Source organism: Lentzea sokolovensis, assembly GCF_033949975.1.
GTDB lineage: Bacteria > Actinomycetota > Actinomycetes > Mycobacteriales > Pseudonocardiaceae > Lentzea > Lentzea sokolovensis.
Window position 1 is genome coordinate 172368 of the sequence record NZ_JAXAVU010000019.1, and the last position, 80781, is coordinate 253148.

Below are 80781 nucleotides of genomic sequence, written 5' to 3' on the forward strand. Positions count from 1 at the left end.
AGGAGCGGTTCCGCCCGGCCGTGGCAGCCACCCCTCACGCACCGTCACAACACTGGGTGAACTGGGACAAAACGAGGTATTAATAGAAAATGGCGACCTCCGTTACTGAGACCGAACGCAAGTACGAGGCACCATCGGACGCGAGTCTGCCGGACCTCACCGAGATCACCGGCGTGGCCACCGGCCCGGAGGAGTTCGACCTCGAAGCCACGTACTTCGACACGGACGACTTCCGCCTGGCCCGCGCCGGCGTGACCCTGCGCAGGCGCGTGGGCGGCAACGACGAGGGCTGGCACCTCAAACTCCCGGCAGGCGAAGACTCCCGCCAAGAACTGCGCGTCCCCCTGGGCAAAGCCGTGAAGAAGCCCCCGAAGGACCTCTCGTCCTTGGTACGCGCCCACACCCGAGGCCAGAACCTCGCCCCAGTGGCCGAAATCCGCACCAACCGCCGCCGCTGGCAACTGACCAACGGCACCGGCGAGATGCTCGCCGAGGTGGTCGACGACGTCGTCACCGCCCAAACCATGGGCTCTTCAACGACAACCACCTCATGGCGCGAGATCGAAGTAGAGCTGGGCGAAAGCGGCGACCGCAAACTCCTGGACACCGTAGAACGCCACCTGGGCGAAGCGGGCATAGTCCCGTCGTCCTCCAAGTCCAAGCTCTCCCAGGTGATCGGCGTAAAACGAGACGCAGGCCCCACCCTCGGCAAGAAACCCACAGCAGGCGACGTCCTGCTCGCCTACCTCTACGACCAGCGAGCAGCGCTGCAGAACCAGGACCCCCGAGTCCGCCGCGACGAACACGACGCCGTCCACCAGATGCGGGTGGCCACCCGCCGCATGCGCTCAGCACTACAAGCGTTCGGCAAGATCGTCGACCGCGAACAAACCCGAGCCCTGACCGACGAACTCAAGTGGCTGGCCTCAGTCCTGGGCACCTCGCGGGACCTCGAAGTACTCCGCACGCGCTTCGAGAACAACCTCCACGCCCTACCGCCAGAACTGGCCCTGGGCGACGTCGCGGCCCGCATGACCCGCTACTTCGCCCCACTGGAAGCCAAGGCGCACAAGGACTCCGTAGCGGCCCTGGACAGCGAGCGCTACTTCACCCTCCTCAACACCATCGACACACTGCTGACCGCACCCCCTCTCACACCTCTGGCTTCAGGCAAGGCAAAGAAAGTCCTCCCACGCCTGGTGGAAAAGGCCCGCCACCGCCTGGACGTCCGCGTAGAGGAAGCACTGAAGGTCAACGACAGCGACGAACCGCTGCACGAGGCCCGCAAGGCAGCCAAGCGCCTCCGCTACTCAGCAGAAGTGGCAGAACCAGCACTGGGCAAGCACGCCAAGGCACTGCGCAAGCGCGCGAAGGACGTCCAAACCCTCCTGGGCGACCACCAGGACTCGGTGGTGGCACGCCCAGTCCTGCTGGAGCTGGGCAGGGGCGACGAGAACGGCTTCACCTTCGGCCTCCTGTACGGCCAAGAGGTAGAACTGGCCCACAAAACAGAAGCAGCCCTCCTAGCCCTATGGCACAAACTGAGCAAAGAACACCTCTAGCAACAGCCCACTCACAGCGAAGCCGAAGGCGAGCCGTCTTTACCGAGCGGGCCCGGCGGTGGGGTCCCGTCACGAGTCGCACCACAGCACTTGCTGCATGTGAGAGGGAGGGTCAAGTCGACACGCTTTTCGTCGACTTGACCCTCCCTCTCACATGTGGCCCGCTCTTGGTTCGGCTCGTGACGGGACCCCACCGCCAACGCAACCCAACTACGAAACAGGCAGCCGCCCAACGCAACAGGCGTGCCATCAACCCGCCCGTGGCGCCCTCCCCCCGATCAGATTGCCGGGGGTCTGGGGGCAGAGCCCCCAGGGGAAGCACGCAACGCAAGCTGGCCACCCGCAAGGTCGCCCGCCCGCAACCCAGCCACCCGACAAACCCGCAACTCGCATGGAATTGGTCTAAACCTTGACAGCCAAGACCAACCCCTGAAACCGTGATCGAACGCCGCCAAGGTCCCCCCATGCCCTGTGGAGGATTGGCGTGAAATCAAAACAACTGCAGACCGCACTAGCGGCGCTGGTGATCGCCGGATCAGGAGTGCTGGTGACCGACACAGCCGAAGCAGCCAAGGCAACCACCCTGCAAGAACTGGTCCCCCAGCCGGTCCAGGTGCACCCCAGGGCAGAAACCTTCACCCTGACCGCATCAGCCAAAATCCAACTGGGTTCGCCAGACGCCCGCAAGCCGGCCGAACTGCTGGCCAACGTCCTCCGCCCCTCCACGGGCTACGCACTGCCGGTCACGGACCGAATCACGGGTGACGGCATAGTCCTGACCAACGGCGCAGACCCGAAAACAGGCCCAGAGGGCTACCAGTTGGACGTAACCCCAAAACAGGTAGTAGTCCGCGCCAACACCACAGCAGGCCACTTCAACGGCATCTCCACCCTCCGTCAACTCCTGCCACCCAAGGCAGAGGCGAAGACCGAGCAACGGGGCCCGTGGCAAGTCCCAGGAGCCAGCATCCTGGACCACCCCAGGTACCACCACCGAGGCGCGATGCTCGACGTCTCCCGGCACTTCTTCACCCCGGCCCAGGTCAAGCGCTACATAGACCAGATCCAGCAGTTCAAAATCAACTACTTCCACCTGCACCTGAGCGATGACCAGGGCTGGCGCCTGGAAATCAAGAGCTGGCCCGAACTCACCAAGATCGGCGGCAGCACGGAAGTAGGCGGCCGCACAGGCAAACTCTTCTACACCCAGGACGAGTACCAGGACCTGATCCGCTACGCGGCCAACCGGGGAATCACCGTGATCCCGGAGTTCGACATGCCGGGCCACACCAACGCAGCCCAGGCCAGCTACGCCGAACTGAACTGCGACGGCAAGAAGCGCCCGCTCTACACCGGCACCGAGGTCGGCTTCAGCTCCCTCTGCATCAACAAGGACATCACCTACAAGTTCGTGGAAGACGTCATCAAAGAGGTCTCCGCGATCACCCCGGGCCCGTACTTCCACCTGGGCGGCGACGAGGCGCTCAGCACCCCCGACGCCGACTACACGACGTTCATGAACCGCGTCCTCCCGCTGATCAAGAAGTACGGCAAGACCACCACGGGCTGGCACGAGTTCATCAAGACCACCAAGGACACCACGGCGATCCCCCAGTTCTGGGGCACCGAAACCACCGACGCCAACGTGGCCGCGGCAGCCCAACGCGGCAACAAGATCGTCATGTCCCCGGCGAACCGCATCTACCTGGACATGAAGTACAACAAGGACACCAAACTGGGCCTGGACTGGGCAGGCCTGGTCGAGGTCAAGGACGCCTACGGCTGGAACCCGGGCGCGTACCTCAAGGGCGTGACGGAAGCCAACGTCCGCGGCGTAGAAGCTCCACTGTGGACCGAAACGCTGAAGTCCTCGGCGGACATCGAGTACATGGCGTTCCCGAGGCTCCCGGTAGCCGCGGAACTCGGCTGGTCACCGGCAAGCGTCCACAACTGGGACCGCTTCGCCCCGCGCCTGGGCGCGCAGGGACCACGCTGGAAGATCCAGGGCATCAACTTCTACGCGAGCACCCAGGTGCCCTGGAAGAAGTAGTCCTCAGAAGTACCCCTGCCCGCGGTCCGAGTAGCTGACCAGCAGGTGCTTCACGCGGCGGTAGTCGGCGAGCACGGCGGTGTTCGCCGGGTACGCGTGGTAGTTGTTGATCCACACCCGCTCGGCGCGCAGTTCCTGGCCGACGTTGTGCGCGAGCGCGACGTCGCGGCACCAGATGCCGGCGCCGAACTGGGCGGCGGCCTCGTTGGCGATCTTCAGCGCGTCGTCGCGGTCGTCGAACCGGGTCACCGACACGACGGGCCCGAGCACGTCCTCCGAGAACACGGAAGACCGGTGATCGCCCTCGAAGATCGTCGGCTCGACGTAGTGGCCGGAGGCCGAGCCACCGACAACCAACCGCGCGCCCTCGGCCTTGCCACGCTCCACGTACGCAAGAACTCGATCGCGTTGCGCAAGACTCACGACAGCGCCGACCATGGTGTCGGTGTCGAGCGGGTCGCCCATCCGCAACGCCTGCGTGCGCACCGTCGCGAGGTGCAGGAACTCCTCGTAGATGGCGGTCTGGATCAACGCACGCGACGGCGCCGTCGAGATCTCGCCCTGGTTGGCCGCGAACATCGCGAAGCCTTCCAACACCTTGTCCAGGAAGCTGTCGCGCTGCGCGGAAACATCCGAGAAGAAGATGTTCGGGCAGCGCCCCGCCACCACGGGATGGTCGTCGGATCCGGTCACGACGTTGACGACGCCGGGCGGCAGCAGGTCGGCGATCACGCCCAGCAGCACGTGGATCGAGGCCGGCGTCTGCAGCGCGGGCTCCAGCACCACGGCGTTGCCGGCGGCCAACGCGGGCGCGAGCACGCGGCAGGCGTTCATCAGCGGGAACGTCCACGAGACGCGTTCGTGCACGACACCGATCGGCTGGAACGAGCGGTAGTCGCAGGTGTCGCGGCCGAGCTGCTCGACTTCGCCCACCTCGGTGCGGATGACGGCGGCGAACTGGCGGAACAGCTCGATCAGCAGCGGGATGTCGGCGACCAGGGCCTCGCGGACCGGCTTGCCGTTGTCCCACGTCTCGGCGACGGCGAGTTCGGTCGCGTGCTCCTCGATGCGGTCCGCGATCTCGCACAGCACGGTGGCGCGCTCTCGGGCCGTGGTGCTCCCCCACGCGCGTGCGGCGCCACTGGCCGCGTGCAGCGCACGGGCGCGGTCGGCGTCGGTGCCGCGGGCGACCTCGGTGAACACCTCACCGGTCACCGGTGTGACGTTCTCGGCGTACTCGCCGGCCACGGGCGACACGTAGTCGCCGCCGATGAAGTGGTCGTACCTCGCTCGGTACGCGACCACGCTGCCGGGCTGCCCCGGTGCCGCGTACTGCGTCATTCTCGACTCCCTGCCAGAAGAGGGCCCACACGTAGGCTGAGGTGGGGGAAATGAGAAAGTAGGCAGCAGAACGTTGCATGCTCGTTGCAAGCCGTGGATGGATCAGTGACCCACGAACCCGGGCAACACGCACTGTTGCTGAGTCGAGTCAGAGATGCCGTGTTGAGTGGTACTCACACGGTTGATTTGCCACGCTCAGTGATTTCCGCGTCGTGGCAGCGGTCACTCGCCGCGAACGTCGATCCCGACCTGCACACCGCGCCGACCGTGTTCGCCGCCGACGAGCTCTCCGACCTGCGCGAACGGCATCCGCTGCACCCGACCTTGCCGCTGTTGCGCGAGACGTTGCTGGGCTTCGCGGAGGAGGCCAAGCACATCATGATCGTCGCGGACGCCCAGGGCCACATCCTGTGGTGCGAGGGTTCCAAGGACACCCGCGGCAGCGCGGAGGACGTCGGCCTGGCAGAGGGAACGCTCTGGTCAGAGGGTGCGGCGGGGACGAACGGCATGGGCACCGCGCTGGCGGTGAACTCCCCCGTCACGGTCCACTCGGCCGAGCATCTCGTGCGGACCTACCACCACTGGACCTGCGCGGCGAGCCCGATCCGCGACCCCGACACGGGCACCACGATCGGGGTCGTCGATCTCAGTGGCCCGATCGAGACCGTCCATCCCTCGATGGTGGCACTGGTGTCCGCGTCGGCCCGGCTGGCCGAGTCGGAGATGCTCGCGCGGATGCACGCGCAGGACGAGGAGCTGCGGGCGCGCAACATGCGGCACCTGATCGCGTTGCGCGGTGAGCCCGGCGCGCTGCTCAGTCCTACGGGCCGGGTCGTCGCGGTCGAGCCGTACGGGCTGCTGCCCCCACGCGTCGACGTCTCCGCGGACCGGGTGGAACTGCCGGACGGCCGCGAAGCCGTGCTGGAACCGCTCGCCCACGGCTACCTGCTGCGCATTCCACGCCAGCGGCACGTGCGGCGCAGCGTGCTGTCGCTGTCTTTCCTGCTGCCCGAGCCCAAGGTCGTGCTGGACGGCCGTGAGGTGCCGCTCTCGTTGCGGCACGCGGAGATCCTGTGCGCGCTGACGTTGCAGGGCAGGCTGACCGCCGACCAGCTCGCGCTGCACCTCTACGGCGAACGCGGCAACCCCACGACCGTGCGCGCCGAACTGCACAGGCTGCGCGCCCAGCTGGGCCCCGACGTGCTCGCGACCAGGCCGTACCGGCTCACCGCCGACGTCGAGACCGACTTCCTGGCGGTGCGGGCCGCGCTCAAGTCCGCCGACGTGCCGCTGGCCGCGAGCAGGTACCGCGGCTCGCTGCTGCGCCGCTCCGAGGCACCCGTCGTGCTGGCCGAACGGGACGACCTCGCGACCGGCGTGCGCAAGGCGGTCCTGCAGCGCGGCGACGCGAACGCGCTATGGACCTTCACCCAGACCGACTCCGGCGAGCACGACGTCGAGGCACTGGAACAGCTGGTCAAGCTGCTTCCACCGGACGACGTGCGGCTCGCGATCGCCACCGCCAGACTGAGAAGACTCAGTCAGGACGATTGACACGAGTCTCAAGAACTGAATATCTTCCTGGCTAAGAGACTTAGTTGAGGGGGATGTTTCATGCGTGTACTCATCATCGGAGCGGGGACCGGGGGCCTGTGCCTGGCGCACGGGCTGAAGAAGGCCGGCGTGGACGTGGCGTTGTTCGAACGCGACCGCACGCCGCGCAGCATGCTGATCGGCTACCGGGTGGGGATCAGCCCGGACGGAAGCAAAGCGCTGCACAGCTGCTTACCTCCGGACGTGTTCGCGGAGTTCGTCCGCACCACGGCCCGGCCGCCGAAACACATAGTCATGCGCACGGAGAAGTACAAGGAACTGCTGGTCGGCGACGTCGCGACGGACCTCGACGACAGCCGCAGCGAGAAGTCGGTCAGCCGGATCGCGATGCGCACGGCGTTGCTCGGCGGCCTGGACGACGTCGTCCGGTTCGACAAGACGTTCCAGCGCTTCACCCGCAACGACGACGGCACCGTCACCGCGTTCTTCGAGGACGGCACGTCCGTGACCGGTGACGTGCTGGTGGGCGCGGACGGCGCGCAGTCCAGGGTGCGCAGGCAGCACCTGCCGGACGCCAAGGTGGTCGACACCGGCATCACGTCGATCGCGGGCAAGCTGCCGCTGACCGAGGAGAACGCGAAGCTGCTGCCCCCGCTGGCCGACGGCGGCATCACGTTGCTGTTCGGGCCCCACGGCGAGTTCGTGATCATCCACGTGATGCGCTTCGACGGCACGGGCATCGAGGACGACTACATCATGTGGGGCTACGCGGCCGCGCACCACAAGTTCCCGGACATGAAGGGCATGAGCCAGGCCGAGCTCAAGCAGGCCGTCCTGACCATGACCCCGAAGTTCCACCCGAACCTGCGCAAGCTCTTCGCACTGGCCACGCCGGAGACCGTGTTCCAGATCAGGGTCCGCACGTCCGAACGGCTGCGGCCGTGGAAGCCGAGCAACGTCACGATGATCGGCGACTCGGTGCACCTCATGACGCCCGGCCGCGGCATCGGCGCGAACACCGCGCTGCGCGACGCGGAACTGTTGTCCCGCAAGCTGATCGAGGCCCACAACGGCAAGAACGTCGTAGAGGCGATCGGCGAGTACGAGCAGGAGATGGTCGAGTACGGGTTCAAGGCCGTGGAGGCGTCGCGCGAGATGATGGACGGCACCAGCGTCGTCCACAAGCCCGTGATCGGACGGGCCGCGGCGGCGTTCCAGCGGACGTTCCTGCGCGTGACCAACGCCGTGCCCGTGCTCAAGCGGAAGATGCTGGCCGAGGACGCGGCTGAGCGTGATCACGTAAGTTCTGACCATGAGGTTGTTCACGCCGGGTGAGGTCGTGGTGCGGCGTGAGGTGCTGCACGGCAAGGTCTGGTCCGAGATGCCGACCAGGGTGATCGTCGACGAGCCGGGACTGCTCGCGGTGTTCGTGGAGCCGGGCACCCGGCTCACCTATCCCGACCACCACCACCCGCACCCGTGGGACAAGCCGGAACGCGGCTTCTGGCGCGGCCACGGCAAGCTCATGCTGCACCGCCCGCAGGACGCCTACTCCGTCGACCTGTTCTGGAAGGGCGAGAACAGGAAGTTCGGCAACTACTACCTGAACCTGCAGGCGCCCTACCGTCGCGTCGAGGACGGCTTCGAGACCCTCGACCACGCCCTGGACTACACCCTCGACCCGGACGGCACCTGGGCGCAGCGCGACCTCGACGAGTTCGAGGAGCAGGTCGCGTCGGGCAAGTACTCCGCGCGGGAGGCCGAGGAGATCAGGGCCGAGGGGCTCAAGATCGAGAAGATGCTGGCGTCCGGCGAGATCTGGTGGGACACGGCCTGGGCGGACTGGCGACCACCACTGGATTGGCAGTGAAGGTCCGGCCGCTCACGTTCGACACGCTCGTCGCCGAGATCGTCGGCCAGGTGTCGGAGATCGACGGACGGGTGCGCGTCCTGATCGACGGCGCACCCGCCGCCGAACCCGGCAGGCTCGCGGACGCCGTCGTCGAACCGTTGCGCGCCTTGGGCCGTGCGGTACAGCGCGTGTCCATTGAGGACTTCCTGCGGCCGGCGTCGGTGCGGCTGGAACACGGCCGCACCGACTCGTACTCGTACCGGCACGACTGGTTCGACTTCGGCGGTCTGCAACGCGAGGTGCTCGACCCGGCGATGGACGGCAAGGTGCTGCCGTCGTTGTGGAACGCGGCCACCGACCGGGCCAGCCGCGCCGAGTACGTCGACGTGCCGGAGAACGGGGTCGTGCTCGTGGACGGCACGCTCATGCTCGACCGCTGGCTGCCCGCCGAACTGACCGTGCACCTGTGGCTCTCCCCCGGCGCCTTGAAGCGCAAGACCGCCGAGGAGTGGACGCTGCCCGCGTTCGACGACTACGAGCCGGTGGCCGACCTCTTCGTGCGCTACGACCACCCGGAACGGCCCGGTCTGGTCGAGTCGTGAACCACTCTGCCCGCCGCGGACATAAGCGGGGCAGAGAGGAGGGTCCGTGACCGACGAAGAACTTTGGGGGCAGGTCCGGGCCGGTGTGAGCGAGGCGTTCGGGCAGCTGTTCGAACGCCACGCCCAGGCCGTGTTCGCCTACTGCTTACGCCGCACCGGTACATGGGCGGTGGCCGAGGACCTGGTGTCCGTGGTGTTCATGGAAACCTGGCGCAAACGCACGTCCGTGACCGTCGAGGAGTCGCTCCTGCCTTGGCTCTACACCGTCGCACTGGGTGTCACCCGCAACCACCAACGTGCCCGTACGCGGTACAAGACCGCTCTTGGCAAGGTTGCGCCGCAGCACGCCGACGACGACCACGCCGATGACGTGGCACGGCGCGTGGACGCGGAGTCCAGGACCAGGACGGTGATAGCGAAGCTGGAGAAGCTGCCCGCCGGGGACCGGGAGGTGCTGGAGATGTCCGCGTGGTCGGACCTGAGTCAGGCGCAGATCGCCAGGGTGCTCGGCATCCCGGTCGGCACGGTGAAGTCCCGACTCGCTCGCGCGCAACGCACCGTGCGTGGCGCCCTGGTTGAGGAGGCACTGTGATCAAGCCCGACATCCCGCAGTTGGACCCGATGCGGCTCCAGGTCCGCAAGCACGCGCTGCTCAACGAGATCAGCTCGAAGCCATCCCGGCGGTGGTGGCGTTTCACGGTGCCCGCGACGGCTCTCGTGGCCGCCGTCGCCGTGACGCTCGTGCTGTGGACCCCGACGAACCAGGACGCCTCCGCGTCGTGGACCGCCGAGCCGAGGGCGCCCGGCGACATGTCACCCATGATCGCGGAGTGCGGGAAGACGCTCGACCGGCACGACGCGGAGCGCGGGATCGAGGGCCAGCCGGTCTGGCCGGCCCCGCGTGAGGTGTCGGTCACCGACCACCGCGGCAACATGACGATGGTGCTGTTCACCAGTCCGCAGTCCGAGGCGCTGTGCTGGGGAACACCGAAGGCCGTCGGCATGAGCGCCCACGGCGGCATCGAGGAACGCGAGCCGCTCGGCGACCGCCTGTTCGCCGACTTCGCCCCGCAGATCGGCATGACGGACGTGAGCAGCGGCACCAGCACGACCGTTCTGATCGGCCGGGTGAGCCCGAAGGTCGGCAAGGCGGTCATCGTCACCGAGGACGCGCTGGAGGTGACCGCGAGTCTCGGCGACGGCTGGATCGTGACGTGGTGGCCGAGCCTGGGCAAGCCGAAGCAGGTCCGGCTCTACGACGAAGCGGGCAGCCTGCTGGAGACCGCCCCGATTCCCGTCAAGGACAGGTAGTCTGCAAGGCATGTGGCGGCCGGAGACCAAGCAGCGAGCGATGCTGCTGCTCGCGGTGTTCCTGCCCGCCCTCTACGCCTTCACGCTGTTCTCGTCTCCGACCGAGGTCGTCGCGGCCGTGACCGCGCTCGCTCTCGCGTTGATCGTGGTCGTCGCGCTGGTGCCGCGGTCGGTGGCACCGGCGCGGTCGCTCTCGATCCGCGAACGAGCCCAGCGTTCAGCTCAACTGCGGCTGCGAAACCCTGACGCCGCAGGCAAATCCCGTCCCCGAGCACCGGGATGCAGGACGTTCTGACACGTCCCGCACTTCCCTGACTCAAGACGGAGAAACACACCTTGTTCGCTGACCTGGGCGCTGCCCTGGCGAGCTTCGGCATGCCCGCGCTCGCCATCGTTCTGTTCACGATCGTCGTGCGGCTCGCGCTGCACCCCTTCTACCGCGCGGCCGTGCGGGGCGAGAAGTCCAAGGCCAAGCTCGCGCCGGAGATCCAGAAGCTGCAGAAGAAGTACGGCAAGGACCTGATGCGCTTCTCGGAGGAGTCGCAGAAGGTCTACAAGCGCAACGGCATCTCGATGTTCGCCGGCATGCTGCCGATGCTCGCGACCGTCCCGTTCTTCATGGTCATCTACCAGGTCGTGACGACGCCGAACCCGTTGCTGGACGGCACGTTGTTCGGCATTTCGCTCGGCTCGCACTTCACGACCGGTTTCGCGTGGGTGTTCTTCGTGCTGTTCGGGCTGCTCGCCGTGGTCGCCTATCTGACCGTGAAGTGGCAGCAGTCGCGGATGACCACCACGCCCCAGCCGGGGTTCATGACCGGGCTGGTCAAGGTGCTGCCGTTCGGGACGATCCTGGTGGCCGCGTACCTGCCGCTGGCCGCCGGGTTGTACCTGCTCACCACGACGACGTGGACGATCGCGGAACGGGCGTTGCTCTACCGCATCCTGAGCTGAAGCTGGGCGATGAGCCGGACGAGCGGGTCGTCCAGATCGAGGTCGATCCGCTTGAGCCGGTACCTGAGCGTGTTCGGGTGGACGTGCAGCCGGTCCGCCGCGGCGCGCACGTCACCCAGCGCGTCGAGGTAGGTCAGCAACGACTTCGCGAGTTCCGGGTCGAGCGCGTCGATCCTCGGATCGCGGATCCGCGGATTGTCCTGCAGCAACGCCAGAATCTCGCTCACCAGGACCTGGGAGCGGACGTCGGCGAGCGTCGCGACCTCGGCATCGAGGTCACGGGCCATCGCGTCCAGCACGCGTTCGGCCTCCTGGCGGGAGATCTGCGCGTCGTCCAGTGTGGACACCGTCGAGCCGACCGCGGCTTGGACGGCCGTGTGCAGGTGACGGCGTGCGGTGGTGACGATCTCCCTGGTCAGGCTCAGGAGTTGGGCGTTCGGAGCGAGGTCCGGCAGCAGGACGTAGGTGCGGCCGCCGGACTCGCTGACCAGCGCGCTGCGCCGGTACGCCGCCGCGTGCACCGAGATCAGCCCGGTCATCTCGGCTCGGCGCAGTTCGTGTTCGCTGCGGTCACCTTCGGCGCTGCGCACCGCGAACACCACTACCGCCGCGGGTTTCTTCGGGTCGGCGCCGATCTGACCGGCGACGGTGGCGGCGTCCATGCGGCCGGTGAGCAGGGCGGCCAGGAGGTTCTCGCGGAACCTCGACGTGGGCTGGTTGCGCTGCTGGATCAGGTGCGGGGCGGTGACGCGGGCGGCGCCGAGCAGTGCTCGTTCGGCCTGGTCGGTCAGCGGCTGGTCGCCCTCCTGCACCCAGATCGTGCCGAGCGGCTGGCGGCCGGCGTGGATGCCGACGGCGATGCGTCTCCGGATGCCCAGTTCAGGGCGTTCGTCGATGCGGACGACCTCTTCTCCTGACCGGAGGAGGTTGTAGACACCCCACTCGCGCAGCATCTTCAGGTACGGCTCCGGGCCCTGACGGCCGAGGATCGAGAGCCGGCGCAGTTCGTCGACCTCGTCGGACGAGCGGGAGTAGGCGAGCACGCGGCTCGCGGTGTCCTCGATGCTGACGATGCCGCCGGTCAGGGTGGCAATCGTTTGCGCGAGCGCGAACAGGTCGCCGAGGACCTCGCCGTCGTCGGTCGTGGTCGTCAGGACGCCCTTGGCGAGCGACTCCAGGTGGCCCCAGCGGACCTCGGGGCGGACTTCGAGCAACGCCACTCCAGCGTCCATCGCCGCCTGTTCGAGGGCTTGTGACGACTCCTTGACCGCGACCGCGGCGGCTTTGGCTCGTCCTGCGGCCCTGATCAGCGGCAACGCGGCCCGGCCACGAGCGCCGATGAGCAGTGCGAGGTCACCTTGAGCCACGTCCGGCGGGTCGTCCGGATCCATGATCACCACATCGCGCACGTCTACCTCCAGGCCGTTGGGGGCAACCTGCAGTTCGACGAGCGGGTCGCCCAGCGCGATGAGGATGTGGCGGAGGCTCATAACTGTTCGATCGTACATCTGACCTGGTGAATCTTGGCGTTTTGCACAACCGAGGCCAGGTCACGCGGACTTACGGTTTGCGTACCGAACAAGCCCATAAGGAGTTGCGAGTGGACGCGGTCACCCAGGTTCCCGCCCCGGTCAACGAGCCGGTCCTGCAGTACGCCCCCGGTACCCCGGAGCGCGCTGAGCTGCAGGCCAAGCTGGTCGAGCTGCAGAAGGAGCCGCTCGATCTGACGCTGACCATCGGTGGCGAGCAGCGCATGGGTGGCGGCGAGCGTTTCGACGTCGTCCAGCCGCACAACCACCGCTCGGTCCTCGGCACCCTCGCCGGCGCGACCCAGCAGGACACGACCGACGCGCTGCGGGCCGCCCGCGAGGCCGCTCCGGCGTGGCGCGCGATGTCGTTCGACGACCGCGCGGCGATCATCCTGCGCGCCGCAGACCTGCTCGCCGGCCCGTGGCGGCAGACGCTGAACGCCGCCACGATGCTCGGCCAGTCGAAGACCGCGATCCAGGCGGAGATCGACGCGGCGTGCGAGCTGATCGACTTCTGGCGCTTCAACGTGCAGTTCGCCCGCACCCTGCTGGCCGAGCAGCCGATCTCCTCCCCCGGCGTGTGGAACCGCACGGACCACCGTCCGCTGGAAGGTTTCGTCTACGCGATCACGCCGTTCAACTTCACGGCCATCGCCGGCAACCTGCCGACCGCGCCCGCGCTGATGGGCAACGTCGTGCTGTGGAAGCCGTCGCCCACCCAGTCGTTCGCCGCGCACCTCACCATGCGCCTGCTCGAAGAAGCCGGCATGCCGCCCGGCGTCATCAACCTGCTGCCCGGTGACGGCCTCGCGGTGTCCGAGGTGGCGCTGAGTTCCCCCGACCTCGCGGGCATCCACTTCACCGGCTCCACGCCGACGTTCCAGAAGCTGTGGGCGCAGGTCGGCTCGAACATCGCGAACTACCGCTCGTACCCGCGCATCGTCGGCGAGACCGGTGGCAAGGACTTCATCCTGGCGCACCCGTCGGCCGACCCGGACGTGCTGCGCGTCGCCCTGATCCGCGGTGCTTTCGAGTACCAGGGCCAGAAGTGCTCCGCCGCGTCGCGCGCCTACGTGCCGCGCTCGGTGTGGAACAAGATCAAGGACCAGTTCCTGTCCGAGGTCGACGCCCTGACCTACGGCGACGTCACGGACTTCTCGAACTTCGGTGGCGCGGTGATCGACCGCCGCTCGTTCGACAAGCTGTCGGGCGTGCTGCAGGCCGCTCGCGCGGACTCGTCGCTGGAGATCGCCGCCGGCGGCACCGCTGACGACTCCGACGGCTTCTTCGTGCGGCCGACCGTTCTCATCGGTTCGGACCCCACGAACTCCGTGTTCACCACCGAGTTCTTCGGCCCGGTGCTCGCGATCCACGTGTTCGAGGACGCCGACTACCTGACCGTGCTCAAGCAGATGGAGAGCGCGGCGCCCTACGGTCTGACCGGCTCGATCATCTCGCGTGACCGTGCCGCCGTGGCGCACGCGCAGGAGGAACTGCGGTTCGCCGCCGGCAACTTCTACGTCAACGACAAGCCGACCGGTGCCGTCGTGGGCCAGCAGCCGTTCGGCGGCGGCCGCGCGTCCGGCACGAACGACAAGGCGGGGTCGGTCCACAACCTGCTCCGCTGGGTCAGCCCGCGCTCCATCAAGGAGACCTTCGCGGCCCCCACCTCCCACCTCCACCCGCACCAGGGCTAGATCCGGCCCTTCTGAGTGAGGGGAACGTCCATGCGCCACAAGTGTTTGGACGTTCCCCTCACCTTTCACACCCTGAGGACGTGAACCATGTTGCGCTCCAGCCTTCTCTTCGCGGCCCGCAACGCGAGCGCCCGCAAGCTCGTCGAGTCGACGCCGCTGACCCGGCCCGTCGTCGAGCGGTTCGTCGCCGGTGCCGACGTCTCCTCCGCGATCCGCGCGACCGCCGAGGTGCTCGGCGACGGCCGTCTGGTGACCCTTGACCACCTCGGTGAGGACACCTTCGAGGAGTCGCAGGCCAACGACACCGTCGAGGCGTACCTGACGCTGTTGTCACGGCTGGAGTCGCACGGACTCACCGAGGGCGCCGAGGTGTCGGTCAAGCTGTCCGCCGTCGGTCAGTCGCTGGCGATCGACGGCGAGAAGATCGCGCTGGAGAACGCCCGTCGCATCTGTGCCGCCGCCGCTGTCGTCGGCACGACCGTGACGCTGGACATGGAGGACCACACCACCACGGACTCGACGCTGGACATCCTGCGCGAGCTGCGGGTGGACTTCCCGTGGGTCGGCGCGGTGCTGCAGGCCTACCTGAAGCGCACCGAGCAGGACTGCCGCGATCTCGCGTACTCCGGTTCGCGCGTGCGGCTGTGCAAGGGCGCCTACCAGGAGCCTGCTTCCGTTGCGTACCAGGACAAGCACGACGTCGACCTGTCGTACGTGCGGTGCCTGAAGGTGCTGATGGAGGGGCAGGGCTACCCGATGGTGGCCTCGCACGACCCGCGCCTGATCGCGATCGCCGCAGACCTGGCGTCCGCGCGCTCGAAGGACACCTACGAGTTCCAGATGCTGTACGGCATCCGGCCCGAGGAGCAGCGCCGCATCGCCGCCGAGGGCAACCGCATGCGCGTCTACGTCCCGTACGGCGACGAGTGGTACGGCTACTTCATGCGCCGCCTCGCGGAGCGTCCGGCCAACGTGGCGTTCTTCGTGCGCTCGCTGCTCACGAAGAGCTGAGCTCCGCGGCCGTTTCGAGAGCGAACCGCAACTTCACCGGCTCACCTGCCTCGCGGAAGACGTCAGCCGCGCGGTGGGTGAGCCGAAGTGCTTTCTCCGTCTCGTACTTCGTCTCCGCGCACAGCCTTCCGTAGATCGTCAGCGCGTCGCCGTAACCGGCGTGGCGGTCGAGGTCGAGCCCTGCCATGTGCCACAGCACGACCGCCGTGTGCGCGGTGTTGCGCGCCTCTTCTTTCCGTTCCGCGCCACGGAGTCTGCACACGTGCTGCTGGAGGGCCGAGAGGTAGACGGTGGGCGCCGTCCTCGCCTTCAGGGCCTGGCAGACGCCGACCGCGAACTCGGACATCCGCAACGCGCGGACGTGATGGTCCGCTTCGGACAGTGCGCGGGCCGTGTTCTGCAGCGGTGGCGCCAGTGTCGCGCCGAAGAACTCGACGAGCTGCGACGGCAGGCGGTGGCAGAGTTCGAGGCACTCGTCGGCGGTGTGCAGTGCCTGCGAGTCCTGGTCGTGCAGGAGCTGCTGCTCGACGAGCATCGCGAGGGCGATGACGAGGCCTGCCTGGTTCCAGACGAGGTCCTCGGCGGCCAGTTCCCGGTACACCTCAACGGCTTCCTCGGCCGCGCCGACGTCGCCCACGACCTTGGCGACGTTGAGCAGCGCGGCGCCCAGGCCCTTGCGGTCGCCCGTCTCGCGCCAGAGCATCACGGCCTCGCGAGCGGTGAGCGCGGCGTCGATGTCGTCGGCCAGCTCGCTCAGAGCCTGGCTGCGCTGGGTGAGTGCCTCGGCGAGGTCGGTGCCGAACGTCTCGGGGTTGGCGACGGCGAGGCGGCGGAAGAGGTCGATGGCCTCCTTCAACGTCTCGCTGGCCGCTTCGGCCCTGCCCAGGTCGACGAGCATGGTGCCCGCCGCGACGAGGTTGCGGGCCAGTTCCGGTTCGAAGCGCGGGTCCTCCTGGGCGAGCACCCGCCAGTTCGCGATGGAGAGCTGCATCGAGTCGGCCGCGTGCTGCTTGTTGCCCTCGACGTGGAAGCGGCGGGCCATCGCGGCGGCGACCCTGGCGAAGTCGGCGCGGAAGAGCGCCGGGTGGTTCTTCGCGAGCTCCTGGAAGAGCAGGGTGGCGCGGCTGATGGCGGTCATCGCGTCCTCGTCGCGGCCGAGCGTCTGGTAGCGGTAGCTGATCTGCTCCAGGGCGGACGCGAGCTGCGGAATGGTCTCCGGGTCGTCCTCCGCGATCTCGCGCCAGAGGTCGATCGCCTCCTCGGAGACGGCCAGCACCTCGTCGTTGCGCTGGGCGTTGATGAGCCGGAGTCCCAGGTCCCCCAACGCGTCCGCGAGCAGCGGCCGGTTCTCCGGGTCCTGCCTCGCGAGCTCGCGGTAGCACTCGACCTCGGCCTGGGAGGCCTCGACGGACTCCTGGCGCAGGCCGCACAGCATCGTGCGGGCGCTGAGCATGCCGTACATCTCGGCGCGTTCGAGGACGTCGTCGGCGCGGTCGATCAGCCGGTGGGTGAGGATCGACGGGATCGCGTCGGTGGCGAAGCGCTCGTCGCGGAAGATCTGGCGCGCGATGGTCTCCAGGGTGGCGAACGACCCGATCTCCGCGGCGATGCGGAGGCTGTCGCGGGCCATGTCGCGCACGATCTCCGGGTTGCCCGTGACGAGCTCGTCGAGCCTGGGCCTGAGGTTCGGCCAGCGGTGGGCGGCGCGGGCCAGCAGGTCCGGGTCCGGGGTGTCCGGGGTGGCGACCGCGAGGTAGTCCTCCGCGATGCGGCCGGTCTTGCGGCCGTCGTCGCGTTTGAGGAGTTGCCGCACGAGCTGGGTGCGGTTCACGTCGCACGGGTCGCCGTGCACCACGGTCAGCGCGGCCATGTGCAGGTCGAGGAGCGTTTCCCCGGCGATGTTCGGCGGCGGTTCGTCTGGCGCGGTGACGGTGAGGTGCTTGGCGAAGTGCTGGCAGGCCAGCGTGAACGACTCGGCGCGGTCGTCCAGCGTCGAGGCCAGTTCGAGGGCGGTGACCTCGTGGTCGAAGTCCGCGATGCGCTGCCGGGTGGAGGACCACCACCAGCCCGTGGTCCTCGCCGCCAGCAGCACCCGCGTGCGCACCGGCCCGTGCCGGAGCGTGTCCTGCAACTGCACGAAGACGTCATGCCACCGCAGGCGATCGGCGTCGTCGATCACCAGCAGCCTGCCGTGCGCGTCGTCGTCCCAGAGCTCCTCCCGGAAGTGCTGGAGCAGCCTGGTCTTGCCCGCGCCCGCCGGGGCGTGCAGCAGCAGAGACGCCTGCGGCGCGGGGCTGTCGCGCCACAGCGTGAGTGTGCGCAGTTCGGATTCTCTGCCGTGAAAGGGGACCACCTGGTGGGTGGGATCCAGCAATGCGGCGACGCTGAGTGCTCGGTCCACGGCTTCATAGTCGGCCGGTGACCAGGCGAGGGATAGCAAGACCACACCATCGTGGCCTTTTCCCGTTTTTCCTTCACTCCATTGCCTACTGGCTTGGAGAAGCTCCAACAGCTACCCGCGACGGGCCAGGTGGTGACGGTAGCTCTCGTACTCGCCGACGAACTTCGTCCGGATGCGGGCGAGCTCCAGGACCTTCGACAGCGTGTCCTTGTGGCCGATGAAGTCGGCGCCGGCGTAGTGCGCGCCGTTCAGGCCACCGATGATCCGGGCCCGCAGCGGCATCTGCTTGCGGGCGTACTCCTTGCGGAAGAAGCTGCCGGGAGCCATCCGCTGGCGGATCGCGCTCTTCACGTTCTCCGTGACGTCGCGCTCCGCGATCCAGTCGAACTCGGTGACGTTCTGCTGCAGGCTGCCCCTGAACCGCTGGTTGGAGCGGGGGTCGAAGACGTCGATGATCGAGAAGTGGCCGCCGGGCTTGAGGACCCTCGCCACCTCGCGGAAGAACTTCTCGACGTCGGGGTAGTTGTGCGAGCTCTCGACGTTGATGACGAGGTCGAACTCGCCGTCCTCGAACGGCAGGCTCTCCGCGTCGCCCTCGACGTAGGTGAGCCGATCGCCACGCGCGAGGATCGCGTTGGCCCTGCGGATGGCCGCACCGGAGATGTCGAGGCCGACCGCCCTGGCCGGGTCGACGAGGCGGGTGAGGAAGTTGAGGCCCTCGCCCATGCCGCAGCCGACCTCGAGGACCTTGAGGGTCTTGAAGTCGTTCGTCGTGTACGGCAGCCCGCGCAGGGTCTGGAAGTAGAGCTGCTCCGAGAACCCGTCGCTCACGCCCGCGTTGAAGTTCGGGCGCAGGCCGTTGAGCTCGTTCAGCAGTTCGGGGCAGTGCATGCCCCAGTTCCAGAAGTCGCCTGTCCGCGACCACGACGCCACGTCGTCGTAGACCGCCGAGACAGCGCCCTTGAGCTGGGCCGCGTCGGGGATGCCGGCGTTGAGGTCGCGCAGGCCGGTGGCCGCGTTGCCGTTGGTCATGAGAGCTCTCCCAAGGTGAGCGTTCCTTGGTTTGGCACTGTGGCAGCGCTCCCACTAGGGGAATGACCTGTGGTTCGGTGCAAACGTTTCCGGTCCTTGGTTCAGTCTGGACTGAAATTGTCAGACCTGTTCGGCACAATCCCAGGTGTGCTGGTCGCTCTGGTTGCCGAGGCGGACGGTGCGGGACGGTGGCAGAAACTGAACGATGACGGGACGCCTTCTGGTCCCGTGATGACAGCTTCGTCGCTCGCCTCGGCCGTCGCGTCGCTGGAGCGCGCCCACAAGCCGCGCTGGGTGTGGGCGGACACGTCCGAGATCTACCCGGTGCTGCTCTCGGCCGGGGTGCGGGTCGACCGGTGCTGGGACCTGCACCTGACCGAGGCGTTGCTGCTCGGCGTGGAGGGCCGGCATCGCGAGCCGAAGGAGCTGCCGGGAGCGTTGGCCCGGCTGCTCGGGCTGCCCGCTCCTGCCGACGTCGGGCCACCCAAGAAGGACGACGCGCTGACGTTGTTCGGGCCGGAGCCGGTGACGCTGCCGGGCGACACGGACGAGCTGGCCGCGTTGTCGCTGGTTTTCCGTTCGCAGCAACGGAATCCGGCACTGGGGCTGCTGATCGCGGCGGAGTCGGCATCAGCGCTGGTGGCGGCGGAGATGACGCACCACGGGTTGCCGTGGCGGGAGGACGTGCACAACCGGTTGCTGGAGGAGGTCCTCGGGCCGCGCCCGGCACCCGGCCAGCGGCCGAAGTTGTTGCAGGACCTGGCGGATCAGATCCAGGAGGCGTTCGGCGGGCGGGAGATGAACCCGGACGCGCCGGCCAGCATCGTGCGGGCGTTCGCGCGGGCGGGCATCGAGGTGCCGTCCGCGCGACGGTGGGTGTTGAAGAAGGTCGACCACCCCGCGGTGAAACCGTTGCTGGACTACAAAGAACGCGCACGGCTGTGGGTTGCGCACGGCTGGTCGTGGCTCGACACGTGGGTCAAGGACGGGCGATTCCGGCCGGATTACGTCGTGGGTGGCGTCGTCACCGGACGCTGGGCGTCGCGTGGCGGGGCCGCGTTGCAGATCCCGCGGCTGATGCGGCAGGCGGTGATCGCCGACGACGGGTGGTGCCTCGTGGCGGCGGACGCGTCGCAGCTCGAACCGCGGATTCTCGCTGCCCTGTCAGGGGATTCGCGGTTGATCGAGGTCTGCGGGGACGACGACCTCTACGCGTCGCTGGCGGAGGACTCGTTCAAGGGCGAACGGCCGCGGGCGAAGATCGCGATGCTGTCGGCGATGTACGGCGGCACCTCCGGCGAGGCCGGGCCGCTGCTCGCCGTGCTGCGCAAGAGGTTTCCGATCGCCGTCGGCTACGTCGAGGACGCCGCGCGCGCCGGTGAGCAGGGCCGGATGGTGCGCACGCGGCTGGGCCGCACGTCACCCACGCCGTCGGCGGCGTGGCAGGAGCTGACCGGGGGCGCCGACGAGTCGGGTGAGTCGTCGAGCTCGTCGCGGCAGGCGGCGCGCAACTGGGGCCGGTTCACCCGGAACTTCGTGGTCCAGGGCAGCGCGGCGGACTGGACGGCGGCGTTGCTGGGCGTGCTGCGCAGCCGGTTGCCCGCCGACGCGCACCTGGTGTTCTTCCAGCACGACGAGGTGCTGGTGCACTGCCCGCTCGCCGACGCCGACGCCGTCATCGAGGCGATCGCCGAGGCCGGGCGCGAGGCGACGCGACTTCTGTTCGGCGGGACAGCGGTGCGCTTTCCGATGAACGCGGTGCCCGTGACCTGCTACGCGAACGCGAAGTGAGTCCAAACGAGACGCTGCGCAACCTGGTGCGATCTGGGGCGTTAGTCCGAACGGAGGCTTGTTCTCACCCCGTGAGAGCGCTCTCATAAATGGACTGCACCCGTGACAAGGAGGTCACCCGCGCATGAGGCAACGACGCCGCATCCTCGCGGCCACGACAGCTCTTATTGCCGCGGTACCCCTGGCGATCGCCGCCATGTCCGCCAACGCTTCGATCCCACCCCCTGCCGCGGGATGGACGCAGGTGTGGGGTGACGACTTCAACGGTTCCAACGGATCGCTGCCGTCGAGCTCCAACTGGATCATCGACACCGGCCACGGCTACCCCGGCGGACCTGCCAACTGGGGCACTGGCGAGATCCAGAACTACACGAACAGCACGAACAACCTCAAGCTCGACGGCGCCGGCAACCTGCGCATCACCGCCCTGAAGGACGGCGGGGGCAACTGGACGTCGGCGCGCATCGAGACCCAGCGCTCCAACTTCAAGCCGGCACCCGGCGGCAAGCTCGCCATCGAGGGCCGCATCCAGATGCCGAACGTGACCGGTGAAGCCGCACTGGGCTACTGGCCCGCGTTCTGGACCCTGGGCGCGCCGTACCGCGGCAACTACTGGAACTGGCCGGGCATCGGCGAGTTCGACATCATGGAGAACGTCAACGGCATCAACTCCGTGTGGGGCGTGCTGCACTGCGACGTCGCTCCCGGCGGTGCCTGCGGCGAGTTCACCGGCATCGGCAACTCGCGGGCGTGCCCCGGCTCGTCCTGCCAGTCCGCCTTCCACACCTACCGCTTCGAGTGGGACGACGCCGCGAAGACGTTCACGTGGTTCGTCGACGGCCAGTCGTTCCACCAGGTGACGCAGGCGCGCGTCGGTGTCAACGTGTGGAACGCGATGACGTCGCACGCCGGGCACTTCATCCTGCTCAACCTGGCGATGGGCGGCGCGTTCCCGAACGCGCTGAACAACAACCAGCCGACCCCTGTCGCGGCCACGCAATCCGGGCACTCCATGGTCGTGGACTACGTGGCCGTGTACTCGGCTGGTGGCGGGACCACCACTCCCCCGACGACCACGACCACCACGTCGAACCCCGGCGGTGGGGGTTCCGCGTACAGCGAACTGCAGGCGGAGAACGCCTCGGAACGCTCCGGTGGTTCGGTGGCGCCAGGGGATGGTGGTTCCGGCGTTCACCAGATCGCGAACGGCGGCTACCTGAAGTTCTCCGGCGTGAACTTCGGCTCCGGGCCTGCCCGCCAGTTCCTGGCGCGCGTGGCCTCCGGCGCCGGGGGCGGGGTGAGCGGCCTGGTCGAAGTGCGACTCGGATCGCGCACGGCGACTCCGGCGGGATCGTTCGCGGTCGGCAACACCGGTGGGTGGGACGCGTGGAGAACGATCCCCGCGAACATCTCGAACATCTCCGGCACGCACGACGTGTACGTGACGTTCACGAGCGGCCAACCGGCGGCTTACGTGAGCGTGAACTGGGTGAAGTTCGGCCTCTGACCCCCTGAGCGCGGGGGCCGGTTCGTCCGCTAGAATGTCATCCGTACGACACGGATGATTAGCTCAGCGGGAGAGCACTACCTTGACACGGTAGGGGTCACTGGTTCAATCCCAGTATCGTCCACTTGAGAGAAGGGCCCGTCTGGCGACGGGCCCTTCTTCTTGTTCTAGCCCAGGTTGTCGCCGTGGGTCAGCGTCTCCCACGACACGAACAGGTTGTGGCGTACCTGGCGTCGCGCGTCATGTACCAGGCCAGCGCGTGGCTGTAGGCGGCGATGGCGTCTTCGCGTTCGTCGGTGCAGCCGTTGTTGGGGTTGGACACCGGACCGCACTCGACCACCGCGCGTGGGTGCGTCGTGTACGACGGGGATGCGTACCGGGAGCCCATCATCGCGTTGTAGGCACGCTTTTGCGGTTGGGCACCGGCGTTGACGCGGGTGCGCATGACGTCCAGCTGGCCCTTGCTCACGAGCACGCCGGGGTGGGGTGCGGCGACGGAGTTTTGTCTTGCCTACCACTGATGACACGTTTGCAGGGACCAGAAACAGGTCCGGTTCTCTCATGTAGCTGAGACAATGGGCCGGTGTACGCCGAACGTCCTGCTCCCGCGGGTCTGGCCTGCCTCTGGACGCGCACGGTGCCCGCGCCGACCGTGCAGCGGGTGGTGCCGGACGGCTGCACCGATCTGATGTGGGCGCCCGCTACCGGTGCTTTGTTCGTGGCCGGTCCGGACACTTCGGCTCAGCTCGCCGTGGTCGCTCCGGGGACGTTGTACGGCGTGAGGTTGCCGCCGGGGGCGTTCCCGTCGGTGTTCGGGGTGCCCGCGCACGCCGTCCGGGACCTGCGGGTGCCGTTGTCCGACCTGGTGCCTGCCGCACGGCTCGGTTCGTTCTCCGAGATGGTGGCGTTCTGCGCTTCGCGGGTGGTCGTGGATCCGGCGGTGGCCGCGACGGCTTCCCTGCTGCGTTCCGTGGACGTGGCGTCGGCGGCGTGGGAGATCGGGCTGAGTTCACGTCAGCTGCGGCGGCGGTGCCTGGACGCGTTCGGATATCCGCCCAAGGTGTTGCAGCGGGTGCTGCGGTTCGACGCGGCACTGCGGCTGGCCTGGGACGGCGTGCCGTTTTCTGCCGTTGCCTTCGAGGCCGGCTACGCGGACCAGGCTCACCTGGCCCGCGAAGTGCGTGCGTTGGCTGGGGTGTCTCTGGGTCAGCTGATCCGGCCGTAGCGGCGCAGGGTCAGCAACGCGTCGACCGTGGTGATGGAACGCCACTCGAAGTCGACGAGCGGGGTGAAGGCGGGGAAGCCGAAGTTCCAGCCGCCGTCCTCCTGCTGACCTCGCTGGAGTTCGTCGAGGTCTTCGGCGAGTTCTTTCTCGGTGAACCAACCGCAGGCGAGGCTGGTGGGTTTCTGCGCGTAGGTGTGAGGTTCGAGCGCTTCGCCGTCCGCGTACCCCTCGGTGCTCGGCTGGAGGTGCTTGAGCTTCTCGGCGGCGAGTTCGGCGCGGGACCGGTCCGGCACCTCGTCCAGGAACATCGCCGCTGCTCGCAGCTCGTACGGGTGGGTGTTCTCGAGCTTCTCGATCTCCTGCCAGCAGTAGTTCGTGGCCTTGTCGAGCCACGAGTGGGTCGTGCCGAGCGCGTGGAGAGCGGCGGCGATCTGGGCGGTCAGGAGAAGTCCGCCCTGGTCGTCGGCGGCGACCCAGGGTGCCTTCGGGTGGTCCTTCGAGGTGGACATGCCGAACGGGACCGAGCCGTCAGGGCAGGTGTTCTCGAGCCAGCGCAGGATCGATTCGGCCTGTTCCGGGGCGTTGACCTCGACGAACACCTGAAGGGCGCGCAGGGCGTGCAGCGGCTGGCTGGTGGGACCGCGGTGGTCGGGTTCGAGGCCGTACCCGTAGCCGCCGTCGTCGTTGCGGTAGGCCAGCACGGCCTGGACGACGTGCTCGGCCTTCCCACCGTCGAAAGCGTGTTCGAACCAGCGCTGTTCCAGCGTGCGGGCGTTGAGCCAGAGGAAGTTCCTCGCCTGTTCGATCATGCCTCGAACCTATGCCGGTCACGGAGCGAGGTCTTGAACGAATCGGCCATGTGACCTGATCAGCTGATCCGTTCGACTCCGCAGGGAACCGGTCCTATGCGAAAATCCTCTAACAGGGGTGTGGAGTTCTGAGGGGAGCTGGCCAGGATGCTGATGTTCGACGCACTCGTACCCGTCGTCGGAGCAGCGGCGGGTGCCGCGGCTGGAGTGGTCGCGGGTGCCGGCGGCGGAGTCGTGAGGTTCAGCGTCGACCCGGACCAGGCCCACAAGATGATCGAAGGCTTGAAGAAGGCCATCGAGCGGCTGATGGAACTGGAGACCGAGAGCGGCCAGATCCAGACCGCCGGCGCCCCCGGTCCTGACCCGTTCAGCGGTTACGCGACGCTCGCCATGCGCAAAACGGCCGGCACCGAGTCCGGCGGTTACCGCTGGGCGAATCGGGAGGCTCAGAAAGCGCTGGAGCTGACCATCAAGAACATCGAACAGCAGCTCGCCAACTACCAGAAGACCGATGAAGCGGCGCAGTCCGCGATGAAGGGCTGACACGATCTTGAAGCGCATGACCGCCCTGCTGACCGCCGTGCTCGCCTTCGGTGCATTGGCCGGGTGCACGAGCACTCAGACCGGTGGCAACCCCACGACGGCTCCGCAGACCAGCACCGACCAGACGAGCAGCGATCCCACCAGTACCGGTAGCGGTCCAGGTCTCAGCATCGCCAAGTACCTCAGCGACCCGTGCAGCATCCTCACGGCGAGCCAGGTCACCACGCTCGGGTCGGTGCGTGCTCCCGAACCCGGTTCCTCCGCGCTCGGCCCGAACTGCGCCTGGAAGGGCCAGGACGTCATCAAGAACTCCCGGTACACGGTCAACGTGACCGAGAAGAAGCCGTTCGACGAGATCGTCGGCAACCTCAAGGGCAACCCGGTCTTCACCGACAAGAAGATCGATGGCGTCCGGGTCATCGTCACCGACGCCATCGACGGGGAACTGGCCTGCCAGGCGTCTCTCCAGGCGTCGGCGACCGACTCGGTCACGGTGCAGGTCGGTACCGCCGCTGACGAGCGGGCCACCAAGAAGGCCTGCCCGGAGGCCGAGCGAGTAGCGCAGCTGATCATCACAAACCTGAAGGGGTAGCGAGATGGCTGGGGATGAGCCGAACATCGGCGGTTTCGCAATGCTCCCCTTCGCGGGCGGCGAAACGATCTACAAATGGTTTGAGAACGGCAAGGGGCCTGGTCAGAGCACCTCTGTCACCTCGCAGTCCTGGCGCAATCTCTCCAGTGGGCACGGGGACGTCGCCCAGTTGATCGAGAAGGCCGTGCGCGACTCAGGTGCTGCTTGGGAGGGCTCTGCGGGTGACGCGGCCCGTGGAAACACCTCGCCGCTCGCGACCTGGGCGACGGTCACCGGTGAGTCGGCGACCCAGGCCGGCACGACCGCCGACACCGTCGGCAGCGCGTACGTCGACGCCAAGAACGCGATGTCCATGCCGCCGACCGTCCCCGACAAGCCGTTCCTGAACGACTGGCGCCCGTGGGACACCGACTACGACAAGGCGCTGGAGAAGAACCAGCAGGTCAGCGAAGCGAACGTCCGCGCGTTCAACCAGTACGCGGGCGCCGTCAACGCGAGCATGGACAACCAGCCGACGTTCATCGCGCCGACGGCTACCGAGGGCAACCTCGAAGAGAGCAAAGAGCCCCCGATCCCGCCGGTCACCCCGCCGAAATACGGTGAGCCGCCTCCCATCGGCAGCAACCCGCCCGGCGGCGGTGGCGACCGGAACGGTTCGGACGACTCCCAGCTGTCGTCGTGGAAGCCTCCCGGCTCCAACGACGACACCAGCACCGCGGGCGTCGACGACCGGTTCACTCCGCCGCCCACCGATGACGGCGGGCGGCGTCCGCCGCCCAACATCGGCGTCCCGAACCAGCCGCCGGACGGCGTGTTCAACCCGAACGACCCGCGTCGTCCCGGTGGCCCGCTCGACCCCAACAACCCCCGCAACCGTCCCGGCGGTCCTGGCGGGCCCGGTGGCCCCAACGGTCCCGGCGGTCGTGGTCTGGGCGGACCTGGCGGTGGCGGTGGTGCCGGCGGCGGTCGCGGTGGCGGTGGCCTCGGTGGACCCGGTGCTGGCGGCCTCGGTGGCGCTGCGGCGGCCAAGGGCATGGGTGGTCCTGGCGGTATGGGCAGCGGCTTCGGTGGCGCGTCCGGTGTTGCCGGTGACGGTCGTGGCGGTGCGGGTGGCTTCGGGCCGTCCGGTGCCGGTGCGGCGGGTGCCGGTGGCCGTGGTGCGGCGGGCATGGGCGCCGGAGGTATGGGCGCCGGTGGCGGTCGCGGTGAGGGCGAGGAGGACAAGGAGCACAAGTCCGCGTCCTACCTGCAGGAGACCGAGGACATCTTCGGCGACGGAACGATGGTTGCTCCGCCGGTCATCGGCGGATAAGGGGGAATCGTGCTGCGGAGCAGGGTCGCAATCCCTGTCACGGCGCTCTATCAGGCGTGGCAGGCCGCGGGCCTGCCGACGATGCACCGTGCGCTGATCGCTCAGGTCGACTTCGACGAGGATCTCCTCGAGTCGGGCGACGTGAGCGAGCTCGAACGGTTGCAGCGGTCGGCGTGGGCGCAGCTCGAGCAGTACGGGCTCGCGCGCGGCGGTCAGATCCACCCGGATCTGACGAACGCGTTGCGGCTCGTGGTCGAGGCCGGCGTGGAGTACTGGGCGTTCTTCAGCTTGAAGGACGGCCCTCAGCAGAGCGTGCTGGTCGTGTCGAACGGCCAGGACGCGCTGCGGATCGTGCTCACCCAGGACCAGCAGTTCGTGCTCGAACCGGTGCGCGCGGACGAGGCACCGCAGGCGTTGGTCGGCGCGTTGCCGCCCACGCCGGCGGGCAGGGGCAACCCGATCACGCTGCCCGAGGAGGCGCTGCAGCAGAAGCCGCGGCAGTCCTACGAGGACACCGGGTCGTTCATGCAGCAGAGCAGGCCGACGAGCACGCCGAACGACCAACTGGTCGCGCAGCTCAACGAGATCATGAGCCAGCCGCGCACGGGTGGCGGCCAGGTGTTCTCGGCCAAGCGCGACCACCTCGGTCGCAAGCAGCGCTGCGTCAACCCGCTCACGTACATCGACACGCCGAGCGGGCGGTACCTCGCGGCCAAGAGCGACGGCTGGCTGCGGGTGCAGCCGGCCGACTTCGGCACGCTGGCACGGATGACCGCCACCATGCCGTAACAGGCGAAGAAGAACCGCCACGTCGGCCGGGTCGCAACTGCGGCCCGGCCGACGTCGTTCAGGAGAACCGCAGCGCGTCCGGCCCCAGGTCGGCCGGGCTGCGGTGACCAGACAGCCCGAGCGTCAGGTCGAAGTCCGCGAGCAGGCTGCGCAGCACGTGCTTCACGCCGACCTGGCCGCCGTGCGCCAGCCCGTAGGCGAACGGCCGCCCGACCATCACGGCCTTGGCGCCCAACGCCAGCGCCTTCACGATGTCCGCGCCGGTGCGGATCCCGGAGTCGAACAGCACGTCGACCTGCTCCCCCACCGCCTCGACGATCGACGGCAGCGCGTCCAGCGAGCCGACCGCGCCGTCGACCTGACGCCCGCCGTGGTTCGAGACGACGACACCGTCCATTCCGTACTCGACGGCCTTGCGCGCGTCGTCCGCGTGCTGGATTCCTTTCAGGACGATCGGTCCGTCCCAGTGCTCGCGCAGGAACGCCAGCTGGTCCCACGACTTGTCGGTGCCGGTGAACAGCTGCACCCACCGCAGGATCGCCATCGGCAGGTCCTCCTCCGGCGACTTCTGCAGGCCTGCGCGGAAAACCGGGTCGCTGAACGGGATCGCCGTGCCCACCCCGCGCAGGAACGGCAGGTAGGCCTGGTCCAGGTCGTGCGGCCGCCACGCCAGCGTCCACGTGTCCAAGGTGACGACCAGCGCCGTGTACCCGGCCTTGCGCGCCCGATCCAGCAGCGACGCGCACACGTCGGGGTCGTTCGGCCAGTAGAGCTGGTACCAGCGCGGCCCGTCGCCGGACGCTTCGGCGACCTCCTCGATGGTGTGCGACGAGGCCGTCGACAGCACCATCGGCACGCCGAGTTCGGCTGCCGCCCGCGCGGTCGCCAGCTCGCCGTCCGGGTGCAGGATCGACTGCACGCCAACGGGTGCGAGCATCACCGGCGCCGGCAGCTCGGTGCCCAGCACGGTGACGCCGAGGTGCCGTTCGGTCGCGTTGGTCAGCATCCGCGGCACGATCCGCACGCGGTCGAACGCCTCGCGGTTCGCGCGCACGGTGGCGCTCGAGCCCGCGCCTCCCGCCACGTACCAGAACGGGCCCGGCCCCAGCCTGTCGCGCGCGGACTGCTCCAGCGCGTCCGGATCGGTGGTGAACGGCGGCACGGCGCCACCGAGCCCCTGAAGATAAATCTCGTTCTGGTACCCGGCGAAGGAGGTCATGCCGCCTACTTTGCTACGAAGCGAGCTGCACGAGGAAGAACTCGTTGCCGAAAGGGTCGCTGAACCAAGTGGCCCGATCACCCCACGGCATGGTCTCCGGCGCGCCCTTCACCCGCACCCCCTTCCCCACCAGCCCGGCGACGTCGCCGTCGACGTCGTCGGTGATGAGCGAGATGCCGCAGCCCGTCGCGAACGACACGTTCGGCGCGTCCGCCAGGGTCAGCGCGAACGCCGTCCGGGCGCCGGGAGGAGCGACAGTCAGCCAGCGCATGCCCGCCTCGTTGCTGTCCTGCCGCTTCTCCCAGCCCAGCACGTCCACGTAGAAGGCCAGGGCCTCGTCGAGATCGCGGACGTTGATGGTGACCGAGTGCACATGAGTGATCATGCGCGGAACGCTAGGCCCGTGCTGCCGCCGGGCGCTTCTTCGAAACTGCTCGACGGGGCCAGCGCGACTCCAGCCAGATGGCGACGGGCGCGGCGGTGACCACTGTGGACACCGTGCCCGCCACCAGCCCGATCAGGAGTGCGGTGGCGAAGTCGGCCAGCGAGCCGTCGCCGAGCACCAGCAACGCCGCGAGGACGAAGAGCACTCCGATGCCGGTGTTCACGGTTCGTGGCACGGTTTGGACGACCGCGTCGGACACCACGTCCGGGTACGAGGCCTTCAGGCGGGACCCGCGCAGTTCGCGCAGGCGGTCGAAGACCACGACCGAGTCGTTGACCGAGTAGCCGATCACGGTCAGCAGGGCCGCCAGGAACACGCCGTCCGCGGTCTTGCCCAGCCACGCGAAGATGCCGACCAGCACCAGCACGTCGCTGAGCAGCGCGGCGACGGTGGCCACGCCGAGGCGCCAGTCGAATCGGATGGCCAGGTAGCCGAGCTGGGCGGCCACCGCGATGGCGAGGCCGATCACGGCGTTGCGGCGCAGTTCGGACGAGAGCGACGGGCCGATCAGCTCGTTGCTCGACTGGCGGGCGCCGCCGTCGACCGCCGAGCTCACCACCTGGCCGATCCGCGCGGACTGCGCCTCGTCGATCGGGCCGGTGCGCAGCGAGACCTCGTTGCCCGACGACGAGACGACCACGTCGGCGAAGCCCGCGTCACCCAAGGCGGTGCGCACGCGGCCCGCGTCCACCGTGCCGCCCGCGGCGAAGTCGAGCATGCGGCCGCCGGTGAACTCGACGCCCAGGTTCAGACCGCGCGCGAAGAGACCGGCGAAGGCCACGAGCACCACGGCACCCGCGCTGATCAGCCACAACGACGGACGCCGGTACAGCACGACGGACAGGCGCTGACGGACCCAGCCCAACGTGTGCAGGCCGCTCAGCTGAGGATGCCGGCCGACGAAACGGGTTCCGAGGGCCCAGACCACCAGGACGCGCGACAGCACCAGGGCGCTGAACATCGACGCCAGCACACCGATGGTCAGCGTGACGCCGAAACCGCGGACCGGGCCGGTGGCCAGCCAGAACAGCAGACCGGCTGCCAGCAACGTCGTCACGTTCGAGTCGGCGATGGCGCTCAACGCGCCGCGGAAACCGTTCTCGGAGGCACGGCGGAGATTGGGTTTCCGGGCGTACTCCTCGCGCGCTCGTTCGAAGATCAGGACGTTCGCGTCGACCGCCATGCCGATCGCCAGCACGAAGCCGGCCAGACCCGGCAACGTCAGCGTCGCCCCCACCGCCAGCAGTCCGGCGTAGGCGACGCCCGCGTAGCCGACCAGGGCGACCACGGCCAGGAAGCCGGCCAGGCGGTAGGCGAACATCAGGAACAACGAGGTCAGCGCGATGCCGATGATCGCGGCCTTGGCGCTGGCCTCGATGGCCTCGGCGCCCAGCGTCGCGCCGACGGTGCGCTGTTCGATCACCTCGACCGGCACCGGCAGCGCGCCGGAGCGGATGACCAGGGCCAGTTCCTTGGCCTCCGGCTGGGAGAAACGGCCGGTGACCGTGGTCGCGCCACCTGCCTGACCAGCACCGCAGGGCGTGTCGAGGCTGACCTCCGGTGACGAGATCGGCTTGCCGTCGAGCACGAACGCGATCTGCCGGCCGGGAGTGCCGGACGGCTCGCAGGCCGCCTCGCCGGTGACCTTCTGCCAGGTCTTCGCGCCATCGCCCTGGAACTGGATGTTGACCACGAAGCCCGCGCCCTGCGGGTTGCGCGTGGACTGCGCGTCGGAGATGCCCTCGCCGGTCATGACGGTCTGGCCGTTGCGCTGCACGGTGAGCTGCGCGGTCTGGCCGAGGACCTTCACCGCCTCGGCGGGGTCCTGGACGCCGGGCAGTTCGACGACGATGCGGTTCTCGCCGGAGCGGGCGATCACCGGTTCGGCGACGCCCAGAGCGTCGACTCGGCGGCGCAGAACCTCCAGCGAACGGTCGGCGGCGTCGGAGTCGCCCTTGGCTTCGAGGACGATCTGGGTTCCGCCACGCAGGTCGAGGCCGAGGCGGGGATCTGTGGTGAGCAGGAGAAAAGCGGATGCGACGAGGACCCCGAGCGCTATGAGACCGCGCACGAGAAGACCCCGGCGCGCGTTGTCGCGCGACATGGGTGAGTGAGCCTTCCGAAGAGGGTTGCTGGAAAAGGAGATTCAGCGACCGGAAGGCGGTGAACGAGCAGGCTGCGGAGTCCAGCGGATGCCCTCGGGCGTGCGGTGCACGCGCCGGGCGAAGGCGACGACGAACCGCATCGGCATCGCGGGCTTCGCGACGGGCGGCACGTCGGACGGCACCTGGGCCTGCGGGACCTGGGCTGCCTGGAGGTTGTGCGGTTTGGGCGTGGTGACGGGCAGGTTCGCGAAGTCGTGGCCGTGCCGGATGACAGCGCCGGAAACCACGGGCTCGGCGGGCGCGGCGACGATGAACAGCTGTCCGAGGAACAGCAGAAACGCGAGCGCGACCGCGTTGCGACGCATCACCGCTTCCTGCCTCCACCGACGTAGACGAGCGCTCCCCCCACGACAGCGCACAACCAGGAAAGCACAAGTGGCTGCATCGTGGTGGCCCCGAAGAACAACGCGACGGTCCACCCGACCAGGATCAGGGCGGAGGCGCCGAGCAGGGACACCGTCACGGCGAGCTTGCGCAGGCTGAACAACAGCTTGAACGGACGCAGCCGCAACGCCACGACCAGGCAGCACAGCACCAGCGCGCCGGTGAAGAACCCCAGGTAGGGCGTCGGCCGGGGCATGCCGGCGATCAGCGCGAGTAAACCGCCGCCGATCAGCAGCAACGAGAGCGTGCGCAGCGAACGCCACACCTGCACCTTGTTCAACTGCAGCTGCACTGGCCGCGACGATCGCCGCCGTTGCACGGTCGCCAGGTTCGCCTTGGAGTCCGCGTCGGACGGGTCGAGCTTGATCGCCGACCGGTACGCGTGCTCGGCGGTGCCCCAGTCGCGCATGCGCAGGGCCGCGTCGCCGAGCACCTGGAACGCCCGCGCCTCGGTCGGCGCGAGTTGCGAGGCGTGCAGGGCCGAGTCGAACGCCTCCACGGCGCCGTCCGGGTTGTCCGCGAGGACCTCGGCGAGCACGACGTAGCAACGCCAGTCGCCGGGCTTGCGCCGCACGGACTCCCGCGCCGCGACCGCCGCCTCCTGGTGCCGGCCGAGGTCGCTCAGCGCCAGGGCCGCGAGCCGCTGCGGCCAGGCGGGCTCGCCGTCGAGCACCATCGCGCGCTTCGCCGAGTCGAGCGCCTGGTCCGCCTCGCCCAGGTCGAGGTGGGCGGCGGCGAGCCGGCACCACGCCTCGGCGTGCCGAGGGTTCGCCGCCACGAGGGGCCGCAACAGGTCGATCGCCTGCCGCGGCTTCCCCGAGGCGGTGAGCTCGGCTGCGCGCAGCAGCACGGCTGTCATCGGCTCGGACACGCCGCACAGTGTGACAAAGCGACTCCGGGCCTCGAACGGGTGACCTCAGCCAGCGGTGCCGAACCAGCGGGCCAGTTCGCCCTCCAGCGCCGTCTGGTCCTCGCCGGCCCACGCCACGTGCCCGTCCGGCCGCACCAGAACGGCGGGCACGTCGAGGTCCTCGCTGACGTCGACGACGTGGTCGACGCGGTCCGCCCAGCCGCCGACCGACAACGTCCCCGCCTGGTCGAGCAGGATGCCGCGACCGGCGTGCAGCTGGTCGTAGAGGCCGCCGCGCTTGAGCGAGAGGTCCCCGATCCGCCTGCCCACCAGGTCGTTCTCCGAGCCGAGGTCGTAGCGGACGGAGACCGCGATGATCTTCTCGATCAGGTGGCGGTTGACCTCCTCGAACGCCACGAGCTCGGTGAACAGCCGCCGCACCGCCTGCGGCCCCGGCTCGACCTTCATCAGTTCGATCTGCGCGCGGGTGTTGTTCAGCACCTCCTCGGCCACCGGGTGCCGTTCGGCCTCGTAGGTGTCGAGCAACCCGTCGGAAGCCCGGCCGTGCACGGCCGCCGCGAGCTTCCAGCCCAGGTTGAACGCGTCCTGCACGCCGAGGTTGAGCCCCTGGCCACCGGTCGGCGGGTGGATGTGCGCCGCGTCGCCCGCGAGGAACACGCGCCCGGACCGGTAGCGCTCGGCCTGCCGGGTGGCGTCGCCAAAGCGGGACAGCCAGCGCGGCGAGTGCACGCCGAAGTCGGTGCCGGCGACCTTGACGAGCTGCTCCTTGAAGTCGTCCAGGGTCGGCATGACCGCGCGGTCCTCGTTCACCCCCTCCGCGGGCACGACGACCCGGTAGGTCGCGGTGCCGCCGATCGGGCCGACGCCGAACCGCTTCTGGGTCTTGCGGACCTCCAGCATCAACGGCATCGCCTCCTCCCACGGGATGCCGATCTCCATCTCCCCCAGCAGCGTCTCCAGCCGCGACGGCTCGCCGGGGAAGTCGATGCCTGCCAGCTTCCGCACGGTGCTGCGGCCGCCGTCGCAACCGACCAGGTACCGCGTCCGCAGTGACGTGCCGTCCGCCAGTTCGACGGTCACGCCCTCGTCGTCCTGTGCGAACGCGGTCACCGTGCTGCCGCGCCGGACCTCGGCACCGGTCTCGACGGCGTGCTCGGCGAGCAGGCGCTCGATGTCCGGCTGCGGCAGACCGAGGACGACCGGGTACTTCGTGTTCAGCCGTTCCGGTGCGGGCTTGTCGATGCCCGCGAAGAACCCGGTCAGCGGGTGAGTCGTGCCGGCCGTCAGGAACCGGTCGGCGATGCCGCGCTGGTCCAGGATCTCGATGCTGCGCGCGTGCAGGCCGAGCGCCCGGACGACCTTCGTCGGCTCCGGATCCCGTTCGAGCACCAGCACGCTCACGCCGTGCAGACGCAGTTCGCCAGCCAGCATCATGCCGGTCGGCCCGCCGCCGGCGATGATGACGTCGATCATGGAGTCTTCCCCATTTCCCCAGGTAGATGACGTTGGCCGGGAAATGATGAAGCACACCCGGGGTCTTGTGGCAAGGCCCCCCATGCGCTATATGTTGAAGTGGGAGGAGAGCAGCGCTCTCCTCTTTCGTCGTTCCTGGGGGTCACGACGTGGTGCGCTGGTTCTTCGCCGGCCTCGTGCTGTCGTTCTTCGGGACGAGCGCGATGATGCTGGTCGCCGGGATCTGGGTGAAGTCGCTGACCGGCAGCGACGCGCTCGCCACCCTCGCCCTGCTGTGCGTCTACGCGCCGGGCGTGCTGTCCCCGTGGATCGGCCGGTTCGCCGACTCCTACCGCCGCAAACCGTTGCTGATCTGGACGGACCTGGCGATCGTGCCCGCGCTGGCGGTGCTGTTCTTCACCGACGAGATCTGGGTGATCTTCGTGGTGCTGCTGCTCTACGGCACGAAGGCCGTGCTCGTCAGCGCGGCGGAACCCGCGTTGCTGGTGGCGATGCTCCCGCCCGACCGGCTGGCCAGGATCAACGGGCTGCGCATGTCGTTGCAGGAGGGCATGAAGCTCATCGCTCCGTTGGCGGGCGCGGCACTGTTCGCGGCGCACGGGGCGTGGCCGGTGGTGGCGATCGACGCGCTGTCGTTCCTGCTCGCGGCCGGCGCCACGGCGATGATCAAGGTCGACGAACCGCCGCCTGCTCCACGCGAGTTCGCGAGCCTGCCGCACCTCAGGGCGCTCCGGTGGCCGATCATCGGGACGACGGTGGCGTTGTTCGCCTCCTCACTGAACACCGCGGCGGCATTTCCACTGGTGGAGCACGGTCTGCGGTACGGACCCGAGTTCCTGGGCGTCCTCGCCGCCGCTCAGGGCGCGGGATCGGTGCTCGCGGGCCTGCTGGGCAGGCGCGCGAACGTCACGGCGGGGTTGGTGCTCATGGCAGTCGCCGCCGCGGCACGCATGTCGGCGTGGTTGCCCGCGGTGCTGGTGTCGGGATTCGTGAACGGTGCAGGTCTCGCCTGGACCGTGATCGCGGTGGCGACGCTGGTCCAGCAACGCACGCCGCCCGCTGTGCTCGGCCGGGTCAGCGCCACGGCGATGAGCATCGTGTTCGGCGCCGTGCCGCTCGGGCTGGCCACCGGTGCCGCTCTCGTGGCGAACGTGAGCTTCGAGGTGATCTACCTGGTCATCGCGGTACTCACCGCGGGAACGGCGCTGTGGACCGGCGTTCGCGGCCGCGGTCCGCGAACGTCAGGACAGCACCCCGGCGTCCCGCAGGTGAGCGAAGATGATCCGGTCGACCGGTGAGATCCGGTCCGCGTCGGCGGTGGTGAGCCAGGCGAGTTCCTCGATCTCGGCCGACGCCACCGGTTCCCCGTCGAACGACGCGGTGTAGCAGGTCATGCGCACGGTCACCCCCGACGTGTGGCCGTGCGCCTGCGCTTCGAACGTCCCCAGGTGCTCCGCCGACGCCGCGTCGATCTCGACCGACAGCTCCTCGCGGATCTCGCGCACGAGCGTCTCGACGTCGGACTCGCCCGGCTCGCGCTTGCCGCCGGGCAGGTAGTACGTGTCCTTGCCCGCCGACCGGGTGCCGAGCACGCGGCCGTCCTTCAGATAGATCCAAGCCACCTTGTCGATCACGCGATCGAGGTTAGGCGCTGGCGAGTTCCTTGACCACGCGGTGCGCGTCGGCCAGCGACTCCACGGCGAGCTCGCGGAACTGGTGCATCTGCGGCACCACGTCCGCCAGGGTCAGCTCGGCGTGCACGAACTCCAGGTTCTGGTCGAGGCCGACCATCGACAGCACGGCGCGCAGGTACGGCTCCTGGAAGTCGAAGCCCTCGCGCGGCGTGCCCGGCTTGTACGAACCGCCACGAGCCGTCACGACGACAACGCGCTTGCCGCCCCACGCGAACGTGCCGTCCTCACGGGCGAAGTGCTCGGAGGTCGCGACCTGGTCGATCCAGGCCTTGAGGGTCGACGGGATCGAGAAGTTGTACATCGGCGCGCCGATGAGGAGCACGTCGGCGGCGTCGACCTCGGCGATCAGGCCGGCGGCGATGCCCTGGTCCGTGCCGTCCTTGTGCGGGATCGGCGACGCGTGCAGGTCGCGGTAGGTGTAGCCGGAGCCGGGGTTCGCGGCACGCCAGCTCTCCGCGAACGCGTTGGAGATCTCCCGGGTCACGGAGCCCTCGTACCGAATGCTCGTGTCGATGTGAAGCAGATTGGTCATACTCGGAACATACGAGCGAAGAACTTCCGAGTCAAGATGTTCCGAGCCAAGAACATCTCCGCTGGGATGTAGGATGGGACACATGGAGGAGCAGCCCGAACTCGTCGAAGCCTGCTTGGAGAAGTGGGATTTGAACTGGCTGCTGCACCGCGCCACCCAGCGCGTGGGCGCCGCGTACGCCGACGAGATCGCCAAGTTCGGGATCTCGTTGCGCGGTCAGCTGGTGCTGGGTGCGCTCGCCAACGAGGAAGCCCAGCGCACCCAGCTCAAGCTCGGCGCGATGCTCGGGCTCGACAAGACCACGCTCACCAGCGAGCTCGACAAGCTGGAGCGGATCGGCCTGGTCATGCGCGTCCCCGACCCCAACGACCGGCGCGTGCGCACGCCGATGATCACCGACAAGGGCCGGGAACTGCAGAAAGAGGCGGGTGACGCGCTCGCCGAGGTCGAACGCGCCTTCCACTCCCGCTTCACCGCCGAGGAGATGGCGCTCATTCGCAAGGCCCTGCAGGACCTCTCGCGCGGCGAGGGCCCGATGCACGGCTCCTGCATCTAGCCGGCCTAGACGAGCGCGCCCAGGTCCGCGTCCCGCAACTGCTCCGGCGTCACGGTCGCCTGCGCGTCCACCAGCGCCTTCAACGCCGTGCCGTGGTCCCAGACGTTGACGTTCATGGCCGCCCGCAGCCGTCCGTCACGCAGCCAGAACGCGATGAACTCCCGCGAAGCCACGTCACCGCGGACGACCAGTTCGTCGTCAGGGCCGGCGAGGCCGCGGTACTCCATGCCCAGGTCGTACTGGTCGGTGAAGAAGTACGGCGACTTCAGGTACGGCTCGTCCAGCCCGATCAGCGGCCCGGCGACGTGCGTGCCCTGGTCCTTCGCGTTCGCCCAGTGCTCGACGCGGACCCGGTGGCCGTAGCGCGGGTGGTCCTGCGCGGCGATGTCGCCGGCCGCGAAGACGTCGGGCGCGGACGTGCGCAGCAACGCGTCCACCGCGACACCGCCCTCGGCCAGTTCCAGGCCGGCGGCCTCGGCAAGTTCGAGACGGGGCGAGGCCCCCACGGCCAGCACCGTCACGTCCGGGTGCAGCTCGGTGCCGTCGTCCAGGCGCACGCCCGCCGGCGAGAAGCTCGCGACACCCGTGCCCAGCTTGAACTCCACGCCGTGCTCGGTGTGCAGCCCGCGGAACATCGCGCCCATCTCGGCGCCGAGCACGCGCACCAGCGGTTCGGCCAGCGGATCGACCACCGTGACGCGGCAGCCGTGCGTGCGAGCGGCGGACGCCACCTCGCACCCGATCCAGCCCGCGCCGACGATCACGACGTGCCTGCCTTCGCGCAGCGCGGACTTCAGCGCCAGCGAGTCGTCCAGCGTGCGCAGCACATGTCCTTGCGCGCCAGGCAGAACGCGCGGACGCGATCCGGTCGCGAGCAGCAACCGGTCGTAGGTGCGCACTGCTCCATCAGAGTCCACGATCGTGTGATCGCCGGGCCGCAGCTCCAGCACGGACACGCCGAGCTGGACGTCGATCTCGTTGTCGGAGTAGAAGCTCGGCTCGTGCACCCACGCGGGTTCGGCCGCCTTGCCGAGCAGCAGGTCCTTGGACAGCGCGGGAAGTTCGTACGGGCGGTGGTGCTCGGTGCCGAACATGGTGATCTTGCCGCCGTAGCCGCGGTCTCGGAGCGCGCCCGCCGCGGAGGCACCGGCGAGGCCAGTTCCTACGATCACGATGCGTTGCGGTTCCGCCATTTTCACCCCTCCAGGTGACCTGTTCTCGTCCCACGTGCGACGCTATCCGCAGCTCGGCACGGTCGCTGAACGGAGAACGCGAAACCTTCGTCATGACCAACGGTGACGCGCGTCTCTACTGACGCGAGCACCGGCATCACCGGGCCGGTGCGCCGAGTGAGCTGGAGGAAGAAGCCCGTGGGAGCCCAAGAGGAGTGGCAGGTGAGCTGCCGCGACATCGCTTCGCGCCGACGGGACATGACGGTGTTCGTCAGCCAGGGACACATCGTGATCACCGTGCCACCGGGAGAGGCAGCCGTGCTGACACCACTGGAGGTCGGCCGGCTGCGGGCGGCGTTGCGCGACGCGGTCGTGAGTGCGTCCAACACCGATACGTGACCGCCGTCACACCGTTACCTACTCGCTAGTAGGTTGATGGCAGAGTGGGTCGCATGGTGACCCGCGTGCTGCTGACCCTGGTCAAAGCCGGAGTGATCCGGCCGTTGGGCCCGCGCGGGCTCTCCGGCACCGTGCGCGGGTATCTGCAGTGGGACATCACGCTGGCGTGGGGCTTCCAGACGGGTGCGGGACGGCACCCGGATCGTGCGGCGATCATCGACGACGACGGCGTGCTCACGTACGCGGAGGTGAACGAGCGCACCAGCCGGCTCGCGCATGCCTTCCGCCCCAAGGAGCGTGTCGGGCTGCTGTGCCGCAACGGCCGCGCCTTCATCGAGACGATGACCGCGTGCACGAAGATCGGCGCGGACGCCGTCCTGCTCAACACCGGCCTGAGCAAGGGACAACTGGCGCAGGTGGCGCAGGACCAGAAGATCGGCAGGATCGTCGCCGACCGCGAGTTCGCCGACGCGCTACCCGCGGACGTTCCCGTGTTCTTCACCGACGAGCTCGAGTCGCTGATCGCCAACGGGCCCACGACCCCGTTGCCCCGCAGGCCTCCACGCGGCCGCCTGATCATCCTGACCTCCGGCACCACCGGCACGCCGAAAGGCGCCCGCAGGCCGGAACCCGCGAGCCTCGCCCCGGCCGCCGCGCTGCTGTCGCGGATTCCGCTCAAACACGGTGACGTCATCTCCATCACCTCCCCGCTCTTCCACGCCTGGGGCCTCGCCGCGTTCCAACTCGGGCTCGTGCTCGGCGCCACCCTGGTGCTGCGCCGCAGGTTCGATCCCGCCCAGGCGCTCAAGGACGCCGACAGGTGCACCGCGATGTTCGTGGTTCCCGTGATGCTGCAACGCATGCTGGAGAACTCGCACCGGCCGAACCTGCGGATCATCGCCTCCAGCGGCTCCGCCCTGCCGCCCCGCGTCGCCGCCCGCACCCTGCAGGAGTTCGGCCCGGTGCTCTACAACCTCTACGGCTCAACGGAAGTGAGCTGGGCGAGCATCGCGACACCGGAGGAGATGCTGCGCGAACCGGGCACGGCGGGCAAGCCACCGCCCGGCACCAGACTGGCCATTGTGGACGATCAGGGCAAGCCCGTGGCGCCGGGTGAGACCGGGCGCATCTTCGTCGGCAACGAGATGCTGTTCGACGGCTACACCAACGGCACCAGCAAGGAATCGCTGGACGGCCTGATGTCGACCGGCGATCTCGGCTATCTCAAGGACGGCTTGTTGTTCGTGGCCGGCCGAGACGACGAAATGATCGTGTCAGGCGGTGAAAACGTTTACCCGCATGACGTCGAGGACTTGCTCTCGACGCTGGACGGCGTCACGGAGGTCGCGGTGCTCGGCGTGCCGGACGACGAGTGGGGCCAGCGTTTGGCGGCGTTCGTCGTCGGCGCGAAAACCCTGACGGCCGAACACGTACGTGAACACGTGAAGGCGAATCTGGCGCGATACTCCGTTCCCCGGGATGTTTTCTTCGTCAACGAGTTGCCGCGCAACGCAGCCGGAAAAGTGTTGAAACGTCAATTGCGCGAGCACCACTAGAGTCAGCCTCCGAATGAGGGGGCTTCACCATGACGGTTCCCGGCAGGACCGCGGATCCGCGTTCCAACGCCGTGCACAACCTGCGCGAGGCACGCATCGCCCTGGACGAGGGCAGGCCGGGCGAGGCGTTGGAGTACGCGGAGAAGGCGGTGGCCGCGTTCGCGTGGCTGGACGACGTCGAGGGCGTCGCGGAGGGTGTGCTGGCGCAGTCGGTGGCGCTCGGCAAGCGGGGGCTGTGGCCCAGCGCGCTCGACACGATCGACAAGGTCCAGGAGATCGCGGCGGCGAACCGCCACATCGGACTCCAGGCGCGGTGCAGCTTTTCCCGTGCGGTGGTGGAACTGCGGCTCGACTCGCGGGAGCGGAGCTTCAACTCCTTCGCCCGCGCGCTGGGTCTCGCGGAACTCACCGGCGACAACGAGCTGATCGGCTCAGTGCTGTTCGAACAGGCACGGGTGATGCGCATGCAGTACCACGAGCACTGCATGATCCGCACCGAGGAGAACCGCTGCAGCCTCGACGGTGAGCCGTGCGTGCGCAAGATCCGCCGCGCGGAGGCGTTGTGCGCTCAGGTGCGGGACCGGTGGAAGACGCTCGGCGATCCGGTGCGGATGGCGATGGTCAACGTCCTGCTGACACACGTGCGCATTGATCTGGGTGAACTTGACCGCGCGCACCGCAGCTGGCAGCGCGCTGACCAGTTGCTTGCCGGAAGGAACCGCCCGGTGGCGCGGGCCGAGGCGCTGATGGCACGGGCGCGCCTCAGCGGCGCGCGGGCGCGCTACCCCGAGCAGATCGCCCAGCTCACCCATGCCGCCGAACTCGCGATGAGCTGCCTGGCACGGGAAGTCGCGGTGCACGCGCACCAGCAACTGAGCGAGGCGCACGAACGAGCCGGTGATCTGGAACGGGCGTTGCGGCACGCGCGCCTGCAGTTGGAGCAATACCGGTTGTGGGAACTGCAGGAGGGCCGCGATCTGCTGCGGATGCGCGAGCACGACCTGTCGTCACGACTCGTGGAACAGTTGGCGCACAGGCGTTTCGAGCCCAAGCGGGAGGACACCGTGATGCGCGTCCCGCACACCGGCGAGCTCCACGAAACCGGTACCGCGGAACACACGAACACCCGGATCGCCCGCGCCCTGCGAGCGGGACTCACCAAACGCGGCATCGAGGTGCTGCGGCTCGTGGCCGCCGGAGCGAGCACGGCGATGATCGCGGAGTCGCTCGGCCTGTCCCCCAAGACCGTGCAGAACCACCTCCAGCGCATCTACACGACGCTTGACGTCAACGGCCGCGCCGGTGCCATCGTCTGGTGGATGAACCTCACCGCTACCTAGTCAATCCTTGTCAAGCCGTTGACAACTGGGCCGACCGGACAGGCGGGCCATCGCCCGTTCGGTCGCTTGTCGCTGACCGGGAACTGCCGGTTCCCGGGTGTTTTACCCATGTTCACGCGGTGTAATTGGGTGATGTGATGGGTAACTGGTCTGTGTCATGCTCCGTTAACAAGGTGTCCAGTTAATGAGCGAGGGTCGGTCATGACGAGGCAACGCCCGAACGTCGGGCTAGTGCTTGCGCAGCGCGATGCGTGCCACGTCTCGCCAGAGCAGCGGATCGACGCCCTCGGGGTTGATGTGTTCCAGCAACGCGGCGAGTGCGGTGCGCGCGTCCGCGCCGCCGTCCGCGTCGACCTCGTCCGCCGCCCGCACGAGCAGCAGGTGGCACCGCAGCTGCTGCTCGGCGTCGAGCTGGCCGGTCGCGAGCGCGATCTCCGCGAGTTCGCGGGCCCGGTCGACCTCGCCGTCGCGCAACGCCAGTTCCGCCCGCAACGCGCGAGCGTGCGCGAGCAGGTTCTCCTGGCGGCGCATGGCCGCGACCGTCGTCTCCACCTTGTCCAGCAACGCGACCACGTCGTCGAGGTTCGCTCCCGGCGTGCGCAGCGTGATGGACGCTCCGGCCAGGCGGACGCGGCAGCGGTACTCGGGATCGCCGTCGAAGTCGTCCAGCATCGCGACGGCCTCGCGGATGCAGTGCGCGGCCTCCATGCGGTCTCCCAGGCGATCCGCGACCTTGGCGCGCACCCACCACGTGGAGATCGCGAGCCGGTCGCGGCCGAGTTCGGGCAGCCGCGCGGAAAGCTGGTCCACGACCTGTTCGGCGTCGGCCAGGCGGCCGGCCGCGGTGAGCTCCGCGCACAACGAGATGAGCGCGCGCGTGTGAACGCGACGCACCCGTTCGCCGTCACCGTTCGACAGTTCGACGGCCTCGGTCGCGGCCTTCACGGATTCGGCCGTCCGGCCGAGGCGCCGCAACGAGGATGCGCGCAGGATCTCCACGAGCGCGTCCACCGCCGGACCGGGAGACCACGACTTGCGCAGCTTCGCCCCCGCCAGCAGCAGACCCTCGTGGTCTCGTTGCCGCGCGAGCATCACCAGGCGCGTCCAGCGCACGCACCAGCCGAACATCTCCTCGTCAGACCGCTTTCCCAGCGTTTCCAGCAGATCGACGGCCATCACGAGGTCGCCGTCGTGGTACGCGAGCAGCGCTTCACACCACGCCAGCGCCTCGTCCTGCATCGCGGTGCGGTCCTCGTCGACCATCAGCTCGGACGGGTCGACGCCGAGCACCTCGGCGAGCCTGCGGACGACGGTGGGCGACGGCACCCGTTCGCCGGACTCCAGCCGGGACACGTAGCTCATCGAGACACCGGGGCACGCGAGGTCCTTTTGCGACAAACCTCGTTGCACCCGGACCGCTCGCAACCGCGCACCGAACCTCGTCAACGACTTCCTGCCCTCATCCACGGCCGCCACCTATCGAAGGAGCCCCTTAATGAAGTTGAACACTATCGCTCGGACCCTGGCAGCTGTGATCCTCAGTTTGGGCGCCCTGCTGGCAACGGGCGGTGCCGCCATCGCGGATGACTCCAACGCGCAGCCGCCGGTCTTCACCCCGCCGTACTGCGCCAAGCCCTGATCGGTTCGCATGGCCGGGGTGGTCCCGCCTCCCTCGCAAGCGGGACCACCCCGGCCACCGACACACCAATTGACACACCTGACCACACCACCAGGTACCGGTGAGGCACCCTTGTGGGGTGACTCTGCAACTGCGCACGCCTCGTCACCAGGTGAGTCCGAAGTCGGTCCTGCTGTGGACGATGCAGGCCGCCGTGTTCTGGCTCGTGCTCTTCGTGCCCCAGCTGATCGTGTTCCTGCTGGTGGGCAACCCGCCGACGTGGGAGCTGGCGCTCATGATCGCCACGCTGGTCGTCGGAATCGTGCACACCGCGGTCGAACCGAGCTGGCGCTACCGCGTCCACCGCTGGGAGACCACGCCGGACGCCGTCTACACCCTGTCCGGCTGGCTGAACCAGGAGTGGCGAGTCGCGCCGGTGTCGCGGATCCAGACGATCGACACGAAACGCGGGCCGTTCCAGCAGTTGCTCGGCCTGTCGACCGTCACGGTGACGACGGCGTCGGCCGCCGGTCCCGTGGAGATCGAGGGCCTGGAGCACGAGGTCGCGCAGAGGCTCGTGGTGGAACTGACGAACACGACGCAGGCCACCCCCGGTGATGCCACGTGAGCACCCCCGCCGAGGTGCCCGCCGGGCTTCCCGCCGCACCGGAGTTCACCGAGCCGCTGCAGGAGTGGCACCGCCTGCACGTGCGGATGCTGGTCGTGCGGCCGCTCAACGAGGGCATCGCGATGCTCGTGCCGATCCTCGTGCTGCTGTTCACCGGCAACGGCGAGAAGTGGCGGCTCATCGCCAGTGGCGCGACGGTCGCGGCGATCCTCGCGTTCAGCTATCTCCTCTGGCGCACCACGAAGTACCGCATCACCGACGACCAGGTCGAGCTGCACACGGGTCTGCTGACCCGCAAGCAGCTCGCGGTGCCGCGTGATCGCATCAGAACGGTCGACCTCACCTCCAAGCCGGGTCACCGGATCTTCGGGCTCTCGGCGGTCCGGATCGGCACCGGGCAGCAGGACGTCCCCGGCACGGACGGCCTCACGCTCGACGCCGTGACGCAGCAGGAGGCCGAACGGCTGCGGTTGTTGTTGCTGCAGAAGGGAGTCGCGCCCAGGGTGACTCCGGAGGGCGAGGACGCGGAGCCGATTCCGCTGCCCGAGTCCGAGGTCATCTCGCAGCTCGACCTGAAGTGGCTGAAGTTCGCGCCGCTGTCGTTGTCGGGTCTCGTCGCGATCGGCGCCCTGTTCGGCGTGCTGTCCAACTACGCCGACGACCTCGGCCTGCACCCGGTGATGGATCTGTGGGAGTGGCTGTTCGAACACCCGAGCTACACGCTGTTCGTCGTCTTCCTGGTCGTGCTGGTGGTGGTCGGGCTCGTGCTGTCGATCCCGCTCTACATCCTTCAGTTCTGGAACTACCGGCTGACCCGCGAGCCGGACGGAACCCTGCGCGTGCAACGGGGTCTGCTCACCACCCGGTCGGTTTCGGTGGAGGAGCAACGACTCCGCGGCGTCGACATCCAGGAACCGCTGCTGGTGCGCGCCGGCAAGGGCGCGAAGCTCGCCGCCGTGACGACGGGTCTGGGTTCGAAGGGCGAGAGCAACCTGCTGCTGCCGCCCGCGCCGCTGTCCGTGGCGCACCAGGTGTCGCGGGACGTGTTGAAGGTCGGCAACGACCCGACGACCTTGAGGCTGCGCAAGCACCCGTTCGCCGCGTTGCGCCGCAGCATTGTCCGGCACGTGATGCCGTGGATCGTGATCGCGGTCGGCCTCGCGATCTTCGCGCCGTCGTGGGCGTGGCCGATCCCGGTGGCGATCATCCCGTTCGCCGCGCTGGTCGGCTGGGACAACTACCGCTCGCTCGGCAACGCCCTGGACGAGCGCTATCTGGTGACGCGCAACAACTCTCTCGTGCGCAGCACCGTCGCGTTGCAGCGCACCGGCATCATCGGGTGGCGCATCCACCGGTCGTTCTTCCAGCGCCGCAGCGGTTTGGTGACGATCGGCGCGACGACCGCGGCGGGTGCGGGCGTCTACCACGTCACGGACGTCGGTGAATCGCACGGGCTGGCACTCGCCGACGAGGCCGTCCCGGACCTGCTGCGCCCGTTCCTGATCGACTCCACTGTGGACGGTCAGGCCGAGCGGAACGTCTGACGGTAGGCGCTCGGCGAGATCCCGATCGAGGCGGCCAGCTGCTGGCGCAACGCCGCGCCCGTCCCGAAGCCCGCGTGGTTCGCGACCTGGTCGATCGGCAGGTCGGTGGACTCCAGCAGGTGCCGGGCGCGGTCGACGCGCTGCTGCGTCAGCCACTGGCCGGGCGACATCCCCGTCTCGGCGCGGAACCGGCGGGTGAACGTGCGCACGCTCATCCGCACCTGCGCGGCCATCGCGGCGAGGTCGAGCGGTTCTTGGAGCCGCTCCAAGGCCCACTCCCGGGCGAGCGCGGTGGACGTGTCCGGGTAGCTGGGCACCGGCCTGTCGACGAACTGGGACTGACCGCCCTGCCGCCACGCGGGGACGACGCAGTAGCGGGCGACCCAGTTCGCCACCTCGCTGCCGTGGTCGGACCTGATGACGTGCAGGCAGAGGTCGATCCCCGCCGCGACGCCCGCGGACGTCAGCACGTCCCCGTCGTCGATGAACAGCACGTCCGGGTTGAGGCGCACCTTCGGGTACAGCGCGCTGAACTGGTCGGCGGTCTTCCAGTGCGTGGTCGCCGGCCTGCCGTCGAGCAGCCCGGCGGCGGCGAGCACGAACGCGCCGGTGCAGATCGACATGATCCGCGGCGCGTTCGTCGTCGTGAGCGCCTCCAGCACCGCGGGTTCCAGCCGGCCCTCGCGCGCCGGCTGGTAGTGGGTGCCCGGCACGAGCACCGTGTCCGCGTCCCTGAGCACCTCCAGACCGTGGTCGGGCGCGATGGTGAAGCCGCCGGTGGTCGGGATCGGGCGGCGATCCGGCGAGCAGACGACGACCTCGTAGGAGTCCTCCAGCCGCCCGAACATGTGCGTCGAGCTGCCGATGTCGAACGCGACGGACTTCTCGAGCGCGAGAACGGCGATGCGGTGCATGGCCTGATTCTTTCACATGTTGGCCATCGGGCCACTGGTCGACGGGTCGGCCATCACCGAACCTTGTCGGCGTGAGACTGCATTGGGCCTGGGTTGTCGCAGGCGTGTCCTTCATCGCCCTGGTCGGTGCCGCGTCGTTCCGCGCGGCGCCGGGAGCGTTGATCGAGCCGTTGCGAGCGGAGTTCGGCTGGTCGACCGGCACGATCTCCCTCGCCATCTCGATCAACCTGTTGCTGTTCGGGCTGACCGCGCCGTTCGCGGCCGCGCTGATGGACAAGTTCGGCGTCCGGGTCGTGGTGACCTGCGCGTTGACGCTGGTCGCGATCGGCAGCGGCCTGACGGTGTTCATGACCGCGTCGTGGCAGCTGGTCCTGCTGTGGGGTGTCGTGGTCGGGCTCGGCACCGGCTCGATGGCGCTGGCGTTCGTCGCCACGATCACCGGACGCTGGTTCGTGAAGCACCGCGGCCTGGTCACGGGCGTGCTGACGGCGGGTGGCGCGGCCGGCCAGCTGGTGTTCCTGCCGACCGTGGCCTGGCTGTCCGAGTCCTACGGCTGGCGGTACGCGTCGCTGGTGATCTGCATCGCCGCGCTGGCCGTGGTGCCGCTGGCGGCGTTCTTCCTGCGCGAGTACCCGCGTGACGTCGGGCTGTTGCCGCTCGGCGCCACCGAGGACACTCCCCCGCCGCCGTCCGGCGGTGCGGCCAAGCGCGCTCTGGGTGCGTTGGCCACCGCTGCCAGGACCCGGCCGTTCTGGTTGCTGGCCGGTGGGTTCGCGATCTGCGGAGCGTCCACGAACGGCCTGGTGGGCACGCACTTCATCCCCGCCGCGCACGACCACGGCATGCCGACGACGACCGCCGCCGGGCTGCTGGCGCTGGTGGGTGTGTTCGACATCGTGGGCACGATCGCGTCCGGCTGGCTGACCGACCGCGTGGACTCGCGGCTGCTGCTGGCGGGCTACTACGCGTTGCGCGGTCTCTCACTGATGCTGCTGCCGCAGCTGTTCGGCGAGTCGGCGCACCCGTCGATGCTGGTGTTCATCATCTTCTACGGCCTGGACTGGGTCGCGACCGTGCCGCCGACCGTGGCGTTGTGCCGTCAGTACTTCGGCATGTCCGGCCCTGTCGTGTTCGGCTGGGTGTTCGCGTCGCACCAGCTCGGCGCGGCCGTGGCGGCGTCCGCGGCCGGGCTCACCCGCGACCACCTGGGCAGCTACGACCTGGCCTGGTACGTCGCGGGCGCCCTGTGCATCGGCGCGGCCGTGCTGTCAGCGTCGCTTGCGCGAAGTCCCGAACAGACCTCGCGTGATCTCGCGCGCCAGGGCACTGCCGGCTGACCGCAGGAACGACTTCACGGCGCTGTTGCCCAGCACCTTCTCGACCATCCCCGGTTCCTCCTTCTCCTGACGAGGAGGTTCCGGGGATCGTTCTTCCTGTGGCGGCGCGACCTTCTGCATGAGCTGCTCGTAGGCCGACTCGCGGTCGATCGTCTCCGAGTACTTGCCGTGCAGGTCCGACGCCTGGGAAGCCTGCTTGATCGCGTCGTTGCCGATGGTGTCCATCAACGAGCGCGGCGCCCGCAGCCGAGTCCACGCGACCGGTGTCGGCGCGCCCTTCTCGCTGAGCACGGTGATGATCGCCTCGCCGATGCCGAGCGACGTGAGCGCCTTCTCCAGGTCGTAGTGCGGCGTCGTCGGGTACGTCTTCACCGTGCGTGCCAACGCCTTCTGGTCATCGGGTGTGAACGCGCGCAGGGCGTGCTGGACGCGCGCGCCGAGCTGCGACAGCACGTCGTTCGGGATGTCGGTCGGCAGCTGCGTGCAGAAGAAGACGCCGATTCCCTTGGACCGGATGAGCTTCACGGTCTGGGTGATCTGGTCGAGGAACGCCTTGGAGGCGTTGGAGAACAGCAGGTGCGCCTCGTCGAAGAAGAAGACGAGCTTGGGCTTCTCGACGTCGCCCTCCTCGGGCAGCGTCTCGAACAACTCCGCCAGCAACCACATCAGGAAAGTGGAGAACAGCGCCGGATTGCCTTGCAGTTCCGCGAGTTCGAGCAGGCTGATGACGCCTTTGCCGTCACGCTGCCGCATCAGGTCGGCCGGGTCGAGCTCCGGTTCACCGAAGAACCTGTCGCCGCCCTGCGCCTCCAGGTTGACCAACGCCCGCAGGATCACGCCCGCCGTGGAACTGGAGACGCCGCCGATGCCCTTGAGGTCGGCCTTGCCCTCGTCGCCGGTGAGGTGCTGGATGACGCTGCGCAGGTCCTTGGTGTCGAGCAGCGGGAGGCCTTTCGAGTCCGCCCAGTGGAAGATCAGGCCGAGCGTCGACTCCTGGGTGTCGTTCAGGCCCAGCACCTTCGACAGCAGGATCGGGCCGAAGCTCGTGATCGTCGCCCGCAGCGGCACCCCGAGACCGCCGGTGCCGATCGACAGGAACTGCGTCGGGTACGACTGCGGCTGCCAGTCGTCGCCGGTGTCCTTGGCGCGGGCCGTGGTCCTGTCGCTGACGCCGCCCTGCTGCGACAGACCGGACAAGTCGCCCTTCACGTCCGCCATCAGCACGGGAACGCCGTTGTCGGACAGCTGTTCGGCGAGCAGCTGGAGGGTCTTCGTCTTGCCCGTTCCCGTTGCGCCCGCGACGAGTCCGTGGCGGTTGACCATGGCCAACGGGATGCGGACGTGCGCGGTCGGCTCCACGGTGCCGTCGACCAGCACGGCGCCGAGTTCGACGGCCGCGCTCTCGGACGCGTATCCAGCAGCGATCTCAGCTTGAGCCGTCATGCAGGAGGAGCGTAACCAGGTTGCCGCACGCCGCCACTCGAAGTTGACGCCTCGCGCAGTAATGTTTCCGGCGTGATGGATCGTCTGGTGTGGATCGACTGCGAGATGACCGGACTCGACTTGGGCAAGGACGCTCTGATCGAGATCGCGGCACTGGTCACGGACGCCGAGCTCAACGTGCTCGGCGACGGCGTGGACATTGTGATCCACGCGGATGACGACGTGCTCGCCTCGATGCCGGACGTCGTCATGGAGATGCATGCCAAGTCGGGCCTGACCGAGGAGGTGCGCGCGTCCGCCGTCTCCATGGAAGAGGCAGAGGCCGCCGTGCTGGCCTACATCAAGGAGTGGGTCCCCGACCCGCGGACCGCTCCCCTGGCCGGCAACTCCATCGCCACCGACCGCGGCTTCATCGCCCGCGACATGCCGGCGCTGGACGCGCACCTGCACTACCGCATGGTCGACGTGTCGTCGATCAAGGAGCTGTGCCGGCGCTGGTACCCGCGCATCTACTACGCGCAGCCGGGCAAGGGCCTCGCGCACCGGGCGCTCGCCGACATCGTCGAGTCGATCCGGGAGCTCGCGTACTACCGGCGGACGGCGTTCGTGCCGCAGCCCGGCCCGTCGTCCGAGCAGGCCCAGGCCGTGGCCGCTGACCTGCTGAAGAACGCCGACTGACCCCCGATTTCAATATCGGTAGCTCTCGTTGCTATGCTTTCCTCGCCGGTCAACGACTGGCAATGGTGGGTGTAGCTCAGCCGGTAGAGCACTGGGTTGTGATCCCAGGTGTCGCGGGTTCAAGTCCCGTCACTCACCCTTTGTCGAAAGGCCTCCGCATCCGCGGGGGCCTTTCTTCACGTTCAGGGAGCCTTCATGACCACGCTCGTCGCCAAGGATCTCGCCGCGGGTCACGGTGACCGCGTCCTGTTCTCCGAGCTGGACCTGGTGGTCGCTCCCGGCGACGTCATCGGGCTGGTCGGCGTGAACGGCGCCGGCAAGTCGACGCTGCTGAAGACTCTGGCCGGCTTGATCCCCGCCGAGTCGGGCCGCGTGACGCTCAGCCCGCCAGGGGCCAACGTCGGGCACCTGTCGCAGGAGCCCGAACGCCGTGAAGGCGAGACCGTGCGGGACTTCCTGGCCCGGCGGACGGGCGTCGCGGACGCGCAGAAGGCCTTGGACGTGGCCACCGAGGCGTTGACCGCCGGCAACGACGAGGGCTACTCGGACGCTCTGGACCAGTGGCTCGCTCTGGGCGGCGCCGACCTGGAGGAACGGTCCCTGGAGGTCGTGTCGGACCTGGGGCTGACCGTGGGCCTCGACGCGTTGATGACCTCGCTGTCCGGTGGCCAGGCCGCCCGCGCGGGCATGGCGTCGTTGCTGCTGAGCCGCTACGACATCTTCCTGCTCGACGAGCCGACCAACGACCTGGACCTCGACGGCCTGGAGCGGCTGGAGAAGTTCGTCACGGGCCTGCGCGCCGGAACCGTGGTGGTCTCGCACGACCGCGAGTTCCTCGCCCGCACGGTCACCAGCGTGCTGGAACTCGACCTGCACCAGAACTCCGTGCGCCTGTACGGCGGCGGGTACGAGTCGTACCTCGAAGAACGCGCACGGGCCCGTCAGCACGCCCGTGACGACTACGAGGAGTTCGCGGACACCAAGGCCTCGCTGGAAGCCCGTGGGCGCATGCAGCGCGCGTGGATGGACAAGGGCGTGAAGAACGCCCGGCGCAAGGCGACGGACAACGACAAGAACGCCCGCAAGTTCCGTGCCGACGCCACCGAGAAGCAGGCCTCGAAGGCCCGCCAGACCGACCGCATGATCGAACGCCTGGACGTCGTCGAGGAGCCCCGCAAGGAGTGGGAGCTGCGGATGGAGATCGCCGCAGCGCCGCGCTCCGGTGCCATCGTGGCGTCCCTGCGGGCAGCGGTGGTCGAACGCGGCGGCTTCCGGCTCGGCCCGGTGGACCTGCAGATCGACTGGGCGGACCGGGTCGCGATCACCGGAGCGAACGGCGCGGGCAAGTCGACGCTGCTGGGCGCGTTGCTCGGCCGGGTCGAGCTGACCTCGGGCTACGCGACGCTGGGTTCCGGCGTCGTCGTCGGCGAGGTGGACCAGGCGCGCGGGCTGTTCCTGGGCGATCTGCCGCTCGTGGACGCGTTCGAGGAGGCCGTGCCGGAGATGAACCCGGCCGACGTGCGCACGTTGCTGGCGAAGTTCGGGCTGAAGGCGGTGCACGTGAAGCGTCCGGCGGCGTCGTTGTCACCGGGTGAGCGGACGCGGGCGGCGCTGGCGTTGCTGCAGGGCCGCGGGGTGAACCTGCTGGTGCTGGACGAGCCGACGAACCACCTCGACCTGGCCGCGATCGAACAGCTGGAGTCGGCGCTGGACAACTACCCCGGCACGTTGCTGCTGGTCACGCACGACCGGCGGATGCTGGAAGCGGTGCAGGTGAACCGTCACCTGGCCGTGTCGGGCGGCCAGGTGACGGTCTCCTAGAGCTCTAGCGGTTGCCCTGGACCCACTGGGTCCACGGCACCTGCCAGTCGCCGAAGCCGTCCCACGACTCCAGCGCAGGGCCACCGGAGTTGACGACGGTCACGATGTCGCCCTGCTTGCTGTTGTCGAACACCCACTTGGCGTTCTCCGGCGAGAGGTTGAGGCAGCCGTGACTGACGTTGCGGTTGCCCTGGTCGCCGATGGACCACGGCGCGCTGTGGAAGAAGATGCCGCTGTTGGACATGCGGTACGCCCAGTCGACCGGCGTCTTGTAGCCGCCGTTCTCCAGCGCGAGGCCGTACGTGGTCGAGTCCATGATCATGTGGTCGTGCTTCTCCATCAGCACGTACGTGCCGGTGGGCGTGGCGTCGGCCGGCTTGCCCATGGAGGTGGGCATGGTGCGCACGACGTTGCCGTTGACCTTGACGTTGACCTGGTGCGACTGACCGTCTGCCTCGTAGATGACCTCGTCGCCCACGGTCGTGGTGATCGTGCGGTCTTCCTGGCCGTAGATGCCGTCACCGATGTGCTTGCCGTAGACCTTGATGTTCATCGTGATCTTGGTGCCCGACTTCCAGAACTTCTCCGGACGCCAGTGCACCTCCTTCTTGTTGAACCAGTAGAAGGCGCCCTCGACCTTGGGCTCGGTGGTGATCTCCAGCATCTTCTCGGCCGCGACCTTGTCGGCCACCGGCTCGTCGAAGTAGAAGGCCAGCGGCTGGCCGACACCGATGGTGGTGCCGTCCTGCGGGTTCGTCGACACGTACGTGAGCGTGCGCGGCTTCACCGTGGTGAAGGACGACTCCTTGGTCTGCGGCTTGCCGTCCTCGCCGGTCGCCGTGGCGGACAGCTTGTACGTCTTCGAGTACCCGAGCGGCTCGGTGTTCGTCCACTGCGTCGACTCGGGATTCATCTTGCCCTCGACGACCTTGCCGTCGGGGTTCGTCAGCTTGACGTCGGTCAGCTTCCCGTCCGCCGCGGTCGCGATGACCGGCAGACCGGGCGACACGTCCGCCGCGCCGTCGTTCAGCGCCAGTGTCAGCGTGACGGGCTTCGGCGGCGGAGGAGGAGCACTCGACTCCCCGCCGGCGCCGCCCGTACCGCTGTCGCCGCCCCCTGAACAGCCTGCGATCAGCATCACAGCGACACCCGCTGCGACGACCCCACGACCGCGCCTGCCCCACATCCCCATCGACGTACTTCCGATCTGCTTGTCGCCACTCCCGAGACTGCCTGCACGAAGTCGCTTTGGCGTCCCCCGATTAGGTGACGACAGGGGGTGCACCGAAGTTGCGCAAGTGGCCGGATCGTTACGTGGCAGATGCGCGCCAAACCCGTGCTGACCAGCCGATTGGGAGCGCGCGGAGGCGCTGTGCTAACGTTCTTCCCGTCGGAACGAGCAAGCCTCCGGCACACAAACAAGCGCCGCTAGCTCAGTTGGTTAGAGCAGCTGACTCTTAATCAGCGGGTCCGGGGTTCGAGTCCCTGGCGGCGTACTCCAGAGAAGCAGGCAGAGATTCGTCTCTACCTGCTTCTCTGCATTTCCCGGTTCTTCGCGTTGACGACCGGTTTGATCATGCATCCAGCGGACGCAACAGACTTCTGCAAACGGTGCCATTTCCCTAATTCACATATCTGACTTTTCACATGCTCGAACTTTGTCGCGAATTGGCCGCGAATCATTGACGACTCCTCAGGAACTATTCACAATTCGACTCCACGATGTGAGCCGCCCCACACACGTGGTCGAACTGTTCCTTGGAGGCATGCGTGTCCCGAAGTCAAAGTCTGCGACGAGCCGCCGCGCTCGGCATCGTGGGCACTCTCGCCGCGGCGGGCATCGCCGTGCTGGTCAACGCCGCGGGTGCGGCTCCCGGTGCGGGCGCGCTCACCGGGCTGGACACCTCGGCGGGCAATCGCCGGGCACCCGTCAGCGGGCTGTACGACTGGAGCAAAGCCGGTTATCGGGGCGGCCAGAACCTCCCCGGTGCGAACGAGATCAATCCCGATGAAGCGTGCCAGATCACCGCGGCCGAATTGGCGAGCCAGTTCACCGTGAAGCCGAATGACGGCCTGGACGATTCCGCCGGTCTGCAATCAGCCATCGATTCGATCAAGACGACCTGTTCGCCGTCCGCGAGCTACACGAAGCTGAGTCTGATCACGCTGCCTGCCGGTGAGCTGTCCGTGTCGCGTGAGCTGCACGTGGACGCGGACCACCTGATTCTTCGAGGGGCCGGCAAGGACGCCACGAAGTTCACGTTCCGGCCGGACGCGAACACCCTCTACGACGCCCTCACCCCGGACGGCTCCGACTGGGACGAGGACGGCATGACCTCCGGCGCGGGCAAGGGCGGCTGGCTGTGGCCCGGCCGGGGCCTGTTCCGGGTCCAGTCGCGCGGTGTCGACCCGAGCTACGCGAGCGACTATGCCGCCGCTCCCGCCAACCGCAAGGACATCTTCGAGGGCACGGTGAACGTGCACTGGAAGGTCGGCGCGAAGGTGGCGACCGCGGCCAAGACCGGTGACCGCACGATCACTTTGCAGTCGGCGAGCAGGATCAAGGCCGGCATGTTCGTGAACGTCCGTGCCGCGAACTCGGTCAAGTTCTACGAGCAGCAGCAGGCGACCGGCGCCGGGTTCCCGATGCTGAACATGCACATGCGACAGCAGATCTTCACCGTCACCTCGGTCACCGGCAACACCGTGACGCTGGACAAGCCGCTCGAGTACGACGTCCCGGTCAACTCCACTTCGGACGGTTCGGCGCCGATCGACGGGACGCCGTACGACTCGAAGGTGTCCCCGCTGATCGACCCGGTCGAGGGCGTCGGTTTCGAGGACTTCGGCTTCACGCAGGCGATGCCCGGGCTCGACCAGGCCGACGCGATCAACAACTACGGCAACATGGCGCCCGCCGCCGAGATGCACGGCATCGTCTTCAAGTGGGCGGCCAACTCCTGGGTGCGCGGCGTCAGGGCGGAGATGACGGGCTCGCACCCGATCGTCACCGAGGAGGCCAAGAACCTCCAGATCGTGAACAACGAGCTCGACGGCTCGTGGAACAAGGGCAAGGGCGGCAACGGTTACTTCCGCGGCTCGCGCGTGTGGGACTCGCTGTACACCGGCAACACCTCCCGCAACCTGCGCCACTTCACGTTCCAGTGGTCCGCGTCGGGCAACGTCGTGATCGGCAACGACTTCGACTCCGACCTGAACCTGCACGGCGGCTGGGAGCGCAACAACCTGTTCGAGCTGAACACGGTCCGAGTGCCCTACGCGCACCGCTCGGCCAACTGCCGCGCCAACTGCGGTGAGGAGGGCGGCGGCGGTCCCGACAACTCCAACTGGTTCCCGATCTGGTGGGGCGCGGGCAAGAAAGCCGTGAAGTGGTCCGGCGCGTCCGGTCCCCGCAACGTCTTCTTCAACAACACGATGACCAAGCAGACCGCGACCGGCGGGCCGTTCAACGACTTCTACGCCGACCACTCGCGGATCTACCAGTTCGGCTGGAACGGCACGGCCTACCAGCACCTGGACATCGGCGGCACGCCCATCACCGACTGGGCCACCAACGAGCAGCGCGACTTCACCGGCGGCCACGGCGTGGACGCCACGAAGACGGACTCGGCGGCGTCGCTGTTCCTGAGCTCGGTCAACGGCACCCCGCCGACCAGCACCACCACGTCCACGACGACGGCTACTACGACGACAACCACCACCACGCCGCCTGCCGGTTCGTGCGTCACCGCCAAGGTCACCCAGACCTCGGTGTGGAACGGCGGCTACGGCGCCGACGTGACGGTCACCAACGGCTGCGCCACGGCGACGACGACGTGGACGGTCGAGTTCGACCTGCCGGCGGGCACCACGGTCAGCAGCTCCTGGAGCTCCGTGCGGACGTCCACGGGCCAGCACCACAAGTTCACCAACGCGAGCTTCAACGGCACCGTCAAACCCGGCGCCACCACCAAGTTCGGCTTCAACGCCTCGGGTGCCGGTCTTCCCACCGGCTGCACCGTCAACGGCAAGTCCTGCGGAGGCAACTGATGGGCACACGAGCACTCGCGCTCGCCGCGGTGACGGCAACGGTCGCGGCGTTGCTGAGCGGTGGGTCCGCGCAGGCCGCGGCACCCGCGCTGAAGGCGGCGGTCACCCAGACGTCCGTGTGGAACGGCGGCTACGGCGCCGACGTGACGATCACCAACTCCGGTGACGCCGCGAGCACGTCGTGGACGATCGAGTTCGACCTGCCGTCCGGCACCACGATCACCAGTTCCTGGAGCTCCGTGCGGACGTCCACGGGCCAGCACCACAAGTTCACCAACGCGAGCTTCAACGGCACCGTCAAACCCGGCGCCACCACCAAGTTCGGCTTCAACGCGTCCGGCGGCAGCCTGCCCACGAACTGCACGATCAACGGCGTGGCGTGTGGCGGCGGTACTCCGCCCACCGACACGCAGGCGCCCACCGTGCCGGCGGGTCTGCGGTCCACGGGCGTGACGTCCGGCTCGGTGTCGCTGGCCTGGACGGCGTCCACGGACAACGTCGGCGTCACCGGTTACGAGGTGCTGCTCGGCAACGCGGTCAACGCGACCGTCACCGGCACGTCGGCCACGGTCACCGGCCTGTCCCCCGCCACCGCGTACTCGTTCTCGGTGCGCGCCAAGGACGCGGCGGGCAACACGTCGGCGGCGAGCACGGCGGTCGGTGCGACGACCAGTCCGGGCACCGGCGGCGGCACCACGGTCGACGTCTCCACGGCGGCGCAGCTCCAGGCGGCACTGGCCGCGGCCACCGCGGGCCAGACCATCAAACTCGCGGCGGGCACCTACCGCGGCTCGTTCGTCGTCAACGGCCGCGCGGGCACCGCGTCCCAGCCCATCACCCTGAGCGGCCCGCGGGACGCCGTCCTCATCAACGACGGCCCCACCGGCGAGGCTCCGTCCTGCCCCGCGCCCACCGCGGGCTGGGACTCCGGCTACGGCCTGTGGGTCTTCAGCTCCTCGTACTGGAACCTCACCGGATTCACCGTGCAGGAGTCGAAGAAGGGCATCGTCCTCGACAACTCGCACCACACCACGATCGACTCGGTCTCGGTGCACCACGTCGACGAGGAAGCCGTCCACTTCCGCCGTTCCTCGGCCGACGGCATCGTCCGCGACTCCACCATCACCGACACCGGCCTGGTCCAGCCCGGCTTCGGCGAGGGCGTGTACCTCGGGTCCGCCAACTCCAACTGGGCCTGCCACGGCAACAACGGCGGCATCGATCGCAGCGACCGCGTCCAGGTGCTCAACAACAGGATCGGCCCGAACATCGCGGCCGAGCCGATCGACGTCAAGGAAGGCACCTACGAGGGGGTCATCCGCGGCAACACCTTCGACGGTCAGGGCATCAGCGGCCAGAACTCGGCCGACTCCTGGATCGACGTCAAGGGCATCGGGTACCTCATCGAGGACAACACCGGCACGTTCCGCAGCCCCGGCACCTTTGCCAACGGCTACGAGACGCACAACACCAGCACCACCCCCAGCCTCCCCAACGGCTGCGGCAACGTCTGGCGCGGCAACCGTTCCGACCTCGGCGGCGTGGGCCAGTACGCCATCAACATCACCTCGGTGTCGAAGTGCACGGCGATGCCCAACGTCGTCTACGCCTCCAACACCGTGACGGGGGCGGTGAAGGGCCTGACCAACGCTCAGGTCACCCCGTAACGGCGCCTTGAGTGGCCCGGCGGCCGCCGGGCCACTTTCGTTACCCTCGGAAGCGGGGGTACACATGAGCGGAACGGATCTGTACGACGAGATCGGCACCGGGTACTCGTGGGGACGGCGCACCGATCCGCGCTGGATGGCCAAGATTCTCGCCGCGCTCGGCACCGCTCGAACGATCGCCGACGTCGGCGCGGGCACCGGCTCCTACGAACCGCGCGACCGGACGGTGCTCGCCCTCGAACCGTCCGTCGAGATGATCCGGCAACGACCACCCGGCGCGAGCCCCGCCGTGCGCGCCGTCGCCGAAGCCCTGCCGGTCCGCGACCACGCGGTCGACGCCGCGCTGGCCGTGCTGACCGTCCACCACTGGACCGACTGGCGCGCAGGTCTCGCCGAACTCCGCCGCATCGCGCCACTTCAGGTCGTCCTGGCCTACGACACGCGCCGGCACACCGACTTCTGGTTCGTCCGCGAGTACGTGCCCGAAATCGCCGACCTGGAACGCACCAGGCCTTCAGCGGACGACATCGCGCACGAACTCGGTGCCCGCAGCGTCACCGTTCTGCCGCTGCCGTGGGACTTCACCGACGGCGTGTTCCCGGCCTACTGGCGCCGCCCGGCCGCCTACCTCGATCCCCGCGTCCGCCGCGCCTGTTCCGCCCTCGCCCAAACGGATCCCGGTGCGGTCGATCGGGGTGTCCGGCGGCTGCGCGCCGACCTGGACAGCGGTCGCTGGAGCGAGCAGCACCAGGACCTGCTCGACCTCGACGAGTGGGACGCGGGCTTCCGCCTCATCGTGTCGCGTACCTGAACGGCCTCACCACTTCGGGGAGCGCCCCAGGGCGGTCAGAACGCGGTTCAGCGGATCTTCGTCGTCCGCGTCGAGCGCGGGCGCGAAAGGCGCGCCGGGCTTCAGTCTGCTCTCGCCGTCCGGCACCGCCAACGCGATCCGCAACGCGGGCCCGGCCAGTTCCGGAGCCAGGCGGTGTTCAAGCCCCAGCGAGCGCGCGACGTCCCAGCCGTGCACCACGTAGTCGATCAGGTGGAAGCCGATCGCCTGCATCGCCGGGAACCATGCCCCGAACTCCGGCAGCTCGAATTCCCGTTGCGGCACTTCGGGTTCCGCGAAGGCCGCGAGCACGTCCTCCGCGGCTTCGGCGTACTCGGCGACGGGCCGCGAGCTGACGGAGACCTTCCAGGCCGCGAGATCCCCGCCCTGACCTCTGGCAGCGGCGGCGAACCCGTGGTGCTGGGCGGTCATGTGAGCGAGGAGCTGGGCGAGTGTCCACTCAGAACACGGCGTGGGCTTTCCCAGGTCGTCTGTGGACACCCGGGACACGATCTCGACGCTGGTCCGCACCGCCGTGCGATGCAGAGCCAGCAGTTCAGTGATAAGCATATGCCTACGATATGCAGATGCTTACTATCGACGCAAGGTCGCTATCATCCTGTGCGTGGATGGCCGGCGACGTGACCTCGCGGCGATGATCGCGCCGTTGCAACGAGCGCTGGTCGCCGCCGAGCAGCCGGTGCTGCGCGCGCACGGGCTGAGCATGTGGGGCTACGTCGTGCTCGACACCGTCGAAGGCCAGCCGGTGCGCACCCAGGCAGCGCTCGCGGAGTTCATCGGCGCGGACAAGAGCCGGATCATCGGGGTCCTCGACGAACTGGAGAACGAAGGCCTGCTGGAACGCACCCGCGACCCGGCGGACCGGCGCGCCCGGCTCGTCACGATCACCGAAGAGGGCCGCCGCCGGCACGCCACGGTGCAGGCCGAGATCCAGCGGGGCGAGGAACGTCTGCTCGCCCAGTTGCCCGCCGCGGACCGGCAGGCGTTGCTGCGTTCGCTGGCCGTGCTCGTCGACGCGCTGCCGAAGCTCGGCCAGGACTGAGGGAGTCCGCACACGTGCGGCACGAAGAGCGCGGAATTCCGCGCACCTCCTTCATCGCTCTCTGTGTCGCAGGTGTTTCACATAGCGCACAAATAGGTTGTGACCTGCGCTAACAACCGCCAGGATGGGCGGCGACAAACAACGACTGATTGTCATGGGGGCAGTCGAATCATGCGATTCAAGCGTGTAATGGCAGCTGTGCTCGGCATCGCGGCGATGGTCACCGTCGTCGCGGCCGCTCCGAGCGTGGCGCAGGGGGACAAGAACTCGCTCTCGGGCAAGGGCCTTCCGCGTGACCGTGGCGCGACCACGCTCACGACCAACGGGCAGACCTTCCTCGAGATCAACGCCGCCAACGAGCTCGTCCACTGGTCGCGCTCCGGCGAGAGCTACGCCAAGCAGGTTCGCGGCTGGGGCTGGAGTGGCACGCGTGCCATCACGACCCTCGACGAGCAGAACTTCCTCGAGGTCAAGAACGACGGCCGCCTGTCCAAGTGGTCGTGGAACGGCACCTGGTACACCGAGGCCGTCATCGGCTGGGGCTGGAACAACGCTCGCCTGATCACGGGCACCAGCCTGGGTCAGTTCATCGAGGTCAACAACCAGGGCGAGCTCGCCTACTGGACGATCGACGGCTCCAACGGCCTGAGCAAGGTCGTTCGCGGCTGGGGCTGGGGTGCGACGCGCAGCATCACGGGTCTCGACCCGTTCCTCTTCATCGAGGTCAAGGGTGACGCGAACCACTCCGTCTCCTACTGGGTCAACGCGCAGAACGGCCTGGAGGAGCACGCCGCGATCGGCAGCAGCTTCAGCGGTGTCCGGCTGATCGCGGGTGGCGACGTCGACCACTTCACGGTCATCGGGACCAACGGCAACCTGGTGGAGTTCGCCTGGGTCGACGCCGGCGAGGAAAGCGGCTACTACGGCACCGTTCGCGGCTGGGGCTGGGGCGGCACGCGCCTGATCGGCTGATCAACCTGCTGTGAGGAAGGGCCCCGACCGGTTCGCCGGGCGGGGCCCTTTTGCGTTGTCCGCCCGCAGTGGTCAGGATCTGGTGATGACCGATCTGCACGAGCTCTACCGCGATCTGCACAGCAACCCCGAGCTGTCGCTGCACGAGTTCCGCACGGCGGGTGTGCTCGCCGATGCCTTGCGGCCGCTGGGTTTCGACGTCACCACCGAGGTGGGCGGCACCGGTGTGGTGGGTGTGCTGCGCAACGGCGACGGTCCGATCGTGATGCTCAGGGCGGACATCGACGCGTTGCCCGTCGAGGAGAAGACCGGTCTGCCGTACGCGTCAACGGTTCGCGCGACGAACGCGGACGGCGAAGACGTGCCGGTGGCGCACGCGTGCGGGCACGACATGCACGCCACGTGCCTGATCGGCGCCGCCGAGCGGTTGGCGCGGACTCGTGAGGAGTGGGCGGGGACGCTGCTCGTGGTGTTCCAGCCCGCCGAGGAACTGGGCAGCGGCGCGCGGGCCATGGTCGCCGACGGGCTGTTCGAACGGTTCGGCAAGCCGGAAGTCGTGCTGGCTCAACACGTCAGCCCACTGCCCGCCGGGATGATCGCGTACGGCAGCGGGCCGCTGATGGCGGCGTCCGACTCGGTCCGGGTCACCCTGTTCGGCCGGGGCGGCCACGGTTCCGCACCGGAGACCGCGGTCGATCCGGTGCTGATGGCCGCGCATGTCGTGGTGCGGCTGCAAGGCATCGTCGCGCGCGAGATCGCACCGTCCGAACGTGCCGTCGTCACGGTCGGACGGCTGCAGGCAGGCACCAAGGAGAACGTCATCCCGGAGACGGCCGAGATCGGCGTCAACATCCGGAGCTTCAACGAGCACATCGGCGGCATCGTCCGTGCCGCCGTCGAACGGATCGCCCGCGCCGAGGCCGCCGCGTCCGGAGCACCGCGCGAGCCCGAGTTCGACTGGTACGACGGCACTCCCGTGCTCGTGTCCGATCCGGACGCGACCACGACGACGATGGCCGCGTTCGCCGAGCACTTCGGCAAGCACAACCTGATCCCCGGCGCGGTGGTCAACGCCAGCGAGGACGTCGGCGTCTTCGGTACGGCCGCCGGGATTCCCACGGTGTTCTGGTTCCTCGGCGGCACGGACTTCAGCACCCGCGAACCCGGTCAGCCGGTCGCGATGAACCACTCCCCCGAGTACGCGCCGGACATCGAGCCGACGCTGACCACCGGAGTCGACGCGCTGGTCGTCGCCGCACGGACGTGGCTCGGCTAGTCCCTTGCCGCGATGCCGTCGTACATCACGCGCCGCAGTGCTTCGCTTTGCGCCGCTTGCGCTTCCGGCGTGCGCAGCGACGAGATCGCGGTGCCGAGGATCATGCCGTTGATCGCCCTGGCGGTGTTCTCGACGTCGAGGTCGGCGCGCAGGTAACCCAGTTCGACGCCGTGCGAGAGGTACGCGGACGTGAGCGCGGCGGCCAGGTCGAACAGGTCGAGGATCCGTTCGGCCATGGCGCGGTCGATGCCGGGCGCCTCGAACAGCAGCAGGCGCGGCACTCGGGGGTCCTCGCCGAAGATGCGGCCCAGCGACTCGCCGATGCGCGCGGACTGCTCGCGGTACTCGGCGAGCGTCGACACCGCGTCCGGCGCGTTCTCGGCCGTCAGGGCGCCGGTGATGCGTCCGACGAGGTCGTCGACGACGTGGTCGACGATGTCCCGCTTGTTCTGGAAGTAGCGGTAGAACGTGCCGTGCCCGATGCCCAGGCGCGTGGCCACGTCGGCGATTCCGGTGGCGTGGTAGCCGCGTTCGGCGAAGCAGTCGAAGGCCGCGTCGATGATCTCGCGGCGCAGCTCCTGCTTCTTGCGCTCGGCGCGGCTGACGGGTTCGGCACTGGACGTCATGCGCCTGAGTCTATGACCTGCGGACTCTTGCGATCACCTCAGAACTGACATACGGTTCCGAAACTGACATGCGATTCCGTTTCACCAGGAGGTCGGGATGGCCCCGCAGTACGACGCAGTCGTCGTCGGCGCCGGGTTCGGCGGCATGGGCGCGGCGATCGAGCTCAAGCGGCTCGGGCTGCACGGCCTGCTGATCCTGGAGCGGGAGGACGACCTCGGCGGCACCTGGCACGTGAACAGGTATCCGGGGCTGGCCGTCGACATCCCGTCCTCGACCTACTCGTACTCGTTCGAGCCGAATCCGCACTGGTCACGGCTGTTCGCGCCGGGTTCCGAACTCAAGCGGTACGCCGAGCACGTGGCCGTGAAGTACGGGTTGCGGCCGTTGATGCGCTTCGGCGTGACGGTGACCGGCGCGCGCTGGCGGGACGACCACTGGGAGGTCGTCGCCGGCGAGGAGACCTTCACGGCGCGGTATCTCGTGACCGCCACGGGGTTCCTGTCGATGCCGAAGACGCCGGACATCGCGGGCGTCGAGTCGTTCCAGGGCAAGGTGATCCACACCGCTGCCTGGGAACCCGCCGATCTGACCGGCAAGCGGGTGGCGGTCATCGGCACCGGTGCGACCGCTGTGCAACTGATCCCCGAACTGGCGAAGCAGGCGTCCGCTCTGACCGTCTTCCAGCGCACGCCGATCTGGGTCAGCCCGAAGCCCGACTACCCGATCCCGTCGCCGGTCAGGAAGTTGTTCGCGCGGCTGCCGTTCGCGCAACGGGCCGTGCGGTGGGTGGGCAGTTCGGTCCTCGAACTGATGATGATCTCGGGAGTGGTGCGCTACAAGCAGTTGCGGGTGGTGAACCGGCTGGCGGAGCGGTGGTGCCGGGCGCACCTGCACCGTCAGGTCCGCGATCCGGAGCTACGTCGCAAGCTCACGCCGGACTACTCGTTCGGCTGCAAGCGGCCCACGTTCTCCAACGACTACTTCCGCACGTTCACGCGACCGCACGTGCGGCTGGAAACGTCGGCGATCGAACGGATCGACGCCACCGGTGTCGTGACGGCGGAAGGCCGCGCCGAGATCGATGTTCTCGTGCTGGCAACGGGATTCAACCTGTGGGACACCAACTTCCCGGCGTTCGAGGTGATCGGGCGCGACGGCAGGAACCTCGGCGCGTGGTGGCGGCAGAACCGGTTCCAGGCCTACGAAGGCGTGACGGTGCCGGGGTTCCCGAACTACCTGTCGCTCAACAGTCCCTACTCCTACAGCGGGTTGTCGTACTTCACGACGATCGAGTGCCAGATGGCGCACATGCGCCGGCTGTTCACGGCCATGCGCTCCCGTGGTTCGTCGGTCTTCGAGATCTCGCAACAGGCCAACGACGAGTTCCTCGAACGCATGCGCGCCAAGGTCACGCAGAACTCGGTGTTCTCCCTCGGCCAGTGCTCCACCGCGCACAGCTACTACTTCAACCAGCACGGTGAAGCCACGCTGCTACGGCCGACCTCCACGGTGAGCGCACACCGTGCGGCGAGCCGTTTTCCGGTGTCGCACTACGACTTCTCGAACGTCCGCTTGACGACCTCGAGTCCGCGCGACATCGAGTCGGCCATCGGCGCGGCCAGCCGGTCGGGCAGCACGTCGCGCGTCCACACCAGCCGGCAACGCCGTTCGTCGTAGGGGAAGACCTGCATGGACGCGTTGTCGTGGATCGGTTCCACGGAGCCGCCGACGATCGAGTAGGCGATCCGGCGCGCCTGGTCGTCGACGCCGATCCGCCGTTCCGTGACCACGGTGCCGTCGGCGAACGTGACGGTGCGGAAGTCGGCTTCGGACTGGGTGTCCACCACGAACCCCGGCGCCATCCGCGACGGGCCGGTGGCGAACTCGCCGATGACCTTCCACACGTCGTCGGCGCTGGACTCGATCATGATTTCCACGCTGATGGAGGCCATGGCGCGTCACGCCGCCAGGCAGAACAGATGACCCTGCGGGTCGGCGAGCACGGTCCACCGGCCCTCGCCGGGCTGGAAATCCGGTTTGGTGGCACCGAGTTCGAGCAACTGCTCGACCGCGAGCGCGACGTCCTCGACGTGGAAGTCCAGGTGCGCCTGCTTGTCCGAGCCGGGCCACGCCGGAGGCCGGTGGTCCGGCACGCGGACGAACGCGAGCTGGACGCCGTTCTCGCCCAGGTAGACGGAGTCGTCGTCACTGGAGGTGATCTTCCACCCGGTGACGGCGCGGTAGAACTCGGCCAGCGGGCCGGGGTCGGCGCAGTCGAGGACGATCGTGGTGAGCTGGGCGGGCATGTTCTTCTCCTTCTGGATCGACGGGCACCAGCCTGCTCCGCGACCGCCTCTCCGGTCTTGAACATCCTTGCGCGCGAAAAATTGTCAGACCCCGTCCCTAGCCTGAAGGGGTGCTCTCCTTCATCGCTCTCGCGGCCCGCCCGGAGTTCACCGTGTCCGCGGTGGACTGCCGCGACGACCACCGCGGCTGGTCGGCCGAGCGGCCGCGCGCGGACGTGCGGCTCGTGCTCGTGCGCAGTGGCGGTTTCCGGCGCCGGGTCCGGGGCGTGTGCACTGATCTGGATCGCACGGTCGGCTATCTCGGCTTACCCGGCGAGGAGGAGCACTTCTCCCATCCCGCAGGCGGAGACGTGTGCACGTCGATCAGCCTGCGGCCCGATCTGTGGCGTTCATTGGCCGGTGAAGCGCCACTGGTGGCCGGATCGTCGCTGTACGTGGACGGCAGGCTCGATCTCGCCCATCGACGGTTGCTGCTGGCCGCGCGGAACGACGGGGCCGAGGAACTGGTCGGGCTGGTGGCGCGCGCCGTCCAGCAGGTCGTCACCACTCCCACCCCGGGCGGCAGCGGCGACGGCGCGTTGGTGGCGAAGGCTCGCGGCGTGATCGGCGACGACCACCCGGCAGCGTCCGGACTGATTCCGTTGGCCGATCTTCTCCACGTCTCGCCGTATCGCCTGAGCCGCGCGTTCACTCGTGAGCTCGGTGTGTCGCTGACCCGCTACCGCATCGGGATGCGCGTCTCCCGCGCGCTGGATCGCCTGGAGGAAGGGGAATCGAGCCTCGCCGCGCTCGCCGCCGACCTCGGGTTCGCCGACCAGGCGCATCTGTGCCGCACAGTGCGCGAACACCTCGGACACACGCCAACCGCCCTGCGCAGACTTCTCGGGGCAAATCGAACATCAAGCCAGACAAAGGAATGCGCGGACGCAAGTCCTACAAATGCGCACGAATTGTTGGTGTGAATAAGTTAGTACTTGTTAACGGTCGCCGCGCAACTCATCCTTTCCCTGCTCCGCCACCACATTCACCTCGACGAACACACCGGCTCCCCCTGCAACCGAGGGCCGGTCCGTTCGCCCTGCAACGAGGAGAAAAATGCAAGCCAGACGCACACTCGTGCTGGCCGCGGCAGGTTCACTGGTCGCAGCCGTTCTCACCCAGACCGGCGCGCAGACCGCCGCCGCCCAACCGACTCAGACCGCCGAGGCGCTGGCCGTGGACGCGGCGGCGAGCCTCGTCGAGAGCCGCCCGTCCCAGCTGCACGCCGGATCGAACGACGAGTTCGTCCGCCACGGCGTGATCTCGTCGACGAACGGCCTCAAGTACGTCCCGTACGACCGGAAGTACAAGGGAATTCCGGTCGTGGGCGGCGATTTCGTCGTCGTCACGAACTCGACCGGCCAGGTCCTGCAGACCTCCGTCAGCCAGAACGCGACGATCGACCTCGCCAGCACCACGCCTTCCGTCACCAAGGCTCAGGCCGAGACCACCGCGAAGACCGCGATGTCCACTGTGGACGGCGTCGGCGCCGCGGAACAGGTCGTCTACGCGCTCGACTCCGCTCCGGCGCTTGCCTGGAAGGTCACCGTCACCGGCCGTGACTCCGAGGGCCCGAGCAAGCTCGACGTGGTCGTGGACGCCGCCACCGGCAAGGTGCTGCGCAAGCAGGAACGCGTCATGCACGGCACCGGAACCAGCGGCTGGAACGGCCCGAACCCCATCACCATCGCCACCACGCAGTCCGGTTCGAACTACTCGCTCAAGGACCCGACGCTGACCAACGTCAGCTGCCAGGACGCGGCGAACAACACGACGTTCACCAAGACCACCGACACGTGGGGCAACGGCACCCAGACCAACCGCGAGACCGGCTGCGTCGACGTGCTGTTCGCGGCGCAGACCGAGTCGAAGATGCTCTCGCAGTGGCTGGGCCGCAACGGTTTCGACGGCAACGGCGGCGGCTGGCCGATGCGCGTCGGCCTGAACGACCAGAACGCCTACTACGACGGCAGCCAGGTCCAGATCGGCAAGAACTCCGCGGGCCAGTGGATCGGCTCGATCGATGTCGTAGCGCACGAACTCGGCCACGGCATCGACGACCACACGCCGGGCGGCATCTCCGGCGCGGGCACCCAGGAGTTCGTCGCGGACGTCTTCGGCGCCACCACCGAGTGGTTCGCGAACGAGCCGTCCCCCTACGACACCCCGGACTTCCTCGTCGGCGAGACGATCAACCTCGTCGGCCGCGGCCCGATCCGCAACATGTACAACCCGTCCGCGCTGAACCACGCGAACTGCTACTCCAGCTCCATCCCGAACACCGAGGTCCACGCGGCCGCCGGCCCCGGCAACCACTGGTTCTACCTGCTCTCGCAGGGCACGAACCCGACCAACGGCCAGCCGGCCAGCACCACGTGCAACAACACGTCGATCACCGGCCTGGGTGTCGAGAAGGCCATCAAGATCTTCTACAACGCCATGCTGCTCAAGACCTCCAGCAGCTCGTACCTCAAGTACCGCACGTGGACGCTGACCGCGGCGAAGAACCTCTACCCCGGCAGCTGCGCGGAGTTCGACACGGTCAAGGCGGCCTGGGACGCGATCAGCGTGCCCGCGCAGTCGGCCGACCCGACGTGCAGCGCGACCGGCACGGTGACGATCGGCAACCCCGGCAACCAGTCCAGCACCGTCGGCACCGCGGTGAGCCTGCCGCTGTCGGCGAGCGGCGGCACCGCGCCGTACAGCTGGTCCGCCACCGGCCTGCCCGCGGGCCTGTCCATCAACTCCGGCAACGGCACCATCTCCGGCACCCCGACCACCGCCGCCACCTCGAACGTCACGGTCACCGCGCGGGACAGCGCCGGCAAGAGCGGCACGGCGTCGTTCAGCTGGACCGTCGGCACCGGCGGCGGCAACTGCTCCGGCCAGAAGCTCGCCAACCCGGGCTTCGAGTCCGGTGCCACGTCGTGGACGGCGTCCTCGGGCGTCATCGGCCAGCACAGCGCTGACGGCGAACCCGCCCGTTCGGGCACCTGGTCGTCCTGGCTGAACGGCTACGGCTCCTCGCACACCGACTCGCTGTCCCAGTCGGTGACGATCCCCGCCGGCTGCAAGGCGTCGCTGACGTTCTACGTCCACATCGACACCAAGGAGACCGGCAGCACCGTCTACGACAAGCTGACGGTCACCGCGGGCACCACCACCCTCGCCACGCTCTCGAACACGAACGCGGCGGCGGGCTACGTGCTCAAGACGTTCGACGTGTCCTCGTTCGCGGGCCAGACGGTGACCGTCAAGTTCACCGGCGTGGAGGACGCCTCGCTCCAGACGTCGTTCGTGATCGACGACACGGCGGTGACCCTGAGCTGAGGCTTTTAGTCTGAGCTCATGAAGAAGCAGGCGTACGCGGTTGCCGCGATCGTGGACTCGATCGCGGCAGCCGTGCGCGGCGCCAAGCCCGCGCGCACTGTGACGAAGACCGCTCTGATGCCCGCACTGGCCGTCGTCAGCCCACCGCGCGACCCCGGCATGGCGGTCGGCCTGGCCGGTTCGTGGCTGGGCGACGTGGCACTGCTCGGCGACTCGGACAAGGCGTTCCGAACAGGACTCTTCAGCTTCCTGGTCGCCCACGTCGGCTACACCGCCGCACTGGCCCGCCGCTCGTCACCCGGCTCACGCAAGGCCGTCGTCCCCATCGTCGTGGCCTCGGCAGCGGGAGCCGCGGTGTTCGCGCGAGCGGCAGGCCCGATGGGAAAGCCGGTAGGCCTCTACGCCCTGACCCTCGGCACGATGGTCGCCGCCGCCTCCACGGCCCGCGGCGCCGGCGCACGACGAGTTTTCGTTGGTGCGGCGCTGTTCGCGGTCTCGGACGCCCTGCTCGGCGCGAGCCGGTTCGTCCTCAAGGGACGCGCGGCGCGAGTGGCGTCGACCGGCGTCATGCCGACCTACGCGGCGGCCCAATGGCTCCTGCACACGGGGTTCAAAACGTCGAACGGGTGACCCGCGTGAAAACCCGTTGGAACCCCTGTGCTAACGTTCTTCACGTCGGAACGAGCAAGCCTCCGGCACACAAACAAGCGCCGCTAGCTCAGTTGGTTAGAGCAGCTGACTCTTAATCAGCGGGTCCGGGGTTCGAGTCCCTGGCGGCGTACTCCAAAAAAGCAGGTAGAGATTCGTCTCTGCCTGCTTTTTTGCGTTTTCCGTACTCATCGTCGTTCTCCTTTTCATCCTTGTGGATCATGGTTTGCGAGCCCGAGACATCCCTGGAAGTTAGATGGCCAACTCGACGCGGTGCGCCCACGCGGTGGCTTCGTCGTAGGTGGTGCGGGTAGCAAGACAGCCGTGGAGGATGCCGACGAGCCGGTTGGCGACGTGCCGCAGTGCCGCATTGTGCGACACACCGCGAGCGCGTTGGCGGTCGTAGTAGGCCCGCGCGCCCGGTGAGCTCCGCAGGGCGCACATGGCCTGACGCATCAGGGCATCGATCAGCCGTGTGTTGCGGACGCGACGGGCGTTGACGGTGGACCTGCGCCCGGACTCGATCGTGACCGGGCTGGTGCCGGCATAGTTCTTCCGCGCTTTCGCCCCGGTATACCGGGTGCGGTCATCACCGAACTCACCAAGGACCCTGCCACTGACGATCTCCCCCATACCGGGCTGCGAGAGGTAGATCTGCGCATCCGGGTGCCGGTCGAGCCGTTTCACCAGCTCGGCCTCGATGGTGCTGATCTGCTTGACCAGGGCGGCGATCACACCCACCAGGGAGTGGACGGTGGTGGCATAGGCACGTTGCAGGAGGGAGGGCAGGCGCAGCTGCTCCGAACTCAGTCCTGCGAGGATTCGCTCGGCCCGCTTGTCGACCAGCCGCTTCCTGCCCGCCCGTTTGAGCGCGGCCATGATGTCTGACCGCGAGAGCTTCGCCGCGGTGTCAGGATCCGGTGCCCGCTTGAGCAGATCCAACGCCTCGCCCGTGGCGAGGTCTTCGCCGAACGCAGCGAGCGCCGCAGGGAAGAAGTCCCGAAGCTGAGCCCGCAAGCGAGCTACCTGCCTTTGGCGGTCCCAGATCAGAGTCTGGTGCGTGCGGGCGAGCAGCTTGATCGCCTCGGACAAGTCGCTGTCACCCGCCACCGGGCGCAGCTGGTGTGAATCCGTACGGACCATGTCCGCCAACGCGTGTGCATCAGCGGCATCACTCTTGGCCCCGGACAAGGCAAACCTCTCTCGGAACCGAGCAGTTTGACGTGGATTGACCGCGAACACCCGATAGCCCGCCGCAACCAGCGCCGTCACCCACGGCCCGCGATCGGTCTCGATCCCGATCGACACGTGGTCCGCCTCGCCGTCGATGTGGTCGGCGATCAACGCGTGCAGCTGCCGGACGCCCTCGACACCTTCGGGCAATCGCGTGCCGCACAACTTCTTGCCCTGAGCGTCCATGATCTCGATGTCGTGATGACCTTCGGCCCAGTCATCACCGACGAACAACACGTCACATACCTCCACGCCTCGGCGACAGTGATCAGCAGGAGAACGCCGGCAGGTACTGGCCGTGTGCTCACGCCAGCGCCAGGTGCGGCACGACATCCCTTAGCGGTCGCTCATCCCCAGCCACCGGCAAGCGCACGCGTCTCGGGAAGGACTCACAAACCCGCTTTAACCAAGTGCTCACCCACCGGCGACTGTCGCCCACCATCGTGGCGCACGTCGCCGCCCGCACGGCTTCGGCCTACTGATCCGATGCAAGTCACTGACAGCCTCATCCGGCAGCGGACTTCGCCTGAGCCACAGTGGCGCCCGGCTCGACTGCCACTTCGGCCGGCGTGCAGCAGGAACTGACTCCGATCGCCCTGGCCACCGGCCACCGCCCCGACCTGCCCTACCTGAGCTTGCTCGGCACCGACCACGACCGCGGCGTATCCCGGAAGCATCGCGGCCTCGGCTTTGTCGGACTCGAATGGCAGCGCAGTCTCCTCGGCGACTATGCGCGGTGTCAGCCGTGATGCCGCCACGTGCTCCGTCGCCTCATGAACGTCTTGTGACAGCGATTGAAGGTCCACCAATGAAGTGATTGCAGCTCTGAGGGGTTCTCAACGAGGCAAATCGCGGGATAGCTTCAGCGCCAGGTCGAGGCACACGAGGAGGAATCGCGGGTGCCGTACGCAGTGTGGATCGAGGTCTCCGATCCAGATCCCGGAACCACCGCCGAGGTAGCTCAGACCCAACGCCCCAAGTTGATCATGGAGCTCATCCGCGCAGGCTGGGAAACTCCGGCGATCGACGACGACCGCGAGGACGACGAAGAAGTACGTCGCGGATCGTGTCACTCTCCTGCGCCCCACTCCTCAGGCCTTCAGCCATCGCCAGCCGCACGCCGACACCTGGATCTGAGATACAGGTACGCACTATCTCGCGCAGATACTCGTCGTCATGCCAGTCAGCAAGCAGAAGATGTTGGTTCGTTCAGCGGACGCCGTCTGGCTTACGGGCAAGCTGGTCGTGTCGCGTGGACCGTCGGGCAGCAAGGGGTTCAACAGCGCCAACCTGATAGCTGTAGGGTTCGCGCATGAGCTCAGACGTCGTGCACACCTACCACGGAGCACCTGATAACCCCACGATCTTTGTAGTTTCCGGACCAAGCGGTTCCGGTAAGGAAACTGCAATCCATTACTTGATGGCGAAACACGGGGTTGAGCGCGTCGTGACCTTGACGACGCGCAAGCTCCGAGACGGGGAGGTATCGGGGCAACAATACGAGTTTGTGGACAACGAAGAGTTCGTCAGGCGAGGTATCGCTGGAGAGCTGCTCGAGCACGTCCGTACCTACGGCTCAGATGCCTATGCATCGCCCGCCAGCCTGCTGAGCAGTGAAAATGCGATTGCGGAATGTGTGCTCGAGATGGATCCTCAGGGCTACGTCGAGCTGAAGGAGAAGAGCGATCGAAAGGTCATCGGGGTCTTCCTGGTTCCTCCGACCCTACAGACCCTGAAAGATCGAATCATCGCTCGCTCATCGGTTCCGAACCTGGATGCGCGCCTGCATGCAGCCACGAGCCAGTTTGTCTTTTCCAACCTCTACGAGTACCGCATTTTGAACGACGGAATCAATGATCTTCATGAGGCGCTTGACGCGATTATCATGATTGAGAGAATGAAGAGCTCCGCGGCAGGGGCTGTACGCGAAATGGTGGATGAAGCCCGTCGCATCGAATACCTGGACCTTCTGGGAGATTCGGATGGCTGACATTACCTTGCGCCTCGCCGTGGTGCAGATCGAAGCGGCCCCAGATTTGACGTTGTCCGGTTTTGTTCTTGTATTTGCGGACGACAATGCACTACAAAGGTTTCATCACGACATTCGCGAGTACTTCATCAGCAGAAAACCTACCCAAAGTCTACAAATCGGCCTGACCGGCATCAGCGACTCGCTCAGCTTCTTCGTAGATTTTGGCAATTCAGATTACGGAACATCATTGACTGTGCAAGAAATAGACTCTTCGGTTCTCCCACTTGCGCGTCGGATGCTTTCAGAACAGCGATATTACTTCGTCTTGTCAGCTTCAGGAGACGACAAAGGGTTTGAGACGCACTTTGACAAAGGATCCTACTTCTTCAAGCAGGACATGCAGATAGACAATGTAGTGATCCACTGCAATAAGACTGGGCGCTGGTCACAGTTGGCAGACCCCTTCGAAGTGACCTGAAGGACAGTTTGAAGCCTCGTCACTCCCATTCAATGGTTGCGGGAGGCTTGTCAGTGATATCGTATACCACTCTGCCAACCACGGTTTCATGGACTAGTCTACTTGCGATCTCCTCCAAGGCGCCGTACGCGCTTCTGGAGAATCGTGCGGTCATCGAGTTCGTCGACTCGACAATTCGCACCACCAGGGCCCACCTGTTCTCGACTCGATGATCGCCCTGAACGCCGAGACTATCAACCTCGAGAAGCACGGCGAATGCCATCCAGATGGAGGGTCCAAGCCCTTGCTGATCTAGAACCTCTTCGACTATTTGACTGGCCCGTCGGACCACGGCAACTTTCTTCGGCGTGACCAACCCTTTTACCCGAATGGCGAACCCAGGACCAGGAAAAACGCGCCGCGCGCTGTACTCCTTTGGTAATCCAAGATGGCTGGCTAGCTGACGGACTTGATCTTTGAACAAGCTCCGAAGCGGCTCCAGCAGCTCAAACGACAAAACTTCAGGCATCCCGGCAACGTTGTGATGGGGCTTGATCTGCGAGGAGAACTTTGTGCCGCCACTCTCGATGACATCCGACCATATTGTCCCTTGAGCTACGAAACGACAGTTATGAAGTTGGGCAACCGCCGTCAGTTCGCTCGCGAAGATTTTGCCCACGACGAGGCATTTCTCGGTTGGATCTTTGACAACGTTGAGAGCGGAAAAGAAGCGAGTCGCAGCATCCCACTCCACATAGGAGACACCTAGCCTCTTGCACAGCTCTGACGTCAACTTGCTGGTTTCCTCCTGCATGAGGCCACTGTCGATGTACACGGCAAGCAACTGATCTGGCTGCATCGCGCGAGCGAGCAATGCGCAGAGCGAGCTGGAGTCCACTCCGCCGGAAAGCGCCAGAAGAACCCGATCAGAACCAACCGCTCCTCGTAGTTGAGGGATCGTTTCATCCACAAATTTCTCAGGCGACCAAGGCGTCGGCCGCATAGAGACTTCGCAAATCTTTGCAAATGCACGAAGAATTTCCGCACCGATATCCGAGTGTGATACTTCCGGATGGAACTGCACTCCGTAAACGGCGAGTGATTCGTGCTGGAAGGCTGCCACAGTTGATTCAGGTGTGCACGCTATCGGGACCAGCTCGGAACCTAAGCTGGTAACGCTGTCCCGGTGGCTCATCCACACTGTCGTGCCGTCTTGCGAGCTCGAAATGAGTTGGTTCGCGCGCAGCACGGCAAGTCGCTCGCCAGCAAAACCGTGACTGGTAGTGGACACGGTGCTTCCGAACTTCTGAGCAAGCCACTGGTAGCCAAAGCATATTCCGAGCATTGGAATATTGAGCTGAAGCCAGGCCGGATCAATTTGGACGTAGTCTCCGGTTATAGATCCAGAGCCGCCAGATATTACGACGCCCGCGATTCCATTCGTGCCATAGCGAGCCGCCAGCTCATCAGCGAAAACGTCGCCGTCGACAACTGACGTTGCAACACCGGACTCGTCGAGTACTCGCCGAATTAGTTGCGTGTATTGACTGCCGCAGTCAAGAATAACTATACGCAAGTCAGCGCCCCTTGCTGGCTGGGTCTATTTCACTCACGAGTCTGTTGCGGAAATTGCGGTAAGGCTCGGATATCAGTTGACGCGTAGATGGGTCCAGCATTTTCAAGAGGCAATCCACGCGGAACAGGGTCGTCACTTCAACCGCGTGAACCGTGCTGATCAAGCTGTCCATGCCATAGGTGAAGATGGCTGTGACCCGTACGTCCGGTATGTTGTTTCGCAACTCCGCCAAGCACAACGAGGCGGTAGCTCCGCTGGCGAGTACGTCTTCCACCACAAGGGCTGACTCAGCGCCGTGCGGTATCTGGCCAGCGAACTGACTGCCGTTCTTTGATTCATGTCGCCAAATTGCAAGAGGAACTGAGAGTCGCCGACTTAGTGTCACCGCGTGCGGAACACCGCCATAAGGGATTCCGACAACCACATCCCACGACCTGTCGGAGTTAATAATGAGCAGCTGTTCATCAATAGCGGACATCAGTTCCGGCTTCGTCCAGGCGGCCTTCATTGAGATCCGCATGGGGCTCTCTCGACCGGGACGGATTTCAATGTAAGTGTCGCCTTCTGCTAACGTAAGAAATCCGCTGACGTCGAGGCAGTCCCGCATCACCGGTTGGTAGCAGAGAGACTCCCGTACTTCGACTGCTCCCGTTGGCGCGTGGCAACCGCACTCTGACGTTGGACCTCTCATGTCCTGATACATCTCCCGGTTACCTTGTAGGTTGTCTCCAGAGGTCTGTCGAGGAAGCGGGAGTGGCTGCTGTTGCAGAGTGCACTATCTGTCTTGCATCGTATGACAATACTTGGACAGGTCGCCTTTCGCGGCGTCAATGAGAGGAGCAGGCGGTGCGCTAGGACTGCAAAAGGCAATCTGAGTACACTTTTCCGGCTCCTGTGGCTGGGGAGTGGCGCCGCTGTAGCGACAGACATAACTGCGAACCAGCCACTCCTGCCCGCGGTCGTCGAAGTGGCGGGAAGTTCTGAGGAGCTGCGGTTTGCGATGGAGCGTAACTCCTAGCTCTTCATATAGCTCCCGCCTGAGTCCCTCCTCGAAGTCCTCGTTGTTCTCCAACGCGCCGCCAGGAAATTCCCACTGTCCCGGAAATGTCTGTACGCGATTAGATCTTTGCGCGAACAAGAGACGTCCCGCATCGTCAACAAGGATACCGACCGCAGCACGAGTAGTCATCTTGAATCCCATGGAAAGAGGAGCCACACGGCGAAATTGTCGATGACTCGGTGAAAAGTAACCCGCTTCATCACCTCGGGCTGCGAGGCCGAAAGTCGCGGTTGATCAATTGCGAAAACATAGAAGTCAATCTGAGCATCTTTCACCTCCTTGCGCACTGCGTGCTCCGCCTTGTTGAGGGCGTTGCCGAACGTTGTTACGCCGTCAACAATCAGAATTCGTGGCGAAACATTGATATCAGGAGGAGCGGAAAAGTGAGTGATCGATTTGCGATTCGATCGCGCATGGCTCTCTTTGTCGAATACAAAGAATGGCTGACGAGTCGCCTGCGTGTATCGCTTTTCAATTGCCGCGTATCTCGCAGAGAGTTTGCTCGCCATAAGGTTGGCCAGGCTGATCCCATCGGGATGGACTCCGACCACAAGATCGTACTTGTTTGCGTTGTCTGCTACGAAATTACTGACCGCCACCTCTATCTCTTTCCATTTTATTTCGATAATTTCGCGCTTTTCTGGCTTTCGGGACGGCGACGCGGGAAGTCGCCGCCGTTTCAACCACGAGGGGAGACTCGGGTTCCCGAGCATTGCCCATGCAAGGGCGCCGAGTGTCCCGCAGCTGCCTACCACGGCGGCAACAACCTCAACGTTGCTCACGTTGCTCCCTGGGCGTGCCATGGAAAGGATAGCCAGACCTTCGCGTTGTCGATTGACTCATGGTAGGAGAGATTGGAAAGGATCGAGGGTCGCTCGCGCTGCAGGGTGGCAACGTCTGCTGCGTACGTCGCGTATTTGACCTCTGCGGCACCAAGGGACGCCAGCAGATCGCCGATCACCGTCAAGGTGTCGCCGAACGTGGCAACGTCATCCACGACGAGTGGTCTTCGTGATCTGAAGCCATTCGTTATCCGATAGCTCGAGCGGTTGTTCGCAAGTCGTTCGTCGCGGCCGGAACCAAAGACGTAGAATGGTTTCCGCTCGGCAGGGGCGTTGTCCCGATAGGCAAAATGCAGCGGAGTCTCTGTGGCAATGTACGAGAGGCAGATTGCAGGAGTAGCCCCACCGCGACTAACCCCTACGATGCTGTCGAAGTTGCCCGAAGTGGCCGCGATCTCGAGGATCCATGCGTGAACTTCTGACCATTGTACTGAGCGAACAACGGGCTTTGCCATGAGTTGTCATCCAATAGTGTGCGGCGGTGGTTGTAGTGGTCGAATGATCGGTGGCGGTTGTCTATTGTAGCGGCTCGAACGACAGCAAGTCGAGACAACCGGGCCAGGAATTGCAATTCTCTAGTCGGGGTGACGCGCACGAATGGTTACTCTCAGTACAGGCTATTTTGCACTCGGAGATATGGCGCGAATTGACTTCAGATGAGCGCGGGCCTGAAGTAGCGCCTGGCGGGTAAAGTCGTCAATGGGGACGGGAGGGCTTTCGAGTTCAACCCAACTAACCCAGAGGTAGGCTTGACTGGACGAGTCAAGTTGCACCTCTGCGGAATGCGTTTCTATTGCGAAGTTTATTTGTATATTGCGAATACGACCTTCACTATTCTGGCTTGAGAACCATGAGGATCCGGTCACGGCCGTGATACTCCCGGCGATTCCAGACTCCTCTCGGAGCTCCCGGAGGACGGCGTTCAATATATCCTCTTCGTACTCTACCTTCCCTGCCGGGATTCCCCACACAGAAGGCAGGAAGTGTTCATTGCTGCTTCTTTGGAGGAGCAGAAATGAATCTTTGTGTGTAACTACGGCTCCAACGAGTACATTGAACTGTTCCATGGCGACCCCTCTGTTCCTGGAGTGGCGCAGAATCTTTCTCCTTGGCGGCTTGTTTCCCTTCTGTCCGCTGCGCTGATGACTCGAGTCCTGGCTCGGCCAGCAGACGATCTATCCGACCTCCGACTGGGGCAGTGTCGCCGAAGGCATGAGGGCATCGCGTTGTGGCATGTGCAAGACATCCCTCGCGCAGGCGATGCATGTCACCAGTGGCATAGGCGGGTGGCCACATTCCGTTACACAGCGCCACAGGGCACGCCACCTGCTGGGAAGTGATCGATAGGTGCTTGATCTTCGGTCGGCATGTGCTGCTGTTTGCTGGGTGCTGTTCATGTCAGGTTACTGCCGGTTGACCTGGGAGCTCACTGATCGGTATCGGTTCGAGGATCTCTCCTCAAACCGGTTGTCTCGCTGACGCGGCCGGCGCAGGTGGTCTCCGCGTGTCGATCGGGACCGCTCATCACCTGCCAGCCGCAGCCGCGCGGTTGTTTGTGGAGCAATGCGAAGCCGTCCCCTTCATCGGTTGTCCGGGTCGCTGCCCGGAGCACGTTGCCGCCGGTGGCATTGGCAATCTCAAGGTTCTCGTCGGCCTGCAGCCCTCGTCGGCGTGCGAGTTCGTTACTCTGGTCGGGCGTCAGCGGCAAAGCTGATCGGGCGACGTCCACTCGCTGACAGAACGGAACGAATCGGTCGCTCTGACGGATCATGACGACATCGTGGTGGGCGAACCAGGTCGGATCAAGTGGCGCGGCCGAGCGGACTGCCAGGATGCAGCAGTCCGAGCGCCAAGGCCGACGCCTTTGGGCAACGCTTCGTCCTTGTCCCAGTGACTTTCTTGTTGACGGGGAATTTCGCGGGCCGCAAGCTTTGCGCCTTCGGTCCGACGACAAGTCGCTGACGCTGCCCGTCGCGCCGAACGGTTCGCTGCTGGACCTGCGCATCATCGGGGACCCCGCGCTCGCGGCACGGATCTTGGAACTGGTACGGCCGGTCGCGATCGCGGCGATGTAACGGCACCGCGGCTCATGGCAAAGATTAGTCCGATCACTGCCGTGAGAGCGCGGACGATGTTGGCGACGGGTACCAACCTCGGCATTGAGGTGATCTCGCCACGGAGATGCCGCGCTGAACGCCTGACGTGTGCGGGAGCGCGTGGCCGTGCGTCGCGACGGGTTGCAGGGCCTGGAAGAAGAAGGACGGGGAGTCCTGGTAGGACTGGATTTGCGAAGATCAAGTCCGAACACCAGAAGCTCCCCGTGATCACCTATCATGCGACACTCGACGTCCCCCGCGAACTGGCCCAGTACCTCGGGCGCCTGCTGCGCGCAGAGCGCCGTGTCCGCGGCACCCGCGTCGGCACCAGGGCGTTGAGCTGCTTCTGGCACGCGGTGTTCGCGCTGTGCTGGTTCCGGGAGAACCGCGACATCACGGCGGTGGCGCGTGATCATGGCATCTCCCGCGCCACCGGCTACCGCTACCTCGGCGAGGTCATCACCGTGCTCTCAGAGCAAGCCCCGAACCTGCACGAAGCATTACGGCAAGCACGGCAGGACGGCCCGGCTCACGACATTCTCGACGGCAATGTCTTCTCCGCAGATCGTCTCGCCGAGAAGATCACCAGCGTGAAAGGCGAGCAGATCGACCGGTGGTACTCCGGCAAAGCGCACGAGCGCGGTGGCTACATCCAAGCGCTGCCGGCGCCGGACGGGTTCCCGTTGTGGGTCAGCGATGTCGAGCCCGGCTCGGTGCACACCTGACCGCGGCCCGCGAACACGTCCTCGGTGCCCTGTACTGGGCCTACTCCCAGCTCGACCTGCCCACGCTGGCCGACAACGGCTACGACGGCGCTGGCATCGGCGTATTCACCCCGGTCAAACAGCCCGCCGCCAGACAGGTGCTCAATCCGGACACCCCGCATCTACAACGCGCTATTGCGCTGCCTCGGCGAACGAGGCTTCGCCCTGCTCACCGGCCGCTGGCGCGCCCTGCGGCACTTCACCACCAGCCCCCGCAAGATTGGCCACATCGTCAAAGCCGCACTCGTACTCCCGCATTTCGAGCACGGCCGACTCACCTGAAACTCGTTGAGATCGCGTCATTACGCGCCAGAGCGGCGCTGTACCGACCGCCTCAGCCGCCGCGTGTCCAGCGGCGAACTGCTTCACAACAGCAAGGCATTCGACTCGACCCCCTCCCCTGCCTGGTCCGGCCGACCGCGGGTATCCCTCCAACCGTCAGACGACGGTATCCGCATAGCGGGTCCGTGCGTCGAGGCGCAGCATCGACACCGCGCGCATACCTTGACTGCAACCTCGCTCCGAGCCGGAGGTGATGGTGACCGGGCTGGTGCCGGCGTAGTTCTTGCGTGCCTTCGGTCCGGCATAGCGGTCGGGGTCGTCGCCGAACTCGCCCAGCACACGACTGCCCAGAACCACACCGATGCCGGGCTGGGACATGTAGATCGCCGAGTCCGGGTGTTCATGGAAGCGCTCGGTCAGCTCCTGCTCGAGGTAGTCGATCTGCTCGACGGTCGTTGCGATCATCGCGACGAGCGATCGGACGGTTGTGGCGTATGCCTGCTGCACGGCGGCCGGTAGGCGAAGCTGTTCTGACCGCAATCCGTCCTGGATCTTCCGCGCTCGCTCGTCGATCTTGCGCCTGCCCGCACAACGTAGGGCAGTGACGATCTTCGCGTGACAACTTGGCTGCGGTGTCCAGATCTGGAGCCTGCCGCAACAAGTCCAGCGCCTCAGCCCGCCACGAGCTCCTCGCCGAACGCGGCCAAGGCGCCCGGATAGAAGTCACGCAGCTGTGCCCGCAGGCGGGCGACCAGACGCTGCCGATCCCAGATCAGGCTCTGATGCACACGAGCCACCAGCTTGACCGCCCCAGCCAGATCACTGTCACCTGCGACCGGACGCAGCTGGTGGGAGTCGGTGCGCACCATGTCCGCCAGCGCGTGCGCGTTCCCGGCGTCACTCTTCGCACCAGACGGCGAGAACCGCTCACGGAACCGGAACGTCTGCCGCGGATTGACCACGAACACCCGGTAACCAGCCGCCACCCACGGACCACGATCAGTCTCGATCCCAATCGACACCTGCTCCGTGCCGGCGTCCGACCCGCTCAGCGATCAGACCGTGCAGCCGGCCAATCCCCTCCTCTCCTTCCGGCGGCCGGGCCTTCGCCAACGCCCGGCCGCTCATGTCCATGATCTCGATGTTGTGATGACCTTCAGCCCAGTCATCACCGACGAAATAACATCCCGTCTACCTCCACTCGACCAGAACGACATCGGGAGAACGCCAGCAGCCAATGGTCAAGTGCTCACACCAGCGCCACGGTGCGGCACGACATCCCCTCAGCGGTCACTCCCCAGCCACCAGCAGGCGCACGATCCACGGGCAGCAAATCCGGCGTGGACAACACTCTCAAGATCGCTACGGCGACCTGTCCGGAGACCTCGGCCGCTACCTCGGCCCGAGCAGAAACAACGGCAGCAACTTCAGCGCGAAGAGCCGTGACCAGGTCTCGCGCGCAATCCACGCCAACGCCGAGTTCGGTGCGAAGTGTGTCTGCGGAGATCGGTCGCATGTGGACCAACCAGTGCTCGGCATCCGCCTGCCGAGCACGGTAGAGATCATCCTCTTTCCCGACGACGATCGTGTCCAGCTTGCCCTGGTCGTGTTCAGCTGGGGCGATTTCCGCTCGCGGACTACTGGCGATCAGAGAGATCGACCGCAGCATGCCCGGCCCCACCTCTGCCCAGCCGATCAGCAACACCGGACCGACTGTGTCGAACGCGGCCTTCCCGTAGTCGCCCGACAGGAGCGGATCTGCGACGTTGAGTGCCAGCGTCACAGCATTGACAAACAGGGTGAACCGTCGCAACGGCTGCAAGGCCTCAGCTGACGCACCGTGAAGGGCGAGATACCTCGTCGCCAGCAGCAGTCCAAGGATCGACAGGTCAACCGCGGGCGCGATGAGCGGCGCAACCCATACGGGCACGCCCAACCGCAAGGCAAGGCTTAGGACGTTGCCGAACCCGAACAGGAAGGTCAACCCGACCACCGTCGCCATGATCACCGCGACCGCCCTCGCGGCCTCCCGCAGCACACCGGAGTTCCCGCTGTGCGAGCCCGAACCGAGCCCGAGAACCGCGGCCTGCGACGACACCGGGTGACACAGCGCGGCATTCACGCCCGACGCATCCTGGATCTGAAGTGCGGAAACGGCACTCACCGGCATCACATGACACCACAGTGAAGACCTACCCGAGGACTCTTAATCAGCGGGTCCGGGGTTCGAGTCCCTGGCGGCGTACTTCAGAGAAGCAGGTAGAGATTCGTCTCTACCTGCTTCTCTGCATTTCCAGGCTTTCGTCATTCACGCTTTGCGCGCTTCCCGGAAGCCGGGCGGCCCGTCACCACCGCAGGGCGCTGAGCTCACGGGTCAGGACAGGCGAGAGCGTCCCGTCGGCGGTGGTCATCGCGTGGCCGACGCCGGGGAGCACCACC

76 protein-coding genes, 4 tRNA genes and 2 pseudogenes are annotated in these 80781 nt (G+C 67.2%); 48 read left to right on the forward strand and 34 right to left on the reverse strand.

The window, feature by feature from the left end:
• Positions 1-89 precede the first annotated feature (89 nt).
• Together SK854_RS47445 and SK854_RS47450 are read left to right on the forward strand one after the other, a co-directional pair.
• Positions 90-1562 (forward strand): CYTH and CHAD domain-containing protein, encoded by a 1473-nt coding sequence (locus SK854_RS47445; RefSeq protein ID WP_319981789.1) that lies wholly within the window; start codon positions 90-92, stop codon positions 1560-1562.
• A gap of 484 nt (positions 1563-2046) precedes the next feature.
• Positions 2047-3612 (forward strand): beta-N-acetylhexosaminidase, encoded by a 1566-nt coding sequence (locus tag SK854_RS47450; RefSeq protein WP_319981790.1) that lies wholly within the window; start codon positions 2047-2049, stop codon positions 3610-3612.
• A gap of 3 nt (positions 3613-3615) precedes the next feature.
• On the opposite strand, the gene SK854_RS47455 is transcribed toward SK854_RS47450, so the two are convergent.
• Positions 3616-4953 (reverse strand): aldehyde dehydrogenase family protein, encoded by a 1338-nt coding sequence (locus tag SK854_RS47455; protein ID WP_319981791.1) that lies wholly within the window; start codon positions 4951-4953, stop codon positions 3616-3618.
• Positions 4954-5151: 198 nt separating this feature from the next.
• Here SK854_RS47455 and SK854_RS47460 point away from each other — a divergent pair, with 198 nt between their 5' ends.
• The 8 genes from SK854_RS47460 to SK854_RS47495 are packed head-to-tail and all read left to right on the forward strand — an operon-like array spanning position 5152 to position 11226.
• Positions 5152-6507 (forward strand): GAF domain-containing protein, encoded by a 1356-nt coding sequence (locus SK854_RS47460; RefSeq protein WP_319981792.1) that lies wholly within the window; start codon positions 5152-5154, stop codon positions 6505-6507.
• 60 nt (positions 6508-6567) lie between these two features.
• Positions 6568-7842, forward strand: a complete 1275-nt coding sequence (locus SK854_RS47465) for an FAD-dependent oxidoreductase (protein WP_319981793.1) — start codon at positions 6568-6570, stop codon at positions 7840-7842.
• The gene (locus SK854_RS47470) at positions 7820-8377 is read left to right on the forward strand and encodes a DUF402 domain-containing protein (RefSeq protein WP_319981794.1); all 558 of its coding nucleotides are present in this window, start codon (positions 7820-7822) and stop codon (positions 8375-8377) included. Before SK854_RS47465 ends, SK854_RS47470 begins: the two co-directional genes overlap by 23 nt.
• Entirely contained in the window at positions 8374-8961 is a 588-nt protein-coding gene (locus tag SK854_RS47475) for a nucleoside/nucleotide kinase family protein (RefSeq protein WP_319981795.1), read from the forward strand. Before SK854_RS47470 ends, SK854_RS47475 begins: the two co-directional genes overlap by 4 nt.
• Positions 8962-9007: 46 nt before the next feature.
• A complete protein-coding gene (locus SK854_RS47480) occupies positions 9008-9553 on the forward strand; it encodes an RNA polymerase sigma factor (protein WP_319981796.1) in 546 nt (181 codons plus the stop codon).
• Positions 9550-10272 (forward strand): hypothetical protein, encoded by a 723-nt coding sequence (locus SK854_RS47485; protein WP_319981797.1) that lies wholly within the window; start codon positions 9550-9552, stop codon positions 10270-10272. Before SK854_RS47480 ends, SK854_RS47485 begins: the two co-directional genes overlap by 4 nt.
• A 10-nt stretch (positions 10273-10282) precedes the next feature.
• The gene (locus tag SK854_RS47490) at positions 10283-10567 is read left to right on the forward strand and encodes a DUF6412 domain-containing protein (RefSeq protein ID WP_319981798.1); all 285 of its coding nucleotides are present in this window, start codon (positions 10283-10285) and stop codon (positions 10565-10567) included.
• 41 nt (positions 10568-10608) lie between these two features.
• Complete coding sequence (locus SK854_RS47495; protein WP_319981799.1) at positions 10609-11226, forward strand: YidC/Oxa1 family membrane protein insertase; 618 nt, start codon at positions 10609-10611, stop codon at positions 11224-11226.
• Here SK854_RS47495 and SK854_RS47500 read toward each other — a convergent pair.
• Positions 11208-12716 (reverse strand): PucR family transcriptional regulator, encoded by a 1509-nt coding sequence (locus SK854_RS47500; RefSeq protein WP_319981800.1) that lies wholly within the window; start codon positions 12714-12716, stop codon positions 11208-11210. The genes SK854_RS47495 and SK854_RS47500 overlap by 19 nt on opposite strands.
• A gap of 110 nt (positions 12717-12826) precedes the next feature.
• Between SK854_RS47500 and pruA the strand changes: the two genes are divergently transcribed.
• Together pruA and SK854_RS47510 are read left to right on the forward strand one after the other, a co-directional pair.
• The gene (pruA, locus tag SK854_RS47505) at positions 12827-14452 is read left to right on the forward strand and encodes an L-glutamate gamma-semialdehyde dehydrogenase (protein WP_319981801.1); all 1626 of its coding nucleotides are present in this window, start codon (positions 12827-12829) and stop codon (positions 14450-14452) included.
• Positions 14453-14539: 87 nt separating this feature from the next.
• Entirely contained in the window at positions 14540-15463 is a 924-nt protein-coding gene (locus SK854_RS47510; protein WP_319981802.1) for a proline dehydrogenase family protein, read from the forward strand.
• Here the strand turns inward: SK854_RS47510 and SK854_RS47515 are convergent.
• Positions 15450-17864 carry a tetratricopeptide repeat protein gene (locus SK854_RS47515; protein WP_319981803.1) on the reverse strand — a complete coding sequence of 805 codons (2415 nt, stop codon included), beginning with the start codon at positions 17862-17864 and terminating at the stop codon, positions 15450-15452. The two genes, SK854_RS47510 and SK854_RS47515, sit on opposite strands and share 14 nt — an antisense overlap.
• Positions 17865-17975: 111 nt before the next feature.
• Positions 17976-18896 carry a class I SAM-dependent methyltransferase gene (locus tag SK854_RS47520; RefSeq protein WP_319981804.1) on the reverse strand — a complete coding sequence of 307 codons (921 nt, stop codon included), beginning with the start codon at positions 18894-18896 and terminating at the stop codon, positions 17976-17978.
• Positions 18897-19055: 159 nt separating this feature from the next.
• Here SK854_RS47520 and SK854_RS47525 point away from each other — a divergent pair, with 159 nt between their 5' ends.
• The 3 genes from SK854_RS47525 (at position 19056) to SK854_RS47535 (ending at position 22318) form a co-directional block, all read left to right on the forward strand.
• Complete coding sequence (locus SK854_RS47525) at positions 19056-20687, forward strand: bifunctional 3'-5' exonuclease/DNA polymerase (protein WP_406601917.1); 1632 nt, start codon at positions 19056-19058, stop codon at positions 20685-20687.
• 124 nt (positions 20688-20811) lie between these two features.
• Positions 20812-22194 (forward strand): carbohydrate-binding protein, encoded by a 1383-nt coding sequence (locus SK854_RS47530; protein WP_319981806.1) that lies wholly within the window; start codon positions 20812-20814, stop codon positions 22192-22194.
• Between the two features lie 52 nt (positions 22195-22246).
• A tRNA-Val gene (locus SK854_RS47535) sits at positions 22247-22318 on the forward strand.
• Between the two features lie 66 nt (positions 22319-22384).
• Here SK854_RS47535 and SK854_RS47540 read toward each other — a convergent pair.
• Positions 22385-22669 (reverse strand): hypothetical protein, encoded by a 285-nt coding sequence (locus SK854_RS47540; RefSeq protein WP_319981807.1) that lies wholly within the window; start codon positions 22667-22669, stop codon positions 22385-22387.
• A gap of 108 nt (positions 22670-22777) precedes the next feature.
• On the opposite strand from SK854_RS47540, the gene SK854_RS47545 reads away from it, so the two are divergent.
• Positions 22778-23419, forward strand: coding sequence for a helix-turn-helix domain-containing protein (locus SK854_RS47545; protein WP_319981808.1), 642 nt, complete (start codon positions 22778-22780; stop codon positions 23417-23419).
• On the opposite strand, the gene SK854_RS47550 is transcribed toward SK854_RS47545, so the two are convergent.
• Positions 23401-24228: a prenyltransferase/squalene oxidase repeat-containing protein gene (locus tag SK854_RS47550; protein WP_319981809.1), complete on the reverse strand. Its 828-nt coding sequence runs from the start codon at positions 24226-24228 to the stop codon at positions 23401-23403. The two genes, SK854_RS47545 and SK854_RS47550, sit on opposite strands and share 19 nt — an antisense overlap.
• Positions 24229-24375: 147 nt before the next feature.
• Here SK854_RS47550 and SK854_RS47555 point away from each other — a divergent pair, with 147 nt between their 5' ends.
• The 4 genes from SK854_RS47555 to SK854_RS47570 are packed head-to-tail and all read left to right on the forward strand — an operon-like array spanning position 24376 to position 27464.
• The gene (locus SK854_RS47555) at positions 24376-24771 is read left to right on the forward strand and encodes a hypothetical protein (RefSeq protein ID WP_319981810.1); all 396 of its coding nucleotides are present in this window, start codon (positions 24376-24378) and stop codon (positions 24769-24771) included.
• 16 nt (positions 24772-24787) lie between these two features.
• A complete protein-coding gene (locus tag SK854_RS47560) occupies positions 24788-25363 on the forward strand; it encodes a DUF3558 domain-containing protein (protein WP_319981811.1) in 576 nt (191 codons plus the stop codon).
• Between the two features lie 4 nt (positions 25364-25367).
• The gene (locus tag SK854_RS47565) at positions 25368-26675 is read left to right on the forward strand and encodes a PPE domain-containing protein (RefSeq protein ID WP_319981812.1); all 1308 of its coding nucleotides are present in this window, start codon (positions 25368-25370) and stop codon (positions 26673-26675) included.
• A gap of 9 nt (positions 26676-26684) precedes the next feature.
• Complete coding sequence (locus SK854_RS47570; protein WP_319981813.1) at positions 26685-27464, forward strand: ESX secretion-associated protein EspG; 780 nt, start codon at positions 26685-26687, stop codon at positions 27462-27464.
• Between the two features lie 58 nt (positions 27465-27522).
• Here the strand turns inward: SK854_RS47570 and SK854_RS47575 are convergent, their stop codons facing one another.
• From SK854_RS47575 to rox, 6 genes are all read right to left on the reverse strand, one after another.
• On the reverse strand, positions 27523-28683 hold the full coding sequence (locus SK854_RS47575; RefSeq protein ID WP_319981814.1) for a lactate 2-monooxygenase: 1161 nt from the start codon (positions 28681-28683) through the stop codon (positions 27523-27525).
• 13 nt (positions 28684-28696) lie between these two features.
• Positions 28697-29068, reverse strand: a complete 372-nt coding sequence (locus SK854_RS47580) for a VOC family protein (RefSeq protein WP_319981815.1) — start codon at positions 29066-29068, stop codon at positions 28697-28699.
• Positions 29069-29078: 10 nt separating this feature from the next.
• Positions 29079-31199: a protein translocase subunit SecD gene (secD, locus tag SK854_RS47585; protein WP_319981816.1), complete on the reverse strand. Its 2121-nt coding sequence runs from the start codon at positions 31197-31199 to the stop codon at positions 29079-29081.
• 75 nt (positions 31200-31274) lie between these two features.
• Entirely contained in the window at positions 31275-31598 is a 324-nt protein-coding gene (locus SK854_RS47590; RefSeq protein ID WP_319981817.1) for a hypothetical protein, read from the reverse strand.
• A complete protein-coding gene (locus SK854_RS47595) occupies positions 31598-32548 on the reverse strand; it encodes a tetratricopeptide repeat protein (protein ID WP_319981818.1) in 951 nt (316 codons plus the stop codon). Before SK854_RS47595 ends, SK854_RS47590 begins: the two co-directional genes overlap by 1 nt.
• A 45-nt stretch (positions 32549-32593) precedes the next feature.
• Positions 32594-34021 carry a rifampin monooxygenase gene (rox, locus tag SK854_RS47600; RefSeq protein ID WP_319981819.1) on the reverse strand — a complete coding sequence of 476 codons (1428 nt, stop codon included), beginning with the start codon at positions 34019-34021 and terminating at the stop codon, positions 32594-32596.
• 149 nt (positions 34022-34170) lie between these two features.
• Between rox and SK854_RS47605 the strand changes: the two genes are divergently transcribed.
• Positions 34171-35319: an MFS transporter gene (locus SK854_RS47605; protein WP_319981820.1), complete on the forward strand. Its 1149-nt coding sequence runs from the start codon at positions 34171-34173 to the stop codon at positions 35317-35319.
• Here the strand turns inward: SK854_RS47605 and SK854_RS47610 are convergent.
• Both SK854_RS47610 and SK854_RS47615 read right to left on the reverse strand, forming a co-directional pair.
• Positions 35263-35655: an NUDIX hydrolase gene (locus SK854_RS47610; RefSeq protein ID WP_319981821.1), complete on the reverse strand. Its 393-nt coding sequence runs from the start codon at positions 35653-35655 to the stop codon at positions 35263-35265. The genes SK854_RS47605 and SK854_RS47610 overlap by 57 nt on opposite strands.
• A gap of 10 nt (positions 35656-35665) precedes the next feature.
• Positions 35666-36247 carry an FMN-dependent NADH-azoreductase gene (locus SK854_RS47615; protein WP_319981822.1) on the reverse strand — a complete coding sequence of 194 codons (582 nt, stop codon included), beginning with the start codon at positions 36245-36247 and terminating at the stop codon, positions 35666-35668.
• 82 nt (positions 36248-36329) lie between these two features.
• On the opposite strand from SK854_RS47615, the gene SK854_RS47620 reads away from it, so the two are divergent.
• Entirely contained in the window at positions 36330-36803 is a 474-nt protein-coding gene (locus tag SK854_RS47620) for a MarR family winged helix-turn-helix transcriptional regulator (RefSeq protein ID WP_319981823.1), read from the forward strand.
• 5 nt (positions 36804-36808) lie between these two features.
• Here the strand turns inward: SK854_RS47620 and SK854_RS47625 are convergent, their stop codons facing one another.
• Positions 36809-37996, reverse strand: a complete 1188-nt coding sequence (locus tag SK854_RS47625; protein ID WP_319981824.1) for an NAD(P)/FAD-dependent oxidoreductase — start codon at positions 37994-37996, stop codon at positions 36809-36811.
• A gap of 177 nt (positions 37997-38173) precedes the next feature.
• Between SK854_RS47625 and SK854_RS47630 the strand changes: the two genes are divergently transcribed.
• From SK854_RS47630 to SK854_RS47640, 3 genes are read left to right on the forward strand one after another with little or no spacing between them, the layout of a single operon-like run.
• On the forward strand, positions 38174-38374 hold the full coding sequence (locus SK854_RS47630; RefSeq protein WP_319981825.1) for a hypothetical protein: 201 nt from the start codon (positions 38174-38176) through the stop codon (positions 38372-38374).
• 53 nt (positions 38375-38427) lie between these two features.
• Positions 38428-39930, forward strand: coding sequence for an AMP-binding protein (locus tag SK854_RS47635; RefSeq protein WP_319981826.1), 1503 nt, complete (start codon positions 38428-38430; stop codon positions 39928-39930).
• Positions 39931-39959: 29 nt separating this feature from the next.
• The gene (locus SK854_RS47640) at positions 39960-41270 is read left to right on the forward strand and encodes a LuxR C-terminal-related transcriptional regulator (protein ID WP_319981827.1); all 1311 of its coding nucleotides are present in this window, start codon (positions 39960-39962) and stop codon (positions 41268-41270) included.
• Positions 41271-41498: 228 nt separating this feature from the next.
• Here SK854_RS47640 and SK854_RS47645 read toward each other — a convergent pair whose 3' ends face one another.
• Entirely contained in the window at positions 41499-42737 is a 1239-nt protein-coding gene (locus SK854_RS47645; RefSeq protein ID WP_319981828.1) for a helix-turn-helix domain-containing protein, read from the reverse strand.
• A gap of 296 nt (positions 42738-43033) precedes the next feature.
• Here SK854_RS47645 and SK854_RS47650 point away from each other — a divergent pair, with 296 nt between their 5' ends.
• Together SK854_RS47650 and SK854_RS47655 are read left to right on the forward strand one after the other, a co-directional pair.
• Positions 43034-43516, forward strand: coding sequence for a PH domain-containing protein (locus tag SK854_RS47650; protein ID WP_402914580.1), 483 nt, complete (start codon positions 43034-43036; stop codon positions 43514-43516).
• On the forward strand, positions 43513-45060 hold the full coding sequence (locus SK854_RS47655; protein WP_319981830.1) for a PH domain-containing protein: 1548 nt from the start codon (positions 43513-43515) through the stop codon (positions 45058-45060). The genes SK854_RS47650 and SK854_RS47655 overlap by 4 nt, the downstream gene beginning before the upstream one ends.
• Here the strand turns inward: SK854_RS47655 and SK854_RS47660 are convergent.
• Positions 45039-45974 (reverse strand): GlxA family transcriptional regulator, encoded by a 936-nt coding sequence (locus SK854_RS47660; RefSeq protein ID WP_319981831.1) that lies wholly within the window; start codon positions 45972-45974, stop codon positions 45039-45041. The genes SK854_RS47655 and SK854_RS47660 overlap by 22 nt on opposite strands.
• Positions 45975-46051: 77 nt before the next feature.
• Here SK854_RS47660 and SK854_RS47665 point away from each other — a divergent pair, with 77 nt between their 5' ends.
• Positions 46052-47311: an MFS transporter gene (locus SK854_RS47665; protein ID WP_406601918.1), complete on the forward strand. Its 1260-nt coding sequence runs from the start codon at positions 46052-46054 to the stop codon at positions 47309-47311.
• Here the strand turns inward: SK854_RS47665 and SK854_RS47670 are convergent.
• Entirely contained in the window at positions 47243-48754 is a 1512-nt protein-coding gene (locus SK854_RS47670) for a helicase HerA-like domain-containing protein (protein WP_319981833.1), read from the reverse strand. The genes SK854_RS47665 and SK854_RS47670 overlap by 69 nt on opposite strands.
• 72 nt (positions 48755-48826) lie before the next feature.
• On the opposite strand from SK854_RS47670, the gene orn reads away from it, so the two are divergent.
• The 3 genes from orn to SK854_RS47685 all read left to right on the forward strand — a co-directional run bounded on the left by orn (position 48827) and on the right by SK854_RS47685 (position 51253).
• Positions 48827-49432: an oligoribonuclease gene (orn, locus tag SK854_RS47675; protein WP_093599053.1), complete on the forward strand. Its 606-nt coding sequence runs from the start codon at positions 48827-48829 to the stop codon at positions 49430-49432.
• 65 nt (positions 49433-49497) lie between these two features.
• A tRNA-His gene (locus SK854_RS47680) sits at positions 49498-49570 on the forward strand.
• Positions 49571-49627: 57 nt separating this feature from the next.
• Positions 49628-51253 carry an ABC-F family ATP-binding cassette domain-containing protein gene (locus SK854_RS47685; RefSeq protein ID WP_319981834.1) on the forward strand — a complete coding sequence of 542 codons (1626 nt, stop codon included), beginning with the start codon at positions 49628-49630 and terminating at the stop codon, positions 51251-51253.
• Between the two features lie 4 nt (positions 51254-51257).
• On the opposite strand, the gene SK854_RS47690 is transcribed toward SK854_RS47685, so the two are convergent.
• Positions 51258-52391 carry a L,D-transpeptidase gene (locus tag SK854_RS47690; RefSeq protein WP_319981863.1) on the reverse strand — a complete coding sequence of 378 codons (1134 nt, stop codon included), beginning with the start codon at positions 52389-52391 and terminating at the stop codon, positions 51258-51260.
• A gap of 284 nt (positions 52392-52675) precedes the next feature.
• Between SK854_RS47690 and SK854_RS47695 the strand changes: the two genes are divergently transcribed.
• The 4 genes from SK854_RS47695 (at position 52676) to SK854_RS47710 (ending at position 57781) form a co-directional block, all read left to right on the forward strand.
• Positions 52676-52749, forward strand: a tRNA-Lys gene (locus SK854_RS47695).
• A gap of 274 nt (positions 52750-53023) precedes the next feature.
• On the forward strand, positions 53024-55303 hold the full coding sequence (locus SK854_RS47700; protein WP_319981835.1) for a cellulose binding domain-containing protein: 2280 nt from the start codon (positions 53024-53026) through the stop codon (positions 55301-55303).
• Positions 55303-56970, forward strand: a complete 1668-nt coding sequence (locus SK854_RS47705) for a cellulose binding domain-containing protein (RefSeq protein ID WP_319981836.1) — start codon at positions 55303-55305, stop codon at positions 56968-56970. The genes SK854_RS47700 and SK854_RS47705 overlap by 1 nt, the downstream gene beginning before the upstream one ends.
• A gap of 64 nt (positions 56971-57034) precedes the next feature.
• Positions 57035-57781 carry a class I SAM-dependent methyltransferase gene (locus tag SK854_RS47710; RefSeq protein WP_319981837.1) on the forward strand — a complete coding sequence of 249 codons (747 nt, stop codon included), beginning with the start codon at positions 57035-57037 and terminating at the stop codon, positions 57779-57781.
• Positions 57782-57787: 6 nt separating this feature from the next.
• Here SK854_RS47710 and SK854_RS47715 read toward each other — a convergent pair whose 3' ends face one another.
• On the reverse strand, positions 57788-58369 hold the full coding sequence (locus SK854_RS47715) for a TIGR03086 family metal-binding protein (protein WP_319981838.1): 582 nt from the start codon (positions 58367-58369) through the stop codon (positions 57788-57790).
• Positions 58370-58424: 55 nt separating this feature from the next.
• Between SK854_RS47715 and SK854_RS47720 the strand changes: the two genes are divergently transcribed.
• From SK854_RS47720 to SK854_RS47730, 3 genes are all read left to right on the forward strand, one after another.
• Positions 58425-58862, forward strand: a complete 438-nt coding sequence (locus tag SK854_RS47720; RefSeq protein WP_319981839.1) for a MarR family winged helix-turn-helix transcriptional regulator — start codon at positions 58425-58427, stop codon at positions 58860-58862.
• Positions 58863-59051: 189 nt separating this feature from the next.
• Entirely contained in the window at positions 59052-59834 is a 783-nt protein-coding gene (locus tag SK854_RS47725) for a hypothetical protein (protein ID WP_319981840.1), read from the forward strand.
• An 85-nt stretch (positions 59835-59919) separates the two neighbouring features.
• Positions 59920-61110, forward strand: a complete 1191-nt coding sequence (locus SK854_RS47730; protein ID WP_319981841.1) for an amidohydrolase — start codon at positions 59920-59922, stop codon at positions 61108-61110.
• On the opposite strand, the gene SK854_RS47735 is transcribed toward SK854_RS47730, so the two are convergent.
• Positions 61107-61736, reverse strand: a complete 630-nt coding sequence (locus SK854_RS47735) for a TetR/AcrR family transcriptional regulator (RefSeq protein WP_319981842.1) — start codon at positions 61734-61736, stop codon at positions 61107-61109. The two genes, SK854_RS47730 and SK854_RS47735, sit on opposite strands and share 4 nt — an antisense overlap.
• Positions 61737-61833: 97 nt before the next feature.
• On the opposite strand from SK854_RS47735, the gene SK854_RS47740 reads away from it, so the two are divergent.
• Complete coding sequence (locus SK854_RS47740; protein ID WP_319981843.1) at positions 61834-63414, forward strand: flavin-containing monooxygenase; 1581 nt, start codon at positions 61834-61836, stop codon at positions 63412-63414.
• Here the strand turns inward: SK854_RS47740 and SK854_RS47745 are convergent.
• Together SK854_RS47745 and SK854_RS47750 are read right to left on the reverse strand one after the other, a co-directional pair.
• A pseudogene (locus tag SK854_RS47745) lies at positions 63375-63689 on the reverse strand (SRPBCC family protein); the annotation flags it as partial. The gene SK854_RS47740 and the pseudogene SK854_RS47745 sit on opposite strands and share 40 nt — an antisense overlap.
• Before the next feature lie 6 nt (positions 63690-63695).
• Positions 63696-64043, reverse strand: coding sequence for a VOC family protein (locus tag SK854_RS47750; RefSeq protein WP_319981844.1), 348 nt, complete (start codon positions 64041-64043; stop codon positions 63696-63698).
• A 110-nt stretch (positions 64044-64153) separates the two neighbouring features.
• Here SK854_RS47750 and SK854_RS47755 point away from each other — a divergent pair, with 110 nt between their 5' ends.
• The 4 genes from SK854_RS47755 (at position 64154) to SK854_RS47770 (ending at position 68193) form a co-directional block, all read left to right on the forward strand.
• Entirely contained in the window at positions 64154-65005 is an 852-nt protein-coding gene (locus tag SK854_RS47755) for a helix-turn-helix transcriptional regulator (protein WP_319981845.1), read from the forward strand.
• Between the two features lie 133 nt (positions 65006-65138).
• Positions 65139-67412, forward strand: a complete 2274-nt coding sequence (locus SK854_RS47760; protein WP_319981846.1) for a M4 family metallopeptidase — start codon at positions 65139-65141, stop codon at positions 67410-67412.
• Positions 67413-67430: 18 nt separating this feature from the next.
• On the forward strand, positions 67431-68042 hold the full coding sequence (locus tag SK854_RS47765) for a lysoplasmalogenase (protein ID WP_319981847.1): 612 nt from the start codon (positions 67431-67433) through the stop codon (positions 68040-68042).
• A gap of 77 nt (positions 68043-68119) precedes the next feature.
• A tRNA-Lys gene (locus tag SK854_RS47770) sits at positions 68120-68193 on the forward strand.
• Positions 68194-68312: 119 nt separating this feature from the next.
• On the opposite strand, the gene SK854_RS47775 is transcribed toward SK854_RS47770, so the two are convergent.
• Positions 68313-69530 (reverse strand): IS110 family RNA-guided transposase, encoded by a 1218-nt coding sequence (locus tag SK854_RS47775; RefSeq protein ID WP_319981848.1) that lies wholly within the window; start codon positions 69528-69530, stop codon positions 68313-68315.
• Positions 69531-69862: 332 nt separating this feature from the next.
• Between SK854_RS47775 and SK854_RS47780 the strand changes: the two genes are divergently transcribed.
• The 3 genes from SK854_RS47780 to SK854_RS47790 all read left to right on the forward strand — a co-directional run bounded on the left by SK854_RS47780 (position 69863) and on the right by SK854_RS47790 (position 71743).
• Positions 69863-70042, forward strand: a complete 180-nt coding sequence (locus SK854_RS47780) for a hypothetical protein (protein ID WP_319981849.1) — start codon at positions 69863-69865, stop codon at positions 70040-70042.
• A gap of 563 nt (positions 70043-70605) precedes the next feature.
• The gene (locus SK854_RS47785) at positions 70606-71283 is read left to right on the forward strand and encodes a guanylate kinase (RefSeq protein ID WP_319981850.1); all 678 of its coding nucleotides are present in this window, start codon (positions 70606-70608) and stop codon (positions 71281-71283) included.
• Positions 71276-71743: a hypothetical protein gene (locus SK854_RS47790; protein ID WP_319981851.1), complete on the forward strand. Its 468-nt coding sequence runs from the start codon at positions 71276-71278 to the stop codon at positions 71741-71743. The genes SK854_RS47785 and SK854_RS47790 overlap by 8 nt, the downstream gene beginning before the upstream one ends.
• A 19-nt stretch (positions 71744-71762) precedes the next feature.
• Here SK854_RS47790 and guaA read toward each other — a convergent pair whose 3' ends face one another.
• The 7 genes from guaA to SK854_RS47815 form a co-directional block, all read right to left on the reverse strand.
• Positions 71763-73298, reverse strand: a complete 1536-nt coding sequence (guaA, locus tag SK854_RS47795; RefSeq protein ID WP_319981852.1) for a glutamine-hydrolyzing GMP synthase — start codon at positions 73296-73298, stop codon at positions 71763-71765.
• Position 73299: 1 nt separating this feature from the next.
• Entirely contained in the window at positions 73300-73905 is a 606-nt protein-coding gene (locus SK854_RS47800) for a phosphoribosyltransferase family protein (protein WP_319981853.1), read from the reverse strand.
• 168 nt (positions 73906-74073) lie between these two features.
• Positions 74074-74499, reverse strand: a complete 426-nt coding sequence (locus tag SK854_RS48350; protein ID WP_406601913.1) for an NUDIX hydrolase — start codon at positions 74497-74499, stop codon at positions 74074-74076.
• Positions 74484-75140 carry a phosphoribosyltransferase gene (locus SK854_RS47805; protein ID WP_319981854.1) on the reverse strand — a complete coding sequence of 219 codons (657 nt, stop codon included), beginning with the start codon at positions 75138-75140 and terminating at the stop codon, positions 74484-74486. Before SK854_RS47805 ends, SK854_RS48350 begins: the two co-directional genes overlap by 16 nt.
• Positions 75137-75655 (reverse strand): phosphoribosyltransferase, encoded by a 519-nt coding sequence (locus tag SK854_RS47810; protein ID WP_319981855.1) that lies wholly within the window; start codon positions 75653-75655, stop codon positions 75137-75139. Before SK854_RS47810 ends, SK854_RS47805 begins: the two co-directional genes overlap by 4 nt.
• 162 nt (positions 75656-75817) lie before the next feature.
• Positions 75818-76267: an NUDIX hydrolase gene (locus tag SK854_RS48355; RefSeq protein ID WP_406601914.1), complete on the reverse strand. Its 450-nt coding sequence runs from the start codon at positions 76265-76267 to the stop codon at positions 75818-75820.
• A 359-nt stretch (positions 76268-76626) separates the two neighbouring features.
• Positions 76627-76971, reverse strand: a complete 345-nt coding sequence (locus tag SK854_RS47815) for a hypothetical protein (RefSeq protein ID WP_319981856.1) — start codon at positions 76969-76971, stop codon at positions 76627-76629.
• Positions 76972-77131: 160 nt separating this feature from the next.
• On the opposite strand from SK854_RS47815, the gene SK854_RS47820 reads away from it, so the two are divergent.
• A complete protein-coding gene (locus SK854_RS47820; protein WP_319981857.1) occupies positions 77132-77275 on the forward strand; it encodes a hypothetical protein in 144 nt (47 codons plus the stop codon).
• A 245-nt stretch (positions 77276-77520) separates the two neighbouring features.
• Positions 77521-78342 (forward strand): annotated as a pseudogene (locus SK854_RS47825) (transposase family protein).
• Between the two features lie 156 nt (positions 78343-78498).
• Here the strand turns inward: SK854_RS47825 and SK854_RS47830 are convergent.
• The 3 genes from SK854_RS47830 to SK854_RS47840 form a co-directional block, all read right to left on the reverse strand.
• Positions 78499-78807: a transposase gene (locus tag SK854_RS47830; RefSeq protein ID WP_319981858.1), complete on the reverse strand. Its 309-nt coding sequence runs from the start codon at positions 78805-78807 to the stop codon at positions 78499-78501.
• Between the two features lie 206 nt (positions 78808-79013).
• On the reverse strand, positions 79014-79328 hold the full coding sequence (locus SK854_RS47835; protein ID WP_406601915.1) for an IS110 family transposase: 315 nt from the start codon (positions 79326-79328) through the stop codon (positions 79014-79016).
• A 263-nt stretch (positions 79329-79591) separates the two neighbouring features.
• On the reverse strand, positions 79592-80512 hold the full coding sequence (locus SK854_RS47840) for a hypothetical protein (RefSeq protein WP_319981860.1): 921 nt from the start codon (positions 80510-80512) through the stop codon (positions 79592-79594).
• Positions 80513-80781: the final 269 nt, after the last annotated feature.

Bases quoted from the DNA above. Each gene is read 5' to 3' on its own strand.
- SK854_RS47445 (WP_319981789.1), top strand. From the start codon at position 90: ATGGCGACCTCCGTTACTGAGACCGAACGCAAGTACGAGGCACCATCG.
- SK854_RS47455 (WP_319981791.1), bottom strand. From the start codon at position 4,953: ATGACGCAGTACGCGGCACCGGGGCAGCCCGGCAGCGTGGTCGCGTAC.
- SK854_RS47465 (WP_319981793.1), top strand. From the start codon at position 6,568: ATGCGTGTACTCATCATCGGAGCGGGGACCGGGGGCCTGTGCCTGGCG.
- SK854_RS47470 (WP_319981794.1), top strand. From the start codon at position 7,820: ATGAGGTTGTTCACGCCGGGTGAGGTCGTGGTGCGGCGTGAGGTGCTG.
- SK854_RS47490 (WP_319981798.1), top strand. From the start codon at position 10,283: ATGTGGCGGCCGGAGACCAAGCAGCGAGCGATGCTGCTGCTCGCGGTG.
- SK854_RS47500 (WP_319981800.1), bottom strand. From the start codon at position 12,716: ATGAGCCTCCGCCACATCCTCATCGCGCTGGGCGACCCGCTCGTCGAA.
- SK854_RS47510 (WP_319981802.1), top strand. From the start codon at position 14,540: ATGTTGCGCTCCAGCCTTCTCTTCGCGGCCCGCAACGCGAGCGCCCGC.
- SK854_RS47520 (WP_319981804.1), bottom strand. From the start codon at position 18,896: ATGACCAACGGCAACGCGGCCACCGGCCTGCGCGACCTCAACGCCGGC.
- SK854_RS47530 (WP_319981806.1), top strand. From the start codon at position 20,812: ATGAGGCAACGACGCCGCATCCTCGCGGCCACGACAGCTCTTATTGCC.
- SK854_RS47550 (WP_319981809.1), bottom strand. From the start codon at position 24,228: ATGATCGAACAGGCGAGGAACTTCCTCTGGCTCAACGCCCGCACGCTG.
- SK854_RS47555 (WP_319981810.1), top strand. From the start codon at position 24,376: ATGCTGATGTTCGACGCACTCGTACCCGTCGTCGGAGCAGCGGCGGGT.
- SK854_RS47560 (WP_319981811.1), top strand. From the start codon at position 24,788: ATGACCGCCCTGCTGACCGCCGTGCTCGCCTTCGGTGCATTGGCCGGG.
- SK854_RS47565 (WP_319981812.1), top strand. From the start codon at position 25,368: ATGGCTGGGGATGAGCCGAACATCGGCGGTTTCGCAATGCTCCCCTTC.
- SK854_RS47575 (WP_319981814.1), bottom strand. From the start codon at position 28,683: ATGACCTCCTTCGCCGGGTACCAGAACGAGATTTATCTTCAGGGGCTC.
- SK854_RS47580 (WP_319981815.1), bottom strand. From the start codon at position 29,068: ATGATCACTCATGTGCACTCGGTCACCATCAACGTCCGCGATCTCGAC.
- SK854_RS47590 (WP_319981817.1), bottom strand. From the start codon at position 31,598: ATGCGTCGCAACGCGGTCGCGCTCGCGTTTCTGCTGTTCCTCGGACAG.
- rox (WP_319981819.1), bottom strand. From the start codon at position 34,021: ATGATCGACGTCATCATCGCCGGCGGCGGGCCGACCGGCATGATGCTG.
- SK854_RS47615 (WP_319981822.1), bottom strand. From the start codon at position 36,247: ATGACCAATCTGCTTCACATCGACACGAGCATTCGGTACGAGGGCTCC.
- SK854_RS47620 (WP_319981823.1), top strand. From the start codon at position 36,330: ATGGAGGAGCAGCCCGAACTCGTCGAAGCCTGCTTGGAGAAGTGGGAT.
- SK854_RS47625 (WP_319981824.1), bottom strand. From the start codon at position 37,996: ATGGCGGAACCGCAACGCATCGTGATCGTAGGAACTGGCCTCGCCGGT.
- SK854_RS47635 (WP_319981826.1), top strand. From the start codon at position 38,428: ATGGTGACCCGCGTGCTGCTGACCCTGGTCAAAGCCGGAGTGATCCGG.
- SK854_RS47640 (WP_319981827.1), top strand. From the start codon at position 39,960: ATGACGGTTCCCGGCAGGACCGCGGATCCGCGTTCCAACGCCGTGCAC.
- SK854_RS47660 (WP_319981831.1), bottom strand. From the start codon at position 45,974: ATGCACCGCATCGCCGTTCTCGCGCTCGAGAAGTCCGTCGCGTTCGAC.
- SK854_RS47670 (WP_319981833.1), bottom strand. From the start codon at position 48,754: ATGACGGCTCAAGCTGAGATCGCTGCTGGATACGCGTCCGAGAGCGCG.
- SK854_RS47685 (WP_319981834.1), top strand. From the start codon at position 49,628: ATGACCACGCTCGTCGCCAAGGATCTCGCCGCGGGTCACGGTGACCGC.
- SK854_RS47690 (WP_319981863.1), bottom strand. From the start codon at position 52,391: ATGCTGATCGCAGGCTGTTCAGGGGGCGGCGACAGCGGTACGGGCGGC.
- SK854_RS47705 (WP_319981836.1), top strand. From the start codon at position 55,303: ATGGGCACACGAGCACTCGCGCTCGCCGCGGTGACGGCAACGGTCGCG.
- SK854_RS47710 (WP_319981837.1), top strand. From the start codon at position 57,035: ATGAGCGGAACGGATCTGTACGACGAGATCGGCACCGGGTACTCGTGG.
- SK854_RS47715 (WP_319981838.1), bottom strand. From the start codon at position 58,369: ATGCTTATCACTGAACTGCTGGCTCTGCATCGCACGGCGGTGCGGACC.
- SK854_RS47725 (WP_319981840.1), top strand. From the start codon at position 59,052: ATGGCAGCTGTGCTCGGCATCGCGGCGATGGTCACCGTCGTCGCGGCC.
- SK854_RS47730 (WP_319981841.1), top strand. From the start codon at position 59,920: ATGACCGATCTGCACGAGCTCTACCGCGATCTGCACAGCAACCCCGAG.
- SK854_RS47735 (WP_319981842.1), bottom strand. From the start codon at position 61,736: ATGACGTCCAGTGCCGAACCCGTCAGCCGCGCCGAGCGCAAGAAGCAG.
- SK854_RS47740 (WP_319981843.1), top strand. From the start codon at position 61,834: ATGGCCCCGCAGTACGACGCAGTCGTCGTCGGCGCCGGGTTCGGCGGC.
- SK854_RS47750 (WP_319981844.1), bottom strand. From the start codon at position 64,043: ATGCCCGCCCAGCTCACCACGATCGTCCTCGACTGCGCCGACCCCGGC.
- SK854_RS47760 (WP_319981846.1), top strand. From the start codon at position 65,139: ATGCAAGCCAGACGCACACTCGTGCTGGCCGCGGCAGGTTCACTGGTC.
- SK854_RS47765 (WP_319981847.1), top strand. From the start codon at position 67,431: ATGAAGAAGCAGGCGTACGCGGTTGCCGCGATCGTGGACTCGATCGCG.
- SK854_RS47785 (WP_319981850.1), top strand. From the start codon at position 70,606: ATGAGCTCAGACGTCGTGCACACCTACCACGGAGCACCTGATAACCCC.
- SK854_RS47790 (WP_319981851.1), top strand. From the start codon at position 71,276: ATGGCTGACATTACCTTGCGCCTCGCCGTGGTGCAGATCGAAGCGGCC.
- SK854_RS47800 (WP_319981853.1), bottom strand. From the start codon at position 73,905: ATGCGGGACTGCCTCGACGTCAGCGGATTTCTTACGTTAGCAGAAGGC.
- SK854_RS48350 (WP_406601913.1), bottom strand. From the start codon at position 74,499: ATGGGATTCAAGATGACTACTCGTGCTGCGGTCGGTATCCTTGTTGAC.
- SK854_RS47810 (WP_319981855.1), bottom strand. From the start codon at position 75,655: ATGGCAAAGCCCGTTGTTCGCTCAGTACAATGGTCAGAAGTTCACGCA.
- SK854_RS48355 (WP_406601914.1), bottom strand. From the start codon at position 76,267: ATGGAACAGTTCAATGTACTCGTTGGAGCCGTAGTTACACACAAAGAT.
- SK854_RS47815 (WP_319981856.1), bottom strand. From the start codon at position 76,971: ATGATCCGTCAGAGCGACCGATTCGTTCCGTTCTGTCAGCGAGTGGAC.
- SK854_RS47830 (WP_319981858.1), bottom strand. From the start codon at position 78,807: ATGATCGCAACGACCGTCGAGCAGATCGACTACCTCGAGCAGGAGCTG.
- SK854_RS47840 (WP_319981860.1), bottom strand. From the start codon at position 80,512: ATGCCGGTGAGTGCCGTTTCCGCACTTCAGATCCAGGATGCGTCGGGC.